Origin of the sequence: Aureimonas jatrophae (assembly GCF_900104035.1) — a bacterium.
GTDB lineage: Bacteria > Pseudomonadota > Alphaproteobacteria > Rhizobiales > Rhizobiaceae > Aureimonas > Aureimonas jatrophae.
On the sequence record NZ_FNIT01000010.1, the window covers coordinates 1 to 111,197 of the forward strand.

At 68.0% G+C, this 111,197-nt stretch carries 106 protein-coding genes, 1 tRNA gene and 1 pseudogene; 44 read left to right on the plus strand and 64 right to left on the minus strand.

Features of this window, described 5'->3' with window-relative positions; translation table 11 throughout:
- A pseudogene (locus BLQ76_RS22570) lies at positions 1-1,218 on the plus strand (IS1182 family transposase); the annotation flags it as partial.
- Positions 1,219-1,499: 281 nt separating this feature from the next.
- On the opposite strand, the gene BLQ76_RS17590 reads toward BLQ76_RS22570, so the two are convergent.
- The 4 genes from BLQ76_RS17590 to BLQ76_RS17610 all read right to left on the minus strand — a co-directional run bounded on the left by BLQ76_RS17590 (position 1,500) and on the right by BLQ76_RS17610 (position 6,338).
- Complete coding sequence (locus BLQ76_RS17590) at positions 1,500-1,958, minus strand: MarR family winged helix-turn-helix transcriptional regulator (RefSeq protein WP_090676079.1); 459 nt, start codon at positions 1,956-1,958, stop codon at positions 1,500-1,502.
- Positions 1,959-2,707: 749 nt separating this feature from the next.
- Positions 2,708-3,058, minus strand: coding sequence for a hypothetical protein (locus tag BLQ76_RS17600; RefSeq protein WP_090676083.1), 351 nt, complete (start codon positions 3,056-3,058; stop codon positions 2,708-2,710).
- Positions 3,055-5,637 (minus strand): cytochrome c oxidase subunit I, encoded by a 2,583-nt coding sequence (ctaD, locus tag BLQ76_RS17605; RefSeq protein ID WP_425285176.1) that lies wholly within the window; start codon positions 5,635-5,637, stop codon positions 3,055-3,057. The genes BLQ76_RS17600 and ctaD overlap by 4 nt, the downstream gene beginning before the upstream one ends.
- Positions 5,631-6,338, minus strand: a complete 708-nt coding sequence (locus BLQ76_RS17610; protein ID WP_244519708.1) for a cytochrome c oxidase subunit II — start codon at positions 6,336-6,338, stop codon at positions 5,631-5,633. The genes ctaD and BLQ76_RS17610 overlap by 7 nt, the downstream gene beginning before the upstream one ends.
- 3 nt (positions 6,339-6,341) lie before the next feature.
- Here BLQ76_RS17610 and BLQ76_RS17615 point away from each other — a divergent pair, with 3 nt between their 5' ends.
- Positions 6,342-6,842 carry a DUF2231 domain-containing protein gene (locus tag BLQ76_RS17615; protein ID WP_090676085.1) on the plus strand — a complete coding sequence of 167 codons (501 nt, stop codon included), beginning with the start codon at positions 6,342-6,344 and terminating at the stop codon, positions 6,840-6,842.
- On the opposite strand, the gene BLQ76_RS17620 is transcribed toward BLQ76_RS17615, so the two are convergent.
- Positions 6,820-7,326, minus strand: a complete 507-nt coding sequence (locus BLQ76_RS17620) for a CopD family protein (RefSeq protein ID WP_170842638.1) — start codon at positions 7,324-7,326, stop codon at positions 6,820-6,822. The genes BLQ76_RS17615 and BLQ76_RS17620 overlap by 23 nt on opposite strands.
- A complete protein-coding gene (locus BLQ76_RS17625) occupies positions 7,323-7,985 on the minus strand; it encodes a cytochrome c oxidase assembly protein (protein ID WP_244519713.1) in 663 nt (220 codons plus the stop codon). The genes BLQ76_RS17620 and BLQ76_RS17625 overlap by 4 nt, the downstream gene beginning before the upstream one ends.
- A gap of 451 nt (positions 7,986-8,436) precedes the next feature.
- Between BLQ76_RS17625 and BLQ76_RS17630 the strand changes: the two genes are divergently transcribed.
- On the plus strand, positions 8,437-9,522 hold the full coding sequence (locus BLQ76_RS17630; RefSeq protein WP_090676091.1) for an alpha/beta hydrolase: 1,086 nt from the start codon (positions 8,437-8,439) through the stop codon (positions 9,520-9,522).
- A 114-nt stretch (positions 9,523-9,636) separates the two neighbouring features.
- Positions 9,637-10,725, plus strand: a complete 1,089-nt coding sequence (locus BLQ76_RS17635; RefSeq protein ID WP_090676093.1) for a catalase family protein — start codon at positions 9,637-9,639, stop codon at positions 10,723-10,725.
- A 455-nt stretch (positions 10,726-11,180) separates the two neighbouring features.
- Here the strand turns inward: BLQ76_RS17635 and BLQ76_RS17640 are convergent, their stop codons facing one another.
- The 3 genes from BLQ76_RS17640 to BLQ76_RS17650 all read right to left on the minus strand — a co-directional run bounded on the left by BLQ76_RS17640 (position 11,181) and on the right by BLQ76_RS17650 (position 14,760).
- A complete protein-coding gene (locus tag BLQ76_RS17640) occupies positions 11,181-12,344 on the minus strand; it encodes a zinc-dependent alcohol dehydrogenase (protein WP_090676095.1) in 1,164 nt (387 codons plus the stop codon).
- Positions 12,345-12,355: 11 nt separating this feature from the next.
- Complete coding sequence (locus BLQ76_RS17645) at positions 12,356-12,865, minus strand: SRPBCC family protein (RefSeq protein WP_210184191.1); 510 nt, start codon at positions 12,863-12,865, stop codon at positions 12,356-12,358.
- 134 nt (positions 12,866-12,999) lie between these two features.
- Complete coding sequence (locus BLQ76_RS17650) at positions 13,000-14,760, minus strand: PAS domain-containing protein (RefSeq protein WP_170842639.1); 1,761 nt, start codon at positions 14,758-14,760, stop codon at positions 13,000-13,002.
- A 218-nt stretch (positions 14,761-14,978) separates the two neighbouring features.
- On the opposite strand from BLQ76_RS17650, the gene BLQ76_RS17655 reads away from it, so the two are divergent.
- The 3 genes from BLQ76_RS17655 to BLQ76_RS17665 are packed head-to-tail and all read left to right on the plus strand — an operon-like array spanning position 14,979 to position 16,779.
- Positions 14,979-15,974: a zinc-dependent alcohol dehydrogenase gene (locus tag BLQ76_RS17655; RefSeq protein ID WP_090676100.1), complete on the plus strand. Its 996-nt coding sequence runs from the start codon at positions 14,979-14,981 to the stop codon at positions 15,972-15,974.
- Between the two features lie 12 nt (positions 15,975-15,986).
- A complete protein-coding gene (locus BLQ76_RS17660) occupies positions 15,987-16,574 on the plus strand; it encodes a hypothetical protein (RefSeq protein WP_090676102.1) in 588 nt (195 codons plus the stop codon).
- A gap of 22 nt (positions 16,575-16,596) precedes the next feature.
- Complete coding sequence (locus BLQ76_RS17665; protein ID WP_090676104.1) at positions 16,597-16,779, plus strand: hypothetical protein; 183 nt, start codon at positions 16,597-16,599, stop codon at positions 16,777-16,779.
- A gap of 43 nt (positions 16,780-16,822) precedes the next feature.
- Here the strand turns inward: BLQ76_RS17665 and BLQ76_RS17670 are convergent, their stop codons facing one another.
- On the minus strand, positions 16,823-17,878 hold the full coding sequence (locus BLQ76_RS17670) for a COG3904 family protein (RefSeq protein ID WP_090676107.1): 1,056 nt from the start codon (positions 17,876-17,878) through the stop codon (positions 16,823-16,825).
- Between the two features lie 221 nt (positions 17,879-18,099).
- Here BLQ76_RS17670 and BLQ76_RS17675 point away from each other — a divergent pair, with 221 nt between their 5' ends.
- The gene (locus BLQ76_RS17675) at positions 18,100-19,122 is read left to right on the plus strand and encodes a 3'-5' exonuclease (protein WP_090676109.1); all 1,023 of its coding nucleotides are present in this window, start codon (positions 18,100-18,102) and stop codon (positions 19,120-19,122) included.
- 201 nt (positions 19,123-19,323) lie between these two features.
- On the opposite strand, the gene BLQ76_RS17680 is transcribed toward BLQ76_RS17675, so the two are convergent.
- From BLQ76_RS17680 to BLQ76_RS22200, 5 genes are read right to left on the minus strand one after another with little or no spacing between them, the layout of a single operon-like run.
- Positions 19,324-21,318, minus strand: a complete 1,995-nt coding sequence (locus BLQ76_RS17680) for a hypothetical protein (RefSeq protein WP_139184046.1) — start codon at positions 21,316-21,318, stop codon at positions 19,324-19,326.
- Positions 21,315-21,578, minus strand: a complete 264-nt coding sequence (locus BLQ76_RS17685) for a hypothetical protein (protein ID WP_090676114.1) — start codon at positions 21,576-21,578, stop codon at positions 21,315-21,317. Before BLQ76_RS17685 ends, BLQ76_RS17680 begins: the two co-directional genes overlap by 4 nt.
- Complete coding sequence (locus BLQ76_RS17690) at positions 21,578-22,261, minus strand: ATP-binding protein (protein WP_139184047.1); 684 nt, start codon at positions 22,259-22,261, stop codon at positions 21,578-21,580. The genes BLQ76_RS17685 and BLQ76_RS17690 overlap by 1 nt, the downstream gene beginning before the upstream one ends.
- A gap of 35 nt (positions 22,262-22,296) precedes the next feature.
- Positions 22,297-24,636: a DDE-type integrase/transposase/recombinase gene (locus tag BLQ76_RS17695; protein ID WP_170842641.1), complete on the minus strand. Its 2,340-nt coding sequence runs from the start codon at positions 24,634-24,636 to the stop codon at positions 22,297-22,299.
- Complete coding sequence (locus BLQ76_RS22200) at positions 24,633-25,475, minus strand: hypothetical protein (RefSeq protein WP_170842642.1); 843 nt, start codon at positions 25,473-25,475, stop codon at positions 24,633-24,635. The genes BLQ76_RS17695 and BLQ76_RS22200 overlap by 4 nt, the downstream gene beginning before the upstream one ends.
- 506 nt (positions 25,476-25,981) lie before the next feature.
- Between BLQ76_RS22200 and BLQ76_RS21795 the strand changes: the two genes are divergently transcribed.
- A complete protein-coding gene (locus tag BLQ76_RS21795; RefSeq protein ID WP_139184048.1) occupies positions 25,982-26,197 on the plus strand; it encodes a hypothetical protein in 216 nt (71 codons plus the stop codon).
- A 353-nt stretch (positions 26,198-26,550) separates the two neighbouring features.
- Here the strand turns inward: BLQ76_RS21795 and BLQ76_RS17705 are convergent, their stop codons facing one another.
- The 4 genes from BLQ76_RS17705 to BLQ76_RS17720 form a co-directional block, all read right to left on the minus strand.
- Positions 26,551-28,503, minus strand: a complete 1,953-nt coding sequence (locus tag BLQ76_RS17705) for a hypothetical protein (RefSeq protein WP_090676124.1) — start codon at positions 28,501-28,503, stop codon at positions 26,551-26,553.
- A 150-nt stretch (positions 28,504-28,653) separates the two neighbouring features.
- Positions 28,654-30,429: a hypothetical protein gene (locus tag BLQ76_RS17710; protein ID WP_139184049.1), complete on the minus strand. Its 1,776-nt coding sequence runs from the start codon at positions 30,427-30,429 to the stop codon at positions 28,654-28,656.
- 67 nt (positions 30,430-30,496) lie between these two features.
- Positions 30,497-31,177: a hypothetical protein gene (locus tag BLQ76_RS17715; RefSeq protein ID WP_090676127.1), complete on the minus strand. Its 681-nt coding sequence runs from the start codon at positions 31,175-31,177 to the stop codon at positions 30,497-30,499.
- 854 nt (positions 31,178-32,031) lie between these two features.
- Positions 32,032-32,107, minus strand: a tRNA-Ile gene (locus BLQ76_RS17720).
- A gap of 117 nt (positions 32,108-32,224) precedes the next feature.
- Here BLQ76_RS17720 and BLQ76_RS17725 point away from each other — a divergent pair.
- A complete protein-coding gene (locus tag BLQ76_RS17725) occupies positions 32,225-32,992 on the plus strand; it encodes an SIMPL domain-containing protein (RefSeq protein WP_090676130.1) in 768 nt (255 codons plus the stop codon).
- 154 nt (positions 32,993-33,146) lie between these two features.
- Here BLQ76_RS17725 and BLQ76_RS17730 read toward each other — a convergent pair whose 3' ends face one another.
- Complete coding sequence (locus tag BLQ76_RS17730; protein WP_090676132.1) at positions 33,147-33,536, minus strand: hypothetical protein; 390 nt, start codon at positions 33,534-33,536, stop codon at positions 33,147-33,149.
- A gap of 168 nt (positions 33,537-33,704) precedes the next feature.
- Here BLQ76_RS17730 and BLQ76_RS17735 point away from each other — a divergent pair, with 168 nt between their 5' ends.
- Positions 33,705-34,166 (plus strand): DoxX family protein, encoded by a 462-nt coding sequence (locus tag BLQ76_RS17735; protein ID WP_090676134.1) that lies wholly within the window; start codon positions 33,705-33,707, stop codon positions 34,164-34,166.
- 70 nt (positions 34,167-34,236) lie between these two features.
- Here BLQ76_RS17735 and rpoD read toward each other — a convergent pair whose 3' ends face one another.
- Both rpoD and dnaG read right to left on the minus strand, forming a co-directional pair.
- Complete coding sequence (gene rpoD / locus BLQ76_RS17740; RefSeq protein ID WP_090676136.1) at positions 34,237-36,210, minus strand: RNA polymerase sigma factor RpoD; 1,974 nt, start codon at positions 36,208-36,210, stop codon at positions 34,237-34,239.
- A 318-nt stretch (positions 36,211-36,528) separates the two neighbouring features.
- Positions 36,529-38,505, minus strand: a complete 1,977-nt coding sequence (gene dnaG, locus BLQ76_RS17745; protein WP_090676293.1) for a DNA primase — start codon at positions 38,503-38,505, stop codon at positions 36,529-36,531.
- Positions 38,506-38,601: 96 nt separating this feature from the next.
- Between dnaG and BLQ76_RS17750 the strand changes: the two genes are divergently transcribed.
- The 7 genes from BLQ76_RS17750 to BLQ76_RS17780 all read left to right on the plus strand — a co-directional run bounded on the left by BLQ76_RS17750 (position 38,602) and on the right by BLQ76_RS17780 (position 46,691).
- Positions 38,602-39,093, plus strand: coding sequence for a cupin domain-containing protein (locus BLQ76_RS17750; RefSeq protein ID WP_090676138.1), 492 nt, complete (start codon positions 38,602-38,604; stop codon positions 39,091-39,093).
- A 62-nt stretch (positions 39,094-39,155) separates the two neighbouring features.
- Positions 39,156-39,458 carry a chorismate mutase gene (locus BLQ76_RS17755; protein ID WP_090676140.1) on the plus strand — a complete coding sequence of 101 codons (303 nt, stop codon included), beginning with the start codon at positions 39,156-39,158 and terminating at the stop codon, positions 39,456-39,458.
- Between the two features lie 132 nt (positions 39,459-39,590).
- A complete protein-coding gene (carA, locus tag BLQ76_RS17760; RefSeq protein WP_090676142.1) occupies positions 39,591-40,778 on the plus strand; it encodes a glutamine-hydrolyzing carbamoyl-phosphate synthase small subunit in 1,188 nt (395 codons plus the stop codon).
- 147 nt (positions 40,779-40,925) lie between these two features.
- Positions 40,926-44,351, plus strand: a complete 3,426-nt coding sequence (gene carB, locus BLQ76_RS17765) for a carbamoyl-phosphate synthase large subunit (RefSeq protein ID WP_090676144.1) — start codon at positions 40,926-40,928, stop codon at positions 44,349-44,351.
- Positions 44,352-44,536: 185 nt separating this feature from the next.
- Positions 44,537-45,010 carry a transcription elongation factor GreA gene (gene greA / locus BLQ76_RS17770; protein WP_062013116.1) on the plus strand — a complete coding sequence of 158 codons (474 nt, stop codon included), beginning with the start codon at positions 44,537-44,539 and terminating at the stop codon, positions 45,008-45,010.
- A gap of 9 nt (positions 45,011-45,019) precedes the next feature.
- Positions 45,020-45,604 carry a Uma2 family endonuclease gene (locus BLQ76_RS17775; protein WP_090676147.1) on the plus strand — a complete coding sequence of 195 codons (585 nt, stop codon included), beginning with the start codon at positions 45,020-45,022 and terminating at the stop codon, positions 45,602-45,604.
- Between the two features lie 4 nt (positions 45,605-45,608).
- Entirely contained in the window at positions 45,609-46,691 is a 1,083-nt protein-coding gene (locus tag BLQ76_RS17780) for a glycosyltransferase family 4 protein (RefSeq protein ID WP_090676150.1), read from the plus strand.
- Here the strand turns inward: BLQ76_RS17780 and BLQ76_RS17785 are convergent.
- Positions 46,637-47,446, minus strand: a complete 810-nt coding sequence (locus BLQ76_RS17785; protein WP_170842643.1) for a glycosyltransferase family 25 protein — start codon at positions 47,444-47,446, stop codon at positions 46,637-46,639. The two genes, BLQ76_RS17780 and BLQ76_RS17785, sit on opposite strands and share 55 nt — an antisense overlap.
- A 55-nt stretch (positions 47,447-47,501) precedes the next feature.
- Positions 47,502-49,292 carry an ABC transporter ATP-binding protein gene (locus BLQ76_RS17790; RefSeq protein ID WP_170842644.1) on the minus strand — a complete coding sequence of 597 codons (1,791 nt, stop codon included), beginning with the start codon at positions 49,290-49,292 and terminating at the stop codon, positions 47,502-47,504.
- A 540-nt stretch (positions 49,293-49,832) separates the two neighbouring features.
- On the opposite strand from BLQ76_RS17790, the gene trxB reads away from it, so the two are divergent.
- The 3 genes from trxB to BLQ76_RS17805 all read left to right on the plus strand — a co-directional run bounded on the left by trxB (position 49,833) and on the right by BLQ76_RS17805 (position 53,346).
- The gene (gene trxB, locus BLQ76_RS17795; RefSeq protein WP_090676157.1) at positions 49,833-50,813 is read left to right on the plus strand and encodes a thioredoxin-disulfide reductase; all 981 of its coding nucleotides are present in this window, start codon (positions 49,833-49,835) and stop codon (positions 50,811-50,813) included.
- A gap of 33 nt (positions 50,814-50,846) precedes the next feature.
- A complete protein-coding gene (locus BLQ76_RS17800) occupies positions 50,847-51,743 on the plus strand; it encodes a LysR family transcriptional regulator (RefSeq protein WP_090676160.1) in 897 nt (298 codons plus the stop codon).
- Positions 51,744-52,227: 484 nt separating this feature from the next.
- Complete coding sequence (locus tag BLQ76_RS17805) at positions 52,228-53,346, plus strand: metallophosphoesterase (protein ID WP_090676163.1); 1,119 nt, start codon at positions 52,228-52,230, stop codon at positions 53,344-53,346.
- Between the two features lie 46 nt (positions 53,347-53,392).
- Here BLQ76_RS17805 and BLQ76_RS17810 read toward each other — a convergent pair whose 3' ends face one another.
- Complete coding sequence (locus BLQ76_RS17810; protein ID WP_090676165.1) at positions 53,393-54,598, minus strand: pyridoxal phosphate-dependent aminotransferase; 1,206 nt, start codon at positions 54,596-54,598, stop codon at positions 53,393-53,395.
- A 242-nt stretch (positions 54,599-54,840) separates the two neighbouring features.
- On the opposite strand from BLQ76_RS17810, the gene BLQ76_RS17815 reads away from it, so the two are divergent.
- Positions 54,841-55,452, plus strand: coding sequence for a glutathione S-transferase family protein (locus BLQ76_RS17815; RefSeq protein ID WP_090676168.1), 612 nt, complete (start codon positions 54,841-54,843; stop codon positions 55,450-55,452).
- Positions 55,453-55,516: 64 nt separating this feature from the next.
- On the opposite strand, the gene BLQ76_RS22575 is transcribed toward BLQ76_RS17815, so the two are convergent.
- The gene (locus BLQ76_RS22575) at positions 55,517-56,005 is read right to left on the minus strand and encodes a PRC-barrel domain-containing protein (protein ID WP_183193219.1); all 489 of its coding nucleotides are present in this window, start codon (positions 56,003-56,005) and stop codon (positions 55,517-55,519) included.
- A gap of 250 nt (positions 56,006-56,255) precedes the next feature.
- Here BLQ76_RS22575 and BLQ76_RS17825 point away from each other — a divergent pair, with 250 nt between their 5' ends.
- Positions 56,256-56,609 carry an acyl-CoA thioesterase gene (locus tag BLQ76_RS17825; protein ID WP_090676174.1) on the plus strand — a complete coding sequence of 118 codons (354 nt, stop codon included), beginning with the start codon at positions 56,256-56,258 and terminating at the stop codon, positions 56,607-56,609.
- An 831-nt stretch (positions 56,610-57,440) separates the two neighbouring features.
- Here the strand turns inward: BLQ76_RS17825 and BLQ76_RS22805 are convergent.
- On the minus strand, positions 57,441-58,571 hold the full coding sequence (locus tag BLQ76_RS22805) for a globin-coupled sensor protein (protein ID WP_090676177.1): 1,131 nt from the start codon (positions 58,569-58,571) through the stop codon (positions 57,441-57,443).
- 244 nt (positions 58,572-58,815) lie between these two features.
- Between BLQ76_RS22805 and BLQ76_RS17835 the strand changes: the two genes are divergently transcribed.
- Positions 58,816-60,579, plus strand: coding sequence for an ABC transporter ATP-binding protein (locus BLQ76_RS17835; protein ID WP_090676180.1), 1,764 nt, complete (start codon positions 58,816-58,818; stop codon positions 60,577-60,579).
- 60 nt (positions 60,580-60,639) lie between these two features.
- Here BLQ76_RS17835 and BLQ76_RS22390 read toward each other — a convergent pair whose 3' ends face one another.
- Complete coding sequence (locus BLQ76_RS22390) at positions 60,640-61,266, minus strand: hypothetical protein (RefSeq protein ID WP_090676183.1); 627 nt, start codon at positions 61,264-61,266, stop codon at positions 60,640-60,642.
- 352 nt (positions 61,267-61,618) lie between these two features.
- Here BLQ76_RS22390 and uvrB point away from each other — a divergent pair, with 352 nt between their 5' ends.
- Positions 61,619-64,585 (plus strand): excinuclease ABC subunit UvrB, encoded by a 2,967-nt coding sequence (gene uvrB, locus BLQ76_RS17845; protein ID WP_090676185.1) that lies wholly within the window; start codon positions 61,619-61,621, stop codon positions 64,583-64,585.
- 42 nt (positions 64,586-64,627) lie between these two features.
- On the opposite strand, the gene BLQ76_RS21805 is transcribed toward uvrB, so the two are convergent.
- The 10 genes from BLQ76_RS21805 to BLQ76_RS17880 all read right to left on the minus strand — a co-directional run bounded on the left by BLQ76_RS21805 (position 64,628) and on the right by BLQ76_RS17880 (position 70,917).
- A complete protein-coding gene (locus tag BLQ76_RS21805; RefSeq protein ID WP_139184050.1) occupies positions 64,628-65,272 on the minus strand; it encodes a hypothetical protein in 645 nt (214 codons plus the stop codon).
- The gene (locus BLQ76_RS17850) at positions 65,272-66,522 is read right to left on the minus strand and encodes an AAA family ATPase (RefSeq protein ID WP_210184192.1); all 1,251 of its coding nucleotides are present in this window, start codon (positions 66,520-66,522) and stop codon (positions 65,272-65,274) included. Before BLQ76_RS17850 ends, BLQ76_RS21805 begins: the two co-directional genes overlap by 1 nt.
- Before the next feature lie 78 nt (positions 66,523-66,600).
- Positions 66,601-67,821 (minus strand): alpha/beta hydrolase family protein, encoded by a 1,221-nt coding sequence (locus tag BLQ76_RS17855; RefSeq protein WP_090676189.1) that lies wholly within the window; start codon positions 67,819-67,821, stop codon positions 66,601-66,603.
- A 733-nt stretch (positions 67,822-68,554) separates the two neighbouring features.
- Positions 68,555-68,695 carry a hypothetical protein gene (locus tag BLQ76_RS22205; protein ID WP_170842645.1) on the minus strand — a complete coding sequence of 47 codons (141 nt, stop codon included), beginning with the start codon at positions 68,693-68,695 and terminating at the stop codon, positions 68,555-68,557.
- Positions 68,692-69,006, minus strand: coding sequence for a hypothetical protein (locus BLQ76_RS17860; protein WP_090676191.1), 315 nt, complete (start codon positions 69,004-69,006; stop codon positions 68,692-68,694). The genes BLQ76_RS22205 and BLQ76_RS17860 overlap by 4 nt, the downstream gene beginning before the upstream one ends.
- 121 nt (positions 69,007-69,127) lie before the next feature.
- Complete coding sequence (locus tag BLQ76_RS17865; RefSeq protein ID WP_090676193.1) at positions 69,128-69,448, minus strand: hypothetical protein; 321 nt, start codon at positions 69,446-69,448, stop codon at positions 69,128-69,130.
- 71 nt (positions 69,449-69,519) lie between these two features.
- Positions 69,520-69,825, minus strand: a complete 306-nt coding sequence (locus BLQ76_RS17870) for a hypothetical protein (protein WP_090676195.1) — start codon at positions 69,823-69,825, stop codon at positions 69,520-69,522.
- Between the two features lie 119 nt (positions 69,826-69,944).
- Entirely contained in the window at positions 69,945-70,097 is a 153-nt protein-coding gene (locus BLQ76_RS22210) for a hypothetical protein (RefSeq protein ID WP_170842646.1), read from the minus strand.
- Entirely contained in the window at positions 70,097-70,459 is a 363-nt protein-coding gene (locus BLQ76_RS17875; RefSeq protein ID WP_090676197.1) for a hypothetical protein, read from the minus strand. The genes BLQ76_RS22210 and BLQ76_RS17875 overlap by 1 nt, the downstream gene beginning before the upstream one ends.
- Before the next feature lie 104 nt (positions 70,460-70,563).
- On the minus strand, positions 70,564-70,917 hold the full coding sequence (locus BLQ76_RS17880) for a hypothetical protein (protein WP_090676199.1): 354 nt from the start codon (positions 70,915-70,917) through the stop codon (positions 70,564-70,566).
- A 459-nt stretch (positions 70,918-71,376) separates the two neighbouring features.
- Between BLQ76_RS17880 and BLQ76_RS17885 the strand changes: the two genes are divergently transcribed.
- Together BLQ76_RS17885 and BLQ76_RS17890 are read left to right on the plus strand one after the other, a co-directional pair.
- Positions 71,377-71,592, plus strand: coding sequence for a cold-shock protein (locus BLQ76_RS17885; RefSeq protein WP_062013170.1), 216 nt, complete (start codon positions 71,377-71,379; stop codon positions 71,590-71,592).
- Between the two features lie 297 nt (positions 71,593-71,889).
- Positions 71,890-72,741 carry a BA14K family protein gene (locus BLQ76_RS17890; protein WP_090676201.1) on the plus strand — a complete coding sequence of 284 codons (852 nt, stop codon included), beginning with the start codon at positions 71,890-71,892 and terminating at the stop codon, positions 72,739-72,741.
- 16 nt (positions 72,742-72,757) lie between these two features.
- Here BLQ76_RS17890 and BLQ76_RS17895 read toward each other — a convergent pair whose 3' ends face one another.
- Complete coding sequence (locus BLQ76_RS17895; protein WP_090676203.1) at positions 72,758-73,405, minus strand: MBL fold metallo-hydrolase; 648 nt, start codon at positions 73,403-73,405, stop codon at positions 72,758-72,760.
- A 94-nt stretch (positions 73,406-73,499) separates the two neighbouring features.
- A complete protein-coding gene (locus BLQ76_RS17900) occupies positions 73,500-74,390 on the minus strand; it encodes a branched-chain amino acid aminotransferase (protein WP_090676205.1) in 891 nt (296 codons plus the stop codon).
- Positions 74,391-74,678: 288 nt separating this feature from the next.
- Between BLQ76_RS17900 and BLQ76_RS17905 the strand changes: the two genes are divergently transcribed.
- The 3 genes from BLQ76_RS17905 to BLQ76_RS17915 all read left to right on the plus strand — a co-directional run bounded on the left by BLQ76_RS17905 (position 74,679) and on the right by BLQ76_RS17915 (position 77,396).
- Complete coding sequence (locus BLQ76_RS17905) at positions 74,679-75,224, plus strand: MarR family winged helix-turn-helix transcriptional regulator (protein WP_090676207.1); 546 nt, start codon at positions 74,679-74,681, stop codon at positions 75,222-75,224.
- A 38-nt stretch (positions 75,225-75,262) separates the two neighbouring features.
- The gene (locus BLQ76_RS17910) at positions 75,263-75,943 is read left to right on the plus strand and encodes a response regulator (RefSeq protein WP_090676299.1); all 681 of its coding nucleotides are present in this window, start codon (positions 75,263-75,265) and stop codon (positions 75,941-75,943) included.
- A 112-nt stretch (positions 75,944-76,055) separates the two neighbouring features.
- On the plus strand, positions 76,056-77,396 hold the full coding sequence (locus BLQ76_RS17915) for an ATP-binding protein (RefSeq protein ID WP_244519714.1): 1,341 nt from the start codon (positions 76,056-76,058) through the stop codon (positions 77,394-77,396).
- Positions 77,397-77,461: 65 nt separating this feature from the next.
- Here BLQ76_RS17915 and BLQ76_RS17920 read toward each other — a convergent pair whose 3' ends face one another.
- The 4 genes from BLQ76_RS17920 to BLQ76_RS17935 form a co-directional block, all read right to left on the minus strand.
- A complete protein-coding gene (locus BLQ76_RS17920) occupies positions 77,462-77,806 on the minus strand; it encodes a tRNA-binding protein (RefSeq protein WP_090676210.1) in 345 nt (114 codons plus the stop codon).
- Entirely contained in the window at positions 77,803-78,630 is an 828-nt protein-coding gene (gene proC / locus BLQ76_RS17925; protein WP_090676212.1) for a pyrroline-5-carboxylate reductase, read from the minus strand. The genes BLQ76_RS17920 and proC overlap by 4 nt, the downstream gene beginning before the upstream one ends.
- Positions 78,630-79,130 carry a type III secretion system chaperone family protein gene (locus tag BLQ76_RS17930; protein WP_090676215.1) on the minus strand — a complete coding sequence of 167 codons (501 nt, stop codon included), beginning with the start codon at positions 79,128-79,130 and terminating at the stop codon, positions 78,630-78,632. The genes proC and BLQ76_RS17930 overlap by 1 nt, the downstream gene beginning before the upstream one ends.
- Positions 79,131-79,463: 333 nt before the next feature.
- Positions 79,464-79,739, minus strand: coding sequence for an accessory factor UbiK family protein (locus BLQ76_RS17935; RefSeq protein WP_090676218.1), 276 nt, complete (start codon positions 79,737-79,739; stop codon positions 79,464-79,466).
- A 141-nt stretch (positions 79,740-79,880) separates the two neighbouring features.
- Here BLQ76_RS17935 and lgt point away from each other — a divergent pair, with 141 nt between their 5' ends.
- Entirely contained in the window at positions 79,881-80,741 is an 861-nt protein-coding gene (gene lgt / locus BLQ76_RS17940) for a prolipoprotein diacylglyceryl transferase (RefSeq protein WP_090676221.1), read from the plus strand.
- Positions 80,738-81,841 carry a class I SAM-dependent methyltransferase gene (locus BLQ76_RS17945; RefSeq protein WP_244519710.1) on the plus strand — a complete coding sequence of 368 codons (1,104 nt, stop codon included), beginning with the start codon at positions 80,738-80,740 and terminating at the stop codon, positions 81,839-81,841. The genes lgt and BLQ76_RS17945 overlap by 4 nt, the downstream gene beginning before the upstream one ends.
- Positions 81,842-81,845: 4 nt before the next feature.
- Here the strand turns inward: BLQ76_RS17945 and BLQ76_RS22215 are convergent, their stop codons facing one another.
- A complete protein-coding gene (locus BLQ76_RS22215; protein ID WP_170842647.1) occupies positions 81,846-81,983 on the minus strand; it encodes a hypothetical protein in 138 nt (45 codons plus the stop codon).
- Between the two features lie 107 nt (positions 81,984-82,090).
- On the opposite strand from BLQ76_RS22215, the gene pgeF reads away from it, so the two are divergent.
- The 3 genes from pgeF (at position 82,091) to BLQ76_RS17960 (ending at position 85,153) form a co-directional block, all read left to right on the plus strand.
- On the plus strand, positions 82,091-82,894 hold the full coding sequence (gene pgeF / locus BLQ76_RS17950) for a peptidoglycan editing factor PgeF (RefSeq protein WP_090676227.1): 804 nt from the start codon (positions 82,091-82,093) through the stop codon (positions 82,892-82,894).
- Positions 82,895-82,906: 12 nt separating this feature from the next.
- Positions 82,907-84,055 (plus strand): M24 family metallopeptidase, encoded by a 1,149-nt coding sequence (locus BLQ76_RS17955; RefSeq protein ID WP_090676229.1) that lies wholly within the window; start codon positions 82,907-82,909, stop codon positions 84,053-84,055.
- A 165-nt stretch (positions 84,056-84,220) separates the two neighbouring features.
- Complete coding sequence (locus BLQ76_RS17960) at positions 84,221-85,153, plus strand: ribose-phosphate pyrophosphokinase (RefSeq protein WP_090676232.1); 933 nt, start codon at positions 84,221-84,223, stop codon at positions 85,151-85,153.
- Between the two features lie 23 nt (positions 85,154-85,176).
- Here BLQ76_RS17960 and BLQ76_RS17965 read toward each other — a convergent pair whose 3' ends face one another.
- Together BLQ76_RS17965 and glgX are read right to left on the minus strand one after the other, a co-directional pair.
- On the minus strand, positions 85,177-85,881 hold the full coding sequence (locus BLQ76_RS17965) for an HAD family hydrolase (protein WP_090676235.1): 705 nt from the start codon (positions 85,879-85,881) through the stop codon (positions 85,177-85,179).
- 116 nt (positions 85,882-85,997) lie between these two features.
- On the minus strand, positions 85,998-88,265 hold the full coding sequence (gene glgX, locus BLQ76_RS17970; protein ID WP_090676303.1) for a glycogen debranching protein GlgX: 2,268 nt from the start codon (positions 88,263-88,265) through the stop codon (positions 85,998-86,000).
- A gap of 130 nt (positions 88,266-88,395) precedes the next feature.
- On the opposite strand from glgX, the gene BLQ76_RS17975 reads away from it, so the two are divergent.
- Positions 88,396-88,824: a CBS domain-containing protein gene (locus BLQ76_RS17975; RefSeq protein WP_090676238.1), complete on the plus strand. Its 429-nt coding sequence runs from the start codon at positions 88,396-88,398 to the stop codon at positions 88,822-88,824.
- On the opposite strand, the gene BLQ76_RS17980 is transcribed toward BLQ76_RS17975, so the two are convergent.
- Genes BLQ76_RS17980 through BLQ76_RS17990 form a run of 3 tightly spaced genes read right to left on the minus strand, consistent with a single transcriptional unit; the run spans position 88,802 to position 93,186 of the window.
- Positions 88,802-89,401 (minus strand): DUF533 domain-containing protein, encoded by a 600-nt coding sequence (locus BLQ76_RS17980; RefSeq protein WP_090676240.1) that lies wholly within the window; start codon positions 89,399-89,401, stop codon positions 88,802-88,804. The two genes, BLQ76_RS17975 and BLQ76_RS17980, sit on opposite strands and share 23 nt — an antisense overlap.
- A 15-nt stretch (positions 89,402-89,416) precedes the next feature.
- Positions 89,417-89,803, minus strand: a complete 387-nt coding sequence (locus tag BLQ76_RS17985; RefSeq protein ID WP_090676242.1) for a response regulator — start codon at positions 89,801-89,803, stop codon at positions 89,417-89,419.
- Positions 89,800-93,186, minus strand: a complete 3,387-nt coding sequence (locus BLQ76_RS17990) for a response regulator (protein ID WP_170842648.1) — start codon at positions 93,184-93,186, stop codon at positions 89,800-89,802. Before BLQ76_RS17990 ends, BLQ76_RS17985 begins: the two co-directional genes overlap by 4 nt.
- 103 nt (positions 93,187-93,289) lie before the next feature.
- Between BLQ76_RS17990 and BLQ76_RS17995 the strand changes: the two genes are divergently transcribed.
- Positions 93,290-95,065 (plus strand): SLC13 family permease, encoded by a 1,776-nt coding sequence (locus tag BLQ76_RS17995; RefSeq protein WP_090676246.1) that lies wholly within the window; start codon positions 93,290-93,292, stop codon positions 95,063-95,065.
- Positions 95,066-95,189: 124 nt separating this feature from the next.
- On the opposite strand, the gene BLQ76_RS18000 is transcribed toward BLQ76_RS17995, so the two are convergent.
- The gene (locus BLQ76_RS18000; protein ID WP_090676248.1) at positions 95,190-96,101 is read right to left on the minus strand and encodes a DMT family transporter; all 912 of its coding nucleotides are present in this window, start codon (positions 96,099-96,101) and stop codon (positions 95,190-95,192) included.
- Positions 96,102-96,179: 78 nt separating this feature from the next.
- Complete coding sequence (locus BLQ76_RS18005; RefSeq protein ID WP_244519711.1) at positions 96,180-97,067, minus strand: AraC family transcriptional regulator; 888 nt, start codon at positions 97,065-97,067, stop codon at positions 96,180-96,182.
- A gap of 237 nt (positions 97,068-97,304) precedes the next feature.
- On the opposite strand from BLQ76_RS18005, the gene BLQ76_RS18010 reads away from it, so the two are divergent.
- The 3 genes from BLQ76_RS18010 to BLQ76_RS18015 all read left to right on the plus strand — a co-directional run bounded on the left by BLQ76_RS18010 (position 97,305) and on the right by BLQ76_RS18015 (position 98,444).
- Positions 97,305-97,616, plus strand: coding sequence for a hypothetical protein (locus BLQ76_RS18010; RefSeq protein ID WP_090676251.1), 312 nt, complete (start codon positions 97,305-97,307; stop codon positions 97,614-97,616).
- A 155-nt stretch (positions 97,617-97,771) separates the two neighbouring features.
- Positions 97,772-97,915, plus strand: coding sequence for a hypothetical protein (locus tag BLQ76_RS22220; RefSeq protein ID WP_170842649.1), 144 nt, complete (start codon positions 97,772-97,774; stop codon positions 97,913-97,915).
- A 163-nt stretch (positions 97,916-98,078) separates the two neighbouring features.
- Complete coding sequence (locus BLQ76_RS18015; protein WP_090676252.1) at positions 98,079-98,444, plus strand: hypothetical protein; 366 nt, start codon at positions 98,079-98,081, stop codon at positions 98,442-98,444.
- Positions 98,445-98,477: 33 nt separating this feature from the next.
- On the opposite strand, the gene BLQ76_RS18020 is transcribed toward BLQ76_RS18015, so the two are convergent.
- Both BLQ76_RS18020 and BLQ76_RS22225 read right to left on the minus strand, forming a co-directional pair.
- Positions 98,478-99,338, minus strand: a complete 861-nt coding sequence (locus BLQ76_RS18020; protein ID WP_090676254.1) for a hypothetical protein — start codon at positions 99,336-99,338, stop codon at positions 98,478-98,480.
- A gap of 224 nt (positions 99,339-99,562) precedes the next feature.
- Positions 99,563-99,727 (minus strand): hypothetical protein, encoded by a 165-nt coding sequence (locus BLQ76_RS22225; RefSeq protein WP_170842650.1) that lies wholly within the window; start codon positions 99,725-99,727, stop codon positions 99,563-99,565.
- Positions 99,728-100,164: 437 nt separating this feature from the next.
- Between BLQ76_RS22225 and BLQ76_RS18025 the strand changes: the two genes are divergently transcribed.
- Positions 100,165-100,818: a hypothetical protein gene (locus BLQ76_RS18025; RefSeq protein WP_090676256.1), complete on the plus strand. Its 654-nt coding sequence runs from the start codon at positions 100,165-100,167 to the stop codon at positions 100,816-100,818.
- A gap of 202 nt (positions 100,819-101,020) precedes the next feature.
- Here the strand turns inward: BLQ76_RS18025 and BLQ76_RS18030 are convergent, their stop codons facing one another.
- The 5 genes from BLQ76_RS18030 to BLQ76_RS18050 all read right to left on the minus strand — a co-directional run bounded on the left by BLQ76_RS18030 (position 101,021) and on the right by BLQ76_RS18050 (position 104,445).
- On the minus strand, positions 101,021-101,305 hold the full coding sequence (locus BLQ76_RS18030) for a hypothetical protein (RefSeq protein ID WP_090676258.1): 285 nt from the start codon (positions 101,303-101,305) through the stop codon (positions 101,021-101,023).
- A gap of 284 nt (positions 101,306-101,589) precedes the next feature.
- Positions 101,590-102,762 carry a glutathionylspermidine synthase family protein gene (locus tag BLQ76_RS18035; RefSeq protein ID WP_090676261.1) on the minus strand — a complete coding sequence of 391 codons (1,173 nt, stop codon included), beginning with the start codon at positions 102,760-102,762 and terminating at the stop codon, positions 101,590-101,592.
- Positions 102,763-102,768: 6 nt separating this feature from the next.
- Positions 102,769-103,329, minus strand: coding sequence for a DUF1190 domain-containing protein (locus BLQ76_RS18040; RefSeq protein ID WP_090676263.1), 561 nt, complete (start codon positions 103,327-103,329; stop codon positions 102,769-102,771).
- A 13-nt stretch (positions 103,330-103,342) separates the two neighbouring features.
- Positions 103,343-103,744 (minus strand): DUF350 domain-containing protein, encoded by a 402-nt coding sequence (locus BLQ76_RS18045; protein WP_090676266.1) that lies wholly within the window; start codon positions 103,742-103,744, stop codon positions 103,343-103,345.
- Positions 103,745-103,785: 41 nt separating this feature from the next.
- Positions 103,786-104,445 (minus strand): DUF2491 family protein, encoded by a 660-nt coding sequence (locus BLQ76_RS18050; protein ID WP_425285177.1) that lies wholly within the window; start codon positions 104,443-104,445, stop codon positions 103,786-103,788.
- A gap of 103 nt (positions 104,446-104,548) precedes the next feature.
- Between BLQ76_RS18050 and BLQ76_RS18055 the strand changes: the two genes are divergently transcribed.
- Positions 104,549-104,974, plus strand: coding sequence for a DUF2170 family protein (locus BLQ76_RS18055; protein WP_244519712.1), 426 nt, complete (start codon positions 104,549-104,551; stop codon positions 104,972-104,974).
- A complete protein-coding gene (locus BLQ76_RS18060) occupies positions 104,971-105,717 on the plus strand; it encodes a PspA/IM30 family protein (RefSeq protein ID WP_090676274.1) in 747 nt (248 codons plus the stop codon). Before BLQ76_RS18055 ends, BLQ76_RS18060 begins: the two co-directional genes overlap by 4 nt.
- A gap of 27 nt (positions 105,718-105,744) precedes the next feature.
- Here BLQ76_RS18060 and BLQ76_RS18065 read toward each other — a convergent pair whose 3' ends face one another.
- A complete protein-coding gene (locus BLQ76_RS18065; RefSeq protein WP_090676276.1) occupies positions 105,745-106,803 on the minus strand; it encodes a potassium channel family protein in 1,059 nt (352 codons plus the stop codon).
- Positions 106,804-107,195: 392 nt separating this feature from the next.
- Here BLQ76_RS18065 and BLQ76_RS18070 point away from each other — a divergent pair, with 392 nt between their 5' ends.
- The gene (locus tag BLQ76_RS18070) at positions 107,196-107,708 is read left to right on the plus strand and encodes a hypothetical protein (RefSeq protein WP_090676278.1); all 513 of its coding nucleotides are present in this window, start codon (positions 107,196-107,198) and stop codon (positions 107,706-107,708) included.
- Between the two features lie 101 nt (positions 107,709-107,809).
- On the opposite strand, the gene BLQ76_RS22395 is transcribed toward BLQ76_RS18070, so the two are convergent.
- The 4 genes from BLQ76_RS22395 to BLQ76_RS18090 form a co-directional block, all read right to left on the minus strand.
- Positions 107,810-108,634 (minus strand): hypothetical protein, encoded by an 825-nt coding sequence (locus tag BLQ76_RS22395; protein WP_183193223.1) that lies wholly within the window; start codon positions 108,632-108,634, stop codon positions 107,810-107,812.
- A gap of 109 nt (positions 108,635-108,743) precedes the next feature.
- Positions 108,744-109,781: a hypothetical protein gene (locus tag BLQ76_RS18080; protein WP_090676280.1), complete on the minus strand. Its 1,038-nt coding sequence runs from the start codon at positions 109,779-109,781 to the stop codon at positions 108,744-108,746.
- 191 nt (positions 109,782-109,972) lie between these two features.
- The gene (locus BLQ76_RS18085) at positions 109,973-110,695 is read right to left on the minus strand and encodes a sulfite exporter TauE/SafE family protein (protein WP_090676281.1); all 723 of its coding nucleotides are present in this window, start codon (positions 110,693-110,695) and stop codon (positions 109,973-109,975) included.
- Between the two features lie 200 nt (positions 110,696-110,895).
- Positions 110,896-111,168 carry a hypothetical protein gene (locus BLQ76_RS18090; protein WP_090676283.1) on the minus strand — a complete coding sequence of 91 codons (273 nt, stop codon included), beginning with the start codon at positions 111,166-111,168 and terminating at the stop codon, positions 110,896-110,898.
- Positions 111,169-111,197: the final 29 nt, after the last annotated feature.

Below are 111,197 nucleotides of genomic sequence, written 5' to 3' on the forward strand. Positions count from 1 at the left end.
AACCAGGTGCAGTCGAGCCGGCGCCTGGAACGCGAGGCGGGCCGCAACGTCGAGGTCATGTGGCTGACGGGCAAACTCGCTCCCGACTTCAAGACGATCGCCGACTTCCGGCGCAACAACGGCGACGCGGTCCGTGCCACATGCAGGCAGTTCGTTGTCCTTTGCCGGGAGGTCGGCCTGATCGCCAGCGGTACGGTGGCAGTGGACGGCAGCCGCTTCCGAGCCGTGAACACGCGCGACAGGAATTATACGCCCGGCGCGATCCAGCGGCGCATCGAACAGATCGAAGGGGGGATCGAGCGTTACCTCGCCCAGCTCGACACGGCGGACCGGTAGGAAGACGATGTCGCCGAGATGCGTACATCGCGTCTGAACGAGCGGATCGAGGCGCTCCGCCAGCAGATGCGCTCCCTTCAGGCGATGGCCAAGAATGTCGAGTTGGCACCCGACCGTCAGGTCTCGCTGACCGATCCCGATGCGCGGGCCATGGCCACGCACGGCAAGGGCACCGGCCTTGTCGGCTACAACGTCCAGGCCGCCGTCGATACGGACAGCCATATCGTCGTGGCGCACGAGGTCACCAACCTCGGCCACGACCGCACCCAGCTTGCCAACATGGGCCGCTAGGCGAAGGATGCGACCGGGGCGTCCAGCATTACCGTTCTGGCCGATCGAGGCTACTTCTCGGGCGAAGAGGTCCTCGCCTGTGAGGCACGGGACGTCGTTCCGATCTGTCCCAAGCCGTTCACATCGAGCGGGCGCAAGCTGGGATACTTCGTCAAAGAGGACTTCCGCTACGAAGCCGATCGCGATCTCTACGTCTGCCCGGCCGGCCATGAACTGACGCAGGCCAAGGCGCGGGCAGGCCGTGGAACGGACATTTACTCGTACCGGAACTCGCAAGCGTGCCAAGTCTGCACGCTACGGTCGCGATGCACGCCGGAGGCTGTCCGGCGCATCCGGCGCTGGGAGCATGAGCGCGTTCTGGATGCCATGCGGCATCGGCTCGACCGTATGCCCAACGCCATGCGCATCCGGCGACGAACGGTCGAGCACGTGTTCGGCACGATCAAGGACTGGATGGGCCGCAGCCACTTCAAGACGCGAAGATTGCCGAACGTCGGCACGGAAATGAGCCTCCACGTCCTCGCCTACAACATGAAGCGGGCCATCGCCCTCCTTGGGACGATAAGGCTCATGGCCGCCATGCGGGGCTGAAATCGGATCGGCTTTGCCACGCCACCGTCAGCCTCGTCGCAGACCCGTTTCCACACAGCCTCCACCCAAGCGAGCCAATCAACGCTAGCGAAGCGGACGCCCGGAAGCGTTCTGCCCGCTTCCGACCCTTCTTGGTCATTTATATCGCTTCGAATTAAACCCGGAAGCGGACACTCGTCCGACCGCGCTCGCCCCCGGCTACCTGCATATTGATGATAAGATCAGCCACATCCTGTTTCGCCTGCCGTTGTGCGACGGGATCGTGTGGTAGCCTCGAGGGGTCAGACCCGAACGCGGCTCAGCCGTTGGCTTGCCACCCGATCGAGGCTTCTCAGAAGCGCTAGAACCGCCACGCCATCGACGTCCCTGGCCAACTCCGCGTCCAGCGCAGCCCGGACACCGAGCGCCTGTTCTCGGATCTCGACCCCTTTGGGTAGGATGCGCACCGTCGACTTGCGCGCATCCGACGCGTGGGGCTCGCGTACGACGAACCCGTCTCGCTCCAGCCGCGTCAGCATCTTCGATATGGTGGAGGACCGAACCGAGGCGTTGGTTGCCAACTGGCTGACCGTGACCGTTCCGTCTTGCGGCAGGGCCAAGAGAACGTCGTCTTGCCCGACCTGAAGGCCGATCTCGGCCAGCTTCAGGCCGTGCAATGCTCGAAGGGCGCGCACGATGGAAAAGAGGGAAACGAGCAGGTCGCTGTCGTCAGCGAGAGCGATGGCAGGGGCTGTCGGCATACGGCTCGTCGCGCAGTTGGCCGATCAAGTTATTTGAGCGACCGGAAGAGGCACCAAAGCCCAACCGGAGGCTAATCCCGTAGCTCCGGCTGGGCCTGCCGATGGGACACTGGGAAGTAGACCGCCGGCCCCGCGCTCATGCCAGTCCGGTCGTGGCCAGGCAATGCAGCCAAACGACGTGAGAGCCCGACCACGATGGTCGTCCGTGAAGCCAGAATGATCTGGTCGTCGCATTGGCGATTGGATCGGAAGCGACTAGTTTGCCCGCCATGGAACAGGCAACGGCCGACGCACCACTACGGGAGCGACTGATCGTTCGCGAGGTTGCAGCACCCGGTCGAACGATCGTGTGCGATGTGTGCCTGGAGGCGGCGCCGATGACGGTCGATCTCTGCATCGCGGGCGGGTTCACCGCTTCGATCTGCGCCATGTGCGTAACGGTTGCGGCGCGGCGGTCGGACGGAGCGGACTGACCGGCCTCCAGCCGAGCACGCCCGTAGGCATTGAGAATGCGGACGCCCGGAAGCGGTTCATCCGCTATCGACCCTTTGTTGCCGTTGAACGAGTCGCATTCGATCTCCGAGAGCAGACACTCCCTATTTGCTCAGCGTCGCAAGCGAAGCTTGCAATTGCTGTATTGCTGCGCGAATGGCGTGCGTGGTCGTGGCGCTGCCATGACGAGCCTATCCCACCAGAACCTCCTTCCATTCCATGGAAAGGATCACATCATCAAACTCTGGATCAAAAACCTAAAGGCAGGTCGAGAGCGGCAAGAGGGGAGAGAAGTTCACGAAGGTGGCAAGTAACGCGACGATGTTGGCGACGACGGAGACTTTGGCAAGAAACGCTTCGGGATCTCCTTCCCGCTGGCGAGCGCGACGGCGCGCCCAGATGACGAGGGCTGCATTGAGGGCAAGATGTAGTGACCAGTTGGTCACCAGAGCCGCGCGTTGAAGGCTGATAGGCCCCAGCACCCGGTCCTCCCAGCCATAGGCGCAGCCAAGCGACAGCAGCGCATAGAGGCTGAGAAAGGCGGAGGCCCAGACGGTGAGGCCGGCGCAAAGGAGGAGAAGGTCGGCACCTGAGCCGCGTAGTGTCATAAGGGGAGGCCTGTGCGCAGCGGCGTCAACCAGGGCAGGACGTTGAGGAAGGCCAGCACAAACACGGACGAAAAGGCCGTGTAGTCATGCCAGAGCGACCCAATCGTGAGGTCGCCCACGCGGTCGCGCGCTACGAAGCCTTCCCGGCACCGCCAGAGCGAGAAGGCGGCGAGCACCGCCCCGATCGCGGAGTGGAGGGCGATGTAGGCGAGAAAGGCGAAGGTCACGGCGAGATAAGCATGAGTCGTCGGGTCTGGCACGTCGGCGACCAGCAGCCAGATAGCGAGCGCGCAGGCCAGCGCCTGGGCGCCGGCCGCAACTGCCATCGGCGGCAGTGCGGCCCCCGGCCCAGCGCGCCGTGCCCTCGCGATCGCGATGCGCAACAGGATGGCCGCAGCCGATACGGCGACTGCCACCCCCAGTGACTTGATGAGAGGCAGCGCGACCACAATAGGCGCTGGCCAGCCCGGCGCGACCAGCCAGAGGAACAGGGCGCCAAAGACAAGCGATGCCAGCATCGTGCCGTCGGCGACCAGCAGGAACAGGACGCCCCACCAGGTTGGCGGGCGGTCTACTTCGGCATGGGTGCGCAACCGAAGCCCACCGCCCGCATCGAGCTCCCCGAAGCTCTCGCGCTGGCCCGAAGACGGTGCCCAAGCCAGGAAGGACACGACGATCAGGCCGATCGCGAGCGGCGAGAACCAGTACTGCTTGAACAGGAGCGAGAGTACGAAGCTGCCGATGGCGAGCGCGCTCCAGAGCGGCAGGTAGGTCGGTCGGGGCAGGATCGCGATATGCCGGGGCTCTGCGGTCGCGGTGTCGACGACCAGGGTTTCCTGCCAGCCGTTGCGCGGCGCCGCGAGATAGCCGCGCCCGGCCGCAAGATCCTCGCGCAGCGTGGGTCGGTCGCGCAGCGGCGTGCGCGTCTCGACATGCGGCAGCGCCGCGAAGCCATAGGGTCGCGGCGGCGTCGCGGTGGCCCATTCCAGCGTCTCGGCGCCCCAGGGGTCCGGCTTGGTGGTGCGGCCGTAGCGGAACTGGAAGAGCATATCGATCGCGAACAGGGCGAAGCCCGCGGTCGTGATGAAACCGCCGACCGAGGAGACGAGGTTCGGGAGTTCCCACCCCACCCCTTCCAGGACGACCGCGAAGCGGCGCGGCATGCCGAGCAGCCCCGTCAGGTGCATGACGAGGAAGGTCAGGTTGAAGCCGACGAAGATCAGCCAGAAGGCGATCTTGCCGACGCCGTAGAGCGGCTCGCGGCCGGTGACGTGCGGCAGGTAGTAGTAGGCCGCCGCCAGCATTGGGAAGACGAAGCCTCCGACCAGGACGTAGTGGAGGTGCGCGACCACGAAGTGCGTGTCGTGGACCTGCCAGTCGAAGGGCACGACGGCAACCATGACGCCCGTCAGCCCGCCGCACACGAAGACCGTGAAGAAGCCGAACAGGTAGAGCATGGGCAGTGTCAGGCGCGGCCGCCCGGCCATCAGCGTGCCGATCCAGAGGAAGATCTGAACGCCGGTCGGAATGGCGACGAGCATGCTTGCGGCCGAGAAGAAGGCCTGCGCCAGATGGGGAATGCCCACCGCGAACATGTGGTGGACCCAAAGGCCGAAGGAGAGGAAGCCCGTCGCCGCGACCGAAACGACGATGGCCGAGTAGCCGTAGATCTCGCGCCGAGCGAGGACCGGGATCATCGTCGTGATAATGCCGGCGGCCGGCAGGAAGATGATGTAGACCTCCGGGTGACCGAACAGCCAGAAGAGGTGCTGCCACAGGAGCGCGTCGCCGCCGCGCGTCGGATCGAAGAAGGGCAGATCGAAGGCGCGCTCGGCTTCCAGCAGGACCGAACCGAGGATCAGCGGCGGGAAGCCGAGCAGCATCATGCCGGCCGTCACCAGGATGTACCAGGCAAAGAGCGGCATCTTGGACAGCGTCATGCCCGGCGCGCGGAAGCGCAGGATCGAAACCGTCAGCTCCACCGCCGCCGCCATGGCCGAGACCTCGACGAAGGTGACGCCGAGGAGCCAGACGTCGGCGTTGATGCCCGGCGAATGGGCTGAGGACGAGAGCGGCGTGTACATGAACCAGCCGCTGTCCGGCGCGTAGCCGGCGACCAGCGCCGCGATCAGGATCGAGCCGCCGAAGACGTAGCACCAGAAGCCGAGCGCCGTCATCCGCGGGAAGGCGAAGTCGCGCGCGCCCAGCATCTTGGGCAGCAGGTAGATCGCCAGCCCCTCGAACATCGGGATGGCGAAGAGGAACATCATCACCGTGCCGTGCATGGTGAAGATCTGGTTGTAGAGATCGGGCCCGACGAAGGCCGAGCGCGGTGAGGCGAGCTGCGCGCGGATCAGCATGGCGAGGACGCCGCCGATCGCGAAGAAGCCGAAGGCCGCGATCATGAAGCGGCGCCCGAGAACGGTGTGGTTCACCGCCGACAGGCGCCCCCAGCCTAGCGGCGTCGACCAGATGCGCTCGAGCTCCCGCTGGGCCGGCGTGAGCGCGGGCGGCAGCGTCACACCGACGTCGCCCGCCATGTTGCCGGGCGCGCGCCGCAGCGCGATGTCGCCTACCATGTCCCCTCCTGCGCGAGCCGCACCCCGCCGGCCGTCGCGGCATCCAGCGCCGCTGGGTATGCCTCCGCCGCGTGCGCCATCGCCGTGAACCGCATGTCGGTGTGGCCGACCCCGCAGAATTCCGAGCAGACCCCGCCGAACGTGCCGGGCCGGTCGGCAAGGATGCGGATTGTGTTCACGTGACCCGGGATGGCGTCGATCTTGCCCGCGAGCCGCGGCACCCAGAACGAGTGGATGACGTCGCCGCCGACCACGCGGATGTCGATCGGGCGGCCGGCCGGCAGGTGCAGCACATCCTCGGTCTCGCGCCCGTCGGGGTAGCGAAAGTGCCAGCGCCATTGCTCGGGCCGAGCCTCGATGGCAAGAACATCCTCTCCCCGGTGGGGCAGGAGACGCTCGCCGGTCGCCAGCGCGAAGACGAGGAGCGCGGCGAGCACGGAGCCCGTGAAGACCAGCCCGCCCCAGACAAGCCAGACGCGCTGCGGAATGCGCGCGCCGAGACCCGGCTTCCATAGCGCCAGAAGGACGAGCGCGGTGACGAGGAGCAGGATCAGGGTCGCGCCCGAAAACATCACGATTCCGAGCGTCGCCGTGGCTGCGGCGGACGGTCCGGCCGGGTCGAGGACCGACAGGTTGCCGGCGCAGCCGTACAGCCCACATGCGATGAAGAAGAGCAGAGCCCCCCGGCCCGAACAGGACACCGCATGAGCGATACCGCGACTTCCAAGAGCCCGATCATCGCCGCCGTCACGGAAAAGGACGTCAGCTCCGCGGTGGCGATCGCCGGACATCCAATCCATGCCATGGCGGTGCATTTTCCGATCGCGCTCGCGGTCGCGACGCTCGGGGCCGACGTCTTCTACTGGTGGAGCGCCGATCCGTTCTGGGAGCGTGCCGGTCTCTGGGCGGCGGGCTTCGCCTTCGCGACCGCGGTCGGGGCCTCGCTGGTCGGGACCATGGAGCTTCTGATGGTGCCGGGCATCCGCGCGCGTGCGGCGAGCTGGACGCACGCCATCGCCGCCATGATGTTCGTCTCGATCGTCGGGCTGAACTGGGGCGTGCGGCTCGCGGTGCCCAATGCGGTTCTGCCGCTCGGCCTCGTGCTCTCGGCGCTCGGCGCGGTGTTCACGGGTCTGGCGGGCTGGCACGGCGGAAAGCTGATCCTCCATCATGGCGTCGGCATCATGGTGTCAGACCAGGAATGAACCGCACCGCCAGCGCTTGGAGCCCGCCGGGCTCGGTGAGCGCGGTGGGCAGGCCGTCGAGCGCGATCTCGGGCTTGTCGAGAACGACGTAGAAGATCGCGCCCATGACGAGGGAAAGCACGCCGAGGCTAAGGCCGACGCGCCAGGGCGCAAAGCGCTGGCCCTCGTTGAAGACCGAAAGCACCAGCAACCCGGTCCAGACATGCAGCGCAACCAGGATGCCGACGAAGAGGAGCTTCACCGCAAACCACGCCGTGAACACCTCGCGCGCGAAGGTCAACGCAATGCCGGAGCCGATCGCCACGAAGGCGGCAGGTGAGATGACGGTGATGTAGGCGAAGCGCGAAAGGGCGTGGAGACGGTGGAGCGCGTTGCCCTCTCCCGCCGCCTCGCGCTGGCCGAGCAACACCGGCATTAGGAGAATGCCGCCGGCCCAGATCGACAGGGCGGTGACGTGGAGGAGCTTCAGCCAGACGACGATCAAGCCCGACCCACCGTCTTCGCGCCGCCCGCCTCCGCGAGCCCAAGAAGGCAGACGAGAGCCGCGACGAGGTTCGGAACGATGGCAGGCACCCACATGATCAGCCCTGCCAACTGCTGGTCCTCGAGCGGCGTGAGACCGTAGAGTTCTGTCGTTAGGAGGTGCGGCATGTAGAGCGGAACCGGCGCGAAGGTGATCAACGCGCCTAGGAGCCCCATCAGGGAGATCAGCACCACGTGGCCGATCGAGCTGCGCAACTGGACGCCGGGCGTCAGAAGCTCGCGCCAGACGAGAACGGCTGTTCCCAGTAGGCTCGCCTGCATCACCCAGTAGAGACCGTCGCTGCCGAGAGCCCAGGCATACGGAACGGGTGCATGCCAGAACCAGACGGCGACGACATGTGCGAGGATGGCAAGCGTCAGCGGAGTTCCAGTCGTCCGAAAGTGAGCGGGGAAAGCGACGGCTAGAAGCGGTGCGGCAGCCGAGATCAAGAGAAGGTGATGAGTGACGCGTGCGGAGAACAACGCCGAGGACAGCGCGCAGAGCGGTGACACGAAGGCGACCGTCAGGAGGGCGAGAGCCCCGAGATAGGAGTTCCGACGGAACCGGTCACGGCGCAAGGCAGGGTGCAGAAGGCCACCGATGAGAACGCCGCTGAGCATCGTCACAACAATGGGATCGAAATTCCAGGCCAGGAGAAGGTCATTCGGTCGCGGGGCCTCTCCGCAATAGGGTACACCTGAAGCCATCCCAGTTTGTTTTCCTCATCCCCGATACAAGGCCGACGAAAGCCTCGTTTCCGTCCCTTTCCGACCTATTGCCGACTTTCGGTCAGGCAAGGGATCGTTCGTAGAGGTGACGACAAGTCGGTATCACCGGGTGTATTCGGCGAGATGCACCCCACTCGTTGATTTCGCGATCAAGTGACAGCGCCGGTCAACCGTCGAGGTGGACGCCCGGGAGCGGTCCATTCGCTATGGACCCAACTCAGACCTCCAGCGCCACTGCGCACAAGCTCCAAAGCGGCCACCACCTACGGGATCATCCAGACGATCGCTCGGAACATCCGCCAGCTTCGTGGCTTAGGAAACTATCTCGTACAAAGGATCTTCCATGAAGCCCGTATCCTCACTGGCCGTGGCCTTGGCCGCCGCAACCGTTCTGTCGTCCGCAGCCCTCGCGCAGACGGCGACCCCAACGCCCGCACCAGTGACGGAGACGGCGCAGCCTGCGATGGCGCAGCCCGCGCCTGAGATGAAGGCCGTCCTCGACAAGCTGACCGAACTCGGCGCCAAGCCGATCGGCACCCAGTCCGTCGAAGAAACGCGCAAAGGCCCGACCCCAGCCGACGCTGCCATAGCCGTCATGAAGGACAAGGGCATCCAGCCCGATGCTACTGTCGCGGCGGTGAAGACCAAGGACATGATGATCCCGGGTGCGGCGGGCGAGATCCCGATCCGGATCTACACACCCGAGGGCACGGGCCCCTTCCCGATCGTCGTCTACTTCCATGGGGGCGGCTGGGTGATCGCCGACATCGACACCTACGATGCCTCGGCCCGCGGTATCGCGGCCGGAGCCAAGGCCATCGTCGTCTCGGCCGACTACCGTCATGCGCCCGAGCACAAGTTCCCGGCCGCGCACGAAGATGCGAACGCGGCCTATAAGTGGGTCGTCGAGAACTCCGGCTCGTTCAACGGCGATGCCACGAAGATCGCGCTCGTCGGCGAGAGCGCCGGCGGCAACTTGGCGGCCAACGTCGCCATCGCAGCCCGCGACCAGAAGCTGACCGCGCCGCTCGCGGAGGTGCTCGTCTACCCCGTTGCCGGCAAGGACATGACGACGCCGTCCTATGTCGAGAACGCCAATGCCATGCCGCTGTCGAAGCAGGCGATGGAGTGGTTCGTCTCGAACGTCTTCGTGAGCAAGGACCAAGCGGCCGACCCGCGCCTCGACCTCGTCAACCGGACCGATCTGGCGGGCCTGCCGCCGACCACGATCATCAACGCCCAGATTGATCCGTTGCGCTCGGAAGGCGAGATGCTGGCCGAGAAGATGAAGGCGGCAGGCGTCACAACGCAGCAGAAGACCTATGACGGGGTGACCCACGAGTTCTTCGGCATGGCCGCGGTTGTCCCGCAGGCCAAGGAGGCGACGGACATGGCGGTCGCCACACTGACGAAGGCGTTCGGGGACTAGCCAGAGGCGCTTGTAGCAAGACGAGCCGCTTGTGCCTGTTTGGTGCGAGCGGCTCGCCCTTGTCACTCTTGCACCTCGCGCACTGCCACGGTGTGACATTCCGGAGATGAAGCGATGAACCGTACACCCTTGCCGTACAGCCCCGACATCGAGCAGCCGAGCGAGGACGAGCAGAAGACGATCGACGGTATTATCCAGGGCATGACCCAGCAGTCCGAGACGGTGGAGAGGCGCGAGCACCATGCCGTACGCGCCAGCCATGCGAAGTCGACGGCCCTTGCCGTCGGAACGCTGGAGATCCCAAAGGGGCTTCCAACGGAATTGGCGCAGGGATTGTTCGCGCGCCCCGGCATTCATCCCGTCGCGGTCCGCTTCGCGCAAGGACCCGGCGAGCGGCTCGGCGACCGTGTGTCCACCCATCGTGGCATGTCGATCAAGGTCTTCGACGTGCCAGGTGTGAAGCTGCCAGGCCATACAACGGACACGCAGGATTTCGTGCTGGCCAGCGGCACGACCTTTCCGTCCGGGACGGCGGAAGGTTTCTTGCGCGACGGCACGGTGATCGGCAAGACCACGGGGTTGCCGGAAGGCGCCAAGAGCGCGGTTGCCTCGCTGGCCCGCAACTTCAACCGCGTGCTGCATGCCTTCGGCACCGAAAGCCCGAAGGCGGACTTCTTCGGCCACCCCTTCTCGCACCCGCTCGCCGAACCCTACTACAGCCAGGCTCCGATCCGCTTCGGCGATTACGTCGCCAAGCTCGGCGCCTTCCCCGCCTCGCCGGCGCAAGACGCCCTACAGGACTGGCGGCTCGACCCAAAGGAGGACGAGGACGGCTTCCGCCACGCCACCGTCGACCACTTCCGGACCAACGAGGTCGTGTTCGAGCTGCGAGTTCAGCTTTGGCGCGACGTAGACAGCCAGCCTATCGAGGATGCTTCAGTTGAATGGTCGGAGGACACAAGCCCCTTCGTCACGGTGGCGAGGATACGCCTGCCAGCGCAGGACGCTTACAGCGCCACACGCCAGCGGTACTTCGACGAGGCGATGACCTTCCGTCCGGCTCACAGTCTCGCAGCACACCGGCCGCTCGGCTCGGTGATGCGGGCCCGGCTCCAGGTGTACCAGGCGCTGTCCGAGTTCCGGCACAGCGAGAATGGCATCCCGGAAGAGAGCCCGGCGACGATCGAGGCGGTCCCCGCCTAACGGTACGAAGCGGGTTGGGTGACAGGTCGGATGCTAGCCTGTCCGCCTCTTTTTCTCTCACCCACGCGTGGCGGTCTCGGCATGTGGAGCGGTTGGGCTGACGATGTTGTGGGACGTAGCCTTCGCTGAAACTACCCCAAGGCTGAGTAGGTGCCAAATGAACTGACGCCCGGGATGCGGGCATTCCTCAACCACAACTGATCCTGTCCGCTTTCGCTTTATGACGTCCAAAAGCGGACAGGCAGGAAACCACCCAGTCGAGCCGGTCGGCGCCTACAAAGCGGACGCCCGGAAGCGGTCCATCCGCTATCGACCCTTCACAGCCATTCACGTCGCTTTGGGAACTCCCCAAAAGCGGACATCGCTGCGGACCTAGATATCTTGGGGCGATCGGACTGGAGGCTACTCGATCGTCCTCATGAGCGTCATCTCAACGAACTTCGATCAGTCCCCGCCTACTGCACGAACACCGCCCGCAGGCACCTATCGTCCTTGTGCTTGAACATGCGATAGCCCGTCGGCGCGTCCTCCAGGGAGAAGTGATGCGTCGCAAGCGCGGCCGGTGTCAGCTCACCTCTCTGCGCGTGCTCCAATAAGCGCGGAACATAGGCCTGGCCGTGCTGCTGGGCGGTTCGGACGGTGACGCCCTTGTTCATCAACAGGCCGAGCGGGAACTTGTCCATCACGCCGTAGACCCCCAGAATCGAGAGCGTTCCGCCCTTGCGCACGGCCAGCATCGCCTGCCTGAGTGCTGCTCCACGATCGGTTTCGAGATAGAGGGCTTGCTTGACCCGATCGTAGGCATGCTGGAGCCCGGTGCCGCCCGCCTCCATTCCGACGGCATCGATACAGGCATCCGGTCCGCGTCCGCCCGTCATCTCGTTCAACGCCTCGACGACATCGACCTTGGTATAATCGAGTGGGACCGCGCCGAATGCTTCCGCCTGCGCTAAGCGCTCGGGGTATCGATCGATGGCAATGACGCGTTCGGCGCCGAGGATCATGGCACTCTGCTGGGCCATCAGGCCGACCCCGCCGCAGCCCCAGACGGCGATCACATCGCCCCGATGGATGTTGCAAAAGTCTGCACCCATGAAGCCGGTGGGCGCCGCGTCCGAGATGAAGAGCGCCGCCTCGTCGGCAACGCCGTCCGGTACCTTGAAGCAGTCGGTATCGGCGAAGGGCACGCGCACATATTCGGCATGCGCGCCGGCATAACCGCCGAAGGCATGGGAATAGGCGTAGATGCCAGCCGTGGGATAGCCGAGCATCGGTTCCTGCAATTCGGGCTTCGGATGGGTCGTGTCGCAGAGCGAGTAGAGGTTGTGCTGGCAGTACCAGCACTGGCCGCAGGAGATGAAGGACGGGACGACGACCCGGTCACCCTTCCTTACCTTGGTGATGCTGCGGCCGACATCGACGATCTCGCCCATGAACTCGTGACCGAGGACATCGCCCGCCCGCATCGTCGGGATGAGGCCGTCGATGAGGTGAAGGTCTGAGCCGCAGGTCGTGGAGAGCCGGACCTTGAGGATCACGTCGCTAGGGTTGAGAATTTGGGGGTCGGCCACGGTCTCGACGCGAAGGTCGTTGACGCCGTTCCAGCAAAGCGCGCGCATGGGCGTTTCTCCTAGCGGTCCGCGCCGCCGCTGCGGGCGGCAGGCTGAGGTTCGGTGGTGGGGATTTCGCCGGTCAGCGCGAGCGCGCGGAACCTGTAGAGAGCGGTGCGCACGATCTCGCGCGGCGCGATGTGGAAAAGCTTGGCTATCGCCTCTCCGATGGCTCCTCCCGGCGGATCGAACCGCACGTCGAGGTGCAGTTCCGTTCCCCGATCGCCCGGGGCGGGCCGGAAACGCAGCGCGCCGACATTCGGCACGTCGGCCCCTTCCTCGCTGGCCCAGCGAACCGTCGCCGGTCCATCATCGACGACTGCGGTCCGCCAGCGATACTCGCCGCCCGCAGGCCCGCGCGCGACCCATTCCGCGGTCCGATCGCCCGTAGGCGTCACTTCCGCGAAGTGGCCCCATATCCGGGACTGAGTATCCAGTTGTAGCCAAAGCGATCGCAGGTCAGCGGCAGGCTTACCTATTGTGATGGCAGCAGCGGTCGCCGTGTCTGCTTCGGCCTCAGTGGTGCTCATGGTCCACCTCATACCCTTGTTCGGTCCCATCGTGGCCCGAAGGGGCTCCGCTCAGCGGTGCCATTGCTCGCCCCGATCCCGTTTCAGGGTCTTCAGTAGCGGCGGCCCAGCGACCGCCGGCACCCGTAGGATCCCTAGGTAGACCTCCGCATCGCCCGGCTCTCGTCCGGCGACGGCGCGATGCCGGCGGCAAGGGCGATCTGGAGGAGCTCGGTTAGGCTTCCCGCATCGAGGCGGTTCATGACCTGGGCGCGGTGGAGTTCCACGGTGCGCGGACTGATGCCGAGCTTCAGTCCGATGATTTTGTTTGTCCCGCCGTCTATGAGGCCGCCCAAGACCTCGCGTTCCCGGGGCGTCAGACGGGCGATGCGGGCGGCAGCGCCCTCGTCCCGGGCCGGCGCGCGCGTCGCGCCCTGACATTCGGCGAGTGCGTTCGCGAGCGCCGTCGGAAGTGATGTCTCGTCGTCGGTGATGATGTAGTCCAAAGCCCCGGCCTTCATGGCGGCGACGGCCGTGGTGACGTCGGCCTCGGCGGCGTCGAGCGCGATCGTGGGCAAGGTGATCGACCGCGCCTTGAGTTCGCGCGGGACCGACAGACCGGCGTCCCGTCCCGACCGCAGATCGACGATGACGGAGCCCGGTGCCAGCACCGCGGCCATGTCGAGAAAGGCAGAGGCGCTCTCGAAGATCCGCGCCCGGAAGCCCAGCCCGCGAACCACGTTGGCGAGCTTGCGCGCCTCGCCCGGCTCGCCGCTGACGACGTAGACATGGCGAAGATCCTCGCGCGTCAGGTCTTCGACGATCCCTCCGATCCGCGCCACGGCGCCGCCATCGTCCAAGATCGGAAAACTCGTATCCCGTAGCCAGCGGATCGCGCCGTCGCCGGGGCGGACAAGTCGATACTCGAACTGCGTCACCTCGCCTGCGGCCACGGAGGCGAGAGCATGCTCGACCTGTTGCTGATCGTCGGGGTGGACGTCCTTGATCCAGTCGGAAAGGTCGTTCGCCGCGTCTTCGGCGCGGATACCCCAGATCCGCTCGAACGCTGCACTTCGATAGATGATCCTCTGCGCCTTGGGGTCTCCGATCCAGATCAGGTTACTACTGTTGGCCGCGAAGCCTCGGAACTGCGCTTCGCTCGTGCGGATCGCGGCCTCGGCACGGCGCTGGCTTGTTACATCTATCGCGGCGCCGATGAATCCGACCGGGCGACCATCGGCGAACGTCGTCCGCCCGGCGGTCACGATATGGCGCGTCACGCCGTCGTCGCGGCCGACGACGCAATATTCAATGCTGTAGCGTCCGTCGCCGGCCGGATCGGCACAGGCGGCAATCGCCTCGCGCACGCGAGGAAGATCGTCCGGGTGGATGCCCGCCTCGTAGACGCCGATATCGACGGGAGCGTCGGCCGACAGCCCCCACATCGCACGAAGGCGCTCGTCCCAGTCGAGCGCGCCGGTCACCGGGTCCCATGAATAAATCCCGATACCGACGAGCTCGGTCGCAGCCCTGAGCCGCGCCTCGCTGCGCCGCAGGGCCTCCTCCATGGCGCGTCGCTCGCTGGTATCGCGGGACACGCCGACGACAAGCTCAACCGTCCCGTCCTCGCCCCGGACCGGCGCCCAGAGATAGTCAAAGTAGGCGGCGTGACCGCTGGGGGTTCGGTAGAAGACTTCGTCCTCGACCGTAACGCCATCCGCAAAGATCCGGTCTATATGACCGTTGAGAAGCCGGGCGAGATCGGCGGGATAGCCAAGGTCCAAGAAGGTCTTGCCCAGCATCTCCGACGACGAAAGACCGAAGAGGCCGAGCATCGCCGGGTTGGCATAGGCGAAGCGTCGCTGCCGGTCGAAGGCGTACACGTAGTCCGGAATCGCTGAGAGGTTCGCCTCCAAGAAGCGGGCTCGGTTCGCTCGCGCCGCATCGGCAGCGCGCTTTCGATCGCTTGAAGCCTCCATAGAACGAAGAGCCCCCGTCCTGACGTCGCCCTGCCCAAAGGTCGGCGAGACGAAGGCGATTGGATGCGCCCTCGGAATGTTCCCTAGGTATCGTCCGAATGCCGCGTGGTGAGAGGTCGATTTACGTAGACGTATCGTCAACCGAGGAGACCGGCATGAGAGCGCTCGTCTGGCACGGCAAGGAGGACATCCGTTGCGATACGGTGTCCGACCCCGAGGTCGAGGATCCCCGCGATGCCATCATCAAGGTCACGAGTTGCGCGATCTGCGGCTCCGACCTCCATCTCTTCCACAACCTCGTTCCCGCGATGCTGCCCGGCGACATCATGGGCCATGAGACGATGGGCGAAGTCGTGGAGGTCGGTAGTGAGGCGAAGGGCAAGCTCAAGAAGGGCGACCGCGTCGTCATCCCCTTCACCATCCAGTGCGGCGAGTGCGACCAGTGCCGCAAAGGCAATTTCTCGGTCTGCCAGCGGACCAACCGCAAGGCGAACTTTGGAGACGCGGCCTTCGGTCACCGGACGGCGGGACTCTTCGGCTACACGCACCTCACCGGCGGCTATCCCGGCGGTCAGGCCGAATATCTCCGCGTGCCCTTCGCCGACACGACGCATGTGAAGGTGCCGGACGGCATCGACGACGAGAAGCTCCTCTTCCTCTCGGACATCCTGCCGACCGGCTGGCAGGCGGCCGTCCAGGCGGACATCCAGCCCGGCGATACGGTCGCGATCTGGGGCTGCGGACCCGTCGGCCAGATGGCGATCCGCTCGGCCATTCTTCTGGGCGCCGAGCAGATCGTCGCCATCGACCGGGCCAAGCAGATGCTGATGGCGGAGAACGACCGCCCGCATGTCCTGCGCGAGATGATCTACGTTTGCCGTCCCGCCGGCACCATCTCGATCATCGGCGTCTATCTCGGCCTCGTCGACAAGATCCCGATGGGCCAAGCGATGAACAAGGGCCTGACCTTCCGCATGGCGCAGGCGCATGTCCCGCGCTGGACGGGCGATCTCCTGCGCCGGATCGAGGACGGCCAGATCGACCCGTCCTTCGTGATCACCCACAAGGCCGATCTCTCTCAAGGACCGGAGATGTACGCCAAGTTCCGCGACAAAGCGGACGGCTGCATCAAGGTCATGCTCCAGCCGTGAAGGAAGCCCATCATGCCGCTCACCAATCTTTCCGGCATTGCGCGCTCCGAGGGTGATCCCCGCGTTCAGCGCAAGGGCCCAAGCTCTATGTCGAGCGCTGACAAGCTAGCGCGCGCGCTCGGCTGGTTCTCGATCGGGCTCGGCTTCGTCGAGCTCGTGGCGCCCGGGCGCATCGCCCGCACGCTGGGTCTGGAAGGCCGCGAGCATCTGATCCGGGCCTATGGCGCCCGCGAACTGGCCAGCGCGATCCCGACCCTTTCCATCGACAAGCCCATCGGGTTGGCGGCACGGATCGCCGGAGACGCGCTCGACCTCGGCACGCTCTCCACGGCGCTCCATCGCGGCAACCCGAAGCGGGATAACGCGATGATCGCCACCGCCCTCGTCGTCGGAATCACGCTTCTCGACCTCCAGGCCTACGCGGGCGTTAGGGCGGCGCACCGCCGCCCGCCCGGCTCCAACCGCGACTACTCAGACAGGGCCGGCCTGCCGAAGGGGGTGCAGGCATCCCGCGGCCTCGCCCGCAAGGACTTCAAGATCCCGCTGGACTATCATGCCGGAGGTACGGTCGCTGAGGCGCTGGCCGCGAAAACCTCCTGAACGAGGCGTAAGGAGGAGGCCGATGTCGGCAACGTTCGAACAGGTCGCAGGCGCGGCGCTCATCCTCGTGTTCCTCGCCGATGTCTTTATGACCGTGCTCTATGCCAGGGCCGGCACCGGGCTGCTCGCGCCCTACTGGAACCGCGCCGTCTGGGCCGTCTTCCGCATCCCCAACCACCAACCCGTAATACGTCCGCTTTTGTAACGTGCCATCGAAAAGCAGACCGACTGGAAACCACCCGAATAGGTCACCAGAGCGGCGCGTCGCGGTCGTATCCGGCAAGCGCGTTGCGCGACGTGGTAACCGCGCTGCCCGACACCCCGTCGACGACGCTCGTCCAGATCGTCGTGAAGTCCGTCACCGCGTAGCGGGCGTCGTAGTAGAACCCCGCACCCCGATCGACGCCCACACGCCAAGCGCCGACCTTCGGCGCCCGCGTGTCGATCGGTTGCCCGGCCAAGAGGTCGATGGCGCTCGACGCCGTTAATCCCAGCAGTGCCTTCCGGATGGCCGGATCGTTCATGTCATTCGGGAACTTGTCGTCGAGAAACCGCGTGCGGAACGCGTTGAGGTCAGCCATCGGCTCGGGCTCGCCGCCGACCCGCCCGTCGATGCCGACCGGGTCGAGGGGACTGAGCATCTCCGAGACGGCCAGTCGGCATGCATTCCGGGCCCATCCCTTGCGCGGCTTGATGGCTTCGCCCGCCAGCCGGATGCCGAGCCCAGCGATCTCCCGCGGTGTGTCGATGGACTCGACCCGTTCCGGAGGCGTCGTCAGGAGATGGGACAGAAGGCCGACATCGACCGTACCCATCCGTGTCGCGTACTCGATCAGGATGGCGTTGATGACCCTCGCCTCGCTCAGCGTCTCGTCGACGACGCGGACCTGGTCGCCACCGGTGAAGAACCCGTGGTACCCAAGCAGGGCACCGGGCTCGAGGTTACGGGACACCGCGTCCGATGTGACCCCGCTCGCCTGTCCGCCGAGAAAGGCGACCGCGCACGCGCTGGCGCATGTCTCGCCCCGTCGCACCAGCGTCGGCACCCCTGCTTCGCGGACCGCCATGCCGATGCGCATGCCCTCCATCAGGTTGCCGCCGGGCGAGTCGAGCGCGACCGTCACCCAAAGGTGGTTCATCTCGTCGCGTTCGAGGCGGCCGAGGAAGGACCGCAGCCGCTCAGCGTCGCCCTGCCCGATCGGTCCGGCGGCCCGCACTGTGTCACCGTCCAGCGAGAAGGTCATCGCCGAAGCAGGCGCAGTTGCCAGGAAAGCGGTGGCGAGGAGGACTCGGATCGAGCGCATGGGTGGCCCTGAACGAAGGAGCCGAGGCTAGCATCACCGGGAGGCGCCGCAAGGGTGGCGGGCGCACGGTTATGCACAGCGGGTGGATGCCCGGGGGATAGCTCAGGACCGACGGATTGCGTGCCTGCCGGCCCGCCAACCATAGTGTGGGCCATGGAGCCCATCCGTCCGCAACTCGATCTTCGCGACCTGCGTCCGGTCCGTCCCGGAAGGGATGCTTGATGGGAAGGACTTCGCCGACGAACTCTGAACGGCAGGCCGACCTCTTCGCTGCTTTCCCGGCCAACGATGACAGCGCGCTTCTCGCGACCGTCAGATCGAACGCCAGAGGGCGATCCGTACAGGCCGCGCACCCGACGCGTCCGTCCGAGGACGACATGGCGAGGCAGCTCGAGGAAACGGGGCGCTACCGCGTGCTTCGGCAACTGGTGCCTCGGCCCGTGGTGCCAACACCGTCCCCGTGGCCGCGGGACCTGAAGCTCGGCATCATTCTTGATACGGAGACGACGGGTCTCGACCATGCGACGCACGAGGTCATCGAGATCGGCATGGTCGCCTTCACCTACGACGACGGAAGGATCCATGACGTCGTTGGCGTATTCTCCGGCCTGCGCGAGCCGAAGCAGCCGATCACGCCCGACATCACCCGGATCACGGGCATCACGAACGAGATGGTTCGGGGACAGGTCCTGGACCTCGACGCCGTCGAGCGCCTCGTCGAGCCGGCGGATCTCGTGATCGCTCACAACGCGAAGTTCGACCGGCCGTTCTGCGAGAAGCTGGCGCGCGGGTTCGACGTGAAGCCGTGGGCCTGTTCGGTGTCCGAAGTCGACTGGACGGCGCTCGGCTTCGAGGGAACCAAGCTTGGCTACCTCGTCGGACAGGCTGGCCACTTCCACAACGGCCACCGCGCCGTCGACGACTGCCACGCACTGCTGGAGGTGCTCGCCGGCGCCTCGCGGGTCGCCGGCGTTCCCGCCCCCTTCTCCCAGTTGGTAGCGTCCGCCGGACGCACACGTTTGCGGATACACGCGCTCGGCTCGCCCTTTCACACGAAGGACGTCCTGAAGGCGCGCGGCTATCGCTGGTCGGACGGCTCGGGCGGCCAAGCAAAGGCTTGGTGGCGGGACATCGATGAGGACGCCTTTGACGACGAGGACACGTTTCTTCGCGACGAGATCTATGGCGGCTTCACAGGAGCGCACGTCCAACGGTTGACGGCTTGCGAGCGGTTCAAGGTTTGAAGCGGTGCGACATCCGAGGCGAGGCGATCACGCTGGATCGAGACCAGCCGTACAACACCCTGATCGTCACAGTTGCCCGGCACCCCCTGTCTGGTGTTGGAAAATTGGGAGACAAACCTGCGTATCGTAGATTCGTCGTAACGGTTTGAACCCGACGTCCCAGGTGGGAAATGAGCGTGCTCGTCAGAAAATTGCGGGCCGCTAGTCGGCCGCATGTGATGCGGTTCGGTCGGCAGTGTTCCGGTCGGCTGCCAGCACGCACGTGACGGTCTCCCTCTCCCACAGCAGCTTGCCGCGAGACCCGAACTCATGGCAGGGCGCGATGCCGCGCGATTGGAGATAGCCAGGGACATCGCGCAACCGCAGGCCGCGAGTCCGCGCGCCATCCATCATGTGAACCTCGGTTGTCAAAGCGAAGCGACGCGAGAAGGTCTCGAGACCCGACAGGGTCAGGGGCGGAGCCAGCAGGCCCGCCGCGACGAGCTCCGAGACGGTGACGGCGGACGCATGCAGCAGAGCCGCTGCCTCCCCTTGGGTCAGCCCGACCTCGCGCGTTCGAGAATGTCGGACATTGATGTTGGCCGGGGCGAGCGACGCGGATACGAGCAGTCCAGACAGGATGCCCCCATCGGTGCCTTGCCACGCCTCGATGTCCCCGCACAGGACGGCGCTGGCGATCGAAATAAGAGGCTGGCCGAGTTCACGCCGGAATGCGTCGGCCGCCGCGCCGAGCGTGACCGTGTCGGCTGTCGGGATCCCAGCCATGACGAGCGCCGAAAGGGCTGTCTCGGCGGCCTGGACGCTAGCTCCGGTGTAGAAGGTCCCCTTCCCCAGAAGCAGCACTCCCGGACCGCGCGCCGCCGTCACGTGACCGTGGCGGGACAGGAGCTCGACCTCCCAAGTTGGTACGCCCCAACGGGCACCGAGATCGCTTGCCGATTGGAGGTCGCGCGCCTCCTCGACGATCGTCCGGACGTTTTCCAAAGGTAGCAGGACGGGAGCTTTCGATGCCCCCGGCGCCCGAACCACGCCTGCCCGAGGGTCGGCAGCCAAATCCGCCCAACGCCGACGGTTGAAACCGAAGCGTTTGTGGGCTTCCTGCATCGTCACGAGGTCGGAACGGTGACGGTTCTCCGACCTCCGGACCAACCCCGGCTCGAAGGCGGACGCCGCCATATTGGCGCGTACCGCCGTTTGCACCAAGTAACGGATTTCCTTTGACAGGTTGGGATCCACGGACAAGTCGGTGATCGGTCCGAGTTCTTTTGCCACGCCGAAATAGAGGGGACGATCGACGCGCGCGGCGCGCAGGCGTTCGCCGAGGTCGTGAAAGGAGGACGGCCACCCTAGCGCCACTCGACCCGCTTCGGCCAGGACGTCGGGGCCAACCGAGGAGAACTCCGCGTGCGACTTCGCTCGCCAGGACGATGACCTTCCAGCGTTGGCGGCGACGATAGTGCAAGCGACCGCGTAGACGAACTCGAACATATCCCCCGGCTCGACGGACCCGAACGGGGAGCCGGCAGGCAGGAAGCGACGCGCATCCTGCAAGGGGTCGAGCAACGCGGCCGCGAAGTCGAGCGCTTCCTCGTCGCCAACCTCCACCAAAGGTTGGGTGAGATCCCTCAAATCTACCGCGCCAATCGGCATCCCGTATCGATCCGACGTCAGGCAACAGTCGCAGTACTCGATCCCTAGCGTGGTGCGGAAGGTCAAGCGATGCCCGCAGCCGGGGCACTCCTCGAGCAGTCGCTCACGCGTGGACGGATCGAAACCGAGCAGCTTGACCGACCAAACGGCCCGGCCGTGGGGGGACGCCCGCAGAGCCCGTGGCGACACGCGGCGGTAGCGCACCTCCCGGTGGACCCTGCGGAGAGGCGTGCCGAAGAAGTCGTGCCAACCCGTCCTGGCGGGTACGGAACGATAGGCAAGGCGTTCGATCTCTTCCACGCCGCCGACGATGCCGAGCGCCCTTGCCAGCATGCTCTCCCGCCCGATGACGCTCGTCCCTGCGCTTGCTGGCACCCCCCAACCCGGATCGGCGATGCGCATGACGTCGACGACATTCCGGTAGCCGTTCACGGCGGCGGCCCGTTGCAGCAGTTCCGGTATGCCCTCCCCTGGGATGGGCTGCACCGGAATGACCAGGGCCGGAACGCTGGTCGCCGACGGTAGGGATTCTGGAAGGGCGTTCACTTGAGGATGGCCCGCCGGACACCGTCCCGGAACGGATTGTAGTCGATGTGACCCTTTGGTATCGCCCACTCATCGGTGGCTTGCGAGAGGTCGTCGCGGTTGACCATTGTCCCTTTGCGCTCAAGGGACCTCTCGGCACCTGCCTCGACCAACCTCGACGCCATTCCGAGCCTCCCGCCGGCGACTTCGAACACGCAAGCGGGGATGTCGCCGCTTAGAAAGTTCGAACGCTCCGGAAACAGCCCGTGTTCGCGCAGCATCAATCCGACCTTGCCGAGGTAGTCTTTGAAAATTTGTATTCCGAGGCGATTTCCAGCCGAAGGCGTCCGTAGTTGATCTCGTTGACACACCGCGCGGCGAGCTGCTCGTCGTTGAAGAGGTGATGACGGGCTTCGGTCTTTCCGACGAACAGTATGGGAACCAAGCCACGGATCATCATCAGTTTGAGCGTGTTGGTCGCGCTGGTCTCGAACTGGTTGCTGCTGCTTGCCCTCGTCCCTTGACGAAGAGCGGTGAGCGAGAGGTGCTGGATCTCGTCGACGACCAAAAGCTCTGTTCTGCATCCCTTCAACAGGACATACGCCTGCCGCATCAGCAACGGCGTACTGCTGCCTGCGGAGTACTTCGCGCCCAACACGTCCAGTATGTCGCAGGCAAGGGATTTGGGCGTGGCTTTATCGGTCAGCGTCACGTGGAGCACGCGCTTCTGCAACGTGGCCGCTTTGACGCGATTGAGCCCATCTCCCTTGAGTTCACCGGCCGCGATGACATCGTCGAGGACCTTGGTCTCGATGTAGTGCTTGACCGCGGTGGACTTGCCAGATTGCGTATCGGCAAACAGGGACGCACACCCCTGCTCGGAATGAGGGGTTCGGCGCCTGCACTCGCGCAGGTCGGACATCACCCCCGCGACGTCGTGCAACCGGGGATGCTGGATCCGCATTGTCCTGAACGCAGGCCATATGTCGGCCCTGGTTGTCACGAAGCTCTTTCCCGTGCCAACTCGAGTTCGAGACGTTCCAGTTCGGCCAGTGAGTCCAGACTTTCCTCAGTGACTTGGACGGGCGCCTTGAGAGGCTTGGAAGACGGCGTCTCGCCGGCGCTCATGGGTCCTCCGGCAGGCGCTGTCGGTTTCGCCCCGCTCGCCTGCTTCGCCGCCGCCTTATTCCGGTTTCGGGTCGCCACAGCCTTCGTCGTGGCCTTCTTGCCCCCTCGCCTTGCGTCCTTCGGTGGGATCCGGTCATCCTCGCGCTCGAAGGCCGGCAACGCGTTCGGGACGGAGCCATCGCCGAAGCCGGAGGGGCTGGGCTCCTCGGTCGCCATCACCACGACGTCACCCAAGCCGAGGTTGGCGTTCTCGCGGTGCAGGGTGGCCACCGCTTGGCGCCGGCCGCGCGAACGAGCCCCGGCGGTCTTCAACCTGGGTCCGAGCGTCGCCATGTAGGCCGTACGGGCCGCAAGTGCCTCTTCGTTCGAGTGGAAGGCGAGGTTCTGCTGCTTCACGAACGATTTTAATTTTCCGGCGTAGCTGTAACTGAGGCCATGGTAAGCTGCCTGCCAGTTAGGGAAGCGTTCAGAGATTCGGCGCCGCGGATCCCACGCTTCGACTTCGGAACAGTCGTTGTCATCCGCAACGATGACAATCTTAGCGGTTCCCGTGCTCAGCGGTCCCTTCCTCTGAGCTCGCGAGGAGGCGAAGCGCAGGACGCTGTCAAGCATCCTGCTCGTCGTTGCTTGGTCGTGGAAGCGATGGCCCCGGAAGTAGATCCCCTCTGCGGTCAGCGTAACCCGATGGGTCCGGCCGAACATCTTGTCGAGCGACTTCGGGTCGTCGATGGTGGGACGCTTGCGGTTCGGACCCTTCATCCACTTGCGTGCGGGGGCCATTCCGATGCCGCTGTGCGGTTCGACGTGGTATATCGTGACGATGGCGCCCCACATGTCGTCCGCCATGGCTTCGATGTTGCGGTCAGCGGCCTCGCGCGGCTTGATGCCCATTTTTGACATCGTCCGGCCGTCGTGGGGGATGCCGCCTGGCAGCCGATGCCAAACGTGCTGGTTCAACGTTGAGATCGCGCGTTCGACGTAGGGTTTGTAAGTCGGTGTCTTGACTGAAGCCCAATGGACGTCGATGCCTGCGGCCTCGCATATGGCCTTGAACGAAATACCGACGTTCTGCCATGCCCGGTCGACGATGATCTCGGCCGGCTTGCCCCATCCGTCGGTTGCGCCCTTGTGTGGTCCCCAACGACTCTCCAAAAAAGTCTTTCGCCGGACTACCTGCCGCAGGCATTCCATGACGGTTATCAAGGAGAGGCCGTCGTAGGTCAGCACCGCGCCCAGTATCATGCGCGAGTACAGGTCGATGGCGAGCGTTAGGGTCGGGCGTGCCGTATTAACGACGTTGCCGTCGGCGTCCGTGAACAGTGCCAAGGCGTCCACCTCCGTGTCGTCAATGAGGACATATTGGAGGATGCGCTCTGCGACCATGCCCCGGCCACGGCCTCGGAACCGGGCGTCGGCGCTCTTCTTTCCGTACTTTGATTTGTAGTTCTCGTAGTTCTCGCTGTCGTTGACCCATTTGTGGAGGATCGAGCGTTTGGGACTTTTCGGTATTGCCTCGAACTCACGCTCGCACGCTTCTCGGAGCCTTTTTGCTCCTGTCATGAACTTGTTGACCGCGTCGCCCTTCCTGACGCCCCTCGCGGACCAATAGTGCGCGATCATGGCGTCCCGCAACTCGAGTATGCGCCGGTCCCAGCGCTCGGTCTTGCCCTTCGTTCCTCGGGTCAGGAATGGACCGAGCGGCCGGTTTCCGGGGGTGCCATAGTTCTCGAGCGCCCGCTTGAGCGCGCTCGGCGATGGGCACCAGTCGAAGCCTGCCTCGGTTGCCGCTACGCGGTGTTCCGCGATGAGGTTGCGAAGATCGACTCGGCCATGGGTCAGGCCCGGGGTTTCATCATGGCGCATGCAGAAGAAGCGAAGCGTCCTCGCATTGGACAGCCTCTGCCGCATCGCCTGCCTGTGGGCTTTCTCGATCGGTTTTATCCCGACCTCTTCCGGGTCCGCGAAGAAAGCCGGATCGAGGTCATGGTCGACGCCGTCACCATCGAGAAGCCGAGTGACGCGCACGAGCAGCCCTTCGGAGCGGTCCCGTTCGTACTCGTCCGCAGACATAGTCCGTTTGCCGCTGCCGTCCGCCTTCCGGAATTCGAGTTTCCCGTCGAACTGGAAGCGCGTGAACTCAAGGGCAACCTGCCGGTCCGCCGTCCCGTAAAGGAAGATTTGTCCCGCATCGACGTCGGGTTGGCTCGTCATCGGCCCCGGTCCAGGATGGCCTTCCCGTCGTTGATCAGACGGACGGGGCTCTCCCCCGACCACTCGCCGGCCAATCCGATCGATAGGACCCGGCGAACGGTCAGCGCCGCGACCTTGCATTGTGCTGCGGCGCCGCCGCCGAGGGCCTTCGCAACGACGTCCACGGTCGCCACGGCGCCTGCCCGACCGACGGCTTCACGGGCCGCGATGACGTCTGCCATTCGGATCGAGGTGAAGCGATCCATGAGGACGTCGCGGATCGGAGCCATGTCGACGCAGTCGAGGTCCTTGGACTTGAGAATGGTGACGAACGTCATTCCGACCCGCTCGTAGACTTGGGCGGCAAGGTCAAGCTTCTCGGCGTAGTCTCGATTCGCTAGCCTCGGGTCCCGATCCTCCTTGACCTCTATCACCATCGTTCGCGTCGCAGCGGGACCCATAGGTGGGACCCAGTTGAGGGCCGCGGTGGCGAATGGCATCCCTGAAACAATGCTGTGCTCGAATGCCCTGTCGACGACTAGCATCAGGTCCGGGAAGTAGACGAGGGGCCGGGACGAGCCCCTGACTGTCATTTCCAGCCGGTGGGGCTGCGACAGCAGGCTGTGGACGGCACCGCAGAACTCCGCGAGCTGCATGACGGGTTTTTCACAGTCTCGCGACTCCCAAGGCATCGCCCTTGCTTTGGCTTTCAGAGAGACGAACGTGCCCGTTGGCTTGCCGCCGCCAGTGGTTTGGATGGTCCGGAGCGGGCCGCCCGTCGTGGACGACACGATCCGGGCGAACACCCTGCGGAGATCGACCGGGTCATCTACGTCCGCCCGGGATCTGGGCTCGTTCACGTGACACTTTTGGCAATAGGGTGTCTCGCGGGAACGGGACGGTTGCCGCATATGACAGGGATCATAGGACTCATGAGGTAAGGGTCGGACACCATAGACCTCGCCTGATTCGAACGGTAAGCTTCGAAAGGACGCCAATTCGGTGCGGCATCTCCTCCGAGGTGCCTTTCGGTAATGTTATAACTTCAATTTTGGGCCCCGCAAGAAGGGAATCCCAAATTTTGTCGTCCGGCTGGAGGTAGCCTGTAGTGGACCCCTTTCCTCAAATCTCCGATAGGATGGCACGGGGTTCGAGCATCGATGGGATCCTCGCGGAGCTTGACGCCGAGCTGGCATCCCGCAGGGACCTGATAGCGGAGTGCGAACGCGAAATCGCGGCGCTGACGCAGGCGCGCGACCTGATCGCGGGCAGCGTCACGCGAACGGGCGCTACTGCGGTGGAGTCGCAAACGCTACGGTCGTCGACCCGGCCTTCTCCCCGCCCGCGACGGGTTCGGGAGGCGAGCTTGGCCGAAACCGTACGCCGTGCAACGCGCGAACTCATTCGTCGCGAGGGACGGCCCATGAACCGGGTGGAGATTCTCGCGCATCTTCGGCACGTGGGCATCGAGATCGCCGCCGCCGACCCCGGCAAGCGTGTGGGCAAGATCGTGTGGGCGTCGAATGAGTACCGCCACGTCGGCCAGGGTTACTGGTTCAAGGGTGAGCCTGTGCCCGAATGACGTCGTGACCGAGCGGAGTCGACGCAAACCGATTTTCGCGACTCGCGAGTTGTCGTTCGAGCGACTTGTCGCCTTCCCTGACATGCGTGGAACGACAACAATTTGAAGTCGCGCCCTTGTGCTGTCCACGTCACCCCACTCAAGAGGTCCCTTACAGGTCCATATGAAGCGGACGGCATGGTTGTATGTGTCATGTTGCATGCCTGCTTCTTTGGACTTCGTCCGGCTGAGCTGGCGGTTCTGGATATTCTATGCATAGGCGTCCGCTCAAGGGCGGTTCGCTTGGTCGCAAGCTAGTCGGGCGTTGCCGATCATGCTGGATCGTCGCTCAAGGCAATGCGGACATGCGGGTGCTACGGCGTGAGTACGGCGGTCGACGGACCCACAACGTTCGCCGGCGACCGCTGGCGCCCTTGGATCCGAAAGACCACCACCGAGTAGGTCGTCGCGCCCGAGCCGGGAATCTTCTCGACGACCGCCACCTTCTCGCGGATGTGCCCCCCGCCGCCACCCCGGTCGACGAGATCGAGCACCATGAGGATGCAGAACGTGACGTTCGTCCTCTGGTACGACGTCGTTTGGAGACCGAATTTTCGGACGAGCTCCGCGAGGTTGGAGTCCCGGTCATGCTTCTTCAACTCGGCGACGATCTTGAAGCCGTCCTTCTCGAACAGCACGTCCGCGCGGCCGTGGCCGATGCCCTGGGCTTCCTTTTGGTCGGTCGGACGCAGGCGGGTCGCCTCGAGGAAGCCGTAATAGTCCCTGTGCAGATCGTCCTCGACGGGCGGCGCCGTCACGCTGAGGTCGAACAGGTAATCGGTCCCGGTCGTCGACGTCGTTCCGAGGTTATCGCGCGACGCCAGGAACCCGAGTGTGTGGAACAGGATCACGCCGAAGAACGCGCGCGCGAGTGGCTTCGTGCGGTAGTCGAAGTTCGTCAGGAGCCGTTCGTGGAGGGCCATCCACAACTCCGCGACGATGGGCTCCGCCAGCTCGATGTCGAAGCTTGCAAGCGTGGACTGGAGAAGTTCAAGGGCCTCGCGCTGCTCTGCCGGTCCGAGGCCGCTGTCCCTGACGATGGCGACGGCCGTGGGACGAGCGGTCGACGCCTCAGTGGGGTTTCGCGTGACGCTGGCCTCCATCGCCGCCAATACGGCAGATCGCATGGCCATTGCCGCATGCCTTTCCGGGCCGTCTACCGCCCGGCGGTCGATCCAGGCGTCGAGGACGTCGAGCTGCCTACGCTCCCTTTGTAGCGCGCCGACGATGCGCGGACGCACGACCGCCTCGAGCCCACCATCCGCGTCGCGCCGGAAGACGGATCGGCTGGCGGTATAGACCATGAGCAGCTCCTCCTCGACGACCATGGCCCCGTTGAGCCATGTCGCCTCGCCAAGGCTCGTTTCCAGCGCGCCGAGTCGGAAAGCGAGCGACGCCCAGTGCACCCCCTTGAGGGTCGCCGCGCCCGACCAAGGGTCGCGGGGCAGCGGTCGGTTGGACGGAACGAGATGGGCCGACCAAGCGAACGCCGACGCGCGGATCTCGCCAATCGACGCATGGATTTCCGCGGGACTCCCGCCTTCTCCGAACGCAAGGAGGAAATCGAGGCAACGCGCGTGCAGGTCGGCATCCAGCCTTACCTCGGCGGCGCCGGCCGACCGCCGGAACCATGACCGGGCCTCCTCGAACCTCCGGACGGCACCGGACCGTTCGCTCTCGTCGAGTCCCTGCGCCAGCGCCAGCAACCCGAGTGCCATCGAGGCCTCGTCCTCGGCTTCCGGCACGTCGAGGAGGCTCGCGAGGGCAAGCCGCAGGTCGCCGTCGTCGACCTGTGCCAGCAGAAGGCCCATGACCTTGGTCGCGTGTCTCAGGTAATTGCCGTCGTCGTCCGTTCCGGTGTCGATCAGGTGCGCTTGCAACAGCCTCGTCGGACCGGGGCGACCGCCTGAGAGGACAAGCGCGCCCATCAGGGCTTGCGAGCGTGTCGCCGGATGCCAGGAAGCGTCGCCCGCCTTCGCCAGAAAGGATTTATGCAGCCGACGCACGGTCGCTTGGTCGATGCGGAGGCCAGCGGAGAGCGAACAGACGACCTCGACCATGACCCCGGGATCGGGCGTCCTGTCGACCAGCTCCGCCGCGCCGTCGAGGCAGGCGGCCGTTCCCGTCTGGCAGAGGGAAACGAAGAGGGCACTCCCGCCGGGATGGTTGAGCAACTCTTCGATCGCGTCGCCGATCTCGGGCGCCCCAGCGTCGGACAGGTCCACCGGGCCGCCCGCGCTCAGGATCTTGGACGCGATGTCCGGCATCTCCGCTTCTCCCTCAGAACAACTCCGCCGCGCCGGTCACCTGCTTTCGAAAGGCGCGTGGGACATACTCCCCGATTCCCTCCCTCCAGACGGCGCCGAGGATCACCTGCAAGTCGGGGTACTGCTTTGTCGCCTGCGCCACGGCACCGATCAAGGCTGGGAAGTCCTTGGCGTCCATCTCCTGCGAGCCGGGGGAGTCGAGGATGAGGAGACCGGGATGGCGTCCGAACCCACGAGCGGCCGCCACGTGGAGGACGGCCAGGGCGGCCGCGATCCGGATGCGCACCTGCTCGCCCGGCGTAAGGTCGCCGAAGTGCACCTTGCTGCCCCCTGGCTGACGTCGAGGCGGCCGTTCCCGACAAGGCGCAGGCTTTCGAGGTTGCGTACGCCGAACTCCCCCGCGAGACGGAGAAGGGCATCGCTGACCTCCTTCAGCACCTCGGTTTCCAAGGGCTTGAACTTACCCTCGACGACGTCGACCGTCGCCTCGAGGACCGCGAGATCGTGTTCCCCGTACTTCCGGACCGCCACGGGCGCGGAGGCGCGCGCAAGCTCGTCCAGCCGCGCCTCTGCGGCCGCGATGGCGCAAAGGATGGACGTGTCGTCCGGCAGCGACACGTAGGCATCCCCCTTCGCTTGGAGGTCAGCCTCGAGACGTTCCCGTTCGCCCTGCGCAGCGAGGAGTTCCCCCGCGGCGGCCGCAAGCCGCTTGCGGGAGGCGCGCAGTTCACGTGCCGCGTCCTCGACGGCGTCCCTGAGGTGCGGGACCGCGTCGTGCGACGCGTCCCCCGGCGGGTCGGTGTTCCCGCACAGGCCGCAGGTCTCGGAAGCCGTCGCCTCGAAGCGGCCGATCTGGACCGAGGCCTCGCAGGCCGGGCAGCAGGATGGACGCAGCCTGCGGAAAACGTATCCCGCGGCGGCGTCGTCCTGCGCCTGCTGGAGGGCGGACCTTGCGCCCGCGTGTATCGAGATCGCGTCGGCCTCGGCCCGCGTAGACGCGTCGACTTGGCCCTTTGCGGACGCGATCCGCGAACCGGAAGCGAGGAGCTGCGCGTCGATGGCGCGAAGGTCGGCGCGCAGGGCGTCCCTGTCGGGTAGCCCGGCGAGCGTTTCCCGCAGCCCTGCCAGCTCGGCCTTAAGTTCCGCGCGGCGCCCCACCGCCCGCCCCGCCTGCGTTCCAGACGTTTCGCGGTCGGCCTTGTCGTCTGCCTGCACGGACTTCAGGGCGGTGGAGGCCGCCGAATAGGTCGAGATCCACGGCATGCCGATGAAGAGCTGCATCAGGCGTATGGGCAGGCCATCGTTCGCGACACCGCCGAAGATGGCCTTCCCGGGACCGTCGATGAAGAGGGCTGACGACATGGCGGGCCACCCGTGCTCGCTCGCCGCGTCCGTTTCGGATCGGTAGGAGCGGAACTTCGCGAACCCCAGTTCCTCCATGAAGACGTCCGACATCGCCCGCTCGAAGGAGGCGTCCGCCGGCCCGTCGTGCAGGACGGCGATGGCCGGATCCATGCCGCGGACGACACGCGCGCGAGCCTCCGAAGGCTTCAAGACGCCAACCTCCTTCCGGACCGCCACCCCGAACCGTATCCCGTCGATGTCGAACGAGACGTCGATGCCGTCGATCCAGTTCCAGACGTCGGGCTTCACATGCCCTGGAAGCCGTCCCTGGAGAACGGCAAGGACCAGTTTGAGGATTGACGACTTGCCCTGGCTGTTTCCGTCCGTCAGGACAGCCCAGAGTCCGGTGTCGAGGCCGTCCCAGTCGAAGGAGAAGCGCTCGAATCCCGCCGCGTCGTGCTTCACGCCGCTGAACGACACGCGGCGGACGATGAGCTTGCGCGGGCGGGGCAAGGTGCCCGCAGCCTCGACGCCGTGCAGCCGATGCACGTCGAGAACGACGTCGGGCTCCACCCCCGCCATGGCGGCGACGGCCTCGACCCAATCCGCGTCCGCAAACCTGGCCTCGACCCTCTTGTCCGTCCTGCGCCTAACCACCGCTTCCCCCGTCCAATTCCCGCAGTCGCGCTTCAACCTTTAGGCGGATCGATGGGATCGCCGTCCCGTACGGAGTGCCGGCGTACTCGGCGTGTTCGTAATGGATGTCCTTGAGCGCCGAGCCGCTCCTGGCGGCAGCAACAACGAGTGCCAGGTCGGTCTGCCGCGAATACCATTCAAGGGTGGGTTGCGAACGTACTGCCTCCGACAGGAAAGTCTCGGCCAACGGCCCGAGCAGGAACTCGTTCTGATGCCCGGAGGGGATCGTCCGGCGCATCGGCGTGACCAGCCGGCGGGCCGCCAAGAACGAGAGCGAGGTCTGGAGGTCGTCGTAAGCGCCTCGCCGCCACCGGATCATCCAGACGGTGCGGACCGAGGGTTCGTCCTCGTCGAAGATTCGACGGACGGCGGCCAGGATGGCGGGGTCGCCCGTCTCGGCGTGGATGTCGAGCAGTTCGTCCGCAAGGTAATCGGGATAGCGAAGCCAAAAGTCGATCGCCAGAGCCCGCTTCTCCCCCACGAAGACCCGGTCCTGCGTGTCCGTGGTCAGTTCCGCGGCTAGGGGTTCGCTGCCCCTGACGAGAATGAAGAGAAGCCGAAGCGCGTCGCGGAACGCATGGCCGAACTCGGGCAGGGCAACCGGACCCGCAGGCCCGGACGGCGGTGTCGACATGCCCGTATGGTTCTCCCAGAAGCTTTCGCCGCAGGTTGGGTCACCGCCGACACGCAGTTAACGCAACGGCGGACGCGATAAGTCGAATCCAAATTCCTTCACCGAAGGGATTCGCCCCGCGTCCGTCTATCAGCGTGCTAGGATTCGATCCCAGGGCATCCGATCGCGTCGATCGCAACCGTTACGCTGCGTGGATGAACCCAACGCTGTGGCATGGATTTGGTCGAGCGGTCAGGAGCCGACTGTGAGCCGGTAGCCCGACGATCCAAGACGATCGGCGTCGCTCCGCGGTACGGTGGCAAGACATTGCCGCAAGTCCCCGAAGCGCGAGCGGCGACCGATCTAAGGTCGGGGCGCTCTTGTGCGCCACGCTTCTTTCAAATCTCGTGCGGGCTGACTTCTGCGTCGAAGTCGGCAAACACGACGTTGGGCGGCACGGTCGTCGTGCGCAAGTCCCAGCGAACGCCGCGGCTCAGCCCGTTCGCGGTAACGAGGTCATCGAAGACCAGGTGACTGTTCCGTCCGCGCGGCCATCGTTCGGGAACAGCCAAATGATTCGCAAGCCGTCCAAAAAGCCTGATCCCGCTCGAGCCGATCCCTCAAAAGCACGCGTATCGAACGTGCTCAGCGTCGGAGACGTCGCAGAAAAACTGGCAAAGCAAAAATATGGCCACGTCGGGATTTGGGACGAGGAGCGCACTTCATGCAGAATGGAATAGTGTTAATAACCAGCCACTTACTGAATTATGATGTGTCGCCGCAAGCTTTGATCGGGATCAGCGTTTTTGGAAGGAAACTCAGGATTTTTGGAAACAGGGTCGCCGTTGTTTGGAAACGACAATTTCGCAGACGGTTGGTGGGCCCGGCAGGACTCGAACCTGCAACCAAGCGGTTATGAGCCGCCGGCTCTGACCATTGAGCTACAGGCCCGCCGTGCGAGCGTTAACCCAACTGGGACGCCGTCTCAAGCAAAGGTTGGGTCGGCAAAGCTTCCGCCGCATTCCCTTGGCAGGTCGTTCGGGCCGAAGCCTTTCGAATGGAGACTTTATGTCCGCTTCCCACCGCCTTGCCCGCCCTGCCCTCTTCGCGCTGGCCCTGGGGCTTTCCTCGGCGGCCATCGCGCAGACGCCGCCCCCGCCGGCTCCGCCCGCCGCCGGCCGGCCGGCGGAGCCCCGGCGCCTGGCCGTGACGGGCGAGGGACAGGCCTTTCGCGCGCCCGACCTGGCGCTCGTCCAGCTGACCGTCATGCGCCAGGGCGAGACCGCGCAAAAGGCGCTGGCCGACAACAGCGCGGCCATGAGCGCCGTGCAGGGTGCGCTGCCAGAGTTCGGCCTGGAAGCGCGCGACGTGCAGACCTCGGGCTTCACGATCGCCCCGCAATACCGCTACGACACCGCCTCCGACGGCACGCAGGCCCCCCCGACGCTGGTCGGCTACGAGGTCCGCAACACCATCACGCTTCGCGTTCGAGCCGTGGATCGTCTCGGCGAAATCCTGGACCGGGCGGTCTCGCTGGGCGTCAACGACGGCGGGTCGATCGAGTTCGTGGCCGAAGATCCGTCGGCCCTCCAGAACGAGGCGCGTCGCACGGCCGTCGAGCGCGCCCGGGCGAGCGCCGAGGCGATGGCGGGCGCGGCCGGACTGCGCCTCGGCGCGCTTCTGAGCATCGAGGACGGTGCCTCCGGCATCGAGCCGCCCCGGCCCGTGAGCGAGATGCGCATGATGGCCGCGCCTGCCTCGCCGAAGGTCCCGGTGGCGGCCGGCGAGACCATGGCGAGCGCCACCGTGCGGGTGGTGTTCGCGCTGGAGAACTGAACGCCGGCGCCGTTCCGGCCGACACTGCGAGGGGCTTGGCCGTCCGGCCGCGTCCCTCGATGCCGCAGCGCATCGGTTCTCCGCTGGCAAGGGCGACGCAAAAGGCCCGGAAGCACGAGCTTCCGGGCCTTTTGCTTAAGCGGCGGGCGCCGCCTCAGCGGCGGTCGATCACCGGACAGCCGCGGGCCTGCGCGAAGGTCACGAGAACCGGGCGTCCGCCGCGGCGGAAGCCCTCCACCACGACACGCCGGCGGCCGACGTCGACGATGTCGACGCCGCGCAGGCCGAAGGCGCGCGCCTTCTCCAGCGCGAGGCCCGGACGGCAGATGCCGCGATCGCGGCGGTCGTCGTACCGGTGGCCACGGCGATCGTCCCAGTCGCCCCGACGGTGGCGGCGCTCGCCGTCCCAGTCGCCCCGATACTGGACATTCGTCAGGAGCGAGACGTCGGCGGTGGCGCCGGCGCGGGCGGGAGCGCTTGCGCCCAGACAGGCGGTCGCGATCGTCGCGGCGGCAAGAAGCGCGGAACGAAGGATCGGGGTCATGGCGGGGTGTCCTTTCAGGTGAGGATGAGGGCCGAACCGGACGCTAGCGGCGCCGGACTGAACGCGTGCCGAGCGCGGCGTTCAGCGACGGTTCAGGAAGCCGCCTCCACGACATCACGGCGAAACGATCCACGCGGAAGATCGCCCCGTCCCAACCGGAGTGGTCCCATGCCCCGTTTTCTTGCCCGCCTTCTCGAGTCCGTCCTGTTCACGCGGTTCGCGCTCGTCGTCCTCACCTTCTGCTTCTGGGGCTCGGGACTGGCCAAGCTGGCGGACTTTCCGGCGGCGGTTGCCGAGATGGCCTTCTTCGGCCTTCAACCCGCGGCCCCGATCGCGGTTCTCGTGATCGCGACGCAGCTCGGCGGCTCGCTTCTTCTGATCACCGGCATCAAGCCTTGGCTCGGTGCCGGCGCGCTCGGGGTCTTCACCGCGCTGACCATTCCGCTGGTGCATCACTTCTGGAGCCTCGAGGGCGAGGCTGCGATCGCGCATTTCCACACCGCGACCGAGCATGTGACCGTGATCGGCGGGTTGATGGTGGCCGCCATCCTTTCGCATCGTCTTCAGACGGCGCGAAACGCCGCGATCGTGACGGCAGCGTCTGGCGCGACCCGCTACCAGCCCGCCTGACCTGAGACGTCACGAAAAAGGGGCGCCCTTGCGGGACGCCCCTTTTGCATGCGGCGCCGGAACGCGCCGCTCAGCTGTCCAGGAAGCTGCGAAGCTTGCGCGAGCGGCTGGGGTGCTTGAGCTTGCGCAAGGCCTTGGCCTCGATCTGGCGGATGCGCTCGCGCGTCACCGAGAACTGCTGGCCGACCTCTTCCAGCGTGTGGTCGGTGTTCATGCCGATGCCGAAGCGCATGCGCAGCACGCGCTCCTCGCGGGGCGTCAGCGAGGCAAGCACGCGCGTCGTGGTCTCGCGCAGGTTCGCCTGGATCGCCGCGTCGATCGGCAGGATCGCGTTCTTGTCCTCGATGAAGTCGCCGAGGTGCGAATCCTCCTCGTCGCCCACCGGCGTCTCGAGCGAGATCGGCTCCTTGGCGATCTTCAGGACCTTGCGGACCTTCTCGAGCGGCATGGCCAGCTTCTCGGCCAGCTCCTCCGGGGTCGGCTCGCGGCCGATCTCGTGCAGCATCTGGCGCGAGGTGCGCACGATCTTGTTGATCGTCTCGATCATGTGCACGGGAATGCGGATCGTGCGCGCCTGGTCGGCGATCGAGCGGGTGATGGCCTGTCGGATCCACCATGTCGCGTAGGTCGAGAACTTGTAGCCGCGGCGGTACTCGAACTTGTCCACGGCCTTCATGAGGCCGATGTTGCCCTCCTGGATGAGATCCAGGAACTGCAGGCCGCGGTTCGTGTACTTCTTGGCGATCGAGATCACGAGACGCAGGTTCGCCTCGACCATCTCCTTCTTGGCCTGCCGGGCCTCGCGCTCGCCCTTCTGCACCATCGAGACGATGCGGCGGAACTCGGTGATCTCGAGCCCCGTCTCGGTGGCGAGGTTCTGGATCTCCTGGCGCAGGTTCGCGACGCCGCGCGGATCGGATCCCGCGAAGCGCTGCCAGCCCTTGGAGGGAAGCTGGGCGACCTTCTCGTGCCAGTTCGGATCGAGCTCCGAGCCCTGGTAGGCCTTGAGGAACTCGTCGCGCTTCACGCCGTAGCTTTCGGCGAGCCGCAGGAGGCGGCCTTCGTTGCCCACGAGGCGCTTGTTGATGTCGTAGAGCTGCGCGACCAGCGCGTCGATGCGGTTCTGGTTGAGCGACAGCGACTTCACCGCCGTGACGAGATCGTCCTTGAGCTGGTTGCGCGAGCGCTCCTCGGCCGTGGACAGGCCCGCGGTCGCCTCGACGAGCTGGCTCTCGACCTGCTGGTCCTGCAGTTTGCGCAGATCGCGGTAGTTCTCGGCGATCTTGTCGAAGGTCTCGAGGACCTGCGGGCGGATCTCGGCCTCCATCGCGGCGAGCGACAGGGAGTTCTCGAGATCGTCCTCGTCGTCGTCCTCGTCCTCGCCGGGGCGCAGCTCGCCCGGTGCGGGCGGGGCGGCCTCGCTCTCCGGTGCGGCGGCCTGGGGCATCTTGGCCTCGGGGCCGGCATAGGTCGCCTCGAGGTCGACGACCTCCCGCAACATGATGTTGCCCTCGTTGAGTTCCTCGCGCCAGATGATGATGGCCTGGAACGTCAGGGGGCTCTCGCACAGGCCCGCGATCATCGTCTCGCGGCCGGCCTCGATGCGCTTGGCGATGGCGATCTCGCCCTCGCGCGACAGAAGCTCGACCGAGCCCATCTCGCGCAGGTACATGCGCACCGGATCGTCGGTGCGGTCGCCGGCTTCCTTCTTGGGCGCGGCGGCGACGGCGGTCGAGCCGGTCTCGGCGACCTCGGTCGAGCCCTCGGACTCGCCCTCCTTCTCCTCGCCGTCCTCGGCCTCCTCGTCCTCGACGACGTTGATGCCCATGTCGTTCAACATGGCCATCAGGTCCTCGATCTGCTCCGAGGTCACGTCCTCGGCGGACAACACCGAGTTCAACTTGTCCATGGACACAAAGCCGCGCTTCTTAGCAGCCTTGATCATCTTCTTGACGGCGTCGTCCGACAGGTCCAGCAGAGGACTGTCCGGCGTCTCCTGACGCTCCTCGACGGCCGCCTCGCCTTCCTTGGCCTTTGTCGCCATTCCCGTACGTCTCCAATTCGCGCCGGGCGTTCCCGTGAGAGAACCCGGGGCCTCGCACGCCGCGCGCCGAGAACCTTGCGTGTCTTATAGATGAGCGGCCGTAAACGACCGCTTAACCATGATGACCGTCCGCCTGCGCGGTCGCTCGGCCTACTCGAAACTCGTCGCAGCGCTTCGCCGCTCGGCAGCCCAATGCCGTGACAGAACCCGTCGCGGCGGTGTTTTTTGGTTTCCCGACGTCCTGTCAAGAGCTTGCAGCATCCTGACGCGATCGGGAGAACTCTCGACCGACCCTCCCATGCCGGCGAATTGGGGACGTCAGATGCCCTTCGCAGGACGACCCGACAAGACCCCGAACCCGTCGATCAGGGCTTCGGTTCCCGCTAGATTGTTGATCTCTCGGTTGATTTCAACGACCTGCGCCAGCGCGAAGTCGTCGTCGCCGCGCGCCAGAGCATCCTCGGCGGCCTTGAGTTCCTTATTTAGGGAAATGGCGCGGTGCTGCAAGTGGAGCGCCTGGCGCACCGCCTCGCGCGCGTCCTCGAGCGCCGCCTCGGGCAGGACGGGCCACAGCCGCACGAGGCGCAGCACCCCTTCCAGGCGCGCGAAGGTGTCGCCCATGCCGCGGCGGTCGAGTTCCGACAGGATGTCGTCGCGCGAGTGGGGCTGGTCGTCGGCATAGACGTCCACCACGGCCGAGCGCACGCGCTCCATCTCGCCGTCGGTCAGCTCCAGGTCGGCGAAATAATCGAAGGCCTCGCGCAGAAGCGCGGGGTGGTTCACGAAGCCCACCACGATCGAGGCCTCGCGCTGATAGGCCTGCGAGCCGTGGGCGGCCCCCACCATCTTGGTGCGCGTCAGGCGATCGGAACCGCGCTGCAGGCCCGCACTGCCCGTCGGATTGCGCGAGAAGGCTGGACGCCCCCCCTCGCCACCGCCCCCGCGCCGCCCGGTCCTGCCCTCGCGCGGCCCCCGCTCGCCGCCGCGCCCGAAGCCCTGCGTGGCCTTTGCGACCCCGAAGAAGGCCGACAGGCGCTCCTCGGCGTCCTGCAGGTAGTGGCGGCGCAGGCTCTCGTCGCCGATCTGGCGCAGCGTGGTCTTGAGGCGCTGCTCCAGTTCGGCGCGGCGCTCGGGCGTGTCGAAGCCGCCGCCGCCCGACTCGCGCGTCCAGATGAGGTCGGCCAGCGGCCGGGCCCGTTCCAGGACGGCGCGCATCGCGTCCGCCCCGCCGGAGCGGATCAGGTCGTCGGGGTCCTTGCCGTCGGGCAGGAGGGCGAAGCGGAGCGAGCGACCGGGCTTCAGGTGCGGAAGCGCCAGGTCGGCCGCGCGGTTGGCGGCCTTGATACCGGCCGCATCGCCGTCGAAGCACAGGATCGGCTCGGGCGCGGTGCGCCAGAGAAGCTCCAGCTGGTTCTGCGTCAGCGCGGTGCCGAGCGGCGCGACCGCGTTCTCGATGCCCGCCTGGTGAAGGGCGATGACGTCCATGTAGCCTTCCGCCACCACCAGCGTGTTGGAAGCCTTCGACGCGCGCCGGGCCTGCGCGAGGTTGTAGAGGACGTTGCCCTTGTGGAAGAGTTCGGTCTCGGGCGAGTTGAGGTACTTGGCCGGCGTGTCCGCCGACAGCGCGCGCCCGCCGAAGGCGATCGCGCTCTCGCGCCCGTCGAGGATCGGAAACATCACGCGGTCGCGGAAGCGGTCGTAGCTGACGGCGATCCCCTCGCCGTGCACCACGAGCCCGGCACCCTCGATCTCCGCCTTGCCGATGCCGCGGTCGGCCAGGAACTGCTTCAGGCGGTTGCGCGAGTCCGGGGCGTATCCGAGGCCGAAGGTCTTCTGGGTGACGGGATGAAGGCCGCGGTCGCGCAGGTAGCTGCGCGCCTTCGCGCCGTCGGCCTCCTGCAGCGTCTGGCGAAAGAACTCGGCGGCGAGGCGCACCGCGTCGCTGAGCGTCGCGCGCTCGCGCTCGCGCCGCTCGGCATCGGCGTCGCGGGCGGGCATCGGCACGCCCGCCTCGCCCGCCAGCCGCTCCACGGCCTCGGGAAAGCTCATGCCTTCCAGCTCCACCATGAAGCGGAAGTGGTCGCCCGACACGCCGCAGCCGAAGCAGTGGTAGCGGCCCTTGGCATCCTCGCAGTGAAACGAGGGCGACTTCTCGCCGTGGAACGGGCAGCAGGCCCACCAGTCGCCGCGCGAGGGCTGGGTCTTGCGTCGGTCCCACGTCACGCGCCGCCCGACGACGTCCGAGATGGGGACGCGGGCGCGGATCTCGTCGAGAAAGGCGGGGGAGAAGCGCATGAGGATCATATCGTCCCGCCCGGGTCCAATTGCCAGTTTCGCCGGCGCTCAAGTCCCGTTATCCACGCCTGTCCACAGCCGGGGAGCACCATCGCCATGACACCGCGCCTGAGCCTGTCCGATCTGCCCCTGGAGTCCTGGACGCAGGGATCCGCCTTCGGGAGCGCGGACAGCTCGTTCGCCAAGCGGCTCGGCCTTCGCCTCATCGGCGCGAGCTACAACGAGGTCCCCCCGGGCAAGAGCGGATGCCCCTTCCACAACCATCGCGGCGAGGACGAGCTCTACGTCATCCTCGAGGGGTCCGGCCTCTACCGCTTCGGCGAGGAGCGGATCGCGGTCTCGGCCGGCGACGTCCTCGGCGCACCGGCCGGCGGTCCCGACACGGCGCATCAGTTGATCAACACGGGCGAGCGCGTCCTGCGCTACCTCGTCGTGTCGAACCAGGCGCCGGTCGACATCGTGGAATATCCCGATTCCGGGAAGGTGCTCGGCACGGTCGAGGACGCGCCGGCGGACGACGGCTTCCGGCACATGACGCGCCGTCGGGAGAGCGTCGACTACTGGGAGGACGAGCCCGGCGCGCTTTGACCTCCCGCCCCGCTCGGCCTATCGAGACCTCGCCCCCCGCGCCTATAGGAGCCTTTCCGCCGATGGACCAGCCCGCCGTTCCCGCCGAACTCCTGGAGATCCGACGCTCGATCGACAACATCGACGCGGCCATGGTCCATCTTCTCGCCGAGCGCTTCCGCTGCACCAAGCGCGTCGGACACCTCAAGGCGACCCACAAGCTGCCGCCCGCCGATCCGGCGCGCGAGGCCCGGCAGGTCGAGCGCCTGCGCAAGCTCGCCGTGGACGCCGAACTCGACCCGGACTTCGCCGAGAAATACTTAGCCTTCGTGATCCGCGAGGTGATCCGCTACCACGAGGCGGCCGCGCGCGAGACGACCGGCTAGCTTGCAACCAAGCCATGCGTGCGCCGGGGGTTGCGCTCCGGGTCTCCAGCGGCGATAGGAACGCTCCGAAAGCGACGACGCCGCCTCGACCGAGATGCCGGCCCACCCCCCGTCGCGTTTTGGAGTTGCCCCATGAGCGAGCCCTGGACCCCGCGTCGCCCGACCGCCCTTCTCGTCCTGGCGGACGGCACGGTGATCGAGGGCGACGGCATCGGCGCCGAAGGGTCGGCCGTCGGCGAGGTCTGCTTCAACACCTCGCTCACCGGCTACCAGGAGATCCTGACGGACCCCTCCTACGCCCGGCAGATCGTCACCTTCACCTTCCCCCACATCGGCAACGTCGGCGCCAACGACGAGGACGTGGAAGACCTCGTGCCGGAGAACTCGGTCGGGGCGGTGGGCGCGGTGTTCCGCGCCGAGGTGTCGGCCCCCTCCAACTACCGCTCGGCGGGCGGCCTCGACGCGTGGCTGAAGAGCCGCGGCGTCGTCGCGATCTCGGGCGTCGACACGCGGGCGCTGACCGCCCTGATCCGCGAGAACGGCATGCCGAACGCGGTGATCGCGCACGCGCCGGACGGCGTGTTCGACCGCGACGCGCTGCTCGCCCAGGCGCGCGAGTGGTCGGGTCTCGTCGGCCTGGATCTGGCCAAGGACGCGGCCTCCTCGCGCACCGAGGTCTGGACGGAAGGGCCCTGGAACTGGGACCGGGGCTACGGCGCCCACGAGAATCCGAACTACACGATCGTCGCGATCGACTACGGCACGAAGCGCAACATCCTGCGCCTCATGTCGGGTCATGGCGCGCGCGTCGTGATCGTGCCGCCGGACGCCTCGGCGGCCGAGATCCTCGCCCACAAGCCCGACGGCATCTTCCTGTCGAACGGGCCGGGCGATCCGGCCGCCACCGCCCGGTACGCCGCGCCCGTGATCGCGGAGCTCGCCCGCACCGGCACGCCGATCTTCGGCATCTGCCTCGGCCACCAGCTGCTGGCGCTGGCGCTCGGCGGTCGCACCATGAAGATGCACCAGGGACACCACGGCGCGAACCATCCGGTGAAGGACTTCACCACCGGCAAGGTCGAGATCGTCTCGATGAACCACGGCTTCGCGGTGGATCCCGCCTCGCTGCCCTCGACCGTGGAGCAGACGCACGTCTCGCTCTTCGACGGCACGAACTGCGGCCTGCGCGTCGCCGGCCAGCCGGTCTTCTCGGTGCAGCACCACCCGGAGGCCTCGCCGGGACCGCAGGACTCGCACTACCTGTTCCAGCGGTTCTTCGACCTCATCGACGAGCACCGGGCCACCCGCTCGGCCGCCTGAGGGGGCGGGCGCCGAATGCGCCCTTTCCCACCGCTGCCCCCTCGCCTATAAGCCGCTTCTAGCCTCGCCATCAGATCCTGCTCGACCTCGTCCGCCCCTTCCGGCGGCCGGGGCCTTCGGCGCAACACGCAAGACGGACCGGAACCCATGCCCAGACGCGACGACATCAAATCCATCCTGATCGTCGGCGCCGGCCCCATCATCATCGGGCAGGCCTGCGAGTTCGACTATTCCGGCACGCAGGCCTGCAAGGCCCTGCGCGCCGAAGGCTACCGGATCATCCTGGTCAACTCCAACCCGGCGACGATCATGACCGATCCGGACCTGGCGGATGCGACCTATATCGAGCCGATCACGCCGGACGTCGTCGCGCGCATCATCGCCAAGGAGCGCCCCGACGCGATCCTGCCGACCATGGGCGGCCAGACCGCGCTGAACACCGCGCTGTCGCTGAAGCGCATGGGCGTCCTCGACAAGTACGGTGTCGAGATGATCGGCGCGGACGCGACCGCCATCGACAAGGCCGAGGACCGCGCCCTGTTCCGCGAGGCCATGGCGAAGATCGGCCTGGAAACGCCGAAGAGCTTCCTCGCCAACGCGACCGAGGCCAAGGGCGCCGATCGCCTCCAGCACGAGGAGCGCCGCGCGGCCGCGATCCGCGAGACGGAAGCCGGCGAGGCGCGCGAGGCGGCCTTGGCGAAGCTTGAGACCGAGTGGAACCTCGGCGAGACCGACCGCAAGCAGCGCTACATGGCGCGCGCCATGGGCGCGGCGGCCGAAGCCTTGGAGCATGTCGGCCTGCCCGCCATCATCCGCCCCTCCTTCACCATGGGCGGCACGGGCGGCGGCATCGCCTACAACCGCTCGGAGTTCTTCGAGATCGTGGAGGGCGGCCTCGACGCCTCTCCCACCACCGAGGTCCTGATCGAGGAGTCGGTTCTCGGCTGGAAGGAATACGAGATGGAGGTGGTCCGCGACCGCGCGGACAACTGCATCATCGTGTGCTCGATCGAGAACGTCGACCCGATGGGCGTCCACACCGGCGATTCGATCACGGTGGCGCCTGCCCTCACGCTGACCGACAAAGAGTATCAGGTCATGCGCAACGCCTCGATCGCGGTGCTGCGCGAGATCGGCGTCGAGACCGGCGGCTCCAACGTCCAGTTCGCGGTGAACCCCGAGAACGGCCGCCTGGTCGTGATCGAGATGAACCCGCGCGTCTCGCGCTCGTCGGCGCTCGCCTCCAAGGCGACCGGCTTCCCGATCGCCAAGATCGCGGCCAAGCTCGCGGTCGGCTACACGCTGGACGAGCTCCAGAACGACATCACCGGGGGCGCCACCCCGGCCTCGTTCGAGCCGACCATCGACTACGTCGTCACCAAGATCCCACGCTTCGCCTTCGAGAAGTTCCCCGGCGCCTCGCCGGTGCTGACCACCGCGATGAAGTCGGTGGGCGAGGTCATGGCGATCGGGCGCACCTTCGAGGAGTCGCTGCAAAAGGCGTTGCGGGGCCTGGAGACCGGCCTCGACGGGCTCGACGAGATCACGATTCCGGGTCTTGGCGAGGGCGACGACAAGAACGCGATCCGCGCGGCGCTGGGCACGCCGACGCCGGACCGTCTGCGCATGGTCGCGCAGGCCCTGCGCGAGGGCGCGACCAAGGAACAGGTGCACCGCGCCTGCAAGATCGATCCCTGGTTCATCGACCGCTTCCAGGCCATCGTGGATCTGGAGCGCCGCGTGGCTGAGCATGGTCTGCCGCAGGACAGCGACAACCTCCTGTTCCTGAAGTCGGCCGGTTTCTCCGACGCGCGTCTCGCCAAGCTGTCGGGCCAGTCCGAGGCCGAGGTGAAGGCTCTGCGCGAGCGCCTCGACGTCCATCCCGTGTTCAAGCGCATCGACACCTGCGCCGCCGAGTTCCGCTCCCCCACCCCCTACATGTACTCGACCTACGAGCGGCCCTTCGCGGGCCAGGTGCGCTCCGAGGCCGAGGTCTCGGACAGGCGGAAGGTCGTGATCCTCGGCGGCGGCCCGAACCGCATCGGCCAGGGCATCGAGTTCGACTACTGCTGCTGCCACGCCGCGTTCGCTCTCAGGGATGCCGGCCTCGAAGCCATCATGATCAACTGCAACCCCGAGACCGTGTCGACCGACTACGACACCTCGGACCGCCTCTACTTCGAGCCGCTGACGGCCGAGGACGTGCTCGAGATCCTGCGCGTCGAGAAGAGCCGTGGCACGCTGCACGGCGTGATCGTCCAGTTCGGCGGCCAGACGCCGCTGAAGCTTGCGGAAGCGCTGGAGGAAGCGGGCATCCCGATCCTCGGCACGAGCCCGGACGCGATCGACCTCGCCGAGGACCGCGACCGCTTCCAGCGGCTGCTGCACGACCTGTCGCTGCGCCAGCCCGAGAACGGCATCGCCCGCTCGGTCGAGGAGGCGCGCGTCATCGTCGAGCGCATCGGCTACCCCGTCGTGATCCGCCCGTCCTACGTGCTCGGCGGCCGCGCCATGGAGATCGTGCGCGGCGACACGCAGTTCGAGCGCTACATGCGCGAGGCCGTCGTGGTGTCCGGCAAGTCGCCGGTCCTGATCGACTCGTACCTGTCCCAGGCGATCGAGGTCGACGTCGACTGCCTCTGTGACGGCCGCGACACGTTCGTCGCCGGCATCATGGAGCATATCGAGGAGGCCGGCATCCATTCCGGCGACTCGGCCTGCTCGCTGCCGGTCCACTCGCTCTCGCTCGCGATCGTCGAGGAGCTGGAGCGCCAGACGCGCGAGATGGCGTTGGCCCTCAAGGTCGGCGGCCTGATGAACGTCCAGTTCGCGATCAAGGACCGGGAGATCTACGTCCTCGAGGTGAACCCGCGGGCGTCGCGCACCGTGCCCTTCGTCGCCAAGACGGTCGGATCGCCGATCGCCAAGATCGCCGCGCGCATCATGGCGGGCGAGACGCTGGAGGCGGCGTTCGCGGCCTATGGTGGCAAGCCGGACGTGAAGAACCTCCGGCACATCGCGGTCAAGGAAGCCGTCTTCCCCTTCGCGCGCTTCCCCGGCGTCGACACGCTGCTCGGCCCCGAGATGCGCTCCACCGGCGAGGTCATGGGCCTCGACCGCGACTTCGCGGTGGCCTTTGCGAAATCCCAGCTCGGCGCCTCGGTGGATCTGCCGCGCGAGGGCACGCTCTTCGTCTCGGTGCGCGACGACGACAAGGCGGAGATGCTGCCGACCGCCCGCCGCATGGCGGACCTGGGGTTCCGCATCTCGGCGACGGAGGGCACGCACCGCTTCCTCGCCGAGAACGGCGTGCCGGCCGAAAAGGTCAACAAGGTGCTGGAAGGACGTCCCCACATCGAGGACGCCATCCGCAACCGTCAGGTCCAGGTGGTGCTGAACACGACCGAAGGGGCCAAGGCGCTGTCGGACTCGCGCTCGCTGCGCCGAGCGGCCCTCATGCACAAGGTGCCCTACTACACGACGCTCGCGGGCATGGAGGCGGCTGCGGAAGCCATCGCCGCGCTGCGGGCCGGCAACCTTGAAGTGCGGCCGCTTCAGTCTTACTTTCTCTGACGCTTGATCCCGCGAGGGACGGCCCCGTTCCGGGGCCGCAAGGGCTCTCCTGCATAAGGCCGCCCGCAAGAATCACCGGCTGGTTCCCGCCTCAGAACGGGGACCGGTCTTCTTTCGCGTCGGCGGGCTGCCGGCGCCGTGTTTCCGGCCCCGGCCGGGGGCCGCAAGTCGAAGAGGTAACGGGCATGGACAAGGTGCCGATGACGAGCGCTGGCTTCGAGTCCCTCAAGGAGGAACTCCGCCGCCGTCAGCAGGAGGAGCGCCCGCGGATCGTCGAGGCCATCTCCGAGGCGCGCGCCCATGGCGACCTGTCGGAGAATGCCGAGTACCATTCCGCCAAGGAGGCGCAGAGCCTCAACGAGGGACGGATCGCCGAGCTCGAGGACCTGACCGCGCGCGCCGAGGTAATCGACGTCGCCAAGCTGTCCGGCGACAAGGTGAAGTTCGGCGCCACCGTCAAGCTGGTGGACGAGGACACCGAGGAGGAGAAGGTCTATCAGATCGTCGGCGACCAGGAAGCCGACGTGAAGAAGGGCCGCATCTCCATCTCCTCGCCGATCGCACGCGCCCTGATCGGCAAGGGCGAGGGTGACACGGTCGAGGTCGCGGCCCCCGGCGGCGCCCGCTCCTACGAGATCCTGGAGCTGCGCTGGGCGTAAGGGAATGCGATGAGCGAGGCCGTCCAGCAGACCTTCGGGCTCGAAGCGTTCCTTGCCTGGGAACGCGAGCAGGAACGCCGATACGAGCTGGTGGATGGCGTCGCCGTGATGATGACCGGTGGGACGCAAGGCCACGCGCTGATCGCCGCCAACATCGTCGCCGCCTTGCGTCCGCGTTTGCGCGGCTCTCCTTGCCGGCCGTCCGGCTCCGACATGCGGGTCCCAATTCCTGCCACCGGCAACGCGCGCTATCCCGACGTCACCGTGGATTGCGGTCCGTTCGACCGCTCCTCGCACGATGCCTCGCGACCGACGGTCGTGTTCGAGGTGCTCTCGGACTCGACCGGATGGTTCGATCAGACGCGCAAGCTGCGCGACTACGACAGTGTCGCCTCGATCCGTCAGTACGTCTGCGTCTCGCAGTCCGAGCCACGCGTCCTCGTCTGGCGGCGTGACGGTTCGGGCCGGCTCGTACCGGACGCGATCCTGGTGAAGGGCGCACTCCAGCTGGACTTCGAAGGCTTGATGGCCGATCTGTCGCTCGCCGACATCTACGAGGAAACGGGGCTTCTGGACGCCTCAGCCGCCGGCTGACCCGATGAACGTGGCACCGTCCGACCCCGAAGTCGTCGCACCCAACTTCAAGCGCCGCCTGTCGGGCGTCACCTCGACCATCATTCAGCTCGTGCCCGAGCATGCGCGGCGCTTGAGCGTCGCGGCGTTCGGCCCCGGCCTGCCGGCGCATCTGCCCAAGCTCGGCGCGCGCGACCTCCTTCGGCTCGCCCGTCCCCCGGCGGGCCGTCCGTTCCGCATCTGGCACGCCCGGCGCAACGTCGAGATGCTGCCCGGCATCCTCCTGCGCGATCTCCTGCGCTGGCCGCTCCGCCTCGTCTTCACCTCCGCCTCGCAGCGTCGCCACACGCGCTACACGCGCTGGCTGATCGGGCGCATGGACGCCGTGATCGCGACCTCGTCCCGCACCGGCGCCTATCTGACGGTACCCCATACGGTCGTCACGCATGGCATCGACCAGACCCGCTTCCGCCCCCCGTCCGAGGGCCGCGCGGAGCGACGGAAGGCGCTCGGCCTCGATCCCGCGCTCAAGGCCGTCGGCTGCTTCGGCCGCATCCGTCACCAGAAGGGCACCGACCTCTTCGTCGACGCCATGATCCGCCTTCTGGCGGATCATGGCGGCTGGCAGGGCGTCGTGGCAGGCCGCACGACGGGCGAGCACGAGGGGTTCGAGCACGATCTGAAGGTCCGCATCGACGCCGCCGGGCTTGCGACGCGCATCCGTTTCGTCGGCGAGCACCGCGACATCGAGCGCTGGTACGGAGCGCTCGACCTCTTCGTCGCGCCGCAGCGCTGGGAGGGCTTCGGCCTGACGCCGCTGGAGGCGATGAGCTGCGGCGTACCGGTGGTGGCCGCCGACGTCGGCGTCTTCGCGGATGCGGTGCCGCCGGTGGCCGGGCGCATCGTGCCGCCCGACGATCTCGATGCGCTCACCGAGGCGATCCGCCCGTTCCTGCATGACGATGCCCTGCTCGGCCAAGCCGGCGCGGCAGCTCTCGAAACCGCTCTGCGCGACTTTCCGCTGGAGCGCGAGGCGCGCGAGATCGAGGCCGTCTACGAGCGGCTCTGGTCCGGGAAGTCGGCCGCCTCGACGGGCGTCCGCCGGTAGGTCGCGGGCCCCAGCCGCGCCGCGTGATGGGCGAGGAGGCGTACCTGCGCCGCGATGCGCCGCGCGAGAAAGGGCAGGTTCGCGCGACTGACGGGCAGGCGCGCGCGCGGCTGGTGGATCATGGTCGCGCCGTCGACGCCCGCGGCCCGTCCGGTGAGCGCGGCGAAGAGATGCGCCTGGATCGCCAGCGCGGGCTCGACCTGGAAGAGCCTCAGACCCGGGCAGGTGAAGAGAAAGGCGTCGGCGGGCGCCGCGCCCCGGGCCTCGAACGAGGCGAGAAGCCGCCGCGCGCCGGCCGGCCACAGGAGGTAGGCGGCCGAGCCCGACTTGTCGCGCCGCGTCTGCCGGACCCATAACCCCTCGCCGACCGCAACGCTCCGGCGCGCCACGAAGCGCCGCCGTCCGAAGGTCTCGATGTTCACCATCTCCGCGTCGAGGCGCGACAGGGCCGCCAGCGCCTCAGGCAGGCGGCACGAGAGCACCGCGTCGTCCTCCAGCACCAGGACCGGCCCGGTACCCGCCGCGACCTCGCGCCAGATCGCGACATGCGACAGGAGGCAGCCGAGTTCGGGACCGCTCAAGGGCCGCTCCCAGCGGTGGTTGATGCGACGCTCCAGGTCGGGCGCGATGTCCGCGGTCTCCACCGCCCGCCGACGCTCGAAGGCCAGGCCGAGGCCACCGAGCTGCCGCGCCATGAAATCGAGGCGCGCGGTGGCGCGGTCGAGGTTGATGACGCGGATCGGGACGGGCTCCATGGGCGTCGCTCTAGGCCGGACGCGGGCGGCGCGTCCAGTGCGCCGCCCGTCCCGCTCATCGGATGCCCAGCCCGTCATGCCGGTTGAGGCGCCGGTAGAGCCCGTCCTCGCGCGCCATCAGCTCGGCATGGCTGCCGTCCTCGGCGATGCGCCCCCGGTCGAAGACGAGGATGCGGTCGAGCTCGCGCACCGTGGACAGCCGATGCGCGATCACGAGGCTGGTGCGCCCGCGCATCAGGCGCTCCATCGCGAGCTGGATCAGGCGTTCGGACTCCGAATCCAGCGCCGAGGTCGCCTCGTCGAGCACGAGGATCGGCGCATCCGCCAGGAAGGCGCGGGCCAGCGCCACGCGCTGCCGCTCGCCGCCCGACAGCTTCACGCCCCGCTCGCCCACCATCGTGTCGTAGCCCTGCGGCAGCTGCTCGATGAAGCGGTCGGCGCTGGCGAGCCGCGCCGCCCGTTCGATCTCCTCGCGGCTGGCGTCGGGCCGGGCATAGGCGATGTTGTCGCGAAGCGTGCGGTGGAAGAGCACCGACTCCTGCGGCACGATCGCGATCTGCCGGCGCAGCGAGCCTTGCGTGACGCGCGAGACGTCCTGCCCGTCGATCAGAATGCGTCCGCCGTTCACGTCGTGAAGCCTCTGGATCAGCTTCACGAAGGTCGTCTTGCCGGAGCCCGACGGCCCCACCAGCCCGACGCGCTGCCCGCCGGGGATCGCGACCGTGAAGTCCTCGTAGAGCGGCGTGTCGTGGCCGCCGTAGTGGAAGCGCACCGCCTCGAAGCGGATCGCCCCGTCCCGCACGACGAGCGGCTGCGCCCCTTCCGCGTCGCGGATGCCCGGTGTGCCGCGCTCCAGATCCACCAGCTCCTCCATCTCGTTCACCGAGCGCTGGAGGTTGTTCACGTGCATGCCGATGTCGCGCAGGTATCCGTGCACCACGAAGTAGGTGGTGAGGAGGTAGGCGACGTCGCCCGCCGAGGCCGCGCCGGTCCGCCACAGGTGCAGGGCCGCGAGCGCGATCGCGACACGGATCGCCCAAAGGACGGCGACCTGCGCCGTGCCCGCCCAGGTATGCCGCATCCAGGTGCGCGCGGTCTGCCGACGCCAGTCACGGAGGGCATCGGACAGGCGTTCCTCCTCGCGCGCCTCGGCGCCGAAGGCCTTCACCACGGCGTTGCAGCCGAGCGCGTCGGCGAGCACGCCGCCGACGCGCGTATCGAGCTTGTTGGACAGGCGCGAGGCCGGCGCGACGTAGGCGACCGACAGCCAGACGGTGGCAGAGACGTAGAGAACCGCGCCGAGCCCCATGACGAGGCCCATCAGCGGCCACTGCGCGGTGAGAAGCGCGACCGTGCCGATCAGCACCACCACGGAGGGCAGAAGTGCCAAGAGGAGCACGTCGTGCAGAAGGTCGAGCGACCACATGCCCCGCGTGATCTGGCGCACCGTCGAGCCCGAGAAGCTGCCGGCATGCCAGTCCGAGGAGAAGTGCTGGACGCGCGCGAAGGTGCGCCCGCCGACCCGGCTCATGATGCGCAGCGTCATCGGCACGACGCTGGCCCAGGCCAGATGCCGCAGCCCGACGAACAGAAGGCCGAGCACCGCCATGGCGGCCAGCGCCTCCAGCGCTTGACGCATGGCGTCCGGCCGCGCGCTCTCCGTCGTCAGCGCGTCCACGAGGCGCCCCGCGAAGAAGGGAATGAAGACGTCGGCAAGCGTCGCGAGCGTGATCGCGCCCGCCACCATGGCGACGCGCGGCGTCTCGGTACGCCAGTTGCGGACGGTGTAGGCAAGGACGCGACGGATCGCGCCCATGCGATCGGTCTCGATGGTTTGAACGGTCATGAGGCTCAGAACGGCGCCCAGCGGGGCGACCATCTCCCATAGTGGCGCGAGGACCCGTCGGGGTCGTTCGGCCGGAAGCGCAGGAACGGGTGCGGGCCTTACGGGGAAGGCCGCGACCTGGAAGATCGAGAACGGGCGGCTAGCGCCGCACGGTCGATCGCGGGCCCTTCGGGCGTCCCGCGCCGGCTGCGGACCGCAGCACGGACGGGTGGCGAAGGGCACCGGCGGGGGTTGAGATCGGATCCATCACGTCAGTCCCTCCCCGCATCTTAGGTCGGATCGGCCCGCCGCTGGACCGGGCTGGATTCGGCGGGGCAAAGGCATCCCGCACGCGGCTGCAGCGGCATGATTAGTCCCGCGCCCCCGCGTCGTCCAGCCATGCCTCTTCACCATGGGGCGAAAGAGACGGGGAACTGTGGCGCGCCGGCCACTCCCGCTGTTGCCAGCCGGCCGCCCCCTCCCCTATTGAAGAGGGCTGTATTGAAGAGGTCTGCGCCCGAGCCCATGTCGAGTTGCGACCCACAAGCCGAGTGCCATTCCATGACCCAGCGTCATTCCAGCGTTCTCGTGATCGGCTCCGGCCCGGCCGGCTACACGGCCGCGATCTACGCCGCCCGCGCCATGATGAAGCCGCTGCTCGTCGCCGGCCTTCAGGAGGGCGGCCAGCTCACCATCACCTCCGACGTCGAGAACTATCCCGGCTATCGCGATCCCGTCGCGGGTCCCTTCCTGATGGAGGAGATGAAGAACCAGGCGCTGAACGTCGGTGCCGAGATGGCGTCCGACCTCATCGTCGAGGCCGACCTCTCGGTGCGCCCCTTCCGCTTCACCGGCGACTCCGGCACCACCTACACGGCGGACGCCGTGATCATCGCGACCGGCGCGCAGGCCCGCTGGCTGGGCCTCGAGTCCGAGGCCGCCTTCCAGGGCTTCGGCGTCTCGGCCTGCGCGACCTGCGACGGCTTCTTCTACCGCGGCAAGGACGTCGTGGTGGTGGGCGGCGGCAACACCGCCGTCGAGGAGGCGCTGTACCTGTCGCATATCGCGAAAAGCGTCACCGTGGTCCACCGGCGCGACCATTTCCGCGCCGAGCGCATCATGCAGAACCGCCTCTTCGCCAAGGACAACGTGCGCGTCGTCTGGAACGCGGAGGTGGCCGAGGTCTTGGGCGAGACGAAGCCCGTGAAGTCGGTGACGGGCGTTCGCCTGCGCGATCGCAACACCGGCGAGCTGAGCGATCTCGCCGCCCACGGCGTCTTCGTTGCGATCGGCCACGCGCCGGCCACGCAGGTGTTCGGCGACCAGCTGCGCAAGAAGGACGGCGACTATCTCTGGGTCGAGCCGGGCACGACGCGCACGTCCGTCGAGGGCGTGTTCGCGGCCGGCGACGTCGCGGACGACGTCTACCGACAGGCGGTGACGGCGGCGGGGCTCGGCTGCATGGCGGCGCTCGAGGCCGAGCGCTGGCTGGCCTCGCAGATCGTGGTGCATGGGGACGGCGTTCGCGAGGCCGCCGAGTAGCATTCGTCTCGAAGGGGGAGGACGGGGCGGACGATGGCGCTCGACTGGGACAAGCTGCGCATCTTTCACGCCGCCGCCGAGGCCGGCTCCTTCACGCACGCCGCCAACACGCTGAACCTGTCGCAGTCGGCCATCTCGCGCCAGGTCGCGGCGCTGGAGCAGGAGATCGGCGCGCCGCTCTTCCACCGCCACGCGCGCGGCCTCGTCCTGTCGGAGCCGGGCGAGCTTCTCTACCAGACCGCGAGCGACGTGCTGCGCCAGCTGGAAACGGTGCGCATGCAGCTCACCGAGACGCGCGAGAAGCCGAGCGGCAAGCTGCGCGTCACCACCACGGTGGGCCTGGGCTCCGGCTGGCTGACGCAGCGCGCCCAGGAGTTCCTGGAGCTCTACCCCGAACTCGAGCTCCAGCTCGTCTTCGACAACGAGGAGATCGACCTCACCATGCGCAAGGCGGACTGCGCGATCCGACTGCGCCAGCCGCAGCAGCCCGACCTCATCCAGCGCCGCCTCTTTACGGTGCATCTCCACGTCTACGCCGCGCCGAGCTATCTCGGGCGCTTCGGCACGCCCCAGACCACCGACGACCTCGAGCGCCACCGCATCATCACCTTCGGCGAGCCCGCGCCCAACTACCTCCGGAACCTCAACGCGCTGGAGACCGCAGGCCTGCCCGACGGCCAGAGCCGCCAGCCGATCCTCCAGATCAACAACCTGATGGCCATGAAGTCGGCGATCGAGCGCGGCATCGGGCTGGCGCTCCTGCCGGACTACATGATCGATAAGGACACCTCGCTGGTGCAGGTCCTGCCGGAGCTGAACCTCGCCTCGTTCGACACCTATCTCTGCTATCCCGAGCAGCTGCGCGACGCGGCCAAGCTCAAGGTGTTCCGCGACTTCCTGATCGGCAAGGCGCGGACCTGGAGCTACTGAGGCCACGCGCGCGGACGCCCGTCGCACGGAATCGTTTCATGCGTCGCTCGCATGCCGCATGCGCGATCGGTGCACTGGTCGTCCCCGGCCGCGCGTCTAGCTGCTGACGCAATCGGCTGGACCGCTCTCCTCCTCCCGGGCGCCCGCCCCGATTGTTTCCTCCCAGGGGTCCAAGCGGCCCCTTACTTTCAGGCCGGGCTCCGAACAGGAACCCGGCCTTCTTCTTGTCCGGGAGCGCGACCGACTAGGCTTATTCGGGACCATGCTCTGAAACGATAGTCTATCGGTAAGTCAAACTGATCGTATGACCGACGAATACTGAACGGATTTTGAAAATTGCGGTCCGAATTGGGAACCGGACGGCCGGACCGGACGCTATAGCGCCACCTCACGCCGTCGTGAGGCCGCGCCCTCACCGGATCGCGCCTCGCTCGGGCGTCCGGTTGCACGGCGTATCCCTCCGCAACCCGGAAAGGTCGCCCCCATGCTCCGCTGGCTGCAATTTGGCGATCTGCATGCCTGCGAGGGCGACGAATGGGAGAGCCTCGGGCGCTTCCGGCAGCTCGTCGAGGAGGCGAACCGCGACATCGCGCACCGGATCGACTTCGCCGTCCTGCCGGGCGACAACGCCAACCATGCGACGCCCGAGCAGTTCCGGCGCGTGGCCGAGACGGGGCGCCAGCTTCGCGCGCCGCTTCACGTCCTGCCGGGCGACCACGACTACGAGGCAGGGCACCTCGACGACTTCCGCGCGCTGCTCGCGCCCGAGACCCTGCCGCGCGCCGAGATGCACGGCGACACGCGCGTCGTGTTCCTCGACATCGTGAGTGCGGGCTCGGGCGGGCCGGACTTCCGCCTCGGGCGCGAGCAGACCGCCTGGCTGCGGCGCACGCTCGCCGACACGGCCGGGGCACGGCGCACGGTGGTCTTCATGCACGCCTTTCCCGGCGACCTGCGCGAGGGCGGCGACGAGGTGGCGGCGCTGTTTGCGGCCGGCGGGGTCGCCTATGTCGGCACCGGCCATACCCACTACAACGACCTCCTGAACGACGGGCACGTCGTCTACGGCGCGACGCGCTCGACCGGCGAGATCGAGGAAGGCGCGCCGGGCTTCTCGGTCTCGGCGCTGGATGGCGACGTCGTGTCCTGGCGCTTTCGCGAGTTGGGCCACCACGGTCCCTTCGTGCTCGTCACCTCGCCGTCGGACATCCGCCTCGTGACCGACCCGCAGTCGCGCACGCAGGTGCCCGACGGTGCGATCGAGGTGCGGGCCGAGGTGTTCGGCGCCGACGCCACGGCCGGCGTCACCGCGCGGCTCGGCGACGGGCGTGGCGCGGAGCTCGCGCGCGGCGCGGACGGAACCTGGTGCGGTCGCTTCGACGGCGTGCCCGACGGGCTGCACCGCCTCACCGTCACCGCGCGCAACGCGGCGGGCGAGACCGACAGCGACGGGGTGGACGTGCTTCTGCGGGGCGCGCGCGAGCGCCCCAAGCGAGGGGCCGCGATCGCGCTCGGGCGCGACGTGCATTCGGTGCGCAGCTGGCCCGAGAAGGGCATTCCCGGCGGCCGGCTCGGTCCGAACGCCAACGGGCGCAAGTGGTAGCGCCTTTGCCGGGACCCGCGATGGCCCCGGCGCGAGGCGTCTCGTTTCAGCCCTCCAGCGAACCGCAGAAGCGCTGGATCCGGGTGCAGGCCTCCTCCAGGAGCTGGTCGGAGGTGGCGTAGCTCAGGCGGAAGTTCGGCCCGAGGCCAAAGGCCGAGCCGTGCACCACGGCGACGCCCTCCGCCTCCAGCAGCGCCGACACGAAGTCCTCGTCGGATCCGATGCTCTGGCCGTTCGGCGCGCGCTTGCCGATCGTGCCCTTCACCGAGGGGTAGACGTAGAAGGCGCCCTCCGGCGAGGGGCACTCGATGCCGCGCGCCTGGTTCAGCATGGAGACCACGAGGTCGCGCCGGCGCTCGAAGACGTCGCGGTTCCGGGGAATGAAGTCCTGTGTGCCGTTCAGCGCCTCGACCGCCGCCCACTGCGCGATCGAGCAGGCGCCCGACGTCTGCTGGCCCTGGATCATGTCCATGGCCTTGATGAGCTTCAGCGGCCCGCCGGCGTAGCCGATGCGCCAGCCCGTCATGGCATAGGCTTTGGACACGCCGTTGATCGTGATCGTGCGGTCGTAGAGCGCCGGCTCCACCTCGGCCGGAGTCGCGAAGCGGAAGTCGCCGTAGACGAGATGCTCGTACATGTCGTCGGTCATCACCCACACATGCTCGTGGCGCAGAAGCACGTCGGTGAGCTGCTTCAGCTCGGCATGGCTGTAGGCCGCGCCCGACGGGTTCGAGGGCGAGTTGAACAGGAACCACTTGGTGCGCGGGGTGATCGCGCGCTCCAGCGCCTCGGCGGTCAGCTTGAAGCCGTTCTCCTGGCGCGTCTCGACGATGACCGGCGTGCCACCGCACAGGCTGACCATCTCGGGATAACTGACCCAGAAGGGCGCGGGGATGATCACCTCGTCGCCGGGGTTCAGCGTCGCCATGAAGGCGTTGAACAGGACGTGCTTGCCGCCGGTCGAGACGATCGTCTGCTCGGGCTTGTAGTCGAGATTGTTCTCGCGCTTGAACTTCTGCGCGATCGCCTGGCGCAGCTCGGGAATGCCCGAGACCGGCGTGTACTTGGTCTCGCCGCGCGCGATGGCGTCCACCGCCGCCTGCTTGATGTTGTCGGGCGTGTCGAAGTCCGGCTCGCCGGCGCCCAGCCCGATCACGTCCATGCCCTTGCTCTTGAGCTCGCGCGCCTTCTGGCTGACGGCGATGGTGGCGGAGGGCTTCACGCGGTCCAGCGATGCGGCGAGAAAGCTCATGGGGCGGCTCCGGAAGATCGGGGCGAAGGAGGAAGGGCGGGCGACCCTCGGGCGGGCGGTCCTTGCGGAAGCCGGTCGCCGAAAATCGGCGGACCCTAGTCCCGGCTTGTGTGCGATGCAAGACGAAGCGAGAGGGGCCGGCGATCCATCAGCCCGGCTGATGGGACCGCGCACGAAACGGAATTGGCGCGGTGGCGCGCGATGGGGCAGGACCGGGTCGCCTTTTCGTCCGGAGACCCCGCATGCGCTACGTGATCCACGGCATGATCGACAGCGGCAACTGCTGGAAGCCGCGCCTCCTGTGCCACCTCCTAGGCATCGCCTTCAAGCATCGCGAGGTCTCGACCCGCGACGGCTCGACCCGCACGCCGGAGTTTCTCGCGCGCAACCCCGCCGGGCAGTGCCCGATCCTGGAGTTGCCCGACGGGCGCGTCCTGCCGGAATCGGATGCGATCCTCGTGTATCTCGCGACCGGCACGCCCTTCCTGCCCGACGACCGCTTCGCGCAGGCGCGAACGCTGGCCTGGATGTTCTTCGAGCAGAACGCGCACGAGGTCTCGGTCGCGGTGCGGCGGGCGCTCACGGTGTATCCGGAGCGCGCGGCGGCGGCGACGCCCGAGCGCATGGCGCTTCTTCTGCGAAACGGCGAGGCGGCGCTCGCCACCATGGAACGGCATCTCGCCGGATCGCCGTTCTTCGGCGACGAGCGGCCGAGCGTGGCCGATGTCGCCCTGTATCCCTACACCGCCACGGCGCACGAGGGCGGCTTCGATCTCGGCGCCTTTCCGGCGGTCCGCGCCTGGCTCGCACGCATTCGCGACCTGCCCGGCTACCGGCCGCGCGAGGCCGTCTGAACGCAAAGGGCCCGCTCCGGATGCACCGGAGCGGGCCCGCCGAGCCGTCAGGGGCTGGCGTCGATCAATCGTCGAGGCCGAGCGCGTCGAGGTCGGTGTCGGGCGCCGAGGTCAGCGTCTCGCGGGTCAGGCTCGGCGCGTTGACGCGCAGGTCGTCGCCGTCCATCGCGATCTGCATCGCGCTCCAGTTCACGAGCACGTCCTTCTCGCCGACGCCCAGGAAGCCGCCGACCTCGAGGATCACCGCCTGGATCGAGCCGTCGGCGTTGATGATAAAGTCCTCGATCTCGCCGATCTTCTCGTTGTTGGCGCCATAAACGTCCTCGTCGTCCAGCGCGCCGGTGCGGAAGTAGGTCGGCATGGCGCCGGCGGCCGGCGGGGTCAGGGTCACGAAGTCGCCGCCGGCGGCAGCGGTTGTCGCGGCGGGCGCCATGCCCGTGGTCGCGGGCGCCGTCGTGGTGGCCGGCGCGGTCGTCGTGGCGGGCGCGGTCTGGGCAAGGGCGGCGCCAGCGGTGGCGAGCGAGGCGAGGGCGACGAGGGCGAGACGCTTCATGGAACAATCCTTGGGTACGGTGTTGGGCGAGGCCGGGCCGCTGGCGCGGTGGGCCTTCCCTCCTTGAAGGGTGCGACAAACTGTTCGGTTCCCGCGACCCGACAAGAAGCTCGCCGCCTCGCGCGCTTGCCGTCCGCCGCACGCTTGCGGCAGTCTGCGCCGCACGACCCCAGCGCCGAGGACCGATCGCTTGTCTGTTTCCGAGCCCGACGACCAGCCCCGCGGCGACCTGACGATCCGCGTCCAGGCCATGCCCGCCGACATGAACGCGGCCGGCGACGTGTTCGGGGGATGGGTCATGGCGCAGATGGACCTGGCGGCCGGCATCCGGGGCGCCGAGCGGGCCGGCGGCCGCGTCGTGACGGCCGCGGTCGAGACGCTGGCCTTCCGGCGTCCGGTGCATGTGGGCGATACGCTGTGCGTTTATACGCAGGTCGAGCAGGTCGGCCGCACCTCGATCCGCATCCGGGCCGAAGCCTGGGCGCGGCGCTACCTCAAGCCCCAGCGCGAAAAGGTGACCGAGGGCGTCTTCGTGATGGTGCATCTGGACGAGGCCGGCCGGCCCGCGGCGGTCGGCGAGGCGCCCCCGTCCCTCGCCTCCTGAGCGCGTTCGCGCCCGGCCGATCCCTTTGCCGTTCCGGCGGACGCCGCGCTCCATACGCAGCGCTCGCCTGTCATGACGCGAGGACAGCGGCGAGACGCGCGGGCATGTCCCGACCCTCACGCGAACGCGCGGCGCGGATCCGTTCGCACCCGTCCCGCCTGACCGGGTCGAGGCCGATGCCGGTGCGGTCGCGGGATAGCCGCGTCGGCATTCCAGGGGGCTGGGATGGCCACCCGCGGACGACGCCGGATCGAGGTGACGTCTTCGCCGGGGTCCAACTGGAGAACCAGGCCGGCAACGCCCTTCAGCCTGTGCGACCGGGCCCACGGCGGTGGTGAAAGACGCCGGTCAGCCCGGCGACGCACGACTGAGGGGACGGCGCCGCATTCAGCCGCGTCCCGTCGGTGCCGATCGAAACCGCTGAGCCGTCGTCGCGCCGGGTTTGAGGTCACCCAGATGAAGCCGCTGCAAGGAGGTCGCTCTCGCGGCGCCGCTGCCGCAGGGCGCCGCATCAGGGTCTGCCACACGATGCGCTCCACATGTTCACGAAGGCGTCACGAGGCGCTGTGTTGGCGCTCGAAGCACCTTGCGCCGATCATGGGTGTCATCAGGGCGGCGGGCTGCGTCGGCCTGCTCCGGGAATGGCGGGCACGGTTGTCGTCCTGCCCCGAGTCTCGCGGATCGCCCTCCCCTATACGGATGGCCCCAGCGCCCGGAATGGCGCGCACAAGCCGAACCGCTGCGAGCGCACGGCGAGCGCGGAGCCAAACGATCCGGTCTGGTGTCGCAGGGTACCCCAGGCCCCGCCCGCCGCGGCTCCCAGCAACCGCCTCAGGCGGCGCGCGCCAGTCCGGGCCTTGCGGCGGCATCGGGCTTGGTGGCGGCCGACGAACTCAGCATCTGTCCGGACTGGTCGAGCCGCTGCAGCACCTCGTTGATCTGCTCGGCGCCGACCGACTGCTCGCGGCAGGCCGCCGAGATCTCCGACACCAGCTCCGTGGTCCGCTTGATGTGGGGCACCAGCGCCGCCAGGCTCTCGCCCGCCGCCTCCGAGGTTTGCAGCGTTTCGGCGGTCAGCGCCTCGATCTCGTTCGCGGCCCGCCCGGCGCGCTCGGCGAGCTTGCGCACCTCGCTCGCCACCACCGCGAAGCCCTTGCCGTGCGAGCCGGCGCGCGCCGCCTCGATCGCCGCGTTCAGCGCGAGAAGGTCGGTCTGTCGCGCGATCTCCTGCACCACCGACACGCGCTCGGCGATGGTGCGCGTGGCGGCCACGGACTTCGCCACCGCCTCGCCGCCCAGCGCCGCGCTCTCCGACGCTTCCAGCGCCAGCTTCTCGGTGCGGCCCGCGTTGTCGGCGTTCTGGCGAATGTTGGCGGTCATCTCCTCCATGGTCGAGGAGGCGTCGCCGAGCGAGCGCGCCTGTTCGTCGGCGAGCCGCTGGCGCTCGGCGTCGCGCGCGGCCTTTTCCGCCTCCAGCGCCTCGAAATAGGTCGAGATGCCGAGATCCATGTCGAGAACCGCAAGCTTCACGAGGATGCCGACGATCCGCGCCGCCTCGCGCGTGCGCCGCCGGCTCGTCAGTCCGCGCCCGACCAGGGCGGGAACCAGCTCCGCGATCATGGTCTCCAGGATCAGCGCGTAGCCGCCGAGGTGCCAGCGCGGCTCGAGGCCGATGCGCGCATGGACGCGACCGATGCGCTGGGCGTTCTCGGCATAGCCCGCGTCGATCGCGCCCGCCGCGATGCGGCTCCAGTGGTCGCCCTGCGCCGCTCGCGCCGCGTCCAGTCGCTTGGCGTCGGGAAAGAAGCGCCGGACGTCCGGGGTCGCCTCGACCTGGGCATAGAAGGTTCCGAGCGCCCGCTCCACCGCGCGGCCCACGAGCTCGCGATGCGGCGCGAGCGCCGCCAGCGCCTCGGGCTCGATCCCCAGGAAGTCGAGACGCTCTTGAAAGGACCTGTCCATGCCCGTCGCCGCCGTTCGTCCGTGCGTGATTGCCGCGGCCGAGGATGGGGCGCGTGGGTGAAGCGGACGATAAGGCTGGCATCGGGATGACTACGTAGCCGCAGGACGCAGTTCCCGCAGGCTGACTCCCCGGCCGAAGCCCCGCTCGTTCTGGACAACGCGGCGTCCGACGGGGCAAATGCGCCCGACCCTTCCGCGCCCGCCGCCTCCCGCGCGCCGCGGCCCTCCTGCCAAGTGCCCGTCCATGCTCGCTCGCTTCTTCTCCTACTACGCGCCGTGGCGCGGCCTGTTCGTGCTCGACTTCACCTGCGCGGTGGCGGCCGGCCTCCTGGAGCTCGGCTTTCCGATCGCGGTGAAGCTCTTCATCGACGACCTCCTGCCGGGCGGCGACTGGGGGCTGATCGTGCTGGCCTCGCTCGGCCTGCTCCTGATCTACGCGCTCAACACCGGTCTGATGGCCGTGGTCACCTACTGGGGCCACATGCTCGGCATCAACATCGAAACCGAGATGCGCCGGCGCGCCTTCGACCATCTCCAGAAGCTGAGCTTCGGCTACTTCGACGAGCGCAAGACGGGCCATCTCGTCGGGCGCCTGACCAAGGATCTTGAGGAGATCGGCGAGGTCGCGCACCACGGGCCGGAGGATCTCTTCATCGCGGTGATGACCTTTGTCGGCGCCTTCCTGCTCATGGTGTCCGTGCATGTCGAGCTGGCGCTGATCACGGCGGTCGTGGTGCCGCTCGGCACCTGGCTGACCGCGCGCTACGGCAACCGCATGACGCGCACCTGGCACGCCATCTACGGCTCGGTCGGCGACTTCAACGCGCGGATCGAGGAGAATGTCGGCGGCATCCGCGTGGTGAAGAGCTTCGCCAACGAGGACCACGAGCGGGCCCTGTTCGACGCGAACAACCAAGGCTACCGCGCGCGCAAGCTCGACGCCTACCGCATCATGGCCATGAGCCAGTCGCTGAACTACCTGTCGATGCGCCTGACGCAGGTCATCGTGATGCTGGCCGGCACCTGGTTCGTGATCCAGAACGACCTCAGCTACGGCGGCTTCGTCGGCTTCCTGCTTCTGGTCAACGTCTTCTTCCGGCCGGTCGAGAAGATCGCGGCGGTTCTCGAAACCTACCCGAAGGGTATCGCGGGCTTTCGCCGCTACACCGAGTTCCTCCACACCGAGCCCGACATCGTGGACGCGCCGAACGCCGTCCCGGTCGACCGGCTCACCGGCGCCATCGCGTTTCGCGACGTGCGCTTCGGCTACCGGGCCGGGCGGCCCGTCCTGCAGGGCATCGACCTCGAGGTGCGGCCCGGCGAGACGGTGGCCTTCGTCGGCCCGTCGGGCGCCGGCAAGACCACGATCTGCTCGCTGGTTCCCCGCTTCTACGACGTCACCGGCGGCGCGATCCTGATCGACGGCATCGACATCCGGCAGATGCGGCTGGCCGACCTGCGCCGGCGCATCGGCGTCGTGCAGCAGGACGTCTTCCTGTTCAGCGGCACGATCCGCGAGAACATCGCCTACGGCCGCCTCGACGCAACGGAAGGCGAGATCGTGTCGGCGCTGCGCCGCGCGCGGCTGGAGGAGACGGTCGCCGCCCTTCCCGAGGGTCTCGACACCGTGGTGGGCGAGCGCGGCGTGAAGCTGTCGGGCGGGCAGAAGCAGCGCCTGTCGATCGCGCGCATGTTCCTGAAGGATCCCGACATCCTGATCCTCGACGAGGCGACCTCCGCGCTCGACACCGAGACCGAGCGGCTGATCCAGGCGTCTCTCACCGAGCTTGCCGAGGGGCGCACCAGCCTCGTGATCGCCCATCGCCTGTCCACCATCCGCCATGCCGACCGCATCGCGGTGATCGAGGCGGGCCGCATCGTGGAGACCGGCAGCCACGCCGAACTCCTGCGCGCCGGCGGTCCCTATCGCCGCCTGATCGAGGCGCAGGAGGTCGTTCTCGGCGCCAACGACGGCGCGCTGCCCCCTCGCCGGTCGCCGGCCGCTTGATCGCGACCGGAAAAGGCCGGCGCCCCGTCGGGAGCGCCGGCCTTTCCGTCGTCGATGCCCTTAGTTGGCGGGCGGCGGGGTCGGGGCCGCGTCACCGGCCGCCGGCGGCGGCGGCGGGGTGGCGCCGCTCTCGGGCGGGGTCACGAGCGAGCGCGGCGGCGGGGGAACCTCGGTGCCCGCGGTCTCGCCGCGCATCGCCGAGATGATCGGCTGGGCGGCCTCGATGCAGTCGGCGATCGGCTCGTCGCCGCAGCGCACGTCGAGCGAGCGGCCCTCGCCCAGGTCGATCGAGAAGCCGGCCATCGGCATGGGCGGCGCCGGCGGCGGACCGCGGCGCGGGCCATCGCCGCGCGGACCCATGCCACGCGGGCCCATGTCCATCATGTCGCGCGGGCCGCCCGGACGCGGGCCCGGCTCGTCGGCGCGCGCCCAGCGATCGCCGTAGCGCATGTCGCGCGGCGAGGGCTCGGGCCGGTCGTCGCGCCGGTCGGCGCGGTCCTCGTCACGGTCACGGTCCCGGTCGCGGTCCCGGTCGCGATCCTTGTCGCGATCCTTGTCGCGGTCGCGATCGCGGTCCCGGTCGGGGCGCTCCATGCGATAGCTGTCCTCGTCGTCGCGCTCCTGCGCATGCGCCAGGGGCACGACCGACGTCGCCAGGAGGGCGGCCAGTGTGAGGTGCTTCAACATTCGGGCTTGTCCTGTTGGATCCACGGACCCGAGCGTCCGTGGGCTCCCAACGCGCCGGTGGCCGAAGCGTTGCCGTGACCGGTTCGTGGCAGGACGGGTGCGCCCGCCGCCGCGAACAAGGGTCGGCGGGCGCTGGGGAACGCGGGGACACTGGCTCCGCCGCTACGAGATACAATGGCGGGCCCCGGTTCTGGTCCGCGAAACTCGAGCGGATACGAGCGAAGCTAGGCCCTCTTGGTAAGCGAAGGATGAACGGAACCGGTCGAATGCTGCGACATTCGCGCCCCGCCTCGCGCGGATCGCCTGTCCGTTCCCCCTTTATTCCCATCGTCGTCGGGCCCATATTCGCCGTATGCCCAAATCCCCGCGCCGCTCGCCGATCCTCGACTATTCCGACGCCTCGGAAAGCCTCAACGGCCCCGCCGGTCTGGCGGAAGCGCCCCAGAGCGAGCTCGCCGGCGCGCCGTTGTCGGGCCCCTTGTCGGGCTGGGCCGACCAGATCGCGCAAGGGCTGGAGGAGGAGGCCGAGCGCAAGGCCGCCGAGAAGCCTGCCAAGGCGAAGAAGCCGTCTTCGCCCGCCAAGCCGCCCCGGCAGGGCGGCTCCAAGCCGACCAAGACCGCGCGCGGCACGTCGGTGGGCGTCGCCACCGACCCCAAGGCGCGTGCCGCCGCCGGCCTCAACCCCGTGGCGGGCATGGACGTCAGCCTCGAGGACGCGGCCGCCCTGCCCGCCGGGGGCGTCACCGCCACGGTCCAGGCGCTGCAGGACCTCATCGCGTCCGGCAACCCCCTGTTCAAGGACGGCGAGCTCTGGATCCCCCACCGCCCGGCGCGCCCGCAGAAGTCGGAAGGCGGCCACGCCTTTCGCATCAGTTCAGACTACGAGCCCAAGGGTGACCAGCCCACGGCGATCCGCGACCTCGTGTCGGGCATCACCGAGAGCCACGACCAGACGCAGGTGCTCCTCGGCGTCACGGGCTCGGGCAAGACCTTCACGGTCGCCAACGTCATCGAGCGCACGCAGCGCCCGGCCCTGATCCTCGCGCCCAACAAGACGCTGGCCGCCCAGCTCTACGGCGAGTTCAAGAGCTTCTTCCCCGACAACGCGGTGGAGTACTTCGTTTCCTACTACGACTACTACCAGCCGGAAGCCTACGTTCCGCGCTCCGACACGTTCATCGAGAAGGAATCCTCGATCAACGAGCAGATCGACCGCATGCGCCACGCCGCCACCCGCGCGCTGCTCGAGCGCGACGACGTGATCATCGTGGCCTCGGTGTCCTGCATCTACGGTATCGGCTCGGTCGAGACCTACACCGCGATGACCTTCCAGATGCAGGTCGGCGACCGGCTCGACCAGCGCCAGCTCCTCGCCGACCTCGTCGCCCAGCAGTACAAGCGCCGCGACATGGACTTCACGCGCGGCTCCTTCCGCGTGCGCGGCGACACGATCGAGATCTTCCCCGCCCACCTGGAGGACCGCGCCTGGCGCATCTCGCTGTTCGGCGACGAGATCGAGGCGATCCACGAGTTCGACCCGCTGACGGGCTCGAAGACCGACGACCTCAAGTCGGTGAAGATCTATGCCAACTCGCACTACGTCACGCCGCGCCCGACGCTGCAGCAGGCGGTGAAGAGCATCAAGGAGGAGCTGAAGCACCGCCTCGTCGAGCTCAACAAGGCCGGGCGCCTCCTGGAGGCCCAGCGGCTGGAGCAGCGCGTCACCTTCGACGTCGAGATGATCGAGGCGACGGGCTCGTGCAACGGCATCGAGAACTACTCGCGCTACCTCACGGGCCGCCAGCCCGGTCACCCGCCGCCGACGCTGTTCGAGTACCTGCCCGACAACGCACTGGTCTTCATCGACGAGAGCCACGTCACGATCCCGCAGATCGGCGCGATGTACCGGGGCGACTTCCGCCGCAAGGCGACGCTCGCCGAATACGGCTTCCGCCTCCCCTCCTGCATGGACAACCGGCCGCTTCGCTTCGAGGAGTGGAACGCGATGCGCCCGCCCACCGTCGCCGTCTCGGCGACGCCCGGCTCGTGGGAACTGGAGCAGTCCGGCGGCGTCTTCGCCGAGCAGGTCATCCGCCCGACCGGCCTCACCGATCCCCCGATCGACATCCGCCCCGCGCGCAGCCAAGTCGACGACCTCCTGGGCGAGATCCGCGAGGTGACCGCGAAGGGCTACCGCGTGCTCGTCACCGTGCTCACCAAGCGCATGGCCGAGGACCTGACGGAGTACCTGCACGAGCAGGGCATCCGCGTGCGCTACATGCACTCCGACATCGACACGCTGGAGCGCATCGAGATCATCCGGGATCTGCGCCTCGGCACGTTCGACGTTCTCGTCGGCATCAACCTCCTGCGCGAGGGCCTTGACATCCCCGAGTGCGGCCTCGTCGCCATCCTCGACGCCGACAAGGAAGGCTTCCTGCGCTCCGAAACGTCGCTGATCCAGACTATCGGCCGCGCCGCGCGCAACGTCGACGGCCGCGTCATCCTCTATGCCGACAACGTCACCGGCTCGATGGAGCGCGCCATCGCCGAGACCAACCGCAGGCGCGACAAGCAGGAGGCCTACAACCGGGAGCACGGCATCACGCCGGCCTCGGTCAAGGCCAAGATCGCCGACATTCTCGACTCGTACTACGAGAAGGACCACGTGCGCGTGGAGACCGGCGCGATGGCGGCCTCGGGCGCCATGGTCGGCAACAACCTCAAGAGCCACCTGGAGCATCTGGAGAAGGAGATGCGGGGCGCCGCCGCCGATCTCGACTTCGAGCGCGCCGCGCGCCTGCGCGACGAGATCAAGCGCCTCCAGGCGACCGAGCTCGCGATCGCCGACGACCCGCTCGCCCGCGAGCCCGCGATGTTCGGCGACGACGGCGGCGGCTCACGCGGCGGCAAGCGTCGCGGCAAGGGCCCCAACCGCGAGAACCCGCGCTTCGGCCCGAACGGCGAGCCGCTGGCCGCCCGCCTCCAGGCGCCCGACCATTCCGGCGTCAAGGCGCTCGGCCGGGGCGTGGCGCCGAGCGACGAGCGGATCCAGAGCTACTTTGCGAAGCCCACCCTCGACGACATGGGCCCCGGCACGGACACGGCCGAGCCCAACCGGCCGCTGTTCCGCAAGAACACGCTGGACGAGATGACGGTGGGCCGCACCGAGAAACCCAAGGGCGGCCCCGCCCCCCAGCGCCCCGACGACGCGCGGCCGATCCGCCGCGAGCGCATCGGCGTGGGCAGCTACGAGGACCCGATGGACGAGAAGAAGCGCAAGCGCCGGCCGGGGAAGACGGGTCGGCCGGGGCGGTAACATGTGCAAGCATGCAAACAATAAGCATACGCTGCATCAAAATTAGTTATTCCTGCATGCACCCTCTAGCTGCGTAATAAATAGCGCCAGCCCTTCCGATATTAATGCACCGCCTGATAAAGCGTTATATTTTATGGATCTAGAAAGTCTTCGGTAGTCTTTTATACTTTTATCAATCGCGCCAAAATTACTCCTATGCAGATATCTATTGAGTCTTTCGAAACTGTTTTTAGTCTCGTTGGTGCCCTTTAATATGGCAATCAACCAACTTTCGGTCGAGTGTACTGATACGGCGTATATTATCCTTTCGCCGTACGCACTTAAGATTTCAGTTCCAATCTCTTTTTTTACTTTATTAATTGTATCACTGATAATTTCAACATCAGGGCGGTCCTGGCCGTAAACGGTTAACGGGACCCCAAAATTCACATGCTCACCCATGTCCGTATCAATTTGAACGATAATGAAATCGTTGGCTTCGAGCGCAGACTTTATGCCAAACCTACAGTATTCGAATACAAGCTCAAATCCACCAAACACCGCCTTATTCCTGTCGGTCTCGTCCCGAATGGGTTGAAGATAATTTACGTCAACATCTTTATTGTTTTTACTGCATACCAGCTCTACAATTTTTTCTAATACGACTTGATCGGTATGTCCTTCAGACACTAGCGCCAATGTAATCATCAAAAGCTCTTTGGCAGCCCGCCGAGTGCACCGCTCATGAATAGCTCAGAAAGTTTCGTTGGCTTCTCGGTGGAGGGCTTAGACTCATATCTGCGTAATCGCGTACTACCATCTGTTCGCCGCGAAACGATAAAAAGCCTTTGTTCGGGGTCATCCAAGTTCATTCCGTCAAGCAAAGCAGGATTATGTGTTGTTAGTATCGCCTGCTTGTCATTTTCCTTTGCCGCGACGGCCATAAGCTTCATCATCTTAAGGCAAAGCTTCGGGTTTAGAGAACTGTCCACATTGTCTATCGCAAAAAATCTAGGTGTCATGCTCGAATAAAATAACGTTAGATAAAATAATACGAACAAAAACCCCTCATTCGAGCTTTTTATGTCAAAGTTGCTGATTCCTTTATCCAAAAATACATCTGATAATTGCATACTGAATCGCTTGGAGCGCTTCGAACCAATTTTGAAGTCGTCGAACCAACTGAATACAGATAGTTTATCTTTTATCTTCTCGACTTTATGTTTGTCTTCCGATCCCGACATAACCAGCAGCAACTTCAAGAGGCCTTCGCCATTAATGCCGAGCGGCTCAATCTGACCTTCTTTCTCCAAAACCCTAAGTGCTGAATTTTCTGGTGAGAATATAATAAAATCCTCAATAGATTCAACTCTTGAACTAGCGTAAAGAGGGTTGTCTTCCTTTACTTCGAGCTTTAATGTGAACTCATAATGTTTTATATTATCATCAAACTCTGAATTTTTAAGCCTTTCTGCCTGCGATTTGAGCTGATCCATTATTTGACCTTTCAGCGCCAAACGTTCCTCATCAGAGGCGGTATTTAATACGCTTTTGATGAATTCCTCAAAACTCTCGCCAGCCATTGAAGCAGACGTCTTATAGCTCCTGTCATACTCCCATCTTGAGTACGGCCTATTATCATTTTTTAAATTATACTCTGTCCTTCGATCTTCGCTCTGTATTACCGTAATCTTTATAGGTTCTGTTAGAGTGGACTTATCAAATGCGGACCTCATAAGGGCTGGGGGACTAACCCTTATGCCGCGAGATGAAAGAAACTCATTATCGAGTTTGGATGCTTCGGCAGCTCCCGCAAGGGCGATAGCCTCAAGTATATTAGACTTGCCAGCACCGTTTTCGCCAATGAATACATTCACCCTTCCCAGATCGAGAGCCTCATTAACTATTGATTTATAGTTCTCTATCGTTATTTTTCTAATCATCGTGGCGCCTTGCACGCATGTCGTAAGCCGGGTATCGAGCTTCTCGCATTTACGTCGGCCGCGGGTGTCTCGCAAGTACGCGGAATCAAGACGTCAATGCTTGTGTTCAGCCGAGCCCCTCAACTCAGTGGTTGCACGTTTATCCACCCATTCCACCACCTCCCCGAACACCCGCACATACCCCTCGTCCGCCAGCTTCGAATGCTCGCGCTCGTCGGTGACGTGCTGCACCAGCAGGTCCCCGTTGCCCGCCGCCTCCACTGCGTCGCGGTAGCGCTGCTCCAGGCTGACGAAGGCGGTGGGGTCGTCCTTGGCGTGAAGCGTGACGGTCGGCAGGACGATGCGGCCCGTCAGCTCCGAGTCGTAGCGCAGGCGCCGCGCGCCCTCCGGGTCGGCGCGAAAGCGCTGGACGCCCCGGTTCAGCGCGTCGTCGTCGGATGTCCCGGTGTAGCGCACGCCCTCGTTGGTGAAGGGGTTCCGCCCGTCCAGCCGCTTGTTCACGATGTCGCTGAACGTGTTGGTGGCGAAGAGCAGGTGCGAGAGGAGCGTGCGCTCCGGCACGCCCGAGGCCGCGAGGATGTCGCGCAACCGCCCCGCCTCGGCCTCCGTGCGCTCGTCCGGCCGCTTCGACAGGCCCGTGCACTCCTCCACCCGCGCCTCGAGGTCTGCGCGCTTCATGGCGGGCGCGCCCTCCGGCAGCCCACGCCAGAGCTCGTACGGCGGCTCGTCCGGTCGCGGGTGGTTACGGCAGTAATACTGGTAGACGGCACGCAGCCCCGCGCGGAACTCGTAGGGCTCCGGCCCGCCCGCGAGCACGCCGCTCGTCAGCACCACGCCGTCGAAGCGCTTCGTGCCGTCGCCCCGGATCGCATAGAGCTCGTGCGTCTTGGCCGCGACGTTGCCGCCCCAGCTCTGCCCGTGGAGGATCGTGAGGCGCGCCTCGCCCAGCACCTCCGGCGCGATCTCGCTCAAGCTCACCACGTCCTCGGCCGCCATGCGCACGCCGAAGCCCTCGCGCCGGTAGTTCGTGGCGGCCCAGGCATAGCCCTCGCGCACCAGAACCGAGAAGCGCGTCAGGTCCTCGTCGGGATCGTCGAACTTCGGCGGCGACAGGCGCGGGCCGCCATGGGCGTGGAGGATGGTGACGCCGTTCCAGTTGGCGGGCTTGGCGAACAGGAGCCAGGCGCCGCGCGCGTCCTGCGTGCGGTGGCACACGGCGTCGGTCGGCACGCCCTCGGGGCAGTCCACCGGCTCCGCGGCCCGCGCGCTCGCGGGAAGAAACAGCGCGGCGGCCAGCACCGCCACTTGGATCATCCGTTCCCGCCACGCCATCGCATCCCCTCCCCGTCACTCCCGGCCCTGTCGAGGTTACGGGCAAGGCGGGCGCGCTGAAAAGGGGAAAACGGCAACGCCGGCGTGTGGCGGTGCGCGCGCCGGTTTGTCTCCCCGCCCGCGTTCGCCCCTATGCTGGCCCCCGTCGCCGGCCTTCGGGGGACGCGGATGATCAACGGGATCGTCCGGAGGCCGGCGAGCGGTTCCAGGTCGCGGCACCCCGTCCGGAGGGGCGTGCCGCAGCCGGGCACCGCGCGGTCGCACAGGCCGGCCCTCGCCCGAACGGCGCGCGGCTTTCGCCTCCCCTGGCACGGGATCGCGGGAGCGGAGCCGCCGGGCGACGGGCGGTCCCGGCACCGGGGGTGACGCCCCGGCGCCCGGGCGGGCCGAGCGATCCGCTGCCGGCTGGCAACCGGCGGCGCCGCGCGATGCCGTGAACCGTGGGGAATGCCGTGCGACGCCCGCAGCCTTCACCACCCACCACTCTCTTCGGAGGCGACGCCTCCGGCATTCCCCCGCCCGTCCCCCTCGGGAACCGGGCCTCGTGCAGACCCCGGCGGGGGTGTGAACCCCGCCGGCCCTTCCCGGCTCTTCCCTCCCCGGCGCGGATCCCTCCGCGCCGGGGGTCGAGGCGCGCCCGGTAGTCGGGCAGACCGCGCGTCGCAGGCCCGCGCCACCGCAACGGCGCGGCATCGAACGGGGCGGCGCGAGGTCGTCAGTACTGCGGCAGGGAGTTGGTGGAGCGCGTCGCGCGCTCCTTCCACTCGTCGTTCGGCGTGATCGGCTTGTTGATCTGGCTGAGGCAGCCGGACAGGAGCGCGCCCGCCACGGCCACCAGCGCGAGGCGCGCGATCATTCCGGCTCCTGGCCCGGCACGATGCCGCCCGACGGCGTCGAGCCCGCGATCGAGGGCGTGCGCCCGTCCACCAGCGGCACGCTGCTCGGCGCGCCCACCGACGAGCCCACGCCGAACAGCCACGGCAGGCCGTTGTTCTCGGTGAGAAGCACGACGCGCCCGTCCGGCAGGCGCACGCGGCGCGTCACGTATTCGCGCTCGCGCGTGGTCAGGATCGTGCCGGCCTCCTCGGGCGCATAGGCCTGGGCGGCCGCCGGCAGGGCGGGCGCGACGGTGGCGCCGGCCAGAAGGAGAAGAAGGGGAACTCGCATGGGTCGGACTCCGAATGGTTCGTCCGGCAACGAGGGGCGCGCAGGCCCGGTTCCGGCCAAACGAAAGGCCCCGCCGTCGCCGGCGGGGCCTTCGGGATGCGACGGGGCCGCGAGGCGCCGGTCAGTAGGTGCGGTAGTTGTTGCGCGTGTTGCGGATCGTGCGGTTGGCGCGGTCCTGCATGCGGTCGATCCGGGCGGCCGAGCGCGGGTCGATGCGGCCGTTGTTGTAGTAGCGCGCGCGGCGCTCGACGCGCTCGATGCGGCGCTGCTGGCGTACGAGGCGGCGCGCCTCGCGGGGCGTCAGGTCGCCGCGGCGGATGCCGCGCTCGATGCGCTCCTGCTGGCGGTACTGGCGCACGTCGGAGCGGTAGGTCTGCGCCGCGGACGGCGCGACGGTGGCGACCAGCATGGCGGCGGCGGTGGCGATGATAGCAAGCTTCATGGGACAACTCCTCCCGAGAACAGGTGGGCGGCGGGGACCCTGCCCCGCCGCCGGGGACTCACGGTTCGCGTTCAGTAGCGGCGCATCTCGCGATGCATGCGACGCACCGCGCGGTCGTGGCGGCGCTCGGCGCGCTCCAGCCGGCGCTCCGCGATGCGGCGCTCCATGCGGCGTTCGGCGCGGCGCTCCATCATGCGATGGTGCATGCGCCGCTCGGCGATGCGCCGGGCCTCGCGCGGCGAGACGTGGTGGTCGCGCATCGAGCGCTCCACCATGCGGTGGTGGCGGATCTCGGCGCGGGTCTGTGCCTGGGCGAGGCCGGGCGCGAGGGTGCCGGCGAGGATCGCGGCGGCGGTGGCGAGGATGGCGAGCTTCATGACGGGGTCCTTCCCGAACGGGATTGGTAAGGGCAGCCTAGAAAGGCCCACATGAACGCCCACTGAACGGGGAAGGTTCACGACTTCGTGAGAAACAACCTTCCCCGCTCGAGGCCGGGTTACTGCGGCGTCTGGCCGGGCACCGTCCCGCTCGACGGCGTCTGGCCGGTGCCGGTGGGCGTCAGGCGCCCGCCGTTGCTCTGGCAGGCGCCGAGCGCGAGAACCGATGCCACGAGGGCGGTGAGGGCGATGGTCCGGGACGAAGTGCGCATCAGTTCGCGGGCTCCCCTTGCTGCGAGATCGGAATGCCGACGCCGCTGTTGGTGTCGGGAATGGCGCCGGGCACGCGCGTCAAGGTGTTGCCGGCCGTGCCCGAGGCGTCGGGCGCCATGACGCCGTAGGCGCCGACGCCGTTCTGCAGACCGCCGGGGCCGCGCGGGCTGGCGTCGCGGTTCGACGAGGACAGGTCGAGATTGACGCCCGGCAGGTTGGTGCCGTCCTGCGCCTCGATCGGCGTTCCGCCGCGAAGCTGCACGAGACGCCCGTCGACGGGCATGGGGGCGGAGGACTGCGCGGCCGCCGGCAGGGCGGCGGCGAGCGAGACGGCGGCGATCGCGCAAAGGCGGCGGATCATGGAAGCGGCTCCGGCAAGAGGATCGGCAGGGGTCTGAAACGCGAGACGGCCCCGAAGGGCCGCCCCGTTCCTGGCATCAATGCGATGCGAGGACTTCCGTTCATTCACTCCGGCGTTTGGCCGGGGACGATGCCGCCGGAGGGCGTCGACTGCGTGGCCGCGGCCGCGCTGTTGGGGTCCATGCCCTGCGTCGGAACCTCGGTGCCGCCGGTCGTGCCCATGTTGCCGCCCGTGGTCGAGCTGGTCGACATGGAGTCGGTGCCCGTCAAGCCCGCCGTGCCGGGCTGGGCGGTGGTGTCGCCGGTCGTGGCGGCGGCGCCCATCTGGTCCGGGGCGCGCGTGCCGGCCGGCGGGATCGGCGCGGCGGCCGGGCTTCCGGTCGTGCTCTGCGTCGACTGGGCGAGGGCCGGGCCGGCGATGGCCGCAGCGGCGGCGGCGATGATCAGCATGCGCTTCATGAGATGCGTCTCCCGAAGTCGTGTTGAGCCCGCGGCGCGGGCGTCTGACACGTTAAGGGCGACGAACCGACTTGGGTTCCCGTGCGAACGCAGCCGGCTCACGACTTCGGCGATCCCGCGATCGTGTCGTGAAAGTGTCGAAATCCTGCCTTTCGTAAGGTTGGCAGTTGATCTGGAAGGATCATCAGACATGGCACAGGTGCATCATGTCCTTGCGCATGGTCATGTTCGCTCCCGCGCAAAGCGAACTTTCGCTTGCAAAGTCAACCGGCACCTTGCAGACTGTTGTTGTTCGGGCAAATTCGCGAACTCGGGTAATGGACGAATTGCGTATCGGAGGCGCATCCTCCGGGTGGACCGTTCCAACGGCCCGCGATGTATCGTTTCCTTTTCCTCGCATCAAGACTTGCCTGCAGGGCCCGCAGGGGCAACACGACTTCATAGGAAAAGGAATTCGACATGGCACAGACCGGAACGGTGAAGTTCTTCAACACCGAGAAGGGCTTTGGCTTCATCAAGCCGGACAACGGCGGCGCGGACATCTTCGTTCACATCTCGGCGGTGCAGGCTTCGGGCCTGAACGGTCTGGTGGAGAACCAGAAGGTCTCGTTCGAGACCGAGCCGGACAAGCGCGGCAAGGGCCCGAAGGCCGTCAACCTCGAGACCGCCGACTAAGCTCGACACCGGGGCGCGCCCAAGCGTCCGCGAACACAGGATTTCGGAAGGCCCGCGTTCGCACGCGGGCCTTCTTCGTTCCGGGCATGACCCCGTGGGCTCCGGCGTGCCGCAGGCCGGTTCGCCCTATCGGGGCCGATCGGATGCGTGGCGTGCGGGCGGGTCGCGACGTCCCGGCCGCCTTATGCCCCCGCCGCCGGCCGCGCGACCGCCAGTGTCCCGGATTGACACGAAACGACCTGGCATGTCGCTTGCAGACCTCCAGAGTTAACAGAACGTTAACCGGAGAGGCCTCCCATGAGATCGACCCTGCCGCTTCTCGCCGCCGTTTCGCTGCTGGCCAGTCCGGCCCTGGCCCGCGACGGCTTTCTCGACGACGGCGGCGGCATCCGCACCGAGCGCGTCGTCCCGACGCCCTATGGTCCCGCGGTGATCGAGGTGCCCGCGCTCGGCGAGGGGCGGCCGTTCCTGGAGGATGGCGGCGGCATCCGCTTCGCGCCCGAGCTGCCGCGCCTTCCGCGCGGCGGGACCTACGGCAGCGAACGCCCGGCCACCTACGGTTCGTCGGTGACCACCCTGCCGGACGGCGAGGGCTGGCGCCGGCCCGGTCGCAGCGTGTCCGTCGTCGTGATCAACGGCAACGGTGCGGATGGCGGGCAGGACACCGCGGCGGCGCCCGTCCCGCAAGGCTACGGCGGCCCGAAGATCATCCGCGTCGCGACCGCCCGCCTCGACCACCGCTCCTATGACGCCTCGGGTCTCGACATCGTGCGCTCGGGGTCCACCAAGATCATCCGCATCGCGCCGCCGGCCGGCAAGCCGATCGCGGAGGAGCCGATGGACGACACGATGGAACTGGAGAACGGCGAGGATCTTGCGGCGCTCGCGCCTCGCGAGGAGCCGGCCCCGGCGCCCGCGGAGCCGTCCCGAAACGAGACGGCGTCCCGAAACGAGACACCGCCGATCGCGGCACCGATCCCGCAAGCCCGGCCGGACCAGCCCGTCGTGGCGAGCGAGGCGAGCGGGTTCGAGCCCTGGACCGCCGAATGGCTGCGCGACTGCGTGAGCCGGTATCCGAACTTCGACGCCTCGCTCGGCACCTATACCGACGAGACGGGCCGCCGCCGCTTCTGCACGGGCGAGCCCTGACGGCTCGCCGGGCGCCTCAAAGGCCCTGGAGGAACGGATTGGTGCGGCGCTCCTCGCCGATCGTTCCGCCGGGTCCGTGGCCGGGCAGGAACGCGACGTCGTCGCCGAGCGGCAGGATGCGGTCCCGGATCGTGGCCAGAAGCGTCGCGTGATCCCCGTAGGGCAGGTCGGTTCGACCGACGGATCCTGCAAACAGGACGTCGCCGCCGATCAGGAAGCGCGCCGCGCGGTTGAAGAACACGACATGGCCGGGCGCGTGGCCCGGCGCGTGGATCACCTCGAAGCGATGGTCCGCGACGGATAGAACCTCGCCGTCGTCGAGCCAACGGTCGGGCACGAGGTTGCGAACGGGTCCGGGCAGGCCGAACATGCGCGCCTGATCCTCCAGGCCGGACAGGAGCGGCGCATCCTGCCGTTCGGGACCGATCACCGCGAGCCCGAGCCGCTCGCGCAGCTCGTCCGCTCCACCGGCATGGTCGATATGACCGTGCGTCAGCCAGATGGCGCGAGGGACGACCTTGTGGCGCGCGATCGCGGCCTCGATCCGCTCGAGGTCGCCGCCGGGATCCACCACCACGCCCTCGCGCGTCGCCTCGTCGAAGACGAGCGAGCAGTTCTGCCCGAACGGCGTGACCGGGACGACTTCGACCTGAAGCTGGGACATGGGATGATGCGACCTTGCGAGGGCGGATGACGGGTCCCCTCGCCTATCACAGTCGCGGGCCGGGCGCGCGACGGGGCCCGGCCCTTCGTGTGGCCTACTCGGCCGCCATGCGCTGCGGCTGGACCTCGCTCGCGTAGTCCTCAACCAGCTGGCGCGTGATCGTGCCCGGCTGGAAGCGGTAGGGCCCGATCTCGGAGACCGGCGTCACCTCGGCGGCGGTGCCGCACAGGAAGCACTCCGTGAAGCCCTCCATCTCCTCGGGCTGGATGGCGCGCACGCGCACCTCGATGCCGCGCCGGCGCGCGAGCTCGATCACCGTGCGGCGCGTGATGCCGTCGAGGAAGCAGTCGGGGTCGGGCGTGTGGATCACGCCGTCCTGGACGAAGAAGACGTTGGCGCCCGTCGCCTCGGCGACGCGCCCCCGCCAGTCCAGCATCAGGGCATCGGCATAGCCCTTGGCCTCGGCGGCATGCTTGGAGATGGTGCAGATCATGTAGAGCCCGCTCGCCTTGGCCTTGGACGGGGCCGTGCGCGGGTCGGGGCGGCGGTACTCGGCCATGTCGAGGCGGATGCCGCGCATGCGCTGCTCGGGGTCGAAGTAGCTCGGCCACTGCCAGATGGCGATCGCCAGGTTGATGCGGTTGTTCTGCGCCGAGACGCCCATCGACTCCGAGCCGCGCCAGGCGACGGGCCGCACATAGGCGTCGGTGAAGCCCTGGCGCTCGAGGAGCTCGTTGCAGGCCGCGTCGATCTCGTCGGCCGTATAGGGGATCTCGAAGCCGAGCACGCGGCCCGAGGCGATCAGGCGGTCGGTGTGCTCGCGCAGCTTGAAGATGCGCCCGCCATAGGCCCGCTCGCCCTCGAAGACCGAGCTGGCGTAGTGGAGGCCGTGCGTCAGCACGTGCACCTTGGCCTCGCGCCAGGGCACGAACTCGCCGTTGAACCAGATCTGGCCGTCCAGTTGATCGAAGGAGACTGCGCTCATATGCGTTCGCGCGCCCGGCTTGGCGGGCGTGTCCTCTCGGGGTCTTGAGTTGCGGTGCGCCCGCCCGGAGACGCATCATTCCTCCCGCTCGTCCGGGCACGGATGAGCCTTCAACGGGTTCGGCGCGGAGCCGAACCCCACGGCAGGGCGCCTGGCACCCGGTCGCAACCGACGGCCGGCGCTCCCCTGCGGAGCGCTTCAGCCGCCATCGGGCCGTTTCCATGTTTAAACCCGCGCCGGAGGGTGTAACAATGGCCCCAAGATACGTCAACACTACTGACCTATTTGATGGACACCATCTCGGACGATCCCGCCTCCACCGCCGAAGCCGACGTGGTCCGCGAACCGCTGCCTACGCGCGGTGAGCTGGACTTCCGTTTGATCGAGCTCTTCTTCTTCGCCTATCGCGAGTTCACCGCCGACGCGGACTCGATCCTGGCGCGCTACGGCTACGGCCGGGCGCACCACCGCGTCCTTCATTTCGTGAACCGCGATCCCGGCATGACGATCGCCGATCTTCTCGACCTTCTCCAGATCACCAAGCAGTCGCTGAGCCGCGTCCTGCGCCAGCTGATCGACGAGGGGTTCGTGGCGCAGGTCCAGGGCCACGACGACCGGCGCCAGCGCCGCCTCTACCCGACGCAGGCCGGCCGCGTCTTGACGCTGGAACTCTCCCGCGCGCAGGGTCGGCGGATCGACGCGGCCTTCCAGGCCGCCGCCCTCAGCGACCCGCGTCTCGTCAACGACTTCCTTCTGGAGATGGGAAGCGACCGGCGGGCGACGCGCGACTGGTTCGCCAGGAAGGGCATCGGCAAGGAGACCTCTTCCTCTTGAGCACGACCGAACCCGTTTCCGCCTCGCCCGACGTCTCGATGGACGATGCGCCGCATATCCTGGTGGTCGACGACGACCGGCGCATCCGCACGCTCCTGTCGCGCTTCCTGTCGGAGCGGGCCTTTCGCGTCTCCACTGCCGCCGACGCCGCCGAGGCGCGCCGCATCCTGGCGGGACTGGAGTTCGACCTCCTCGTGGTGGACGTGATGATGCCGGGCGAGAGCGGTCTCGACTTCGTGCGCGCGGTCTCGCCCACGCGGACCATCCCGATCCTGATGCTGACGGCGCGCGCCGAGACCGACGACCGCATCTCGGGGCTGGAGGCGGGCGCCGACGACTACCTCGCCAAGCCCTTCGACCCGCGCGAGCTCCTGCTGCGCGTCAACAACATCCTCAAGCGCGGCAGCGCCCAGCCGATCCACAAGGTCGAGAACGTGCGCTTCGGCCCCTTCTCCTTCTCGCTGGTGCGGCGCGAGCTGCGGCGCGGCGCGGAGATCATCCGCCTCACCGATCGCGAGCAGGAGATCATGACCCTCTTCGCCCACAAGGCGGGCGAGACGATCCAGCGCCAGGATCTCCTGTCCGACGAGGCCGACGTCGGCGAGCGCACCGTGGACGTCCAGATCAACCGGCTGCGGCGCAAGATCGAGAGCGATCCGGCCAACCCGCTCTGGCTGCAGACCGTGCGCGGCATCGGCTACCGCCTGAACGTCGACTAGGGGCGGACGAGGAGACGCGCCCGTGACGCTTCTGGATCGCATTCGGCCGGGCAGCGAGGCCATCACGAGGGGCCTACGCGGCTTTCGCCTGCCGGCGCTGCCGCTCGGGCCCTTGCGCGGGCCGCTGCGCCGCGGACGCCGCTTCTTCTCGCGCCGAACGCCCAAGGGCCTCTACGCGCGCTCGCTGATCATCATCATCGCGCCCATGGTGCTGCTGCAGTCGGTGGTGGCCTTCGTGTTCATGGAGCGCCATTGGCAGACCGTGACGCAGCGCCTTTCGACCGCCGTGGTGCAGGACATCGCCGCGGTGATCGACATCATCGACACCTATCCGCAGGACGCCGACTTCGCCAACGTCACCCGCATCGCGCGCGACGCGCTGCGGCTCAACGTCCTGGTGCTGCCCCCCGAGCCCCTGCCCGCCCCCGCGCCCAAGCCCTTCTTCAACATCCTCGACGGCATCCTGTCCGAGGAGATCACGAACCAGATCAACCGCCCCTTCTGGATCGACACGGTAGGCGAGTCGCGCATCGTCGAGATCCGCATCCAGCTGCCCGACCACGTGCTGCGCGTGTTCGCCCCGCGCAACTCGGCCTACGCCTCGAACACCCACATCTTCCTGCTCTGGATGGTGGGCACCTCGCTGGTGCTCCTGCTCATCGCCATCCTGTTCCTGCGCAACCAGATCCGGCCGATCCAGAAGCTCGCCGAGGCCGCGGACGGGTTCGGGCGCGGGCAGCCCATGCCGCCGGACTTCCGCGTGCGCGGCGCCTCGGAGGTGCGGCGCGCCTCGCTCGCCTTCATCCAGATGCGCGACCGCATCGAGCGCCAGATCGAGCAGCGCACGCAGATGCTGAACGGCGTGTCCCACGACCTGCGCACCGTTCTCACGCGCTTCCGCCTGCAGCTCGCCATCATGGAGGACAGCGAGGACCGGCGCGAGCTGGAGCACGACGTCGACGAGATGGGCCGGATGCTGGAGGGCTACCTCGCCTTCGCCAAGGGCGAGGCCGGCGAGGACGTCGGCGAGCTCGACCTCGAACGCGTGTTCGCCAAGTTCGAGGCGGACGCGGCCTTGAACGGCGTGGCCATCGAGACCGACGTGTCGGGCGACCCGAGCGTCACGGTGCGCCCCGCCGGCTTCACGCGCATCCTCAACAACCTCGTGGCCAACGCCATGCGCCACGGCTCGCGCCTGCGCGTCCAGGCCCGCAAGGACGGGCGCTGGCTGACGGTGAGCGTCGAGGACGACGGACCGGGTATCGCGCCCGAGCAGCGCGACGAGGTGTTCAAGCCCTTCGTGCGGCTCGACGAGGCGCGCAACATCGATGCCGGCGGCACGGGGCTGGGCCTGGCCATCGCCCGCGACATCGCCCGCTCGCACGGCGGCGACATCCTCCTGTCGGATTCATCCCTCGGCGGCCTCAAGGCGATGGTACGCGTACCGGCGTAAGGGTTCGCGTGGGACCCGCCCGGCGAGCCCCCGTTCGATGCGGCAGCCGCGCCCCGCGCGCGTCGCTAGAACAGGCGGCCGCCGTTCGGCACGGGATGGCTGATCGCGGCCAGCACCACGTTTCCCTCGGCATCCGGAAAGCCGAGCGTCAGGACCTCGGAGCGCATCGGCCCGATCTGGCGCGGCGGGAAGTTCACCACCGCCATGACCTGACGGCCGACCAGCTCGTCGAGGCCGTGGCGAACCGTGATCTGCGCGGAGGACTTCTTGACGCCGATCTCCGGACCGAAGTCGATCTGCAGCCGGAAGGCGGGCTTGCGCGCCTCGGGAAACGGCTCGGCGGCGATGATCGTGCCGACGCGGATGTCGACGCGCTCGAACTCCGCATAGGTGATGGTCTCGGCGGTCATGCGCGCGACAGGGCCTCCGCACGGTCGCGGGCGGCCAGAACCGCCCGGCGCAGGAGCGGCCCGAAGCCGTCGTCCGCCATCAGGATCTCGAGCGCGGCCTGCGTCGTCCCGTTGGGCGAGGTCACGTTGCGGCGCAGCTGCGCCGGCTCGTCGCCCGAGCGGATCATCAGCTCGCCCGCGCCCGCCACCGTATGGCGCGCCAGGCGCATCGCCAGCGCCGGATCGAGGCCGGCCGCGACCCCCGCCTCCGCCAGCGCCTCGGCGAGCAGGAACACATAGGCCGGGCCGCTGCCGGAGACGCCGGTCACGGCATCGATCAGCGCCTCGCGCTCGACCCATTCCACGGGACCGGAGCTTTCCAGAAGCGCCTGCGCCCGCGCGCGCATCGGCCCGGTGACGCGCGCGTTCGGATAGGCGCCGGTGATGCCCCGGTTCACGAGCGCCGGCGTGTTGGGCATGGCGCGAACCACGGGCCGCTCGCCCAGCGCCGCCTCGATCGAGGCGACCGTGCGTCCGGCCGCGACCGAGACGATCAGCGTGTCGTCCGCCAGAAGCGGCAGGAGCGTCGGCAGCACCGCTTCCATGACCTGCGGCTTCACCGCGAGGATCACCGTGTCGGCGCCCCGCTCCACCTCGGCCGGCGCGGCCGCCAAACGCACCCCGCGCGAGACGATGTCGGCCAGAAGCGGCGCGCCGTTCGGGTCGAGAACCGCAACGGCGGCGGGATCGAGACCCGCCTCCAGCCAGCCGCGCAGCATCGCGCCGCCCATGTTGCCGCCGCCGACCAGGAGCACCCGGCCCGCCGTCTCGAGCGCACCTGCCATCAGGCGCGGCCGACCGTGTCGAACACCGCGCAGGCCATCGCGTCGGCCGCGTTGCGGTCGGCCCAGACCACGAACTGGAAGGCCTGGTAGTAGCGCTCGCACGCCTCCAGCGCCATCGACAGGATGCGTTCGGCCTGCTCCTCGGTCGCGACCGCGCCGCCCGACAGGAGCAGCGCATGGCGGAACACGATCGCGCCTTCCGCGTCGCACAGGTCGAAGTGGCCGACCAGCAGCTGCTCGTTGATGCGCGCCAGAAGCCGCAGCACCTCGACCTCGCGCCGCGCCGGCACCTTGGTCGCAAAGGCGCAGCTCAGGTGCAGCGCCTCGTGCGCGGCCATCCAGGAGAAGGCGACGGAATAATCCGTCCAGGCGCCCCGGACCGAGACGGCGATCTCGTCGTCACAGGGCCGCTCGAAGCTCCATTCGCGCGTCGAGGCGAGAAGCTCCACCGTATCCACCGGGTGGCTCTCCCGCTCGAAATCCTCTTGCCGCAGATGCATCGTTCGTCCCCGTGCCGCATCCCGGTGCGGGGATCGGCGGGCGCCGCATGCGCTACCGCCGCCGTGGAGCTCCGTTTCCTCGCCGGATCTCCTGCCGCACCGTCCGGGAGAAACGCCCGCCAGAACGAATCACCCTTTGGAATCAGTGTATCGGGACCCGAACCGATCGCCAGTGGGGAAACGGCATTTTAAGCTTTTGCGACATCGCCGTCCCCAGCCCCGTCGCGGCACCCCGCGGGTAAGCGACTCTCGCGCCAACGCTTTCGAGTCCGGGGCTTACCGCAGGATTGTGGGGAGAATCTGTGGAGGAGCTGTGGATAAGCCGCCGATGCGTCAGGATGCGGCGTTCGGCGCGGTGCCGCCGAGGCGCGCCTCGAGTTCGGCGATGCGCTTCTTGAGCGCCTCGTTCTCGACGCGGGCCCGCGTCGCCATCTCGCGCACGACCTCGAACTCCTCGCGCTTGACGAGGTCCATCTGGTTCACGAAGCGCTCGCCCTGCGTGCGGAACATGGTCTCCATCTCGCGGCGCACGCCCTGCGCGGCGCCGGCCGCGTCGGTCATCATGCGAGCGAACTCGTCCATCATGCGGTTGGGGCCTTGGGTGGTCATGGCGAAGCGCTCCGAGGGGTAGGTCCCGCCTGAGTTAGGAGGTCGCCGGAGGCTTGGCAATGGAGCCCCCGCGCCTTGACCCCGCGGTGGCGAGCGGCCAAACCGCTGGCGAACCCGCGCCGTTCCAAGGTCTCGACGTCCATGAACCTCCTGCCGCTGGGCGTTCTCGCCTATCCCGCGATCGACCCGGTCTTCCTCCAGATCGGCCCGATCGCGCTGCGCTGGTACGGCCTGGCCTATGTCGCGGGCATCCTGTGCGGCTGGCTCTACGGCCGGCACCTCGCCGGCACCGCGCGGCTCTGGCCGAACGGCGTCTCGCCGATCACGCGCGAGGACATCGACGACTTCATCGTCTGGATCACGCTGGGCATCGTGATCGGGGGGCGGCTCGGCTCGATCCTGTTCTACGACTTCGCGCGCGTCGTGGCCGATCCGCTCTCGGCGCTGCGCGTCTGGGAGGGCGGCATGTCGTTCCACGGCGGCCTGATCGGCGTGGTCGTGGCGATGGCGCTCTTCTGCCGCTCGCACAAGGTGCCGCTCCTCAGCCTGATCGACGTCGTGGCGGCGTCCGTGCCCTTCGGGCTGTTCTTCGGGCGCATCGCGAACTTCATCAACGGCGAGCTGTGGGGCGCGCCCACCAGCGTGCCCTGGGCGATGGTCTTCCCGACGGGCGGCCCCGAGCCGCGCCATCCGAGCCAGCTCTACGAGGCGGGCCTGGAGGGCATCGTGCTCTTCCTCGTCCTGCGCCTCATGACGCACCGCTTCGGCTCGCTCGGCCGGCCGCGCCTCACGGGCGGCGTCTTCATTCTCGGCTACGGGCTCGCGCGCATCTTCGTTGAGTTCTTCCGCATGCCCGACGTGCAGCTCGGCTACCTCCTGGGAACGAGCTGGCTCACCATGGGCATGGTCCTGTCGCTGCCCATGGTTCTGGTCGGCCTCTGGGCCATCCTCACCGCCAAGCCGCGCGCTCCCATGCCGCGCCCGGTCGCCGCCGGCTCGTGACGCCGCTCGACGGCCGTATCCGGGAGGAGATCGCGCGGGACGGTCCGATGCGGCTCGACCGCTTCTGGAACCTGTGCCTGTTCGACCCGGCGGAAGGCTACTACAGCCGGCGCGATCCGTTCGGCGCGGCGGGCGACTTCGTGACCGCGCCGGGCATATCGCAGATGTTCGGCGAACTGGTGGGCGCCTGGATCGTGGCGGCCTGGCGTGCCCTCGGCAGTCCCTCGCCCGTCCTGCTCGCGGAGGCGGGGCCGGGCGACGGCACGCTGATCCACGACATGCTGCGCACCGTGCGCCAGCTCGATCCGGCCTTCATGCGCGCCCTGAAGCCCCGCCTCGTGGAGCGCAGCGACCGCCTGGCGGCGCGCCAGATCGAGCGCCTGGCCTCGTTCGACCTGCCGGTGCGGCGCGTGCGGGCGATCGGCGAGCTCGAGGCCTGGCCGACGCTTCTGGTCGCCAACGAGCTGCTGGATGCCGTGGCGATCCGCCAGTTCGAGTTCCGGAGCGGCGCGTGGGGCGAGCGCGTCGTGACGCGGGGTCCGGCTGATGCGCTCGCCTTCGAGGTCCGCCCGCCCGCCGGCGGTCTGCCGGCAGCCCTTGCCGATCCGCGCGCGCCACAGGCCACCGAGGGCGACGTCTTCGAGGTTTCGCCCGAGCGCGACCGGATCGTGGCGGACATCGCGTCGCATCTGGCGAGCCACGGTGGCGCGGCGCTCGCGTTCGACTACGGCCACCTGCGCACCGCCTACGGCGACACGCTCCAGGCGCTTCGGTCCCACCAGCGCTCGTCGCCGCTCGCCGATTGCGGCCAGGCCGACATCACGAGCCATGTGGACTTCGCGCAGGCGCGCCGGATCGCCGAGGCCTGCGGCTGCACGGCCGCGGCGACGACCCAGGGCGCGTTTCTTCTGGCACTGGGCCTTCGCGAGCGCGCGGGCGCGCTGGGCGCCGCCGCCACGGAGGCGACGCGAGCCGATATCGTGCGAGCCGCGCGGCGGCTGGCGGGCGACGGCGAGGGCGAGATGGGCGTGCTCTTCAAGACGCTGGCTGTCTCGCCCCGGCCCTTGCCGCTGCCTCCGTTCGAAGGATCGGGCGCCTGAGACCCTACTTCGACTTGCCGCCCTTCTTGCCGAGCTCGGCCTGAGCCGCCGAGGACTTGCGCGGATTGCTTTCGCCTTCCTTGGCCGCCTTGGCGTTGGCCTTCTTGGCCGTTTCGCTGCCCTTGCCCTTCTTCTCGGTCATCGCGCGTCTCCCGTTAGCTGGCTCACCGATGGCCCGCCAACGAACGATGCGGCGATCGGGTTGCGCGGCGTTGACTTGCCGTCGCGGGTGAACCACCGTCCCGCCCCATGCAGGACCCCGATACGTTCACCGCCCGGCCCGTCGCCGATGTTCTCCACAGCGCGGCCCTCGGGACGCTCGGCGGCGTGCGCCACGGCTTCTTCGGCCGGCGCGGCGGCGTGTCCGACGGCCTCTACGCCGATCTCAACGTCGGCATCGGCTCGTCCGACGATCCGGCGCGCGTGCGCGAAAACCGCGCGCGCGTGGCTGCGACCCTCGGCGTCGCGCCGGATCGTCTCGCGACGCCGGTCCAGGTCCACTCCCCTACCGCCGTGATCGTGGACGCGCCCTTCGGCGCGGAGCGCCCGCGCGCCGACGCCGTGGTGACCGGGACGCCCGGTCTGGCGGTCGGCGTCCTGACGGCCGACTGCGGCCCCGTGCTGTTCGCGGACCGCGAGGCGGGCGTCGTCGCGGCCGCCCATGCGGGCTGGCGCGGGGCGACGGGCGGCGTCCTGGAGGCCACGCTCGAGGCGATGGAGCGTCTGGGCGCGCGGCGCGAGCGCGTCGTCGCGGTGCTCGGGCCCACGATCACACAACCCAACTACGAGGTGGACGCCGCGATGAGCGAGGCGGTCGCTGCGGGCGACCGCGACGCCGCCACCTTCTTCGCCCCCGGCGTGTCGCCCGACAAGCGCCAGTTCGACCTGCCCGGCCTCATCCTGATGCGGCTGCGCCGCGCCGGCGTCGCGAGCGCCGGCTTCGTCGGCCGTTGCACCTACGGGGCCGAGCGCGACTGGTTCTCGTATCGCCGCACCACCCATCGCGGCGAGCCGGACTACGGGCGCCAGATCGCCGCGATCGTGCTGGGCTGAGGGAGCCACACCATGCTGCATTTCAGCGACGCCGAGTTCGACCGCCGCGCGGCCCGCCTCCAAGCCGAGATGGCGGAGCGCCGGCTCGACGCGGTTCTCCTGTTCGCGCAGGACTCCTCCTACTGGCTGACGGGCTACGACACGTTCGGCTTCTGCTTCTTCCAGTGTCTCGTGGTGCTCGCCGACGGCACGATGAAGCTTCTGACGCGCTCGGCAGACCTGCGCCAGGCGCAGCACACCTCGCGCATTGCCGACATCGTGGTGTGGCGCGACCGGGGCGGCGCGAACCCCGCGATCGAGCTACGCGACCTTCTGGACGGCCTGGATCTCCTGGGCACCCGCATCGGCGTCGAGTGGGCGACGCACGGCCTCACCGCCGCCAACGGACGGCTGGTCGAGGAGAAGCTCGGCTCCTTCGCGACGCTTCTCGACGCCTCCGACCTCGTGCCCTCGCTTCGCGTCGTGAAGTCCGCCGAGGAGATCGTCGTCGTGCGCGAGGCCGCGCGGCTGACGGACCTCGCCTTCGAGCGCATGCTGCCGCTGGTCGAAGACGGCGCCGACGAGGCCGCCCTGCTCCACGCGCTGCAGGGCACCGTTCTGGCCGAAGGCGGCGACTATCCCGCCAACCCCTTCATTCTCGGCTCGGGCGCGGACGCGCTTCTGTGCCGCTACAAGTCGGGACGCCGCCGGCTGTCCGCGCAGGACCAGCTCACCGTGGAATGGGCCGGCGTGAAGGCGCAGTACCATGCGCCCGCCATGCGCACCGTCGTGGTCGGATCGCCGCTGATCCGCCACGAGGAGCTTCATGCCGCCGCCGTCGAGGCGCTGGAGGCGGTGGAGGAGGCCATGCGCCCGGGCCGGACCTTCGGCGACGTCTTCGACGCGCATGCGCGCGTGATGGAGGCGCACGACCTGTCGCGCCATCGCCTGGCGGCCTGCGGCTACTCGGTCGGCGCGCGCTATGCCCCGTCCTGGATGGATCCGCAGATGTTCGTCGCGGGCAACACCGAGTTGATCCGGCCGGACATGACGCTGTTCGCCCACATGATCCTGATGGACTCGGACTCCGGCACGGCGATGACGCTCGGCCGCACATACCTGACGACCGAGGCGGCGCCCGAGCCCCTGTCGCGCCTGCCGCTCGACCTTCCGGTGCGCTGACGCGAGCGCTTCGTCAGGCACGCTGACGAGCCGCTTCTTGAATCTTTACCTGATCTTGGTAAGAGCCCCGCACATAAGCGGGGCCGGCGCCCGGCCGCAGGTGCGGCGGCGCGGGTACGGCGTCCCGGCGGGCGCAGTCGACCCAACGCCTTGGAACGGGACGCGATGAAGCTCTTTGTCGGCAACTCCAACCGCAGCCTCGCCGAGTCCATCGGCACCTATCTGGAGCTGCCGCTGGGGCTGGCCTCCGTGCGTCGCTTCGCCGACCAGGAGATCTTCGTCGAGATCCAGGAGAACGTGCGCGGCGAGGACTGCTTCGTGATCCAGTCGACCTCCTATCCGGCGAACGATCACCTGATGGAGCTCCTGATCATCATGGACGCGCTGCGCCGGGCGTCGGCGCGCCGCATCACGGCCGTCCTCCCCTATTTCGGCTACGCCCGGCAGGACCGGAAGGCGGGCGGGCGCACGCCCATCTCCGCCAAGCTCGTCGCCAACCTCATCACGCGCGCGGGCGCCGACCGCGTGATGACGATGGATCTCCACGCCGGGCAGATCCAGGGCTTCTTCGACATCCCGACCGACAACCTCTTCGCGGTGCCGCTGCTCGCGCGCGACATCAAGGAGCACCTGGAAACCGACAACGTGATGATCGTGTCGCCGGACGTGGGCGGCGTGGTGCGCGCGCGCGCGCTCGCCAAGCGTCTCGACGCCCCGCTCGCGATCGTCGACAAGCGCCGCGAGAAGCCGGGCGAGTCGGAGGTGATGAACATCATCGGTGACGTGGCGGGCCGGCACTGCATCCTGATCGACGACATCATCGACTCCGGCGGCACGCTGTGCAACGCGGCCGACGCGCTGATGGCGGCCGGCGCCAAGGGCGTTCGGGCCTATATCACCCACGGCGTCCTGTCGGGCGGAGCGGTCGCGCGCATCGGCGCGTCCTCGCTCGAGGAGCTGGTGATCACCGACTCGATCGAGCCCACCAAGGCGATCCGCGAGGCGCGCAACATCCGCGTCATCACCACCGCGACCCTGCTGGGCGAGGCGATCGCCCGCACGACATCCGAGCAGTCGGTCTCCTCGCTCTTCGACTGACGCGCGACACGCCGGGCGGGCGTCTAGTCCGCCTCGATCTCGCCGATCAGCAGGGGCAGTTCGGCGAGCGTCTCGATCCCGTGGAAGCGCGGGTTCTCGAGCGGCGCCTCGGCGTGCTCGTAGTCCCAGGTCATCGCATGGGGCACGTGGACCGCGAAGGCCCCCGCCCCTAGCGCCGGCAGGATGTCGGAGCGCATCGAGTTGCCGACCATGACGGCTTCCTTCGGCCGCACGCCCTGGCGCTCGAAGATCCGCCGGTAGGTGTCGATGGTCTTGTCGCTGACGATCTCCACCGCCGAGAAGAGATCGCCAAGACCCGAGGCCGCGAGCTTTCGCTCCTGATCGAACAGGTCGCCCTTGGTGACCAGCATCAGGCGACGCGTGGCAGCCAGTTCCTGCAGCGTCTCGCGCACGCCCGGCAGCGTCTCCACCGGATGGCGCAGCATCCGGTGCCCCTCCGCCAGGATCTCCCGCACGACCGAGATCGGCAGCTGGTCGCCGCCCAGATCCAGCGCGGTCTCGATCATCGAGAGCGTGAAGCCCTTCACGCCGAAGCCGAAGGTCTCGAGGTTGCGCTTCTCGGTCTCGAACAACCGGGCCCGGACGGCCTCGCCCTCGCCGTGCGGCGCCAGGAGCTCGGCAAAGCGCGCCTCGGTCCAGCGAAAGACGGTCTCGTTTTCCCAGAGCGTGTCGTCGGCGTCGAGCGCGATGAGGGTGATGCGCGGCATGGCGGCCTCCCGAAAAACCCGTGCGCAGTCTGGCACGGGCCGCCGGGCGCCGAAACGAAAAAGGCGCGCCCCCGGAAGGGAGCGCGCCGTTGGCGGATGTCGGCCTGAGGCCGGACTCAGTCCGGCTTCTTGACGAAGTGCACCGCGTCGTGGGCCGCCTGGTTGAACGCCTCCTCGACATGGAGGAAGGCGAGCTTGGCGCCTTCCGAGGTCGCATGGCCCTCTTCCGGCTCCATCAGGAAGATCAGGAAGGAGCGGCCCGTGGTCATGTACTCGGTGCCGAACTCGAAGGGTTCGAGGTTCTCGCGGTCCGGCAGGTTGGTGTCGATGATGCAGCGCCAGCGCAGGCCGCCGGGCGCGGGCGGCAGCTTGAAGTTGACCACGTCGTAGTGCGCGTTGAGCACCATGAGCATGGTCGCGTCCGAGCCGATACGACGGATGCCCTCGTCCTGCGCGCGGCCGTCGAGCAGGACGCCGAAGCAGCGGGCGCCCGCGTCCGTCCACTCGCCGTCCTGCATCTCGTTGCCCGAGGGCGAGATCCAGGTGACGTCCTTGGCGCCGATCTCCTCGTCCATCGATCCATGGAGGAAGCGGCCGCGGCGCAGCATCGGCAGCGCCTGACGCAGCATGATCAGCTTCTGGACGAACTCGGCGAGGTCGACGCTCTCCTTGGTGACGTCCCAGTCGATCCAGCCGATCTCGTTGTCCTGCGCGTAGGCGTTGTTGTTGCCGCCTTGCGTGCGGGCGAACTCGTCGCCCGCCAGGATCATCGGCGTGCCGCGCGAGAACAGCAGCGTCGTGAAGAAGTTGCGCAGCTGGCGGAAGCGCACGTCGACGATCGCCGGATCGTCGGTCGGCCCTTCCACGCCGTAGTTGTTGGACAGGTTGTGCGAGTGACCGTCGCGATTGTCCTCGCCGTTCGCCTCGTTGTGCTTCTCGTTGTAGCAGACGAGGTCGTGCAGCGTGAAACCGTCATGGGCGGTGATGAAGTTGACGCTCGACCACGGACGGCGGCCACGCTTGTCGAAGAGGTCGGCCGAGGCCGAGATCTTGCCGGCGACGGCGGGCACCTTGCCCTCGTCGCCGCGCCAGTAGGCGCGCACCGTGTCGCGGTAGCCGTCGTTCCACTCCGCCCAGCCCGGCGGGAAGCGGCCGACCTGGTAGCCGCCCGGACCGCAGTCCCAAGGCTCGGCGATCAGTTTCACCTGGCTGAGGAGCGGGTCCTGCATGCAGGCATGGAGGAACGAGGACTCCTCCGAGAAGCCGGTCGGCTCGCGGGCGAGGATGGTGGCGAGGTCGAAGCGGAAGCCGTCGACATGCATCTCGCCCGCCCAGTAGCGCAGGCTGTCCATGACGAGCTGCATGACGCGCGGATGCGACGTGTTGACGGTGTTACCCGTGCCCGTGTCGTTGATGTAGTAGCGCTTGTTGTCGGGCAGCAGGCGGTAGTACGAGGCGTTGTCGATGCCCTTGAACGACAGCATCGGCCCGTTCTCGTTGCCCTCGGCCGTGTGGTTGTAGACGACGTCGAGGATGACCTCGAGGCCCTCGTGGTGGAAGGTCGAGACGAGTTCCTTGAACTCGTTGACGAAGGGCGAGGACATGTAGCGCGGATCGGGCGCGAAGAAGCCGAGCGTGTTGTAGCCCCAGTAGTTCCGCAGGCCCTTCTCGACAAGGTAGCTGTCGTCCACGAAGGCGTGGATCGGCAGGAGCTCGACCGAGGTGACGCCCAGGCTCTTGATGTAGCGCACGACGTCGTGGTTCGCGAGGCCGGCGAACTTGCCGCGCTCGCGGTCCGTCACGGTCGGGTGGCGCTGCGTGAAGCCCTTGACGTGGGTCTCGTAGAAGATCGTGCGCTCCCAGGGCACGTTCGGCCGGCGCTCGTCGCCCCAGGTGAAGGCGGGATCGACGATCTGCGACTTCGGCACGAAGGCGGCCGAGTCGCGCTCGTCGAAGGACAGGTCGCCGTCCGCGTGGCCGATCGTGTAGCCGAACAGCGCGTGGTCCCACTTCACCTCGCCGACATGCTGCTTGGCATAGGGGTCGAGCAGCAGCTTGTTGGGGTTGAAGCGGTGGCCGGCATCGGGCTCGTAGGGGCCGTGCACGCGGTAGCCGTAGACCGTGCCGGGACGGGCGTCCGGCAGGTAGCCGTGGAACACCTCGTTGGTGTATTCCGGCAGGACGATGCGCTCGAGCTCGGTCTCTCCGCGCTCATCGAAGAGGCACAGCTCGACCTTGGTCGCGTTGGCCGAGAAGAGCGCGAAGTTCACGCCCCGCCCGTCCCAGTTCGCGCCGCGCCGGTTGGGGTTGCCCGCCTCGACGCGCGTGCCGCCACGCGAAGAGGGGGCGATGTACGGCGTGAAGACGCCGGACTTGTTCTGGATGTTCAAGGACGTCTTCCCGTTCGACGCTTGGGGATTAGCTAGCGCACAATCGGCGCGCACCCGATTGGTTCCCGCGCCCGGCAAGGTGCCGGAACCCGTTGCCGATCTCCCACAGTCGAGGACGAGCCCTTTGAAGATCGAGACCGTGATGAGCCGCTATGTCGAGTTCGCCGCCCCCGGCGACACGGCCGCGGCGCTGGCCGTGATGATGGGCGAGCTCGACGTCGGCGCCGTTCCCGTGGGCACCGAGGACGACATCCTGGGCGTCGTCACGGATCGCGACATCCTGTATCGCGTGGTCGCCAAGGGGCTCGACCCGGCGGGCGTGACGGCGCGCGACATCCTGAGCGCGCCGGTGCTCGCCTGCCGGCCCGAGGACAGCCTCGAGGACGCGACCGAGCTCATGGCGGCCAACCGCGTGCGGCGGCTGGCGGTCACAGCCGAGGGGGGTCGGGTCGTCGGCTGGGTAACGCTGGCCGACCTGTCGCGGCCTCTGCTTCTGGAGTCGGGAACGGTGCGGCAGGCGCTGGGCGAGCTCAGCCGCGAAAGCGCCGGCTGAGACTGCCCACCGTTTCGCGCGACAGGCCGAGCCGCAGCGACAGAAACGCGAGATAGGCGGCGCCCGCCGTGCCGCGCCCGACACCGCACAGGAGGGCCAGCGCGTAGACGTGCGGCCCCTTGTCGACGCTGCGCACCGCCGCGACCAGAGGGTTGAGCGGCCCGGGATCGGCCAGCGCGGCGCGTACGAACGCCAGCTGCGGCTCCGCGGCACCGAGCCGCGCGAGCTGCTCGCAGACCTGTGCGACCCGCTCGGGCGACGGGCTTCCCTCCGCCGCGACGGCATCCGCCAGGAGGCGCATCGTCGCCTCGCCTTCCTCGGGCGAAAGGAGATCGAGATTGAGGGTCAGCGGGTACGAGGTCTGGTAGCGGTTGGCGAGATGAGCCGCCAGCACCTTCACCGCCAGGTGCGCCTCGATCGTGTCGCGGCGCACGGGTGGAGGCGCCGCCCCCGGCTCGTGCGCATTCGCGTTTGCGGCCTCAAGGGTGCCGGGCGCGGCGACGGCGAGGTTCAGCCCTTCCCCGTCCTGCGGCCCCGCCTCGGGCGGAAAAAGCGAGCGGATCCACCGCAGGGCCATGCGCGCGCCGGCCCCTTACTGCGCGGCCGCCGTCGCGCCTTGCGGCAGCAGCGCCTCGATCTGGCCGAGCAGGCGTGAGAAGTCGACCGGCTTGGCGTGGTAGTCGTCGCAGCCCGCCGCCAACGTCTTCTCGCGGTCGCCCGACATGGCATGGGCGGTGAGCGCGATGATGGGAATGCGCGGGATCGAGGTATCGGCGCGGATCGTCTTGGCGGCGGTCCACCCGTCGAGGACGGGCAGGTTCATGTCGAGGAGGATGATGTCAGGCGAGGACACGCGCGCCTTGTCGACGCCGTCCTGCCCTTCATGGGCGAGCACCACCTCGTAGCCGCGACGCTGCAGGCGACGGGACAGGAAGTCCCAAATTTCCTCATGGTCCTCGACAAGAAGGATACGGGTCATGGCACGGCCTCCAGATCGGGGACAGGATGTGTCGCGGCCGCCCCGGAGGCGTCCGACGTCTTCTCGTTCATCATAACGCGGATCTCGGCCGCAAGCTCCCGAAGATCCGTATCACCCTTCGCCAAAACCTGATCGGTCTGCGACTGGAGGCGGCGCGCCTCGTCGGCCGTGAGGTCCTTGGACGACAGGACGATCACCGGGATCGACCCGCCGCCGGGACGCGAGCGCAGGACCTGCAGGAAGGCGAAGCCGTCCATGACGGGCATCATCAGGTCGAGGAGGATCAGGCCCGGGCGCGCTTCCTCCAGCTTCTCCAGCGCCTCGCGCCCGTTCCGGGCGGTGACCACGCTCAGGCCCTCGCGCTCCAGCATCGTGACCGAGCGCTGCAGGGCGTCCTCGTCGTCGTCCACCGCCAGCACCAGCGTGTTGTCGGCGGTGCGGAAGCGATCCATCACGGCCTTCAGCTTGTTCCACTCCACGGGCTTCAAGAGATAGTCCGCCGCGCCGAGCGCATAGCCGAGATTGTGCTCGTCGATGATCGTGATCATCACCACGGGGATCGAGGCGAGATCGGGGTCGGCCTTGAGCTCGGTGAGCACGGTCCAGCCGTCCATCTTGGGCATGGTGACGTCGAGCAGGATCACGTCGGGCCGGATGACGCGCGCCATGTCGAGCCCCGTCAGCCCGTCGGAGGCCGCGCGCACCGAGAAGCCCTCGCGCGACAGGAAGCGGATGATCAGCTCGCGCGCGTGTGGGTCGTCGTCGATCGCCAGAACGACGCCGGCGGTCTCGCCGGTCTCGGCGACGGGCGTCGCATGCCCGGCATCGGCCACGGGCTCCTCGCCCGGATCGATGCGGGCGGGAATGCGGATCGTGAAGGTCGTGCCGGCTCCCTCCTCGGAGCGCACACCGATGTCGCCGCCCAGCATGCGGCAGAAGGCGCGGGTGATCGCAAGCCCGAGACCCGTGCCGCCGAACTTGCGCGTGGTCGAGGCGTCGGCCTGCGTGAAGCGCTCGAACAGGCGCCCGACCTGCTCGGGGTTCATGCCGATGCCCGTGTCCGACACCTCGAAGACGATCCAGTCGCGACCGTCGTCGACGATGCGCTCGGCCGCCAGCGTGATCGTGCCGTTCTCGGTGAACTTCGAGGCGTTGGACAGGAGGTTGATCAGGCACTGGCGCAGCTTGACCTGATCGGTATGGACGATGCCGAGCCCCTCGCGGGCGTTCAGGACGAGGCGGTTGTGCTTCTTGTCGACCAAGGAGCCGACCGTCGAGGACACCTCGGACAGAACCGTGGCGAGGTCGAACGTCTCGGCATAGACGTCCATGCGCTCGGCCTCGATCTTGGACAGGTCAAGGACGTCGTTGATGAGGCTGAGGAGATGGCGGGCATTCTGCTCGATCTTCTTGAGATCGGCCAGGAGATGCTCCTCGCCGAGATCCTCGACCTCCTCCTCCAGCATCTCGGCATAGCCGATCACGGCGGAAAGCGGCGTGCGCAGCTCGTGGCTCATGTTGGCGATGAACTGCGACTTGGCGCGGTTGGCGTTCTCCGCCGCGTCCTTGGCGGCCGAGAGCTCCTCCTCGATGAGGCGCTGCGCGGTCACGTCCGTGTTGGTGCCGAACCAGCGAAGGATGCGGCCCTCGCCGTCGCGGATCGGCACGGCCTGGCTGAGGAACCAGCGATAGGTCCCGTCCGCGCCGCGCAAGGGGAACGTGTCCTCCCAGGGCTCGCCCGAGGCAAGCTTGTCCGAGAACAGGCTCGACACGCGGTCGATATGGTCGGGGTGGTGGACCTTGCGCCAGCCGAAGCCGCGCATCTCGTCGAGCGTCGTGCCGGTGAAGTCGAACCAGCGCTGGTTGTACCAGAAGATCTCGCCGTTGGGCGCGGCGGTCCAGGCGAGCTGCGGGATGTTGTCGGCCACCGTGCGGAACTGGAGGTTCGACTCGCCGAGCGCCGCGGCGGTGCGCTTCTGGTCGGTGACGTCGGTATGCGTGCCGATCCACTCGCGGATGTCGCCGTTGGCGTCGAGGATGGGAACGGCGCGCGCCTGCATGTCGCGCCACTCGCCGTCGGCCCGGCGCACGCGGTGGTCGATGCGGTAGATCGTCCGGCCGGCGATCGCCTCGCGCCAGGCGCGCGCGCTCGCCTCGCGGTCGTCGGGATGAACGGCCTCGACCCAGCCCTGGCCCGTGTACTCGTCCTCGCTCTGCCCGGTGAACTCGGCCCAGCCCGGCTGCACGCCGCTGAACTCGCCGGACGCCGGCGCCGACCAGACCATCGCGGCGGTCGCCTCCACGAGCGAGCGGAAGCGCCCCTCGGATTCAGCCAGGCGACGCTCGGCCCGGATGCGCTTGGTGGCGTTGACGAGGACGATGCCGGCGCCGACGATGCCGTGGCGGCGGCGCCCCTCGGTTCGCAGCGGGTAGAGGCTGGCGAGGTAGACCGTCCCGTCGTCCTCCTGCCCGCCGAGCTCGACGCCGTTGTGGACACGCCCCCAGCGCAGCGTCTCGTCGACCATGCGCGACAGGCGCTCCCGGTCGGCGGGAAACATGTCGAGCACGCCGTCGCCGGGTTCGGCGTCGCGGCCCAGATGTCCCTTGCCGGCTTCCGCGAAGGCCGGGTTCAGCCGCCCGATCCGCAGGTCCTTGTCGACGAAGCCGATCGCCACCGGCGAATTGGACAGGACGGCGCTGAGAAGATCGGTCGCGCGCCGCCCCTCGAGATGACGGCGGAACGCCAGAACGGCCAGCGCGGCGGCGGCGAGGATCGCGGCGATGAAGGCGACGTTGGTGATCGTGTCGATGCGACCGGCGATCCGCTCGGCCTCGCCGATGCGGGTCTTGGCCGCCTGCTGGACCGCGGCGGCCTCCGCGCGGATCGCATCCATGCGCGCCTTGCCCTCGCCGGTGCGGATGATCGCGGCGGCGGGCTCGAAGCCCTGGTCGGTCCGGGTCGTGACCACCGTGGTCTCGAAGCGGACGAAGTCCTCGGCGGCCGCCCGCAGCCGGGCGAGCGAGACGGGGTCGGCCTGCGTGCTGCGGTTCCACTCGTCGTTCAAACGCGTCAGCTGCGGCTCGAGCCCCGCCTGCCCGCGGTTGAACGGATCCAGAAAGTCCGGCGTGCCGACCAGCACGTAGCCGCGCGTCGAGGATTCGAGGCCCGACAGGAGGGACACGAGCCGCTCGGTCTCGTTGATCACCGCCGTATCGCCGGCGATGCGGTCGGCCCGCGCCGCCCCCTGCATGAGCGTCCAGCCATAGGCACCGATCGCCAGAACCAGAAGCAGGCCGGCCACGAAGGCCGTGCGGCCCAATCCCGCGTCGCCCTTGGACGCGGGCTTATTGCCGGACGGCGGTCCGGCTCCATTCTTGGTCATGTCGTTCCCCGCCCGGCTGCGCATGCCGGCTTCAACCGGAGCCCATAACGCGGCGGGGGGCGATTTCGTTCGATGCCTCTCCCATCCAGGATGATCCCGCCGCATGAACATCGATCAAGCGTTCGCCTTCGGCCTCGTCGGGCTGACGGTGGCGGGCTTCGCCTGGGGGCGCCTGCCCTACGATCTGGTGGCCCTTCTCGGCCTCCTGGCGGGCATGGTGCTCGGCATCGTGCCGGTGAAGAGCGCGTTCTCGGGCTTCTCCGACGACGTCGTCGTGATCGTCGTGGCGGCTCTTCTCGTATCGGCCGCGATCTCGCGCTCGGGCGTGGTGGAGGACATCATGCGTCCCGTCATGCCCTTCATGCGGACGGCGCAGCGCCAGGTCACGGTGCTGGTGGGCGCCGTGACGCTCCTGTCCATGATCACCAAGAACGTCGGCGCGCTCGCCATGTTCATGCCGGTGGCCGCCCAGGTCTCGCGCAAGAACGGCACGTCGATCTCGCAGCTTCTCATGCCCATGGCCTTCGGCTCGCTGATCGGCGGCCTCGTCACGCTGGTCGGTACCTCGCCCAACATCATCGTCTCGAAGATCCGCCAGGACCTGACCGGCGAACCGTTCCGCATGTTCGACTACGCGCCGGTCGGCCTCGGCGTCGCCGTGACGGGCTTCGTGTTCCTCAGTCTCGCCTCGAACCTCATCCCGAAGCGCCGCGCGGCGGGCGGCGCGGGCGAGGCCTTCGCGCTCGACGCCTACACGGCGGAGGCCGAGCTGGCGGCCGGCTCGCCGTTCGAGGGCCGCACGGTCGCCGACCTCGAGCGGGCCGCCGACAACGACATCGCGGTGCGCACCGTGATCCGCGAGCGCTTCCGCCGCATGGACGCCGCGCCCGACATGGTCCTGCGGGCGGGCGACACTCTGCTGCTGGGCGGCGAGCCGGAGGGCATCGAGCGGGCCGTGGCGCGCGCCGGACTTGCGCTCACCGGCGAGGGCGTCGCGCCGCGCGGCGACGTCGAGACCGAGAGCGTGGTGGAAGGCGTCGTCACGCCCCAGTCGCCCGCGATCGGCTCGCGCATCGACCATCTCGCCCTGCCCGCCACGCACGGCGTCGCGGTGCTGGCGGTGAGCCGCGGCGGCGAGCCGATCCGGCGCCGGCTTCAGACGCTGCGCCTGCGCGAGGGCGACGTCCTGGTCCTCAAGGGCACGAGCGAGACCGTACCGCCGGCGCTCGCCGCCCTGCGCGTCCTGCCGCTGGCCGAGCGCTCCATCGCGCTCGGGCGCAACCGGCGATCGTTCCTGCCGCTCGGCGTGCTGCTGGTCGCCATGCTGCTGACGGCCTTCGGCGTCATCAGCGCGGTGGCCGCCTTCTTCGGGGCCGCCGTGGTTCTCCTGATGCTGCGCGTCATGAGCATGCGCGAGGCCTACGAGACCGTGGAGGCCTCGGTGATCGTGCTCCTGGCGGCGCTGATCCCGCTGTCCGAGGCGATCCAGACCACCGGCGGCACCGACGTCATCGCCGGCTGGCTCAGCCAGGTCGTCCAGGGCTTCTCGCCGCTGACCTCGCTGTTCGTGGTGACGATCCTCGCCATGGCCGTGACGCCGTTTCTCAACAACGCGGCGACGGTGCTGATGCTCGGGCCCATCGCGGGATCGCTCGCCACCCGGCTCGGCCTGTCGCCCGATCCGTTCCTGATGGCGGTGGCGATCGGGGCGGCCTGCGACTTCCTCACGCCGATCGGCCACCAGTGCAACACCATCGTCATGGCGCCGGGCGGCTACCGCTTCGGCGACTACTGGCGCCTCGGCCTGCCCTTGTCTCTGATCGTCCTGTTCGTGGGCGTGCCGCTGATCAGCGTCGTGTGGCCCGTCGTGCCGGGCTGAGGCGGCTCCGCCGACGTTCGACGCCGCGCCGATCGTGCCCCCGACCGCCGCACACCAACGGCCGGCGGCGCCACCCGACGAACCGGACCGGTCGCACCTCGCCGCCGCCGGTGGCTGTCGGCTCTCAACCGCCCGTGCGGTCGGCGAGAAGCCCCGCGAACGTTCCCGCCACGATCAGAACGGCTCCAAGCATCGCCGCGCCGGTCACCGGCTCCGACAGGAGGATGTGCGCGAGCGCGAAGCCGAACAACGGCTCGGTCCCCATCAGGAAGCCGACCCGTGTCGGGCTCGTGCGGCGGACCGCGGCATTCTGGACGTAGAACGCTGCGACCGTGCAGAACAGCGACAGGAACGCGATGCTGATCCAGAAGCTCGCCCCGGCGCGCACAACCAGCGCGCCGAGACCTTGCGTCAGAGAAAGGGCCAGAAGCGCCGCCGCGGCGACCGTCGCCGATTGCACGGCGGTCAGCGCGACCGAGGAGAACGGTCGTGCCGACATCAGTCGCTTCGTGGATACGACCATCACGGCGCGAAGACCGGCGGCCAGAAGGACCAGCCCGTCCCCGAGCGTCCAGGCCCTCACCCCGCCGACCAGCAACCCGACGCCGATGCAGGCGACCCCGGCGCCGACGACCACGATCGCGGGCGGCAGACGACGCGACAGTCCATGGTCGAGGAACGGGGTGAAAAGCGTGCAGAGCGAGATGATGAGAGCCGCATTCGTTGCGCTCGTCAACGCGACGCCCGCGATTTCCGCAACGAAGATCGCCGCCAGGATCGCCCCGAGCACCGCGCCGCGCAGGAGGTCGCCCGTCGGGGCCGACACGAGTTCCCGGTGCGCCGCCAGCCCCATGACGCAGGCCGTGGCAACGAACCGGTAGAAGATCAGAACCAGCACGGGCGCAAAGGCCAGCGCGCCCTTGGTAACGGGGTAGCTCGCGCCCCACACCACCGCGACCGCAAGGACGGCCGCGTCGGCTGGGAGCGTCGACCAGGACGCGCGCGGCCGCGTCAGGATGCCGGAGAGATGGGACATGCTGCGTGGCGCCCTGCCTCGTGCCGGACCGGAGCGTCCAGGCTTCCGGCCCATCTGCTAGAGGGCGCCGCCGCCGCGTTATAGAACGAAAGTGCGGACCCGGTCGGCCCGGGCGTACGCCGCCGGCGTCACGCCGACGATGGCCGTGAAGTGGCGCGCCATGTGGCTCTGATCGGCGAACCCCGCCTCCAGCGCGGCCGCGGCGGGCGCGTGTCCCTCGCGCAGGCGGTCCTGGACCAGTCGGACCTTGAGGCCGATGTGGTAGGCATGCGGGGGCAGTCCCGTCTCGTGCCGAACGAGGTCGATCGTCTGCCGGCGACGAAGCCCGACGAGCGACGAGAGCGTGTCGAGGCTGACGTCCTCGCCGACATGAGCATGAAGGTAGTCGACGAGCGTCCGGGCGCGTGCGTCGGGCCGGGCGCGGCGGGTGCCGCCAGCGGGACCGCCGCCCGCCAGACACGCCACCACGTCCGCAAAGGCGACCCAGGCCGCATCGCGCGACAGCGCGAGCCGCGAGGCGTGGATCTCGTCGTGGATGCGCCCGAGCTGCGCGGCGAGACCGGCGACCGGGTGGTCGCACCGCTTGAAGTCGGGAAGCGGGGCGGACAGCGCGTCCCGGCGATCCGCGAGGATCTCCGCCATCGTGCTCTCGCCGACATAGAACATCCGCTGCACCCAGCCGGCCTCAACGGCCGCGTTGCCATGGTGGACGTCGCCGGGCCGCATCGACATGACGGTTCCCGGCAGGACGGTATGCTGCTCGCCGCGGCACCACACCGAATGCACGCCGCCGGTGATGACGCCGATCAGATATTCGGCGTGGGAATGCGGCTTGAAGGTCTGGCGCACGTAGTGGGCGGCCATCGTCTCGAGGCCGGCATGACCGAGCGGACGCCGGAACGAAACTCGGTCCGGTCGGGGTGCGAGGCCCGGTCCGTCACGCATCGCGTCTGCCCGATTGTTCACGCCGTGGTGGTCCGTCTTGTCGCCGATCGCCAGCCGCAACGCATCGCACCAACCGGTCGGGAAGCCAACAGTCCGCGCACCCTTCCTTCGCGGCGGTCGCTGTCGCGCGACCAGGTGTTCGCGGGCGGCCCTTCCGCGTCCGACCGCATCGAGACCCTGGTCTCGTTTCCGGTCTCGCCGCGTAACGGGCGTTCGGTCCGCCAAGGGTCCGGGACCCTTTCTCACGACGCGTCCGCCATGCTCGAACCAACCGCCCGCGCTCCGGATCCAGGCCCGGCCCACCAGTCCGCAATCCGGCTCCTGTGCAGGGTCCACGAGTTGTACCGGGCCGGATACCGGCAGGTTCGCTTCCCGTCGGGTCTGGCCCCGAGCGGCGTGCACGGGCGTTGCTCGATCACGCAGGCCGGCAACATGAGCGACGACGGGCTGCGCGTGATCGCCCCTTTCTCGAGCGGAGACGTCGCCTCCTGCTCGACGGGTTCGCAGGACCGATCCGTCGACTGGCCGGACGCGCCGGGGCGCCCGGCAAAGGAGCTGGCGGCGTTGTAGACGGCTCGTGGCGGACCTTTCTCCCGGGAGCGGAGCGGCTCGTCCGTACAGCGCAGCAAGGCTGGGACGAGTACCTGTGACTGGATCACAGCGACGGGTGGAGCGAGCCAAGGGTCGTCCTGTTCAACGGCGGACGGTGGCCGCCAGGGAGCAAGATGACGTTCGACGCCGTATGGCCCCGCATCGACGCGTTCTTCTCGGGCCTGCGCCGTCCGACCCTGACCGAGGAAGACGGAATGCCCTACCGATGGCTCCATCCCGCTGGACCGCGCGACCAGGCAAGGCACGGATCGCCGTGAGACATGCGGACGGCAGGGGCCTCGTCTGCCGCCTTCTTTTCCGGAAGCGGACTGACCGCAAACCATCCGAGCGGGCTACGCGGCGACCGGAGAGCGAAAGCCCGTGAGCGAGCGGGCCTTCCGTGCGGCAGACATCAGCCCCCAAAGCGGTCCTAGTCCCGGCATGACCCTTCGCGACCCCCGCACCGACGGCAGGCTGGCCCGCCGCCTGTTCTCGACCGGCCTCCTGTCCGACACGAAGTGGCGCAAGCTCTTCCAGGCGATCGCGAAGGGCTACGATCCCCAGCCCGACCACGTCGTCGTCAAGTTCGTCGACGTCGCCGAACCCAAGCGCATGCACGTCCCCTTCGGCCTTCATCCGCCGCGCGTTTACATCGATACCATGGAGTTCGACCCGACCGAGCTACGCGCCATCGAGTGGCTGGACGTGCCCAGCGACATCGTAGGCTTGCTCAAGCCGATCGGCCGCCCCTCGTTCGAGCGGAGCGGCACCTACACGCGTGTCACAGGCGACGCCAGTCCATGGTGAGGCCGCCAAGCCCATGCGAGGCAAGGCCCTCCCCTAACGCTCCGGCATCTCCCATTTGCTCCAGTCGTAATGCCGACGCCGCTCGAGCGGCACGGGTACCATGCCAGCGGCCGCCGGCGACCAGTCTGGATCGTCGACCCAGACGCGCAGAGGCAGCTCGATCTCCTTGTCGCCGTTCACGAAGATGCGCCGCGGGTAGATCAACTCGTCGTAGCCGGGCGGGTCCGTCTGATCGAGCGTGATCTGGAGGAGGTACGTTCGCGTTTCCTCGCGCGGCTGCGCGGACGGATCGATGATCCAGCTTTCGCTGCGCGGTGCCAGACCGTAGTCCTGGATGGTCATCTGGAGTACCGACCCGCTCTGCGACAGATACTGGCCGAACAGCACCATTCCGTTCCCATCGAAGTCAGCCGTCGTGCGTGCCGTGTCTCCAGAGAACCTTCGCTTCCAACCCCCTGCTTGCAGTTGGCCCCGCAGCGTATCGACATAGGCGACGAGTTCCTCCAACGGCTTGGGAATGGCGAAGGACCGGAAGGCAAGGCCCTGGATCCGTCCCGCGGTCTGGGACACGTGCAGCGTCCGTCCCGGTGGAAACGTGAAGCTCTGCTCGCCATCCGATGCGGTGAGTTCGATCCAGGGGTCGTCGACGAGGATCGGCATCCAGTCGACGATCCGATCGGCGTTGATCGCGAAGCCGTGGGGCTCACGCTCCCCGATCGACAGGCCGTTCTGGGCGACGAAATCGCGAACTGTCATGCCGATGGCGATGTGGATGGGCTTGGGCGCTTCGTCCGCCGGATCGGCCCGGGACCACGCCAGCACCAACAGAATTGCGGCGCCGAGGACGGAGACGGCCGCAGTGACGCAAAGGCGGTACCTGACGACTTTGTTCATGGTTTGATTATCGGTCGGATACCGCCATTTGCCGAAGCGCGGTCAGCGACGTGGCCGGAAGGGCAGCTACGTTGGCTGCCCGGCTCGAAGGCGATCGTCGGCTTCCCATCCGGTCCAGCCGATCTGCATCAGGGACGCGGACGTCTAGGAGTGCTCCATCTGCTATCGGCCCAAAGCGTAGGCATTCACGGGAGCAAGATCGCCAGCAAGCACTCCCCGGGTCTTCAATAATCGAACGCAAGAAGCGAGAACGGCCGAGCCGTCCCGTCAGGACCGAAGCGTAGACCCGCATAGGGATCGGCGGTTCCGTCGTCCGGGACGACGATGGCAACGCCAAGCCGTCGAACGATCTCCGGCACGACCTTGATGGTTGAGGAGCCGTCAAGCATGTTGACGTCGAACCGATACGGGTAGCCAGGGTGGTTGGATCGATGACAAACGACCCAGCCGACCGTTGCCCGCTCGACTGCTGCTACCAGCGCGTCGAGGTCCTCACCTTGGACGAACTGGGCATACCCAACGCCCAACACATCATCGATCGCTGCCGCGCATCGTTCGGTGGATGGCCCAGCTCCGACGAAGAGGTCGAGGCCGTTGTACCGCCTGCGACCGGGTCATCTGCTGACATGACCCCATCCTACCGGAACGGCTTCTTTCAGCGCAATCAACCTCATAGCGGACTGTCGCCTTTCCAACCGTTCGAGCGGATAGGCTTCTGGGAAGCGGACGCTCGAAAGCCGTCCATCCGCTTTGCGACCCTTGTAGGTCATTGGGCAATGCTGTTTGGAGTACCCAATGGCGGGCGACGATCCCGCTGGATCGCTCGATGCGCGGGTTAGAAGCATTGACCCAGAACCTCTCCACGAAGGCCTACACCACACTTGCGACGAGGATTCTCGGGCTCCTCCTTCTGGCCGTCCTCCTCATGGCCGGACTGTTGGCTTTGGTGCTCGCGAGCATTGCGATCGCTATCGCGTGGACCGACCACCGAGACCTTGGCAATGTGACGTGGCAGGCGATGGTCACTGTTCATTCGGCATGGATCGCCATCGCTGCGGCCCTCGTCGCACTATTGAGCTTCCGACATCGCAAGAGCAGCTCAGTCGGGAGAACCCTGTTCCAACTTTCGAGCCGCACCTTGCTTGCGTTCCTGCCCATCGCAGCCATCGCGGCTTTCTGGCAAGCCAACCTGCCCTCTCGTCCATTGAATACTGAGGCGGATGTCCGCCCGCGACTCGAGCCGTTGCTAAAGCAGCGCGTCCGCGGTTTTCCGCAATTCGCACGGATCGAGAGCCTTCCCGAGCAAATCAGAAATGTCCGCATCAAGGGTCCGTCGATGACGTTCGAGCCAGATACGACCCGCTACGTGACGTTCGATTTTGATACGGGCTGCGGTCGCGTCATCAAGGTGTTGGCGGTTCTCAGCGCGGGGGATGCGGACACCTTGGGCAGTGTGGACGATTACAACTGTCAACCGTGACTTCTCATTCACCCAGAATGTCCGTATTTCCGTGCCCTTTCCCGAAAGCCGACTGTCAGCTCAACACCCGAGATAGCCGCTCAACGTCGCGGAAGCGAACGCTTCGAAGCGGTCCATCCGCTATCGACCCTTCTAAGACGGTGAGGCTCGCCCTTCGTTATCCCCAAAGCAGACGGCGCCAAACCCATCATCTCGGACGCCTTCAGTCGTGCTGACAGGGACCGATCCCTTGATCACCGTAGCCGGTCACATAGGCCTCCGGATCCAGGGTCAGTTGAATGTCGTCGCCTCGATAGACGTCACCCGCAAGACCGCCACGCTGGAAGGTCGTTCTGACGTCGCGGTTCGGGAAGCGGAGAACCGCGTGCCGACCACCGTCCGAAAAGGCGATGGACAGCGTAGGATACCGCTGGGCGTGATCCTGGTAGCAGGTAGACGTCTGGTCACCCGACCAGTCGAAGTGGGGTTCATCGTCGAACCAGCCCACCCTGACTATTATCACTCCCGCCACTGTAGCGACGGCTGCGACGGAAGCTAGGGTAAGGAACCCAACCAAAGGCAGGCCTCGTGCCAAACCTCATATCCCCATCAAACGTATCGTAGCGTCCGCATCTACCACCTTCCGACCAGGAAGCGGACAGTCGGCCCACCAACCCCACCTAGGCGCCCTGTCATGGGCTGGGATGATCCGAAGCCGGGCGCCTCGTCCGCTCCTGGCATGTCGGGCGGTCTATCCGCTCGGGGTTGCCGGCATCAGTTTGCCCGACGCGGTCAGTCCACGATCGCGTGCGGCACGAAGCGCGACAGGTTGCGGGTGATGCGCGAGCGGTCTTCGCGCATGCCAAGGCCGCAGGCGCGGTCGCCGACCACCCAGGAACCCAGCACCGCATACTGCTCGCCACCCCCTTCGTCCCTCGATCGGAAGAGCGGGGTCAGTCCCTGCACCACGGCGGGACCGTCGCCGTAAGCGCCCTCGCTGACCTCGCGGGTCTCCCCCGCCTCGACGATCGCGACGTTCTCGCCCTCGCGCGAATGGAAGGGCTTGCGCACGTGGTCTGCCAGTTCGGCCGCGCGCGGATCGTCCTCGAAGAAGGCGGGCAAGAGGTTGGGGTGGCCGGGATGGCGCTCCCACAGGAGCGGCAGCATGCCCTTGTTGGACAGGATCGCCTTCCAGGCCGGCTCCACCCATTCGGTTCCCGAGCGCGGCAGGAACGCGGCGAAGGGCTCGCGCATCATGTCCTCCCACGGATAGAGCTTGAAGCAGCGGTCGATCACCTGCTCATGGGGATCGGTGAACCGACCCTGTGCATCGACGCCGATGCTTGCGACGTCGATCAGACGCGTCGGGTGCCCGGCCTGCACCGCGCAGTCCATGAGATAGGTCGCCGTGCCCCGGTCCTCCTCGTTGTCGAGCACCGCCGCGAAGTGGAAGATCCGATCCGCGGGAAAGGCGGCGAAGGCCTCGACCAGGCTTTCCTGCAGGAGGTTGAACTGGTCGGCGCCGCGCGGCAGGCGCCCGAGCGCGATCTGGTCGGTCAGCCAACCGTACTGGAAGTATCCGGTCTCGAAGACGGCGGTCGGCGTGTCGGCGTTGTATTCCAGGAGCTTGGCGGGCCCCGTCCCGTCATAGGCGAGATCGAAGCGGCCGTAGAGGTGGCGCCGCGACCCGCGCCAGGCGTCCCGCACGGTGTCGAACTGCGCGGGGGGAATGGCAAGGCGCGTCAGCAGCGCCTCGGATGCGACGACCTCGTCCACGAGCGCAAGGCAGAGCGCGTGCAACTCCTCGGTGGGCGCCTCGACCTCGTCCTCGATCTCGCGCATCGTGAAGCGATAGTAGGCGTCGTCCAGCCAATAGGGCTCGCCGTACATCTCGTGAAAGCCGAAGCCCAGCGCCTCGGCCTTGTCCTGCCATCGGTCCCGGGGCGCGATCGACACGCGTTCCACGCGGCGTCAGCCGCCGAAGCTCATGCGGCCCGACGAGAGGCCGCCGAAGCCGCTGCGCGAGACCGTGCGCGTGTTGACGTTGGCGGGACGCGGGCGCGGCGCCTCGCCGATCTGCGGGGGATCGGAGCGGTAGAGCATGCCCGAGCGGTTCGTAAAGACGGGGGTCGAGCGGCGATAGGATCCGGAGTTGACGTAGGTTCCGTATCCGGAACTCGACAGGTTGGAGACCGCCGACGAAACAAGATAGCCCGTCATGAAGGGGATGAAGAAGTTGCCCGCCCCCGATCCATCGGTGCGCGGCTGCGTCATGCAGCGCCCCGCGCCGTATTCGGCCTCGCAGGCCGCCATGCCGTCGAAGCGCGGCGCGTCGCGCAGGTGCTGGCTGAGCGCGGACTGGTACTCGCCCTGGCAGACGCTCTGCTCGACGCCCCATTTCACGCACTCGTCGACCGAGGAGAAGAGCTTCTCCTCGGCCTGGTCGCCGCAGGCCGTGAGCACGAGGCCGCCCGCCGCGATGGTGCCGAGGGCGAGAAGCGGGGGACGGCGTCCGGTAAAGCGCTTGGTCATGGCGGCCCGTCCCTCAGTAGGTCATGCAGGCGGCGTTCAACATGCCGACGCTGAGCGACAGGCCGGCCGACCAGAGCCCGGCCGAGATCTCGCCCGCCGTGATGCGCCGGGGCAGGCCGCGCAGGGTCAGGCAGGCCGCGCCGAAGGCCACCGCCTGCACCACCGCGCCGATCACCGCCCAGATCACGAAATCCGCCAGCGACACGGAGTTGGCGGCGGCCGAGGCCAGCGGCAGCGAGAAGCCGACCAGCGCGCCGAGGAAGGCCACCACCGCCGCCGTATTGCCGAAGCGGATCAGCGTCAGCTCGTGCTGGGGCGTCAGCGACGAGTAGAGCCAGGAGAACAGGCCGAGCGCCGCAAGGCCGGTGGCGAAGTAGGCGAGAAAGGCCGGCAGGCCTGCGACATAGCCGAACATCGTGGATACGGGTCTCCGGGGCGTGGCGAGAAAGGTTCGGATCAAAGGCGGCGGATGTCGGCGGGCAGGAGCCCGTAGCCGATCAGGAACTCGATCGAGGCCCCTTCCGAGGCCGCGCGCGCCGCCAGGTCGCGCTCGATGTTGAGAAGCAGCATCTCGCGGCCCTCGCCCAAGGGACGGGCGTAGAGCATGCAGGACTGGTGGATCGCACGCCGCCCGTTCGCGTCGTCGATGTCCTCCACGAACTCGACAAGGTCGGCCTGGCCCGGTCCATCGCCCCAGAAGCGCTCGAAGAGCGTGCCGTCGGCATCGAACCGCGGCTGGCCAATCCGCCCCTGCGGCCCGCGCCAGCGGCTCCACTCCGCCGCCCCTGCGGGCACCACGCTGTCCCAGGGCCGATACAGGCTGACGTCCAGGATATCCTCCCCGGGCCGGCCCGAGGGGGTCATCACCTGGAGGATCGTGTCGTCGTCGCCGTAGTAGCGCGCCAGATGCGCATCGCCGCCGAGCCGCGCCTCGCCATAGGCCGCGACGATCATCATGCCGCCCGCCGGCACCGGCACGGACGTCTCGTGCCCCGCCAGCGTCGCCTGGAGGCTCAGCGTGTCGACGTCGATCCCGCCGCCGAGCGCAACGCCAAGTGGTCCGCGCTCGGGCGCCTGCGCGCGCGGGGACTCGCTCCCCGCCCCCCAGCCGAAGATGCGTCCGATCATCGGTTCCCGCCTTGTGTCGTCCCGCACAACCCTTATGACATTCGGCGCATCGAACGGAAGAGCCGCGGCTCGCAATAGGGAACACCGATCCTTGGCCGACTGGAACCTGGCATCCCTCACCGAACTCTTCGCCGCCGATCCGCCCGCGCTGGGCGACGTCGACGTCTCCATCGAGGGGGACGTCCTGCGCGTCACCATCAAGGAGAAGGGCAACCTCGACGTGTTCGTGGTGGCGGGCGGCGATCACATCCTGGTGAGCGTCCTTCTCGTGGCCGCGGCGGCGGTTTCGCGCCGCGAGGCCTTCGACCGCCTCTGCCTGCGCACCCACAAGCTCGTGCCCCTCTCGACCTTCGGGCTGACCGTGGTGAACGGCGAGGAATGGTATGAACTGTTCGGATCGCTCTCCGCCCGGTCCGCAGCCGAGGTCGTGATCGAGGAGGTGGCGGTTCTGGTCGCCAACGCGCACGATGCAGCCGTCCTGATCCAGGACTGGCAGAACGGGGAGATCGCGGCATGAGCGTTTGGGGCAAGCTGTTCTCGGCCGTGCGGGGCGGCATCAACGAGGCGGCCGAATCCGCCGCCGACGGTCAGGCGCTGCGGATCCTCGACCAGGAGATTCGCGACGCGGAAGGCGCGCTGCGCCAAGCACGCGGCGATCTCGCCGGCATCATGGCGACCGCCAAGTCGCTCGGGCGCCGCGTCGACGAGGCGCGCCTCAAGGACGAGAAGGATCTCGCCTCCGCCCGGGCCGCGATGGCGGCGGGACGCGAGGATCTGGCGCGCCAGCTCGCCGACCGCATGTCGCGCAACCGTGCCGACCTGGCTCGCGACGAGGCGGAGTTGCAGCGACTGCAGGGATCGCAGGCGCAGATGCTGCGCGCCGTCCAGGACACCGAGACGCGCATCCAGACGATGCGTCGCGAGGTGGAGAGCGTGAAGGCCAACGAGTCGCTGCTCAAGGCGCAGTCGGCGATCGCCTCCAGCCACGCGGGCGTCAACTCGCGCCTGGGGAGCGCGATGGAGTCCCTGGAGCGCGTCAAGCGGCGGCAGGAGGCGGTCGCGGGCCGCCTCGAGGCGGGCGCGGAACTCCAGGCGCTCCAGTCGGGCGCCGATCTCGACCGCCAGCTTTTGGAAGCGGGCATCGGCGGCAACCGCTCGTCGTCCGACGACATCTTCGCCGAGATCGCGCGCGGCGACGCGCCCAAGTCGCTTCCAGGCGGCACCGGCAACCCGGCGATCGGCTACGAGCCGAAGTCCTGACGATACCGGCCTCGGGCGGGCCGCAGATCAGCTGCCCGCCGTCGCCATCCGATCCCAGCGCACCGACGCGGGATCGAGTCGGTGGTCGGCGATGTAGTAGAGGACGAGGCCCGGCTCGACCAAGGCGGCCTCGTCGCAGTTGAGGTCCACCGCGTCGCCGGCGGCCAGCCCGACGAGCGTCACCCTCTGGTCGCGCTTGAGGCCCATCAGCACCTGGCCGTATCGCATCGGCGCGACATGGGCGGGCACGCGCATGGAGAAGACCGTGTCGCGCCGGGCGGGCGAGAAGAGAAGCGAGGCCACGAGCGAGGCTCCCGGATCGTGGGCGGCCCGCACGATGAGTTCGGACGAGAGCGATGCGATGGCCTCGATGCGCGGCTCCTGGCGCCGCAGCATGGCGGCCGTGCGAACATCCTCGAAATAAGCGACGATATGGGGAGTTTCGACGCCTTGCGACGCGACAAGTGCGGCCGCCAGCGTCTCGTCGTCGTTCTGCCCGCGCACCACCAGAGCGCGGGCGCGGCTGGCGCCGCTGCGCCGAAGGGCCTCGGGGTCCGCAAGCCGGTCCACGCGTATGAAGTCGGTCATCTCGGGAAGGGGGTTGCGCTCCAGCGCCTTGGCGACGAGGACGGTCGGCGGCGTGCCGCCGGCCCGCTCGCTGGCGAGCATCTCGATCAGCCGAGGCGTGATGTCCTCGTGCCAGCCGAGAACCACGAAGTGGCCCTGCCGGTCGCCGTAGTCGTTCAGTCCCATCATGCGCTGCCTCCAGAGATGGCCGACGCCCGTCAGCATCTTGCCGAGCACCGCCGTGAAGAGCGCGATGCCGCCCGGCAGAACGAAGAGGACGCCGACCAGCCGTCCAGCCCGCGTGACGGGCGCCAGATCCCCGTAGCCCGTGGTGGTGGCCGATACGAGATAGTAGTAGAGAAAGTCGACGGCGTCGCCTGTCAGCTTCCCCTCGCCCGCCAGCGCCAGCAGCATCCAGGAAACCAGCGCGTGGGCGAGCGCCATGACGGCCAGCGCGCTCCACGCCAACTCGGCGACCGCCAGATAGGAGCGCCGTAGAAGCGTCAACAGAACCTGCAAGACGCGCCCCCGGATGCGGCCTTCCCCCGTGGCATGCCACCAGATTCACCGGGGGAAGGCAACCGGCGGTCCCACGGGAGACCGCGTCGCGGAAGCGGAAGACTTGCGCGCCAGCCAGTCCGTCGGTTCCTGGGCCGCAAGCCGGACTTCGATCCGCAGCCCTTCGGCGAGTGCGAACGGGCGGGCGTTGCGTCTGTCCAGTTCCGCAACGCCGCCGCCCCCTTCGCCTCGTCGAGGCCTCCGATCTCGTGTGCCAGACGAAGCGACAGCACCGCCCGCTTCTTCTCGCCAAGCGGATGCGGTTCGAGGGCTGACGCCTTGACCGATCCGGTATCGAGGCGACATAGCCGTCGACCGATCGAGATACCTGTCGCCCGGGAGTCGGTCCGCTCATGCCCTGTCGTTTCACCGCCCTCGGCCGCGTGGCGGCCGCGCTCGTCGTTCTGTCGTCCGCCCCATGCGTGGCGGACGAGACGCGCTTTCCGCCGGGTGCCGAGACGGCGGGACAGGCGCCGCCCAGCGAGATCATGCTGCGTGCGGCACCCCTGATGCAGGCGGGCAAGCGCGACGAGGCGACGTTCTGGTTCTACGCCGGACAACTGCGCTGGCGCTCCCGTTTGAACGCGCACTCCCATCAGGATCCAACCGGAGAGCCCACCTTGTTCTCGGCGCTGTTCGAGACGCTCGGACCCTCGGTCAACGGCTGGGCCTTCGGCGACATCCCCGCGCTTCAGCGGACGATCGACGCGGTGCTCCTCTGGGACCAACGCTATCCCGACCCCTCGCTGGATCCCGCCGTCCACACGCAGACGCGGGCAGGCCTGACGGGCTTGCGCGACCAGATCGGCCGGGAAGCGGCCTCGATCCGAGCCGAGCGCGCCTCACGCGGGCTGGAGAATCGCTGAGCCGGCGCTCGCCGTTCCGCAGACCCAACGGCGGTGCCGGCAGGCGGAGCGCCCGACGTGACCGCGTTCCGGCGATGGCAGCGGCGACCTTAGGATCTCGGCTACCGAGGCCGCTCGGACTCGTCCGGCCAGCGCGACGGGAAAGGCCGCACCAGGACCTCACCGCCCGGCGGGATCGATCCCAAATGGCTCAGGACATGGTTGTAGTCCGGATGGCCGGGCGCGTAGCGCAGCTCGCCGTGACCCGCAACCGACCCGTCTTCGCCTTCGGCTCGCAGATCCAGGACGAGCGTGCCGTCTGGCTCGCGATGCGCCGAGCCGATCGGGGCCGCTGCCGGACGAGGTGCCGGCGCATGCCCCGGCGAGCCGGTACGGTTCGCGGCGGACATCGCCACCGCTTCCAGCACCGCGACCAGGCGGGGCCTCGGACAATCCGAGCCGGTCTCGTGAAGGACGTCGTCGCCATCGAACAGGACGACGCTGCACAGGCGGTCTGTCGGCTCGCCGAGCACCGGCGGGTCGGAATCCCGCCTGCTCCATACCTCGTTCCCGGACGCGATCGCATCGCGTCGCTCGTCGGCCGAGATCGTGTGGATGCGCTCGCTCTCGATCCGCGCCGGTCCACCCCCATCCGCCAAGCGGGTCGTTGCCCGCCGAACCGTCATTTGGTCGAGATCAACGACGAGCCAGCGCGCGCGGGGCGACACGACGCTGCCGATCGCAACCAGCATTCCATGTTGCGGCCAATCGACGGGTGCAAGGGCGAGGCGGACGTTCGCCCGGCTGAGACGGGCGGGGGCGTCCCGCTTCACGGCGGCATAGCCCGGCACGGGCGGATCCGCGGCAACCGGAACAGGCAGCAGAAGGACGAGAAGCGCGCCCGTGCCCGCCCATGGCCAGTCAGGACGACGTTTCGCTGCCCGCATCGCTCCGGTCGCCACCCGATGATGTCCTCCTGCTACCACCGACGCCAGCCGGCCCCGGTCGCGCTTCGCGAGCCGGTCGCCGCAGACCCCAGCGGTTATCCTCGCAACGTCAGCAGTCCGGGTAGTATGGGCTGACCTCGACCGAACAGTCGAGCCGCCTGCCGAGGTCTTGACCCGGCGCCGTCATGCCGTCGGGATCGCTGTGCTGCGCGAGGGAGATGGTTTGGCTGTCCGCGCCGGGAGCGAGCGTGCGGCAATGGGCGTGAAGCGACGAGCCGCCTCCGCCCTTGGCCGGCGTCATACGAACCACCTTGAGACGCAGGATGTCGGTGCGGGGCAGGACGAAGAGCTGGTCCGAAACCACGATCAGCGCCGCGCCGTCCGCCGACAGACCCAGCGTACGCTGCCGGTCCTCGACCAGGCCGTCCGGGTCGCGCACATATTCGAGGTCCGTGTCGCCTGGCGCGAGGCGGCCGGCCTTCGCCATGCGCGCCGTTCCGACATCGCCGCTGAACGCGAGAGGCCGGAAGCCTGTCACCCAGTTCCGTTCTCGCGCGCTGAGAGACAAGCGGAAGCCCGTCGTCAGCGTCACATGGCAAGCGGTCCTCAACCGCGGCTCGCGATCCTCGGAAGGGTTCTGCAGGTCACGCGACTGCCATTCCGGCGGCCAGGCCGTCAGCGAGATCTCGGCCAGCCCCGACCGCCACGCGGCGACGACGGTGTTCCATCGCTGGCCGACCGGCGCAGGTCCGAGCGATGCCGCCAGATGGTCGGCCACGAAGCGCAGATTGGCGTGCGCGTCGTCCCGGATCCACGCCAGGGCCGTGAAGCGAGCGATCGGGAACTGGGGCGGGATGCGCTCGAAGGCGCTGGCGGTCCAGGGTGCCAGTGCACCCGGCAGGGGTTCGGCGTCGGCCAGGACGAGCGCCGGCCATCCGTAGATCGGATCCGGTACAACGCCGCAACGCGCCACGACCTCCGTGCGCGTTTCATGGCGAGGGAGGCGCCAGGCGTCCACCAGCCGAAGGATCGGGTTCGCGCCATCGGAGCCTGACGGGATGTCCGCCGGCGCGGGGCCGTCCGGCCAGGGGGTCAGCGGCACCAGCGCAGCCTGTGCGCGGCGAAAGAAACGGTTCAAGACGCGCATCGGGGCCTCCGGTCGTGCTCGCCGCCTGCGAACGGATCGAGATCTGCAACGGCAGACAAGTTCCGCCTATGTCCGCGTTCGCGATGGCTTGCCTGGCCAAGATGGCGGAAACGCCCTCGGTGCGGGGTGAAGTTTTGCCGCCACCTCCGACCGGGATCGGCCCATCGCGAACCCCGTCCAGGTGGATGGCTTCAGGCGAAAGCGTTCCAGATCAGGCTCGCTCCCGATACCAGCAACAGCCCGTCCATGACATGGCGGAATGTGTCCGGCGCAAGCCGCAACACGAAGGGCTTGGCGATGAACGCGCCGGCCATCAGCGAGGCGCCGACGACCAAGGCCCTGGCGATCACGTCGAGCGGCAAGGCTCCCGATCCGCCGAAGGTCGCCGCCTTGGCGGCGTAGACCGCCAGCGAGGCGGCAGCCTCGGTCCCGATGAACGCTCCCTTCGTCAAGCCGTATCCCAGGAAGAACGGCACGTCGGCCGGACCCGTTGCGGCGACAATGCCGGTCAGGAATCCGATGACGCCCCCGGCAAGGGCCATGTGCGAAAGGCGGAGGCGAACGAGGCGGGCGGCCATCTCATGCCGCACCGGTATCATGGCCAGCAGAAAGCTGCCCATGGCCGCGTCGACGACGGCGGGCGGCAGGGCCAGCATCGTGCGTGCGCCCAGGGCCGCGGCCGGTGCGCCCGGCACGGCGTAGGCGAGAAACGGCCGCCACTCGATCTCGCGCCACCAAACCAGGATGCGCGAGAGGTTGGCCATGACGGCGGCGACCGCCATGATCGGCACGGCCTCCTTGGGTCCGTAGACGGAGGCCAGCACGGGCACGAGCACGATCGAGGAACCCGTGCCGATGATGCCGCTGACGACGCCCGCGACGAGGCCGATGGCGAGGATCAGAAGAAGGCCCATACGTACCTCACGCGATCAGGGTCTGGTCGCTGAGACACCATCACGGGAGCACCCGCAAGGCTTCCACGGTCTGCCGTCGCGCTTCGAGGTTGTTCACCGACGCAGGCCGGCGGACCAAGGGCGAATGCGGGGACCGACGACGTCCATCTCGACCCACGCGCCCATGGTCTCCGTTGCCGGATCCGGACGATCAGGCCCTCTCAAGCAACCCGGGCCAGGGATACCTTGCGCTTCGCCGTCGCACCGGTCTCGCGGTCGAACGAAGCCTGGTCCTGGCTTTGTTCGAACAAGGCCAGGCCGACTCGCCCGGCCACCTCCCAGAGTGCGTGCTCGCTGCATTGCGTGGCGATAACGAGACCGATCCGTCGCATGTGCGCGCGGCCTGCGCAGTAGGTCGCCAGCGTCGCGCGGTGTTGGGGCGAAAGCTCGCGAACGGTCTCCACAATCCGCTCGTCGGGCGAGCGCAAGAGCAAGGCCAAGAGTTCGAGGGGAATAGGACAGG

What these genes read in the sequence shown, in the direction of transcription:
- BLQ76_RS17590 (WP_090676079.1), bottom strand. Translation starts at nt 1,958, where the DNA reads ATGCCGACAGCCCCTGCCATCGCTCTCGCTGACGACAGCGACCTGCTC.
- BLQ76_RS17600 (WP_090676083.1), bottom strand. Translation starts at nt 3,058, where the DNA reads ATGACACTACGCGGCTCAGGTGCCGACCTTCTCCTCCTTTGCGCCGGC.
- ctaD (WP_425285176.1), bottom strand. Translation starts at nt 5,637, where the DNA reads ATGGTAGGCGACATCGCGCTGCGGCGCGCGCCCGGCAACATGGCGGGC.
- BLQ76_RS17615 (WP_090676085.1), top strand. Translation starts at nt 6,342, where the DNA reads ATGAGCGATACCGCGACTTCCAAGAGCCCGATCATCGCCGCCGTCACG.
- BLQ76_RS17625 (WP_244519713.1), bottom strand. Translation starts at nt 7,985, where the DNA reads ATGCTCAGCGGCGTTCTCATCGGTGGCCTTCTGCACCCTGCCTTGCGC.
- BLQ76_RS17630 (WP_090676091.1), top strand. Translation starts at nt 8,437, where the DNA reads ATGAAGCCCGTATCCTCACTGGCCGTGGCCTTGGCCGCCGCAACCGTT.
- BLQ76_RS17635 (WP_090676093.1), top strand. Translation starts at nt 9,637, where the DNA reads ATGAACCGTACACCCTTGCCGTACAGCCCCGACATCGAGCAGCCGAGC.
- BLQ76_RS17640 (WP_090676095.1), bottom strand. Translation starts at nt 12,344, where the DNA reads ATGCGCGCGCTTTGCTGGAACGGCGTCAACGACCTTCGCGTCGAGACC.
- BLQ76_RS17645 (WP_210184191.1), bottom strand. Translation starts at nt 12,865, where the DNA reads ATGAGCACCACTGAGGCCGAAGCAGACACGGCGACCGCTGCTGCCATC.
- BLQ76_RS17655 (WP_090676100.1), top strand. Translation starts at nt 14,979, where the DNA reads ATGAGAGCGCTCGTCTGGCACGGCAAGGAGGACATCCGTTGCGATACG.
- BLQ76_RS17660 (WP_090676102.1), top strand. Translation starts at nt 15,987, where the DNA reads ATGCCGCTCACCAATCTTTCCGGCATTGCGCGCTCCGAGGGTGATCCC.
- BLQ76_RS17665 (WP_090676104.1), top strand. Translation starts at nt 16,597, where the DNA reads ATGTCGGCAACGTTCGAACAGGTCGCAGGCGCGGCGCTCATCCTCGTG.
- BLQ76_RS17670 (WP_090676107.1), bottom strand. Translation starts at nt 17,878, where the DNA reads ATGCGCTCGATCCGAGTCCTCCTCGCCACCGCTTTCCTGGCAACTGCG.
- BLQ76_RS17675 (WP_090676109.1), top strand. Translation starts at nt 18,100, where the DNA reads ATGGGAAGGACTTCGCCGACGAACTCTGAACGGCAGGCCGACCTCTTC.
- BLQ76_RS17685 (WP_090676114.1), bottom strand. Translation starts at nt 21,578, where the DNA reads ATGCTGCGCGAACACGGGCTGTTTCCGGAGCGTTCGAACTTTCTAAGC.
- BLQ76_RS17690 (WP_139184047.1), bottom strand. Translation starts at nt 22,261, where the DNA reads ATGCGGATCCAGCATCCCCGGTTGCACGACGTCGCGGGGGTGATGTCC.
- BLQ76_RS17695 (WP_170842641.1), bottom strand. Translation starts at nt 24,636, where the DNA reads ATGACGAGCCAACCCGACGTCGATGCGGGACAAATCTTCCTTTACGGG.
- BLQ76_RS17705 (WP_090676124.1), bottom strand. Translation starts at nt 28,503, where the DNA reads ATGCCGGACATCGCGTCCAAGATCCTGAGCGCGGGCGGCCCGGTGGAC.
- BLQ76_RS17710 (WP_139184049.1), bottom strand. Translation starts at nt 30,429, where the DNA reads ATGGCGGGGGTGGAGCCCGACGTCGTTCTCGACGTGCATCGGCTGCAC.
- BLQ76_RS17715 (WP_090676127.1), bottom strand. Translation starts at nt 31,177, where the DNA reads ATGTCGACACCGCCGTCCGGGCCTGCGGGTCCGGTTGCCCTGCCCGAG.
- BLQ76_RS17725 (WP_090676130.1), top strand. Translation starts at nt 32,225, where the DNA reads ATGTCCGCTTCCCACCGCCTTGCCCGCCCTGCCCTCTTCGCGCTGGCC.
- BLQ76_RS17730 (WP_090676132.1), bottom strand. Translation starts at nt 33,536, where the DNA reads ATGACCCCGATCCTTCGTTCCGCGCTTCTTGCCGCCGCGACGATCGCG.
- BLQ76_RS17735 (WP_090676134.1), top strand. Translation starts at nt 33,705, where the DNA reads ATGCCCCGTTTTCTTGCCCGCCTTCTCGAGTCCGTCCTGTTCACGCGG.
- rpoD (WP_090676136.1), bottom strand. Translation starts at nt 36,210, where the DNA reads ATGGCGACAAAGGCCAAGGAAGGCGAGGCGGCCGTCGAGGAGCGTCAG.
- dnaG (WP_090676293.1), bottom strand. Translation starts at nt 38,505, where the DNA reads ATGCGCTTCTCCCCCGCCTTTCTCGACGAGATCCGCGCCCGCGTCCCC.
- BLQ76_RS17750 (WP_090676138.1), top strand. Translation starts at nt 38,602, where the DNA reads ATGACACCGCGCCTGAGCCTGTCCGATCTGCCCCTGGAGTCCTGGACG.
- BLQ76_RS17755 (WP_090676140.1), top strand. Translation starts at nt 39,156, where the DNA reads ATGGACCAGCCCGCCGTTCCCGCCGAACTCCTGGAGATCCGACGCTCG.
- carA (WP_090676142.1), top strand. Translation starts at nt 39,591, where the DNA reads ATGAGCGAGCCCTGGACCCCGCGTCGCCCGACCGCCCTTCTCGTCCTG.
- carB (WP_090676144.1), top strand. Translation starts at nt 40,926, where the DNA reads ATGCCCAGACGCGACGACATCAAATCCATCCTGATCGTCGGCGCCGGC.
- greA (WP_062013116.1), top strand. Translation starts at nt 44,537, where the DNA reads ATGGACAAGGTGCCGATGACGAGCGCTGGCTTCGAGTCCCTCAAGGAG.
- BLQ76_RS17775 (WP_090676147.1), top strand. Translation starts at nt 45,020, where the DNA reads ATGAGCGAGGCCGTCCAGCAGACCTTCGGGCTCGAAGCGTTCCTTGCC.
- BLQ76_RS17780 (WP_090676150.1), top strand. Translation starts at nt 45,609, where the DNA reads ATGAACGTGGCACCGTCCGACCCCGAAGTCGTCGCACCCAACTTCAAG.
- BLQ76_RS17785 (WP_170842643.1), bottom strand. Translation starts at nt 47,446, where the DNA reads ATGGAGCCCGTCCCGATCCGCGTCATCAACCTCGACCGCGCCACCGCG.
- BLQ76_RS17790 (WP_170842644.1), bottom strand. Translation starts at nt 49,292, where the DNA reads ATGACCGTTCAAACCATCGAGACCGATCGCATGGGCGCGATCCGTCGC.
- trxB (WP_090676157.1), top strand. Translation starts at nt 49,833, where the DNA reads ATGACCCAGCGTCATTCCAGCGTTCTCGTGATCGGCTCCGGCCCGGCC.
- BLQ76_RS17800 (WP_090676160.1), top strand. Translation starts at nt 50,847, where the DNA reads ATGGCGCTCGACTGGGACAAGCTGCGCATCTTTCACGCCGCCGCCGAG.
- BLQ76_RS17805 (WP_090676163.1), top strand. Translation starts at nt 52,228, where the DNA reads ATGCTCCGCTGGCTGCAATTTGGCGATCTGCATGCCTGCGAGGGCGAC.
- BLQ76_RS17810 (WP_090676165.1), bottom strand. Translation starts at nt 54,598, where the DNA reads ATGAGCTTTCTCGCCGCATCGCTGGACCGCGTGAAGCCCTCCGCCACC.
- BLQ76_RS17815 (WP_090676168.1), top strand. Translation starts at nt 54,841, where the DNA reads ATGCGCTACGTGATCCACGGCATGATCGACAGCGGCAACTGCTGGAAG.
- BLQ76_RS22575 (WP_183193219.1), bottom strand. Translation starts at nt 56,005, where the DNA reads ATGAAGCGTCTCGCCCTCGTCGCCCTCGCCTCGCTCGCCACCGCTGGC.
- BLQ76_RS17825 (WP_090676174.1), top strand. Translation starts at nt 56,256, where the DNA reads ATGCCCGCCGACATGAACGCGGCCGGCGACGTGTTCGGGGGATGGGTC.
- BLQ76_RS22805 (WP_090676177.1), bottom strand. Translation starts at nt 58,571, where the DNA reads ATGGACAGGTCCTTTCAAGAGCGTCTCGACTTCCTGGGGATCGAGCCC.
- BLQ76_RS17835 (WP_090676180.1), top strand. Translation starts at nt 58,816, where the DNA reads ATGCTCGCTCGCTTCTTCTCCTACTACGCGCCGTGGCGCGGCCTGTTC.
- BLQ76_RS22390 (WP_090676183.1), bottom strand. Translation starts at nt 61,266, where the DNA reads ATGTTGAAGCACCTCACACTGGCCGCCCTCCTGGCGACGTCGGTCGTG.
- uvrB (WP_090676185.1), top strand. Translation starts at nt 61,619, where the DNA reads ATGCCCAAATCCCCGCGCCGCTCGCCGATCCTCGACTATTCCGACGCC.
- BLQ76_RS21805 (WP_139184050.1), bottom strand. Translation starts at nt 65,272, where the DNA reads ATGATTACATTGGCGCTAGTGTCTGAAGGACATACCGATCAAGTCGTA.
- BLQ76_RS17855 (WP_090676189.1), bottom strand. Translation starts at nt 67,821, where the DNA reads ATGATCCAAGTGGCGGTGCTGGCCGCCGCGCTGTTTCTTCCCGCGAGC.
- BLQ76_RS22205 (WP_170842645.1), bottom strand. Translation starts at nt 68,695, where the DNA reads ATGATCGCGCGCCTCGCGCTGGTGGCCGTGGCGGGCGCGCTCCTGTCC.
- BLQ76_RS17860 (WP_090676191.1), bottom strand. Translation starts at nt 69,006, where the DNA reads ATGCGAGTTCCCCTTCTTCTCCTTCTGGCCGGCGCCACCGTCGCGCCC.
- BLQ76_RS17865 (WP_090676193.1), bottom strand. Translation starts at nt 69,448, where the DNA reads ATGAAGCTTGCTATCATCGCCACCGCCGCCGCCATGCTGGTCGCCACC.
- BLQ76_RS17870 (WP_090676195.1), bottom strand. Translation starts at nt 69,825, where the DNA reads ATGAAGCTCGCCATCCTCGCCACCGCCGCCGCGATCCTCGCCGGCACC.
- BLQ76_RS22210 (WP_170842646.1), bottom strand. Translation starts at nt 70,097, where the DNA reads ATGCGCACTTCGTCCCGGACCATCGCCCTCACCGCCCTCGTGGCATCG.
- BLQ76_RS17875 (WP_090676197.1), bottom strand. Translation starts at nt 70,459, where the DNA reads ATGATCCGCCGCCTTTGCGCGATCGCCGCCGTCTCGCTCGCCGCCGCC.
- BLQ76_RS17880 (WP_090676199.1), bottom strand. Translation starts at nt 70,917, where the DNA reads ATGAAGCGCATGCTGATCATCGCCGCCGCCGCTGCGGCCATCGCCGGC.
- BLQ76_RS17885 (WP_062013170.1), top strand. Translation starts at nt 71,377, where the DNA reads ATGGCACAGACCGGAACGGTGAAGTTCTTCAACACCGAGAAGGGCTTT.
- BLQ76_RS17890 (WP_090676201.1), top strand. Translation starts at nt 71,890, where the DNA reads ATGAGATCGACCCTGCCGCTTCTCGCCGCCGTTTCGCTGCTGGCCAGT.
- BLQ76_RS17895 (WP_090676203.1), bottom strand. Translation starts at nt 73,405, where the DNA reads ATGTCCCAGCTTCAGGTCGAAGTCGTCCCGGTCACGCCGTTCGGGCAG.
- BLQ76_RS17900 (WP_090676205.1), bottom strand. Translation starts at nt 74,390, where the DNA reads ATGAGCGCAGTCTCCTTCGATCAACTGGACGGCCAGATCTGGTTCAAC.
- BLQ76_RS17905 (WP_090676207.1), top strand. Translation starts at nt 74,679, where the DNA reads ATGGACACCATCTCGGACGATCCCGCCTCCACCGCCGAAGCCGACGTG.
- BLQ76_RS17910 (WP_090676299.1), top strand. Translation starts at nt 75,263, where the DNA reads ATGGACGATGCGCCGCATATCCTGGTGGTCGACGACGACCGGCGCATC.
- BLQ76_RS17920 (WP_090676210.1), bottom strand. Translation starts at nt 77,806, where the DNA reads ATGACCGCCGAGACCATCACCTATGCGGAGTTCGAGCGCGTCGACATC.
- proC (WP_090676212.1), bottom strand. Translation starts at nt 78,630, where the DNA reads ATGGCAGGTGCGCTCGAGACGGCGGGCCGGGTGCTCCTGGTCGGCGGC.
- BLQ76_RS17930 (WP_090676215.1), bottom strand. Translation starts at nt 79,130, where the DNA reads ATGCATCTGCGGCAAGAGGATTTCGAGCGGGAGAGCCACCCGGTGGAT.
- BLQ76_RS17935 (WP_090676218.1), bottom strand. Translation starts at nt 79,739, where the DNA reads ATGACCACCCAAGGCCCCAACCGCATGATGGACGAGTTCGCTCGCATG.
- lgt (WP_090676221.1), top strand. Translation starts at nt 79,881, where the DNA reads ATGAACCTCCTGCCGCTGGGCGTTCTCGCCTATCCCGCGATCGACCCG.
- BLQ76_RS22215 (WP_170842647.1), bottom strand. Translation starts at nt 81,983, where the DNA reads ATGACCGAGAAGAAGGGCAAGGGCAGCGAAACGGCCAAGAAGGCCAAC.
- pgeF (WP_090676227.1), top strand. Translation starts at nt 82,091, where the DNA reads ATGCAGGACCCCGATACGTTCACCGCCCGGCCCGTCGCCGATGTTCTC.
- BLQ76_RS17955 (WP_090676229.1), top strand. Translation starts at nt 82,907, where the DNA reads ATGCTGCATTTCAGCGACGCCGAGTTCGACCGCCGCGCGGCCCGCCTC.
- BLQ76_RS17960 (WP_090676232.1), top strand. Translation starts at nt 84,221, where the DNA reads ATGAAGCTCTTTGTCGGCAACTCCAACCGCAGCCTCGCCGAGTCCATC.
- BLQ76_RS17965 (WP_090676235.1), bottom strand. Translation starts at nt 85,881, where the DNA reads ATGCCGCGCATCACCCTCATCGCGCTCGACGCCGACGACACGCTCTGG.
- BLQ76_RS17980 (WP_090676240.1), bottom strand. Translation starts at nt 89,401, where the DNA reads ATGGCCCTGCGGTGGATCCGCTCGCTTTTTCCGCCCGAGGCGGGGCCG.
- BLQ76_RS17985 (WP_090676242.1), bottom strand. Translation starts at nt 89,803, where the DNA reads ATGACCCGTATCCTTCTTGTCGAGGACCATGAGGAAATTTGGGACTTC.
- BLQ76_RS17990 (WP_170842648.1), bottom strand. Translation starts at nt 93,186, where the DNA reads ATGACCAAGAATGGAGCCGGACCGCCGTCCGGCAATAAGCCCGCGTCC.
- BLQ76_RS17995 (WP_090676246.1), top strand. Translation starts at nt 93,290, where the DNA reads ATGAACATCGATCAAGCGTTCGCCTTCGGCCTCGTCGGGCTGACGGTG.
- BLQ76_RS18000 (WP_090676248.1), bottom strand. Translation starts at nt 96,101, where the DNA reads ATGTCCCATCTCTCCGGCATCCTGACGCGGCCGCGCGCGTCCTGGTCG.
- BLQ76_RS18010 (WP_090676251.1), top strand. Translation starts at nt 97,305, where the DNA reads ATGCTCGAACCAACCGCCCGCGCTCCGGATCCAGGCCCGGCCCACCAG.
- BLQ76_RS22220 (WP_170842649.1), top strand. Translation starts at nt 97,772, where the DNA reads ATGACGTTCGACGCCGTATGGCCCCGCATCGACGCGTTCTTCTCGGGC.
- BLQ76_RS18015 (WP_090676252.1), top strand. Translation starts at nt 98,079, where the DNA reads ATGACCCTTCGCGACCCCCGCACCGACGGCAGGCTGGCCCGCCGCCTG.
- BLQ76_RS18020 (WP_090676254.1), bottom strand. Translation starts at nt 99,338, where the DNA reads ATGAACAAAGTCGTCAGGTACCGCCTTTGCGTCACTGCGGCCGTCTCC.
- BLQ76_RS22225 (WP_170842650.1), bottom strand. Translation starts at nt 99,727, where the DNA reads ATGCTTGACGGCTCCTCAACCATCAAGGTCGTGCCGGAGATCGTTCGA.
- BLQ76_RS18025 (WP_090676256.1), top strand. Translation starts at nt 100,165, where the DNA reads ATGCGCGGGTTAGAAGCATTGACCCAGAACCTCTCCACGAAGGCCTAC.
- BLQ76_RS18040 (WP_090676263.1), bottom strand. Translation starts at nt 103,329, where the DNA reads ATGACCAAGCGCTTTACCGGACGCCGTCCCCCGCTTCTCGCCCTCGGC.
- BLQ76_RS18045 (WP_090676266.1), bottom strand. Translation starts at nt 103,744, where the DNA reads ATGTTCGGCTATGTCGCAGGCCTGCCGGCCTTTCTCGCCTACTTCGCC.
- BLQ76_RS18060 (WP_090676274.1), top strand. Translation starts at nt 104,971, where the DNA reads ATGAGCGTTTGGGGCAAGCTGTTCTCGGCCGTGCGGGGCGGCATCAAC.
- BLQ76_RS18070 (WP_090676278.1), top strand. Translation starts at nt 107,196, where the DNA reads ATGCCCTGTCGTTTCACCGCCCTCGGCCGCGTGGCGGCCGCGCTCGTC.
- BLQ76_RS22395 (WP_183193223.1), bottom strand. Translation starts at nt 108,634, where the DNA reads ATGCGGGCAGCGAAACGTCGTCCTGACTGGCCATGGGCGGGCACGGGC.
- BLQ76_RS18080 (WP_090676280.1), bottom strand. Translation starts at nt 109,781, where the DNA reads ATGCGCGTCTTGAACCGTTTCTTTCGCCGCGCACAGGCTGCGCTGGTG.
- BLQ76_RS18085 (WP_090676281.1), bottom strand. Translation starts at nt 110,695, where the DNA reads ATGGGCCTTCTTCTGATCCTCGCCATCGGCCTCGTCGCGGGCGTCGTC.